The sequence below is a fragment of the Kosakonia sp. CFBP8986 genome, assembly GCF_034044935.1.
In the GTDB taxonomy this organism is placed as follows: Bacteria; Pseudomonadota; Gammaproteobacteria; order Enterobacterales; family Enterobacteriaceae; genus Kosakonia; species Kosakonia cowanii.
Window position 1 is genome coordinate 1 of sequence record NZ_JAXCXB010000001.1, and the last position, 115,343, is coordinate 115,343.

The 115,343-nt window shown below is 56.4% G+C and carries 108 protein-coding genes and 1 riboswitch (1 of these 109 running past the window's edge); of the genes, 40 read left to right on the plus strand and 68 right to left on the minus strand.

The genetic code is table 11. The features are described from left to right. Positions 1-364: 364 nt before the first annotated feature. Positions 365-1,954, plus strand: a complete 1,590-nt coding sequence (gene purH, locus SOM48_RS00005) for a bifunctional phosphoribosylaminoimidazolecarboxamide formyltransferase/IMP cyclohydrolase (RefSeq protein WP_320511189.1) — start codon at positions 365-367, stop codon at positions 1,952-1,954. A gap of 15 nt (positions 1,955-1,969) precedes the next feature. Next, on the plus strand, positions 1,970-3,265 hold the full coding sequence (purD, locus tag SOM48_RS00010; protein ID WP_320511190.1) for a phosphoribosylamine--glycine ligase: 1,296 nt from the start codon (positions 1,970-1,972) through the stop codon (positions 3,263-3,265). 186 nt (positions 3,266-3,451) lie between these two features. Here the strand turns inward: purD and SOM48_RS00015 are convergent, their stop codons facing one another. From SOM48_RS00015 to nudC, 6 genes are all read right to left on the minus strand, one after another. Continuing rightward, positions 3,452-4,144 (minus strand): DUF1481 domain-containing protein, encoded by a 693-nt coding sequence (locus SOM48_RS00015; protein WP_180344366.1) that lies wholly within the window; start codon positions 4,142-4,144, stop codon positions 3,452-3,454. Between the two features lie 12 nt (positions 4,145-4,156). Then, positions 4,157-4,429, minus strand: coding sequence for a nucleoid-associated protein HU-alpha (hupA, locus tag SOM48_RS00020; protein WP_002884342.1), 273 nt, complete (start codon positions 4,427-4,429; stop codon positions 4,157-4,159). Positions 4,430-4,615: 186 nt separating this feature from the next. Continuing rightward, positions 4,616-5,206 (minus strand): YjaG family protein, encoded by a 591-nt coding sequence (locus tag SOM48_RS00025; protein WP_023479398.1) that lies wholly within the window; start codon positions 5,204-5,206, stop codon positions 4,616-4,618. A gap of 33 nt (positions 5,207-5,239) precedes the next feature. After that, positions 5,240-5,920, minus strand: coding sequence for a deoxyribonuclease V (gene nfi / locus SOM48_RS00030; RefSeq protein WP_034812663.1), 681 nt, complete (start codon positions 5,918-5,920; stop codon positions 5,240-5,242). A 9-nt stretch (positions 5,921-5,929) separates the two neighbouring features. Next, the gene (hemE, locus tag SOM48_RS00035) at positions 5,930-6,994 is read right to left on the minus strand and encodes a uroporphyrinogen decarboxylase (protein ID WP_289747272.1); all 1,065 of its coding nucleotides are present in this window, start codon (positions 6,992-6,994) and stop codon (positions 5,930-5,932) included. Positions 6,995-7,033: 39 nt separating this feature from the next. After that, positions 7,034-7,807, minus strand: coding sequence for an NAD(+) diphosphatase (gene nudC / locus SOM48_RS00040; RefSeq protein WP_139967057.1), 774 nt, complete (start codon positions 7,805-7,807; stop codon positions 7,034-7,036). 79 nt (positions 7,808-7,886) lie between these two features. Between nudC and SOM48_RS00045 the strand changes: the two genes are divergently transcribed. The 10 genes from SOM48_RS00045 to SOM48_RS00090 all read left to right on the plus strand — a co-directional run bounded on the left by SOM48_RS00045 (position 7,887) and on the right by SOM48_RS00090 (position 16,186). Beyond that, entirely contained in the window at positions 7,887-8,390 is a 504-nt protein-coding gene (locus SOM48_RS00045) for an Rsd/AlgQ family anti-sigma factor (protein ID WP_023479394.1), read from the plus strand. Positions 8,391-8,444: 54 nt separating this feature from the next. Continuing rightward, a riboswitch (TPP riboswitch) is annotated at positions 8,445-8,581 on the plus strand. 83 nt (positions 8,582-8,664) lie between these two features. Then, complete coding sequence (gene thiC, locus SOM48_RS00050) at positions 8,665-10,557, plus strand: phosphomethylpyrimidine synthase ThiC (protein ID WP_139569460.1); 1,893 nt, start codon at positions 8,665-8,667, stop codon at positions 10,555-10,557. Continuing rightward, positions 10,557-11,192, plus strand: a complete 636-nt coding sequence (thiE, locus tag SOM48_RS00055) for a thiamine phosphate synthase (protein ID WP_076768831.1) — start codon at positions 10,557-10,559, stop codon at positions 11,190-11,192. Before thiC ends, thiE begins: the two co-directional genes overlap by 1 nt. After that, positions 11,185-11,940 carry a HesA/MoeB/ThiF family protein gene (locus tag SOM48_RS00060; protein WP_320511191.1) on the plus strand — a complete coding sequence of 252 codons (756 nt, stop codon included), beginning with the start codon at positions 11,185-11,187 and terminating at the stop codon, positions 11,938-11,940. Before thiE ends, SOM48_RS00060 begins: the two co-directional genes overlap by 8 nt. Then, positions 11,924-12,124: a sulfur carrier protein ThiS gene (gene thiS / locus SOM48_RS00065; RefSeq protein ID WP_320511192.1), complete on the plus strand. Its 201-nt coding sequence runs from the start codon at positions 11,924-11,926 to the stop codon at positions 12,122-12,124. Before SOM48_RS00060 ends, thiS begins: the two co-directional genes overlap by 17 nt. A 1-nt stretch (position 12,125) precedes the next feature. Next, positions 12,126-12,896 (plus strand): thiazole synthase, encoded by a 771-nt coding sequence (gene thiG / locus SOM48_RS00070; RefSeq protein WP_042716087.1) that lies wholly within the window; start codon positions 12,126-12,128, stop codon positions 12,894-12,896. Beyond that, positions 12,893-14,047 carry a 2-iminoacetate synthase ThiH gene (thiH, locus tag SOM48_RS00075; protein ID WP_128483879.1) on the plus strand — a complete coding sequence of 385 codons (1,155 nt, stop codon included), beginning with the start codon at positions 12,893-12,895 and terminating at the stop codon, positions 14,045-14,047. The genes thiG and thiH overlap by 4 nt, the downstream gene beginning before the upstream one ends. Before the next feature lie 337 nt (positions 14,048-14,384). Next, positions 14,385-14,690 (plus strand): PTS sugar transporter subunit IIB, encoded by a 306-nt coding sequence (locus tag SOM48_RS00080; RefSeq protein WP_023479403.1) that lies wholly within the window; start codon positions 14,385-14,387, stop codon positions 14,688-14,690. 4 nt (positions 14,691-14,694) lie between these two features. Beyond that, a complete protein-coding gene (locus SOM48_RS00085; protein ID WP_320511193.1) occupies positions 14,695-15,012 on the plus strand; it encodes a PTS lactose/cellobiose transporter subunit IIA in 318 nt (105 codons plus the stop codon). 136 nt (positions 15,013-15,148) lie between these two features. Beyond that, on the plus strand, positions 15,149-16,186 hold the full coding sequence (locus SOM48_RS00090; protein WP_320511194.1) for a helix-turn-helix domain-containing protein: 1,038 nt from the start codon (positions 15,149-15,151) through the stop codon (positions 16,184-16,186). On the opposite strand, the gene SOM48_RS00095 is transcribed toward SOM48_RS00090, so the two are convergent. The 18 genes from SOM48_RS00095 to fkpA form a co-directional block, all read right to left on the minus strand. After that, on the minus strand, positions 16,131-17,177 hold the full coding sequence (locus tag SOM48_RS00095; RefSeq protein ID WP_320511455.1) for an alpha/beta hydrolase family protein: 1,047 nt from the start codon (positions 17,175-17,177) through the stop codon (positions 16,131-16,133). The two genes, SOM48_RS00090 and SOM48_RS00095, sit on opposite strands and share 56 nt — an antisense overlap. 142 nt (positions 17,178-17,319) lie before the next feature. Then, positions 17,320-21,543, minus strand: a complete 4,224-nt coding sequence (gene rpoC, locus SOM48_RS00100; RefSeq protein WP_023479382.1) for a DNA-directed RNA polymerase subunit beta' — start codon at positions 21,541-21,543, stop codon at positions 17,320-17,322. Positions 21,544-21,619: 76 nt separating this feature from the next. Further along, positions 21,620-25,648, minus strand: a complete 4,029-nt coding sequence (gene rpoB / locus SOM48_RS00105; RefSeq protein ID WP_023479402.1) for a DNA-directed RNA polymerase subunit beta — start codon at positions 25,646-25,648, stop codon at positions 21,620-21,622. 321 nt (positions 25,649-25,969) lie between these two features. Then, complete coding sequence (rplL, locus tag SOM48_RS00110; protein ID WP_023479395.1) at positions 25,970-26,338, minus strand: 50S ribosomal protein L7/L12; 369 nt, start codon at positions 26,336-26,338, stop codon at positions 25,970-25,972. Positions 26,339-26,404: 66 nt separating this feature from the next. Further along, a complete protein-coding gene (gene rplJ / locus SOM48_RS00115) occupies positions 26,405-26,902 on the minus strand; it encodes a 50S ribosomal protein L10 (RefSeq protein ID WP_007704673.1) in 498 nt (165 codons plus the stop codon). Positions 26,903-27,200: 298 nt separating this feature from the next. Next, positions 27,201-27,905: a 50S ribosomal protein L1 gene (rplA, locus tag SOM48_RS00120; RefSeq protein ID WP_023479399.1), complete on the minus strand. Its 705-nt coding sequence runs from the start codon at positions 27,903-27,905 to the stop codon at positions 27,201-27,203. A gap of 3 nt (positions 27,906-27,908) precedes the next feature. Next, positions 27,909-28,337, minus strand: a complete 429-nt coding sequence (gene rplK / locus SOM48_RS00125; protein ID WP_054804427.1) for a 50S ribosomal protein L11 — start codon at positions 28,335-28,337, stop codon at positions 27,909-27,911. A gap of 141 nt (positions 28,338-28,478) precedes the next feature. Then, the gene (nusG, locus tag SOM48_RS00130) at positions 28,479-29,024 is read right to left on the minus strand and encodes a transcription termination/antitermination protein NusG (RefSeq protein ID WP_006816549.1); all 546 of its coding nucleotides are present in this window, start codon (positions 29,022-29,024) and stop codon (positions 28,479-28,481) included. A gap of 1 nt (position 29,025) precedes the next feature. Further along, positions 29,026-29,409, minus strand: coding sequence for a preprotein translocase subunit SecE (secE, locus tag SOM48_RS00135; protein WP_003033128.1), 384 nt, complete (start codon positions 29,407-29,409; stop codon positions 29,026-29,028). A 228-nt stretch (positions 29,410-29,637) separates the two neighbouring features. Further along, on the minus strand, positions 29,638-30,822 hold the full coding sequence (tuf, locus tag SOM48_RS00140; RefSeq protein WP_076768836.1) for an elongation factor Tu: 1,185 nt from the start codon (positions 30,820-30,822) through the stop codon (positions 29,638-29,640). Positions 30,823-30,892: 70 nt separating this feature from the next. Further along, positions 30,893-33,007, minus strand: a complete 2,115-nt coding sequence (fusA, locus tag SOM48_RS00145) for an elongation factor G (RefSeq protein ID WP_023481958.1) — start codon at positions 33,005-33,007, stop codon at positions 30,893-30,895. Between the two features lie 100 nt (positions 33,008-33,107). Beyond that, entirely contained in the window at positions 33,108-33,578 is a 471-nt protein-coding gene (gene rpsG / locus SOM48_RS00150) for a 30S ribosomal protein S7 (protein ID WP_007369802.1), read from the minus strand. A 96-nt stretch (positions 33,579-33,674) separates the two neighbouring features. Beyond that, the gene (rpsL, locus tag SOM48_RS00155) at positions 33,675-34,049 is read right to left on the minus strand and encodes a 30S ribosomal protein S12 (protein ID WP_003023654.1); all 375 of its coding nucleotides are present in this window, start codon (positions 34,047-34,049) and stop codon (positions 33,675-33,677) included. Between the two features lie 125 nt (positions 34,050-34,174). After that, positions 34,175-34,462 carry a sulfurtransferase complex subunit TusB gene (tusB, locus tag SOM48_RS00160; protein ID WP_042717852.1) on the minus strand — a complete coding sequence of 96 codons (288 nt, stop codon included), beginning with the start codon at positions 34,460-34,462 and terminating at the stop codon, positions 34,175-34,177. A 7-nt stretch (positions 34,463-34,469) separates the two neighbouring features. Further along, positions 34,470-34,829, minus strand: a complete 360-nt coding sequence (gene tusC / locus SOM48_RS00165) for a sulfurtransferase complex subunit TusC (RefSeq protein ID WP_289747239.1) — start codon at positions 34,827-34,829, stop codon at positions 34,470-34,472. Then, the gene (tusD, locus tag SOM48_RS00170) at positions 34,829-35,215 is read right to left on the minus strand and encodes a sulfurtransferase complex subunit TusD (protein WP_042717855.1); all 387 of its coding nucleotides are present in this window, start codon (positions 35,213-35,215) and stop codon (positions 34,829-34,831) included. The genes tusC and tusD overlap by 1 nt, the downstream gene beginning before the upstream one ends. Beyond that, complete coding sequence (locus SOM48_RS00175) at positions 35,215-35,937, minus strand: helix-turn-helix transcriptional regulator (protein WP_023482043.1); 723 nt, start codon at positions 35,935-35,937, stop codon at positions 35,215-35,217. The genes tusD and SOM48_RS00175 overlap by 1 nt, the downstream gene beginning before the upstream one ends. Positions 35,938-36,095: 158 nt before the next feature. After that, a complete protein-coding gene (gene fkpA, locus SOM48_RS00180; protein ID WP_076769406.1) occupies positions 36,096-36,944 on the minus strand; it encodes an FKBP-type peptidyl-prolyl cis-trans isomerase in 849 nt (282 codons plus the stop codon). A gap of 229 nt (positions 36,945-37,173) precedes the next feature. Between fkpA and SOM48_RS00185 the strand changes: the two genes are divergently transcribed. Next, positions 37,174-37,392 carry a protein SlyX gene (locus SOM48_RS00185; RefSeq protein ID WP_023482131.1) on the plus strand — a complete coding sequence of 73 codons (219 nt, stop codon included), beginning with the start codon at positions 37,174-37,176 and terminating at the stop codon, positions 37,390-37,392. 110 nt (positions 37,393-37,502) lie between these two features. Here SOM48_RS00185 and slyD read toward each other — a convergent pair whose 3' ends face one another. The 4 genes from slyD to kefG all read right to left on the minus strand — a co-directional run bounded on the left by slyD (position 37,503) and on the right by kefG (position 40,764). Next, complete coding sequence (gene slyD, locus SOM48_RS00190; protein ID WP_094422334.1) at positions 37,503-38,102, minus strand: peptidylprolyl isomerase; 600 nt, start codon at positions 38,100-38,102, stop codon at positions 37,503-37,505. Positions 38,103-38,196: 94 nt separating this feature from the next. Then, positions 38,197-38,397: a YheV family putative zinc ribbon protein gene (locus tag SOM48_RS00195; protein ID WP_023482007.1), complete on the minus strand. Its 201-nt coding sequence runs from the start codon at positions 38,395-38,397 to the stop codon at positions 38,197-38,199. 10 nt (positions 38,398-38,407) lie between these two features. After that, on the minus strand, positions 38,408-40,213 hold the full coding sequence (gene kefB, locus SOM48_RS00200; RefSeq protein ID WP_054804337.1) for a glutathione-regulated potassium-efflux system protein KefB: 1,806 nt from the start codon (positions 40,211-40,213) through the stop codon (positions 38,408-38,410). Continuing rightward, positions 40,213-40,764: a glutathione-regulated potassium-efflux system ancillary protein KefG gene (gene kefG, locus SOM48_RS00205; RefSeq protein ID WP_023482071.1), complete on the minus strand. Its 552-nt coding sequence runs from the start codon at positions 40,762-40,764 to the stop codon at positions 40,213-40,215. Before kefG ends, kefB begins: the two co-directional genes overlap by 1 nt. Positions 40,765-40,943: 179 nt before the next feature. Between kefG and SOM48_RS00210 the strand changes: the two genes are divergently transcribed. Then, positions 40,944-42,848, plus strand: a complete 1,905-nt coding sequence (locus SOM48_RS00210) for an ABC transporter ATP-binding protein (protein ID WP_320511196.1) — start codon at positions 40,944-40,946, stop codon at positions 42,846-42,848. Positions 42,849-42,906: 58 nt separating this feature from the next. Here the strand turns inward: SOM48_RS00210 and SOM48_RS00215 are convergent, their stop codons facing one another. After that, on the minus strand, positions 42,907-44,397 hold the full coding sequence (locus tag SOM48_RS00215; protein WP_139966337.1) for a nicotinate phosphoribosyltransferase: 1,491 nt from the start codon (positions 44,395-44,397) through the stop codon (positions 42,907-42,909). A gap of 12 nt (positions 44,398-44,409) precedes the next feature. Continuing rightward, on the minus strand, positions 44,410-45,270 hold the full coding sequence (gene prs, locus SOM48_RS00220) for a ribose-phosphate diphosphokinase (RefSeq protein ID WP_042716156.1): 861 nt from the start codon (positions 45,268-45,270) through the stop codon (positions 44,410-44,412). A gap of 196 nt (positions 45,271-45,466) precedes the next feature. Here prs and SOM48_RS00225 point away from each other — a divergent pair, with 196 nt between their 5' ends. Next, the gene (locus tag SOM48_RS00225; protein WP_076769404.1) at positions 45,467-46,189 is read left to right on the plus strand and encodes an NUDIX hydrolase; all 723 of its coding nucleotides are present in this window, start codon (positions 45,467-45,469) and stop codon (positions 46,187-46,189) included. A 34-nt stretch (positions 46,190-46,223) separates the two neighbouring features. Here the strand turns inward: SOM48_RS00225 and SOM48_RS00230 are convergent, their stop codons facing one another. Continuing rightward, positions 46,224-47,189, minus strand: a complete 966-nt coding sequence (locus tag SOM48_RS00230) for a 5-bromo-4-chloroindolyl phosphate hydrolysis family protein (RefSeq protein ID WP_320511197.1) — start codon at positions 47,187-47,189, stop codon at positions 46,224-46,226. A 14-nt stretch (positions 47,190-47,203) separates the two neighbouring features. Next, a complete protein-coding gene (locus SOM48_RS00235) occupies positions 47,204-48,316 on the minus strand; it encodes a toxic anion resistance protein (RefSeq protein ID WP_128481999.1) in 1,113 nt (370 codons plus the stop codon). Positions 48,317-48,489: 173 nt separating this feature from the next. Here SOM48_RS00235 and SOM48_RS00240 point away from each other — a divergent pair, with 173 nt between their 5' ends. From SOM48_RS00240 to SOM48_RS00250, 3 genes are read left to right on the plus strand one after another with little or no spacing between them, the layout of a single operon-like run. Then, the gene (locus SOM48_RS00240) at positions 48,490-49,509 is read left to right on the plus strand and encodes a hydrolase (protein WP_128481998.1); all 1,020 of its coding nucleotides are present in this window, start codon (positions 48,490-48,492) and stop codon (positions 49,507-49,509) included. Then, a complete protein-coding gene (locus SOM48_RS00245; RefSeq protein WP_023481955.1) occupies positions 49,506-49,724 on the plus strand; it encodes a YheU family protein in 219 nt (72 codons plus the stop codon). The genes SOM48_RS00240 and SOM48_RS00245 overlap by 4 nt, the downstream gene beginning before the upstream one ends. Positions 49,725-49,778: 54 nt before the next feature. Then, entirely contained in the window at positions 49,779-50,648 is an 870-nt protein-coding gene (locus tag SOM48_RS00250) for a phosphoribulokinase (protein ID WP_023482098.1), read from the plus strand. Positions 50,649-50,678: 30 nt separating this feature from the next. Here SOM48_RS00250 and SOM48_RS00255 read toward each other — a convergent pair whose 3' ends face one another. Beyond that, positions 50,679-51,083, minus strand: a complete 405-nt coding sequence (locus SOM48_RS00255; protein WP_023482049.1) for an OsmC family protein — start codon at positions 51,081-51,083, stop codon at positions 50,679-50,681. A gap of 309 nt (positions 51,084-51,392) precedes the next feature. Here SOM48_RS00255 and crp point away from each other — a divergent pair, with 309 nt between their 5' ends. Beyond that, positions 51,393-52,025 (plus strand): cAMP-activated global transcriptional regulator CRP, encoded by a 633-nt coding sequence (gene crp, locus SOM48_RS00260; RefSeq protein ID WP_000242758.1) that lies wholly within the window; start codon positions 51,393-51,395, stop codon positions 52,023-52,025. A gap of 48 nt (positions 52,026-52,073) precedes the next feature. After that, positions 52,074-54,152 carry a YccS/YhfK family putative transporter gene (locus SOM48_RS00265; protein WP_139966342.1) on the plus strand — a complete coding sequence of 693 codons (2,079 nt, stop codon included), beginning with the start codon at positions 52,074-52,076 and terminating at the stop codon, positions 54,150-54,152. Here SOM48_RS00265 and argD read toward each other — a convergent pair. Together argD and pabA are read right to left on the minus strand one after the other, a co-directional pair. Beyond that, positions 54,142-55,362, minus strand: a complete 1,221-nt coding sequence (argD, locus tag SOM48_RS00270) for a bifunctional acetylornithine/succinyldiaminopimelate transaminase (RefSeq protein WP_128481995.1) — start codon at positions 55,360-55,362, stop codon at positions 54,142-54,144. The genes SOM48_RS00265 and argD overlap by 11 nt on opposite strands. Positions 55,363-55,449: 87 nt before the next feature. Further along, the gene (gene pabA, locus SOM48_RS00275; protein WP_320511198.1) at positions 55,450-56,013 is read right to left on the minus strand and encodes an aminodeoxychorismate synthase component 2; all 564 of its coding nucleotides are present in this window, start codon (positions 56,011-56,013) and stop codon (positions 55,450-55,452) included. A gap of 151 nt (positions 56,014-56,164) precedes the next feature. On the opposite strand from pabA, the gene SOM48_RS00280 reads away from it, so the two are divergent. Together SOM48_RS00280 and SOM48_RS00285 are read left to right on the plus strand one after the other, a co-directional pair. Then, the gene (locus tag SOM48_RS00280) at positions 56,165-56,542 is read left to right on the plus strand and encodes a type II toxin-antitoxin system RelE/ParE family toxin (RefSeq protein WP_320511199.1); all 378 of its coding nucleotides are present in this window, start codon (positions 56,165-56,167) and stop codon (positions 56,540-56,542) included. Then, complete coding sequence (locus SOM48_RS00285) at positions 56,520-56,843, plus strand: helix-turn-helix domain-containing protein (protein WP_054804345.1); 324 nt, start codon at positions 56,520-56,522, stop codon at positions 56,841-56,843. The genes SOM48_RS00280 and SOM48_RS00285 overlap by 23 nt, the downstream gene beginning before the upstream one ends. A gap of 19 nt (positions 56,844-56,862) precedes the next feature. Here SOM48_RS00285 and SOM48_RS00290 read toward each other — a convergent pair whose 3' ends face one another. From SOM48_RS00290 to SOM48_RS00305, 4 genes are all read right to left on the minus strand, one after another. Next, positions 56,863-57,465 (minus strand): putative adenosine monophosphate-protein transferase Fic, encoded by a 603-nt coding sequence (locus SOM48_RS00290; RefSeq protein WP_320511200.1) that lies wholly within the window; start codon positions 57,463-57,465, stop codon positions 56,863-56,865. Beyond that, a complete protein-coding gene (locus tag SOM48_RS00295) occupies positions 57,455-57,625 on the minus strand; it encodes a YhfG family protein (RefSeq protein ID WP_023482040.1) in 171 nt (56 codons plus the stop codon). The genes SOM48_RS00290 and SOM48_RS00295 overlap by 11 nt, the downstream gene beginning before the upstream one ends. Before the next feature lie 126 nt (positions 57,626-57,751). Next, positions 57,752-58,324 carry a peptidylprolyl isomerase A gene (gene ppiA / locus SOM48_RS00300; protein ID WP_023482023.1) on the minus strand — a complete coding sequence of 191 codons (573 nt, stop codon included), beginning with the start codon at positions 58,322-58,324 and terminating at the stop codon, positions 57,752-57,754. A 155-nt stretch (positions 58,325-58,479) separates the two neighbouring features. Further along, on the minus strand, positions 58,480-59,778 hold the full coding sequence (locus SOM48_RS00305) for a cytosine deaminase (RefSeq protein ID WP_128481992.1): 1,299 nt from the start codon (positions 59,776-59,778) through the stop codon (positions 58,480-58,482). 240 nt (positions 59,779-60,018) lie between these two features. On the opposite strand from SOM48_RS00305, the gene nirB reads away from it, so the two are divergent. From nirB to cysG, 3 genes are all read left to right on the plus strand, one after another. After that, positions 60,019-62,562: a nitrite reductase large subunit NirB gene (gene nirB / locus SOM48_RS00310; protein ID WP_320511201.1), complete on the plus strand. Its 2,544-nt coding sequence runs from the start codon at positions 60,019-60,021 to the stop codon at positions 62,560-62,562. After that, positions 62,559-62,885, plus strand: coding sequence for a nitrite reductase small subunit NirD (nirD, locus tag SOM48_RS00315; RefSeq protein WP_054804348.1), 327 nt, complete (start codon positions 62,559-62,561; stop codon positions 62,883-62,885). Before nirB ends, nirD begins: the two co-directional genes overlap by 4 nt. A gap of 123 nt (positions 62,886-63,008) precedes the next feature. Then, positions 63,009-64,373: a siroheme synthase CysG gene (cysG, locus tag SOM48_RS00320; RefSeq protein ID WP_320511202.1), complete on the plus strand. Its 1,365-nt coding sequence runs from the start codon at positions 63,009-63,011 to the stop codon at positions 64,371-64,373. Positions 64,374-64,770: 397 nt separating this feature from the next. Here the strand turns inward: cysG and trpS are convergent, their stop codons facing one another. The 12 genes from trpS to SOM48_RS00380 form a co-directional block, all read right to left on the minus strand. Beyond that, the gene (gene trpS, locus SOM48_RS00325) at positions 64,771-65,775 is read right to left on the minus strand and encodes a tryptophan--tRNA ligase (protein WP_128481989.1); all 1,005 of its coding nucleotides are present in this window, start codon (positions 65,773-65,775) and stop codon (positions 64,771-64,773) included. Then, on the minus strand, positions 65,768-66,529 hold the full coding sequence (gene gph, locus SOM48_RS00330; RefSeq protein ID WP_076769397.1) for a phosphoglycolate phosphatase: 762 nt from the start codon (positions 66,527-66,529) through the stop codon (positions 65,768-65,770). Before gph ends, trpS begins: the two co-directional genes overlap by 8 nt. Then, the gene (gene rpe, locus SOM48_RS00335; protein ID WP_023482084.1) at positions 66,522-67,199 is read right to left on the minus strand and encodes a ribulose-phosphate 3-epimerase; all 678 of its coding nucleotides are present in this window, start codon (positions 67,197-67,199) and stop codon (positions 66,522-66,524) included. Before rpe ends, gph begins: the two co-directional genes overlap by 8 nt. Positions 67,200-67,254: 55 nt before the next feature. Beyond that, positions 67,255-68,082 carry an adenine-specific DNA-methyltransferase gene (dam, locus tag SOM48_RS00340; RefSeq protein ID WP_023482009.1) on the minus strand — a complete coding sequence of 276 codons (828 nt, stop codon included), beginning with the start codon at positions 68,080-68,082 and terminating at the stop codon, positions 67,255-67,257. Between the two features lie 67 nt (positions 68,083-68,149). After that, positions 68,150-69,511 (minus strand): cell division protein DamX, encoded by a 1,362-nt coding sequence (damX, locus tag SOM48_RS00345; RefSeq protein WP_320511203.1) that lies wholly within the window; start codon positions 69,509-69,511, stop codon positions 68,150-68,152. An 87-nt stretch (positions 69,512-69,598) separates the two neighbouring features. Continuing rightward, entirely contained in the window at positions 69,599-70,687 is a 1,089-nt protein-coding gene (gene aroB / locus SOM48_RS00350; protein WP_076769396.1) for a 3-dehydroquinate synthase, read from the minus strand. Positions 70,688-70,741: 54 nt separating this feature from the next. Next, complete coding sequence (gene aroK, locus SOM48_RS00355) at positions 70,742-71,263, minus strand: shikimate kinase AroK (RefSeq protein ID WP_002920267.1); 522 nt, start codon at positions 71,261-71,263, stop codon at positions 70,742-70,744. A 286-nt stretch (positions 71,264-71,549) separates the two neighbouring features. Continuing rightward, the gene (hofQ, locus tag SOM48_RS00360; protein ID WP_312199500.1) at positions 71,550-72,785 is read right to left on the minus strand and encodes a DNA uptake porin HofQ; all 1,236 of its coding nucleotides are present in this window, start codon (positions 72,783-72,785) and stop codon (positions 71,550-71,552) included. Then, on the minus strand, positions 72,751-73,104 hold the full coding sequence (locus SOM48_RS00365) for a HofP DNA utilization family protein (protein ID WP_320511204.1): 354 nt from the start codon (positions 73,102-73,104) through the stop codon (positions 72,751-72,753). Before SOM48_RS00365 ends, hofQ begins: the two co-directional genes overlap by 35 nt. Further along, a complete protein-coding gene (locus SOM48_RS00370; RefSeq protein ID WP_320511205.1) occupies positions 73,088-73,549 on the minus strand; it encodes a HofO family protein in 462 nt (153 codons plus the stop codon). The genes SOM48_RS00365 and SOM48_RS00370 overlap by 17 nt, the downstream gene beginning before the upstream one ends. Continuing rightward, on the minus strand, positions 73,533-74,072 hold the full coding sequence (locus tag SOM48_RS00375; RefSeq protein WP_320511206.1) for a PilN domain-containing protein: 540 nt from the start codon (positions 74,070-74,072) through the stop codon (positions 73,533-73,535). The genes SOM48_RS00370 and SOM48_RS00375 overlap by 17 nt, the downstream gene beginning before the upstream one ends. After that, positions 74,072-74,857, minus strand: a complete 786-nt coding sequence (locus SOM48_RS00380; RefSeq protein WP_320511207.1) for a DNA utilization protein HofM — start codon at positions 74,855-74,857, stop codon at positions 74,072-74,074. The genes SOM48_RS00375 and SOM48_RS00380 overlap by 1 nt, the downstream gene beginning before the upstream one ends. Before the next feature lie 119 nt (positions 74,858-74,976). Here SOM48_RS00380 and mrcA point away from each other — a divergent pair, with 119 nt between their 5' ends. Continuing rightward, on the plus strand, positions 74,977-77,529 hold the full coding sequence (gene mrcA, locus SOM48_RS00385) for a peptidoglycan glycosyltransferase/peptidoglycan DD-transpeptidase MrcA (protein ID WP_042717420.1): 2,553 nt from the start codon (positions 74,977-74,979) through the stop codon (positions 77,527-77,529). A 67-nt stretch (positions 77,530-77,596) separates the two neighbouring features. On the opposite strand, the gene nudE is transcribed toward mrcA, so the two are convergent. Then, complete coding sequence (gene nudE / locus SOM48_RS00390) at positions 77,597-78,157, minus strand: ADP compounds hydrolase NudE (RefSeq protein ID WP_042717419.1); 561 nt, start codon at positions 78,155-78,157, stop codon at positions 77,597-77,599. 317 nt (positions 78,158-78,474) lie between these two features. Between nudE and SOM48_RS00395 the strand changes: the two genes are divergently transcribed. The 5 genes from SOM48_RS00395 to pckA all read left to right on the plus strand — a co-directional run bounded on the left by SOM48_RS00395 (position 78,475) and on the right by pckA (position 84,612). After that, the gene (locus SOM48_RS00395; protein ID WP_042717418.1) at positions 78,475-80,610 is read left to right on the plus strand and encodes an intracellular growth attenuator family protein; all 2,136 of its coding nucleotides are present in this window, start codon (positions 78,475-78,477) and stop codon (positions 80,608-80,610) included. Positions 80,611-80,676: 66 nt separating this feature from the next. After that, on the plus strand, positions 80,677-81,354 hold the full coding sequence (gene yrfG, locus SOM48_RS00400) for a GMP/IMP nucleotidase (protein ID WP_054802626.1): 678 nt from the start codon (positions 80,677-80,679) through the stop codon (positions 81,352-81,354). Then, positions 81,354-81,755 carry a ribosome-associated heat shock protein Hsp15 gene (gene hslR, locus SOM48_RS00405; protein ID WP_023481974.1) on the plus strand — a complete coding sequence of 134 codons (402 nt, stop codon included), beginning with the start codon at positions 81,354-81,356 and terminating at the stop codon, positions 81,753-81,755. Before yrfG ends, hslR begins: the two co-directional genes overlap by 1 nt. Positions 81,756-81,779: 24 nt before the next feature. Beyond that, positions 81,780-82,658 carry an Hsp33 family molecular chaperone HslO gene (gene hslO, locus SOM48_RS00410; protein ID WP_054802627.1) on the plus strand — a complete coding sequence of 293 codons (879 nt, stop codon included), beginning with the start codon at positions 81,780-81,782 and terminating at the stop codon, positions 82,656-82,658. Between the two features lie 334 nt (positions 82,659-82,992). Beyond that, positions 82,993-84,612 (plus strand): phosphoenolpyruvate carboxykinase (ATP), encoded by a 1,620-nt coding sequence (gene pckA, locus SOM48_RS00415; RefSeq protein ID WP_320511208.1) that lies wholly within the window; start codon positions 82,993-82,995, stop codon positions 84,610-84,612. Between the two features lie 62 nt (positions 84,613-84,674). Here pckA and feoC read toward each other — a convergent pair whose 3' ends face one another. The 5 genes from feoC to greB all read right to left on the minus strand — a co-directional run bounded on the left by feoC (position 84,675) and on the right by greB (position 90,863). Next, entirely contained in the window at positions 84,675-84,914 is a 240-nt protein-coding gene (feoC, locus tag SOM48_RS00420; RefSeq protein ID WP_042717405.1) for a [Fe-S]-dependent transcriptional repressor FeoC, read from the minus strand. A gap of 11 nt (positions 84,915-84,925) precedes the next feature. Continuing rightward, positions 84,926-87,244, minus strand: coding sequence for a Fe(2+) transporter permease subunit FeoB (gene feoB / locus SOM48_RS00425; RefSeq protein WP_320511209.1), 2,319 nt, complete (start codon positions 87,242-87,244; stop codon positions 84,926-84,928). 30 nt (positions 87,245-87,274) lie between these two features. Beyond that, positions 87,275-87,502 (minus strand): ferrous iron transporter A, encoded by a 228-nt coding sequence (gene feoA, locus SOM48_RS00430; protein WP_023482091.1) that lies wholly within the window; start codon positions 87,500-87,502, stop codon positions 87,275-87,277. 449 nt (positions 87,503-87,951) lie between these two features. Next, positions 87,952-90,288 carry a Tex family protein gene (locus SOM48_RS00435; RefSeq protein WP_320511210.1) on the minus strand — a complete coding sequence of 779 codons (2,337 nt, stop codon included), beginning with the start codon at positions 90,286-90,288 and terminating at the stop codon, positions 87,952-87,954. Positions 90,289-90,389: 101 nt separating this feature from the next. Continuing rightward, a complete protein-coding gene (greB, locus tag SOM48_RS00440) occupies positions 90,390-90,863 on the minus strand; it encodes a transcription elongation factor GreB (RefSeq protein WP_023482054.1) in 474 nt (157 codons plus the stop codon). A gap of 217 nt (positions 90,864-91,080) precedes the next feature. Here greB and ompR point away from each other — a divergent pair, with 217 nt between their 5' ends. Together ompR and envZ are read left to right on the plus strand one after the other, a co-directional pair. Next, a complete protein-coding gene (gene ompR, locus SOM48_RS00445; RefSeq protein ID WP_006177890.1) occupies positions 91,081-91,800 on the plus strand; it encodes an osmolarity response regulator transcription factor OmpR in 720 nt (239 codons plus the stop codon). Beyond that, positions 91,797-93,149, plus strand: a complete 1,353-nt coding sequence (envZ, locus tag SOM48_RS00450; RefSeq protein WP_054802631.1) for a two-component system sensor histidine kinase EnvZ — start codon at positions 91,797-91,799, stop codon at positions 93,147-93,149. The genes ompR and envZ overlap by 4 nt, the downstream gene beginning before the upstream one ends. A 42-nt stretch (positions 93,150-93,191) precedes the next feature. On the opposite strand, the gene bioH is transcribed toward envZ, so the two are convergent. Next, positions 93,192-93,962: a pimeloyl-ACP methyl ester esterase BioH gene (gene bioH / locus SOM48_RS00455; protein WP_076769390.1), complete on the minus strand. Its 771-nt coding sequence runs from the start codon at positions 93,960-93,962 to the stop codon at positions 93,192-93,194. 38 nt (positions 93,963-94,000) lie between these two features. On the opposite strand from bioH, the gene gntX reads away from it, so the two are divergent. From gntX to gntT, 3 genes are all read left to right on the plus strand, one after another. Further along, positions 94,001-94,684 carry a DNA utilization protein GntX gene (gntX, locus tag SOM48_RS00460; RefSeq protein WP_320511211.1) on the plus strand — a complete coding sequence of 228 codons (684 nt, stop codon included), beginning with the start codon at positions 94,001-94,003 and terminating at the stop codon, positions 94,682-94,684. Between the two features lie 58 nt (positions 94,685-94,742). Further along, positions 94,743-95,318 carry a Fe-S biogenesis protein NfuA gene (gene nfuA / locus SOM48_RS00465; RefSeq protein ID WP_023481993.1) on the plus strand — a complete coding sequence of 192 codons (576 nt, stop codon included), beginning with the start codon at positions 94,743-94,745 and terminating at the stop codon, positions 95,316-95,318. A 466-nt stretch (positions 95,319-95,784) separates the two neighbouring features. Further along, complete coding sequence (gntT, locus tag SOM48_RS00470) at positions 95,785-97,101, plus strand: gluconate transporter (RefSeq protein WP_042712874.1); 1,317 nt, start codon at positions 95,785-95,787, stop codon at positions 97,099-97,101. Between the two features lie 314 nt (positions 97,102-97,415). Here the strand turns inward: gntT and malQ are convergent, their stop codons facing one another. Further along, complete coding sequence (gene malQ / locus SOM48_RS00475; protein WP_313162089.1) at positions 97,416-99,497, minus strand: 4-alpha-glucanotransferase; 2,082 nt, start codon at positions 99,495-99,497, stop codon at positions 97,416-97,418. Positions 99,498-99,506: 9 nt separating this feature from the next. Beyond that, the gene (gene malP / locus SOM48_RS00480) at positions 99,507-101,900 is read right to left on the minus strand and encodes a maltodextrin phosphorylase (RefSeq protein ID WP_313162088.1); all 2,394 of its coding nucleotides are present in this window, start codon (positions 101,898-101,900) and stop codon (positions 99,507-99,509) included. A 514-nt stretch (positions 101,901-102,414) separates the two neighbouring features. Here malP and malT point away from each other — a divergent pair. Then, positions 102,415-105,120 (plus strand): HTH-type transcriptional regulator MalT, encoded by a 2,706-nt coding sequence (gene malT, locus SOM48_RS00485; RefSeq protein WP_320511212.1) that lies wholly within the window; start codon positions 102,415-102,417, stop codon positions 105,118-105,120. Positions 105,121-105,123: 3 nt separating this feature from the next. Here the strand turns inward: malT and SOM48_RS00490 are convergent, their stop codons facing one another. Genes SOM48_RS00490 through glpE form a run of 3 tightly spaced genes read right to left on the minus strand, consistent with a single transcriptional unit; the run spans position 105,124 to position 107,118 of the window. After that, positions 105,124-105,882, minus strand: a complete 759-nt coding sequence (locus SOM48_RS00490) for a DeoR/GlpR family transcriptional regulator (protein WP_023482097.1) — start codon at positions 105,880-105,882, stop codon at positions 105,124-105,126. A gap of 17 nt (positions 105,883-105,899) precedes the next feature. After that, positions 105,900-106,730, minus strand: coding sequence for a rhomboid family intramembrane serine protease GlpG (gene glpG / locus SOM48_RS00495; RefSeq protein WP_320511213.1), 831 nt, complete (start codon positions 106,728-106,730; stop codon positions 105,900-105,902). A gap of 58 nt (positions 106,731-106,788) precedes the next feature. Further along, a complete protein-coding gene (glpE, locus tag SOM48_RS00500; RefSeq protein WP_054802635.1) occupies positions 106,789-107,118 on the minus strand; it encodes a thiosulfate sulfurtransferase GlpE in 330 nt (109 codons plus the stop codon). A gap of 188 nt (positions 107,119-107,306) precedes the next feature. Between glpE and glpD the strand changes: the two genes are divergently transcribed. After that, a complete protein-coding gene (gene glpD, locus SOM48_RS00505) occupies positions 107,307-108,812 on the plus strand; it encodes a glycerol-3-phosphate dehydrogenase (protein ID WP_320511214.1) in 1,506 nt (501 codons plus the stop codon). Between the two features lie 51 nt (positions 108,813-108,863). Here glpD and gntU read toward each other — a convergent pair whose 3' ends face one another. The 5 genes from gntU to SOM48_RS00530 form a co-directional block, all read right to left on the minus strand. Then, a complete protein-coding gene (gntU, locus tag SOM48_RS00510) occupies positions 108,864-110,204 on the minus strand; it encodes a gluconate transporter (RefSeq protein WP_023481953.1) in 1,341 nt (446 codons plus the stop codon). After that, positions 110,201-110,734, minus strand: a complete 534-nt coding sequence (gene gntK, locus SOM48_RS00515; RefSeq protein ID WP_320511215.1) for a gluconokinase — start codon at positions 110,732-110,734, stop codon at positions 110,201-110,203. The genes gntU and gntK overlap by 4 nt, the downstream gene beginning before the upstream one ends. Before the next feature lie 136 nt (positions 110,735-110,870). Next, on the minus strand, positions 110,871-111,866 hold the full coding sequence (gene gntR / locus SOM48_RS00520; protein ID WP_042712859.1) for a gluconate operon transcriptional repressor GntR: 996 nt from the start codon (positions 111,864-111,866) through the stop codon (positions 110,871-110,873). A gap of 104 nt (positions 111,867-111,970) precedes the next feature. Further along, on the minus strand, positions 111,971-112,666 hold the full coding sequence (locus tag SOM48_RS00525; protein WP_023482050.1) for a pirin family protein: 696 nt from the start codon (positions 112,664-112,666) through the stop codon (positions 111,971-111,973). Positions 112,667-112,788: 122 nt separating this feature from the next. Then, positions 112,789-113,826, minus strand: a complete 1,038-nt coding sequence (locus SOM48_RS00530; protein WP_320511216.1) for an oxidoreductase — start codon at positions 113,824-113,826, stop codon at positions 112,789-112,791. Between the two features lie 237 nt (positions 113,827-114,063). Between SOM48_RS00530 and SOM48_RS00535 the strand changes: the two genes are divergently transcribed. Together SOM48_RS00535 and yhhY are read left to right on the plus strand one after the other, a co-directional pair. Beyond that, a complete protein-coding gene (locus SOM48_RS00535; protein WP_076769384.1) occupies positions 114,064-114,672 on the plus strand; it encodes a bactofilin family protein in 609 nt (202 codons plus the stop codon). Positions 114,673-114,889: 217 nt separating this feature from the next. Further along, a protein-coding gene (gene yhhY, locus SOM48_RS00540; RefSeq protein ID WP_128481973.1) for an N-acetyltransferase crosses the window boundary here: on the plus strand, positions 114,890-115,343 show its 5' portion. Its footprint extends 38 nt past the window's final position; the window shows 454 of its 492 coding nt (coding positions 1-454); its start codon is at positions 114,890-114,892; the stop codon falls past the right edge of the window.

A 115,343-nucleotide genomic window follows, 5' to 3' on the forward strand; every position in this document is an offset into this window, starting at 1 on the left:
CAACCCTGAATTTCAGGATTTTTTCTCTTCCGACTTAACGTCGCTGCAAGCTGTTGTTTGCTTAGCGCCGTGTCGATGGAGGCGCATTATAGGGAGTTCTCCGCACCCCGCAATAGAAAAATGACATAAAAATGACTGACTGCTGCATTCCACAGCAAAAGCCGCCCTTATACGCATTTACACACAGAGTTATCCACAAAGCGCCAAAAGTGGAAAAATTCCCGAGCGTTGCGCAAACGTTTTCGTTACAATGCCCGCGCAAAATTAATCCGCCCTGCCTGGGGTGTTAGCTGAATCTTCCCATAATAAAGAAGCGAAAATTCAGCTAACGCTCTCTGTTAAAGTCAAATCCAGGGGATTTACCATGCAACAACGTCGTCCAGTCCGCCGCGCCCTGCTCAGTGTTTCTGATAAGGCCGGTATCGTCGAATTCGCCCAGGCGCTCTCCCAGCGTGGCGTCGAACTGCTCTCTACCGGCGGAACCGCTCGCCTGCTGGCAGATAAAGGCCTGCCGGTGACCGAAGTCTCCGACTACACCGGTTTCCCGGAAATGATGGATGGACGCGTAAAAACCCTGCACCCGAAAGTGCACGGCGGCATTCTCGGCCGTCGCGGCCAAGATGATGACATCATGGCGCAGCACGCCATCGCCCCAATCGACATGGTGGTGGTTAACCTCTACCCCTTCGCCCAGACCGTTGCCCGTGAAGGGTGCTCGCTGGAAGACGCCGTTGAGAATATCGATATCGGCGGCCCGACCATGGTGCGCTCCGCCGCGAAGAACCATAAAGATGTCGCCATCGTGGTTAAGAGCAGCGACTACACCACTATTATTAATGAAATGGATGCCAACGACGGCTCGCTGACGCTGGAAACCCGTTTCGACCTCGCGATCAAAGCCTTTGAGCACACCGCCGCTTACGACAGCATGATCGCCAACTACTTCGGCAGCCTGGTGCCCGCCTACCATGGTGAGAGCAAAGAGCCAGCCGGCCGCTTCCCGCGCACGTTAAACCTCAACTTCATCAAGAAGCAGGATATGCGCTACGGTGAAAACAGCCACCAGCATGCTGCCTTCTATATAGAAGAAGAGATCAAAGAGGCTTCCGTTGCCACCGCGCAGCAGCTGCAGGGCAAAGCGCTCTCCTATAACAACATCGCCGATACCGACGCGGCGCTGGAGTGCGTGAAAGAGTTTGATGAACCCGCCTGCGTGATTGTGAAACACGCCAACCCGTGCGGTGTCGCCGTCGGTGGCTCGATTCTTGATGCTTACGATCGCGCTTATAAAACCGACCCAACCTCAGCGTTCGGCGGCATTATCGCTTTCAACCGCGAACTGGATGCTGAAACGGCGCAGGCCATTATCTCCCGCCAGTTTGTGGAAGTGATTATCGCCCCTTCTGCCACTAAGGAAGCGCTGAGCATTACCGCCGCCAAACAGAACGTCCGCGTACTGGTCTGCGGCCAGTGGGCAGCGCGCGTACCGGGCCTCGATTTCAAACGCGTCAATGGCGGCCTGCTGGTTCAGGATCGCGACCTGGGCATGGTAACCGCCAATGAGCTGCGCGTGGTCAGCAAGCGCCAGCCGACCGAGCAGGAGCTGCGCGATGCGCTGTTCTGCTGGAAGGTAGCGAAGTTCGTTAAATCCAACGCCATCGTCTACGCCAAAGAGAACATGACCATCGGTATTGGCGCAGGCCAGATGAGCCGCGTTTATTCTGCGAAGATCGCTGGTATCAAAGCCGCTGACGAAGGGCTGGAAGTAAAAGGTTCCGCAATGGCCTCTGACGCCTTCTTCCCGTTCCGTGATGGTATTGATGCTGCTGCCGCTGTTGGCGTGAGCTGCGTTATCCAGCCGGGCGGATCTATCCGCGATGACGAAGTGATTGCCGCCGCCGACGAGCACGGCATCGCGATGATCTTCACCGACATGCGTCACTTCCGCCATTAATCCACGGAGCAGAGAATGAAAGTATTAGTGATTGGTAACGGCGGGCGCGAACACGCGCTGGCCTGGAAAGCGGCCCAGTCGAAACGGGTTGAAACTGTCTTTGTCGCACCGGGTAACGCAGGCACAGCGCTGGAGCCGACGCTGCAAAATGTGGCGATTAGCGCGACGGATATTCCGGCGCTGGTTAATTTCGCCCAGAGCGAGAGGATCGATCTGACCATCGTTGGCCCGGAAGCGCCGCTGGTGATTGGCGTGGTTGATGCCTTTCGCGCGCAGGGGCTGAAAATTTTTGGCCCGACGCAGGGCGCGGCACAGTTGGAGGGCTCCAAAGCCTTCACCAAAGATTTCCTCGCCCGTCACAATATTCCGACGGCGGAGTACCAGAACTTTACCGAGGTAGAGCCAGCGCTGGCTTACCTGCGCGAGAAAGGCGCGCCGATCGTCATTAAAGCGGACGGTCTGGCAGCCGGTAAAGGGGTGATTGTCGCCATGACGCTGGAAGAGGCGGAAGCGGCAGTCAACGATATGCTGGCCGGTAACGCCTTTGGCGATGCGGGCCACCGCATTGTGATTGAGGAGTTTCTCGACGGCGAAGAGGCGAGCTTTATTGTGATGGTCGACGGCGAGCATGTGCTGCCAATGGCGACCAGCCAGGATCACAAACGCGTCGGCGACGGCGATACCGGCCCGAATACCGGCGGTATGGGCGCGTACTCCCCGGCGCCGGTGGTGACCGATGAAGTGCATCAGCGGGCAATGGACCAGGTCATCTGGCCCACCGTGCGCGGCATGGCGGCAGAAGGGAATACCTACACCGGTTTCCTCTATGCCGGGCTGATGATCGATAAGCAGGGCAACCCGAAGGTGATCGAGTTCAACTGCCGCTTTGGCGACCCGGAAACGCAACCGATTATGTTGCGCTTGCAATCAGACCTGGTGGAGCTCTGCCTGGCAGCCTGTGACGGCAAGCTGGATGAGAAAGTCTCGAAATGGGATGCGCGCGCATCGCTTGGTGTGGTGATGGCTGCCGGAGGCTATCCGGGTAACTATCGCAATGGAGATCAGATCCACGGCCTGCCGTTAGAAGAGGTTGCGGACGGGAAAGTGTTCCACGCCGGTACCACGCTTGCTGACGACGATCGGGTGCTGACCAACGGCGGACGTGTGCTGTGCGTGACCGCGCTCGGTGACACCGTTGCCGAAGCGCAGCAGCGCGCTTATGCGCTGATGAGCGATATCCACTGGGATGGCAGCTTTAGCCGCAGCGATATTGGTTACCGCGCGATTGCCCGCGAACAGGGCAGCAAGTAATACGCGATCCACGGCCGGGTGGGATTTTGCTTACCCGGCTTACATGACAACGCTCATAAGTCGCGTGATTGCCGGATGGCGCTGCGCTTATCCGGCCTACGGAACACACCTTACTGTCGTGAGAGCGCTTTTCGTAGGCCCGATAAGGCATCGCCGCCATCGGGCAACACACCGATGACGCCAACGCTAAAAGTTCTTCTCCGTCGGCTGCCAGTGACAGAAATCTTCATTCGCCACCAGCAACAGCTGTGCCCCTTCCGGCGCTTCCAGCCACGCCACGCTCACCGCCAGCGACGAACGGCTCTGGCGCTGCGCAATATGGTTTAACGCCCACGTATCAAGCTCTGGCTTCACGGTCTGTCCTTCGCAGGTCTGCACCGTGTTATTTGCCTGCCATCGCCCCTGACGCAATACAACACGTCCCTGACGCAACGCATCGCTGGTCTGGCGGATCTGTTCGGCGCGGTAGCGATAAAGCGCAATCTGGTCGCTGGAGAGCTGCTGCTTCTGGCCGTTCACTTCACGCTGCATAAAGCTCAACTCACCGCGATCGTCAAAACGCACGCGAATATGTTCAGGCGGGTTGGCGTAGATATTGAGTTCAATAAGGGTTAGCGCATCGCCTTGCCAGCGATACTCAGCTAAAGAGGTGTTCCCGCGGTGCCACGGGCTAAATGCGGAGAGCAGGTGGGTCTCACCGCCTGAATCTTTACGCCAGATGCGTATTGCGCCCTGATCGCCGGCGAAACCGCTGGCGGTAAAGGGCGGCAATGACGAATCGTGGCTACAGGCGGCAAGCAGCAGTGCGCCGACCAGCAAAAGCGGGCGACGCCAGTATGACAAAAGGGGCGTTACCGCCCCTTCGACAAAACTGTTCACTGCCATGCTGTCTTACTTAACAGCGTCTTTCAGTGCTTTGCCAGAAACAAATGCCGGCACGTTAGCTGCGGCGATTTTGATTTCTTTACCGGTCTGCGGGTTGCGGCCAGTACGCTCAGCGCGGTGGTTCACTTTGAAAGTGCCGAAACCAACCAGTTGTACCGCATCGCCTTCTTTCAGAGACTCAGTAATGGCAGCCAGGGTGGATTCCAGTGCAGCTTTCGCTTGCGCTTTAGACAGATCAGCCTTGTCTGCAATTACATCAATCAGTTGAGTCTTGTTCATAAGTTATCCTTTCAATGTGTTTATCGCTTGCTAAGCATCGAGTGCGACGGAAATGCCTCAAAAGCACTCTCCTGCATACACGCACCGATAGCCACTTTTTTTCGCCCCCCAAATGTAGACCAGACGGGGGTCAGAAGGGAAGCCTTCAGGCGCGACAAAACAGGCCTTAAATCACGTTTTATTGTCTCATTGCTGCAAATTTATACCGATATTACTCTCGCCAGCCTCGCGCAGGTCTGCGCGCAAGCCTTTGATCAGGTCAATATCGCGCTCTTCGCAGGCGGCTAAAAGGCGGAAAATCTCCCACTGGATATCCCATTCCTGCTCTACAGCGGGGTTAAGACCCAGCTCTTCATCGGTCATTTCGCGGCCCTGCTGCGTCATTTCCAGCATCGCGACAGTGGTGATCGAGGTCTTGCTGACCTCAATGGCGTGTTCCAGCGTTTCACCGCTCAGACGCGAATGAATCAACTCGCTCAGCGCCACACAGGCGTCAATCGCCGGGTAGACACCGTAGAGATCGTAATCCTCTGCGGCGGGGATCCCCTCTTCCAGCTTCTCAAGCTGGCTGTCGAAATTGACCTTCGCATCTTTGACGGTCTCTGTTTCCCACACCAGGTCAAGGATACGGCGATAGAGCTGCGCATCGCCAAAGCCGGTCTGGCGGCAGAACAGCGCATAGTTGGGGTACATGCGCTCGCACAGACAGGCCATGAAAACAACGTGCTGCCAGCTTTCCTGCTTTTCCAGTCGCAGATGAATCGGGTTTTGTAACATGATCGCTTCTCAAAAACGGTAATGCGCCGCAGTTTACCCGATATCGCGCTGAATTGCCTGCCATCGCGCAAAGGCGGGGCGACCCGATGCCACGGCGTCTGCCCAGCGCGTTGGCTCCGGCAAGCGGTAGCCCTTCATGCAACGCTGCACCCACGCCAGCGCAGTATCCTGGCTGACGCGATGACCCGTAGCGACGAAGAGCGGATTACAGCGCGCTTTGCTGCGCCATACCCACGCCAGCTGTTCGCCTTTATCCATCAGCGGCGATAGCGCACCGGGCTCATCGGCCAGCGGTTCGAACTTCCCGCACAGCCGTTTTTTCGCCACGCCGATGGTCGGCACATCCACCAGCAGGCCAAAATGGCTGGCAACGCCAAGACGGCGCGGATGGGAGATCCCATGCCCGTCGACAAAGAGTAAATCGGGTTTTTGCGACAGCATCTCCCACGCCGCCAGCAGCGCGGGATACTCACGAAATGAGAGGAAGCCGGGAATATAGGGCATGGTGGTGGCGATACGCGCCACCTGATACTCAACCAGTTCAAGCGAAGGCCAGGTGAGCAGCACCATTGCCGCCCGCGTCACTTCGCCACCCTGCTCGAAACCGACATCCGCCCCGCCGATCAACGTCGGCGGATCTTTATCAAGACGATCCTCGCGGATCACGGAAGAGGCCAGTTCAAGTTGTTGTGCGCGTAGCGACGCGAGATCCATATTCACTCCTTATTGATGCCAGGGGGCCGACAGACGGTGAACCGCCTCGACAAATACTCCTGCATGTTCCGGCGGAACATCCTGATGGATGCCGTGACCGAGGTTAAATACATGGCCTTCGCCTTTGCCAAAGCTAGAGAGAATTGTAGACACTTCTTCCTCAATGCGTGCAGGCGGCGCATAAAGCATAGAGGGATCCATGTTGCCCTGCAGCGCCACTTTGTCGCCAACGCGACGGCGCGCATCGCCAATATCGGTGGTCCAGTCGAGGCCGAGCGCATCGCAGCCGGTCGCCGCCATCGCTTCCAGCCACTGGCCGCCGCCTTTGGTAAACAGGGTCACCGGCACGCGACGCCCTTCGTTTTCACGCAGCAGGCCATCGACGATTTTATGCATGTAGTAGAGCGAGAACTGCTGGTAGTCGCGCCCGGTCAGCACGCCGCCCCAGGTGTCGAAAATCATCACCGACTGTGCGCCCGCGCGGATCTGTGCGTTGAGATAGGAGGTGACGCTTTGCGCCAGCTTATCCAGCAGCGCATGCAGCACCAGCGGCTCGGCGTACATCATCTTTTTGATTTTAGTAAACGCTTTGCTGCTGCCGCCTTCAATCATATAGGTCGCCAGCGTCCACGGGCTGCCGGAGAAACCAATCAGCGGCACTTCGCCTTTCAGCTCACGGCGAATAGTGCGCACGGCGTTCATCACGTAACCCAGCTCATCTTCCGGGTCCGGTACTGGCAGCTTGTCCACGTCCGCTTTGCAGGTGATGGGATGGCTAAAACGCGGCCCTTCACCGGCTTCGAAATAGAGCCCCAGCCCCATCGCGTCCGGCACCGTCAGGATATCGGAGAAGAGGATCGCCGCATCCAGCTTGTAGCGGCGCAGGGGCTGCATCGTCACTTCACAGGCCAGCTCCGCATTGCGGCACAGCGACATAAAGTCGCCGGCTTGCGCACGGGTCGCCTTATATTCCGGCAAATAGCGGCCTGCCTGGCGCATCATCCATACCGGCGTCATATCTACTGGCTGGCGCTGAAGCGCGCGCAGGTAACGATCGTTTTTCAGTTCGGTCATTGTCAGTTCCTCAAGCGTCAGGCCGCCAGTATATACACCTTATTCGCTCTCTGCCCGACACATCGCCACGGTATCCTCGATCAGGCGGCGCGCGACGGTACCCGGCGGTGGAAGCAGCGGCAGGTCGTCATAGCGATACCAGCCGGCATCGATCAGCTCTTTGGTATCAATGACGATATCGCCGCTCTCATACTCGGCCATAAACGCAGTCATTAATGATTGCGGGAAGGGCCACGGCTGGGAGGTGACATAACGCAGGTTCTTGATTTTAATCCCGCTCTCCTCCATCACCTCGCGCGCTACCGCCTGCTCCAGCGTCTCGCCGACTTCAACAAATCCGGCCAGCACGGTATACACGCCATTACGATGACGCGTATGCTGGGCAAGTAGCAGGCTGTCATCGCGGCGGATGGCGACAATAATGCAGGGGGCAATTTGTGGATAGTAACGTTCCCGGCAGTGGTCGCAGAGCATCGCCCACTCGGTTTTGCTGGGGTGCATGGTGTGCCCACAGTAGCCACAAAACTGATGCGACCGGTAAAACTCGGCCAGCTGCACGCCGCGCCCGGCTAACTGGAACAGCGCGGTATCCTGATCGATCAGTAAACGTACCGATCCCATCTCGTTGGAGCGCTGCTGGCGAACAAGCCAGACGCTCTCTCCCTGCCATTCGCCGATAATTTGCGCGGGTTGACCCACAAGATCGAAATTTCCTGCCTCTCCATGTGGTAATTCTCCAGCGGGCAACCATAATTTTTGTTCATGGCTGACTATCCACCAGCCACGGTGATGAGCTTCAAGAGTTTGTACCATTGCGCGACCTTAGCTTCACTGGCATGTTATTAACATTATTATTACATCATTTTTAATCTTACATTTTGCGGAGTCATTTATGCTGAACCAGTTAGAAAGCCTGACAGAACGACTGGGGGGAAGTAACAAGCTTATCGATTTCTGGCTCAACGAACGTAAGCAGTTGCTTATCTCCTATTACAATCTGGTGGGAATCAAGCCGGGCAAAGGGTCGTACATGCAGCTTAACGAAAAAGCGCTGGATGATTTTTGCCATAACCTGGTTGAATACCTTTCCGCCGGTCATTTCACTATTTATGAACGCATCATCAATGAAATGGAAGGCGCCAGCCCACTTTTAGCGGCGACTCAGCTCTACCCGCAGCTCGAAGCCAATACCGTTGAAATCATGAAACATTATGATTCCAGCCTCGAACAGTCCATCGATGATGACAACTGCATGGAGTTCCAGCAGGCTCTCTCAGACATCGGTGAAGCGCTGGCGGCGCGTTTTACGCTGGAAGATCAGCTGATCACGCTGGCGTTCGATAACCACCTCAGCGAAAGCGCCAATGATGAAACCGGGATGGCGCGCCCGGCTTGAGTTCTTAATCAATAACGCGTAGTTTAAAAAACAGTCCCCCGCTTCGGGCGGGGGTTTTTCTTGTCGGAGTGCCACTCTTTTACACCCACGCTTTCTGAAAGCTGATGTGTAAAAAGGCTGAGACCGTTAATTCGGGATCCGCGGAACCTGATCAGGCTAATACCTGCGAAGGGAACAAGAGTAATCCATCCACCACACCACCCTCACGGGCGGTTTGCTGCCATTACTCCATCCGTCGTCTGACAAGCCATCTCCTTTGACACTGGAATGAGCTATGTCTACTACTACTTCACGCCGTGAACAACGCGCCCAGGCGCAACACTTTATCGATACGCTGGAAGGCACCGCTTTCCCCAACTCCCGCCGCATCTACCTCACTGGCTCACAGCCCGATATTCGCGTGCCAATGCGTGAAATCCAGCTCAGCCCGACGCTCGTCGGCGGTGCCAAAACCGCCCCGCAGTATGAAGAGAACGAGGCGGTGCCGGTGTATGACACCTCCGGTCCGTACGGCGATCCGGCGATTGCCATTGATGTGCAGCAGGGGCTGGCTAAGCTGCGCGCAGCGTGGATTGCCGCCCGCGATGACAGCGAAGAGCTGGACCATCGTAGTTCAGCCTATACCAACCAGCGCCTGGCGGATGACGGCCTTGATGCGCTGCGTTTTAGCGGCCTGCTGACGCCGCGTCGCGCCAAAGCAGGTAAATGCGTGACGCAGCTGCACTATGCCCGGTTGGGCATCATCACCCCCGAAATGGAGTTTATCGCCCTGCGCGAAAACATGGGGCGTGAGCGCATTCGCAGTGAAGTATTGCGTCGCCAGCATCCGGGGGAAGGGTTTGGCGCGCGACTGCCGGAGAACATTACGCCGGAGTTTGTCCGCGCTGAAGTGGCGGCGGGCCGGGCCATCATTCCCGCCAACATCAACCATCCAGAATCAGAGCCGATGATCATTGGCCGCAACTTCCTGGTGAAAGTGAACGCCAATATCGGCAACTCCGCTGTCACCTCATCAATTGAAGAAGAAGTAGAGAAGCTGGTGTGGTCAACCCGCTGGGGCGCGGATACGGTGATGGATCTCTCTACCGGTCGCTATATTCATGAAACCCGCGAGTGGATCCTGCGTAACAGCCCGGTGCCGATCGGCACGGTTCCGATCTACCAGGCGCTCGAAAAGGTTAATGGGATCGCTGAAGATCTCAGTTGGTCGGTATTCCGCGACACCCTGCTGGAGCAGGCGGAACAGGGAGTCGACTACTTCACCATCCATGCCGGTGTGCTGCTGCGCTATGTGCCGATGACCGCGCAGCGCCTGACGGGCATTGTCTCGCGCGGCGGCTCAATCATGGCGAAGTGGTGCCTTTCGCACCATCAGGAGAACTTCCTCTATACCCACTTCCGCGAGATCTGCGAGATATGTGCCGCCTACGACGTCTCTCTCTCGTTGGGAGACGGCCTGCGCCCGGGATCGATTCAGGACGCCAATGACGAAGCGCAATTCGCCGAGCTGCATACGCTGGGTGAACTGACCAAAATCGCCTGGGAGTATGACGTGCAGGTGATGATTGAAGGCCCTGGCCATGTGCCGATGCAGATGATCCGCCGCAATATGACCGAAGAGCTGGAGAGCTGCCACGAAGCGCCCTTCTACACTCTTGGGCCGCTCACCACCGATATCGCGCCGGGCTATGACCACTTCACCTCCGGCATCGGCGCGGCAATGATTGGCTGGTTTGGCTGCGCGATGCTCTGCTATGTCACGCCGAAAGAGCACCTCGGCTTGCCGAACAAAGAGGATGTCAAACAGGGGCTGATTACCTACAAAATCGCCGCCCACGCTGCGGATCTGGCCAAAGGCCACCCTGGCGCCCAGATCCGCGATAACGCCATGTCGAAAGCGCGATTTGAGTTCCGCTGGGAAGATCAGTTTAACCTTGCCCTCGACCCCTTCACCGCCCGCGCCTATCACGATGAAACCCTGCCGCAGGAGTCGGGCAAAGTGGCGCACTTCTGCTCGATGTGCGGGCCGAAATTCTGCTCGATGAAGATTTCGCAGGAGGTACGTGACTACGCCGCCGCGCAGAGCATCGACGCGGGCATGGCGGATAAAGCCAGCGACTTCCGCGCCCGCGGCGGGGAGATCTACCTGAAACAGGAGGAGGCGTAATGTACCAGCCTGATTTCCCGCCGGTGCCCTTTCGCCTCGGGCTCTATCCGGTGGTCGATAGCGTGGAGTGGATCGCCCGCCTGCTGGATGCAGGTGTGCGCACCCTGCAACTGCGTATCAAAGATAAGCGCGACGAAGAGGTGGAAGCGGACGTGATGGCCGCCATTGCCCTTGCGCGCCGTTACAACGCGCGGCTGTTTATCAACGATTACTGGCGGCTGGCGATTAAACACCAGGCCTACGGCGTGCATCTCGGTCAGGAGGATCTGGCCACTACCGACTTAACCGCCATTCGCCAGGCCGGGCTGCGGCTCGGCCTCTCCACCCATGATGATATGGAAATTGATGTCGCGCTGGCGGCACGCCCCTCCTATATCGCCCTGGGCCACGTTTTCCCGACGCAAACCAAGCAGATGCCTTCCGCTCCGCAGGGGCTGGCAACGCTTACGCGCCACGTTGCGCGGCTGGGTGATTACCCGACGGTGGCGATTGGCGGTATCAGCCTTGCGCGCGCGCCAGAGGTGCTGGCAACGGGCGTCGGCAGCATTGCCGTGGTCAGCGCCATTACCCAGGCGGATGAGTGGCAGCAGGCCACGCGGCAGCTGCTGGATCTCGCGGGGGTGGGCGATGAATGATCACGACTTTATGCGCTACAGCCGCCAGATCTTGCTGGAGGAGATCGCCATCGCCGGGCAGCAGAAGCTGCTCGACAGCCGGGTATTGATTGTCGGCCTTGGCGGTCTTGGCGCGCCGGCCGCCGCCTACCTGGCGGGCGCGGGTGTCGGCATGCTGGTGCTGGCGGATGATGACGCCGTGCATCTGAGCAACCTGCAACGGCAGATCCTCTTTACCTCGCGCGATATCAACCAGCCAAAAGCCTCGGTGACAGCAGAGCGGCTGCATCAGCTCAACCCGGAGATTGAACTGGTCTCTCTCTCACAGCGGCTCAGCGGCGACGCGCTGCTCGAAGAGGTCTCACGCGCCGATGTGGTGCTCGATTGCAGCGATAACATGCAAACCCGCCAGGCGATTAACGCCGCCTGCGTGGCGCGTAATACACCGCTGGTTTCCGCCAGCGCCGTCGGCTTTGGCGGCCAGTTGCTGGTGCTCACCCCGCCTTGGGAGCAGGGCTGCTACCGCTGCTTGTGGCCCGACGAGCGCGAGCCAGAACGCAACTGCCGTACGGCGGGCATTGTCGGCCCGGTGGTCGGCATTATGGGGGCGATGCAGGCACTGGAAGCGATCAAGCTGTTAACCGGTATGCAGGCGGCGCAGGGGGAGCTGCGGCTGTTTGACGCCCGCACCAACCTATGGCGCACCCTCGCCCTGCAGCGCGCCAGCGCCTGCCCGGTCTGCGGAGGGCATCATGCAGATTCGCATTAATGATGAACCGATGACCTGCGCACAAGCGCTCAGCGTTGCCGACCTGCTTAAGGAGCTTGAACAGTTAAAGCCGGGCGTCGCGCTGGCGCTAAACGAGGCGATTCTGCCGCGCGAGCGCTGGGAAGAACAACAGTTGCAGGATGGCGATCGCATCCTGCTGTTTCAGGTTATCGCAGGGGGTTGAGATGTTACGTATTGCAGATAAAACCTTTTCTTCACGCCTCTTTACCGGCACGGGAAAATTCGCCACGCCGCAGCTGATGGTGGAGTCGATTCAGGCTGCGGGCAGCGAGCTGGTGACGCTGGCAATGAAGCGCGTCGATTTACGCCAGCGCAATGACGCTATTTTGCAACCGCTGATAGACGCGGGCGTCACCCTGCTGCCAAACACCTCCGGCGCGAAAAATGCCGAAGAGGCGATCTTTGCCGCGCAACTGGCGCGTGAAGCGCTGGGCACACACTGGCTGAAGCTGGAGATCCACCCCGATGCGCGCTGGCTGCTGCCGGACCCTATCGAAACCCTGCGCGCGGCAGAAAAGTTGGTGCAGAGCGGGTTTGTGGTGCTGCCCTACTGCGGCGCAGATCCGGTGTTATGCAAACGGCTGGAAGAGGTGGGGTGCGCAGCCGTAATGCCGCTCGGCGCGCCGATTGGCTCGAATCAGGGCCTGGAGACCCGCGCCATGCTGGAGATCATCATTGAGCAGGCCAGCGTGCCGGTAGTGATCGATGCCGGCATCGGCGCACCAAGCCATGCCGCGCTGGCGCTGGAGATGGGCGCGGATGCAGTGCTGGTCAACACCGCCATCGCCGTTGCGGATGATCCGGTCGCCATGGCGCGCGCGTTTCGTCTGGCGGTGGAAGCCGGGGCACTGGCGCGTCGTGCCGTTCCGGGCGCCCGCCAACACTACGCCGCGGCCACCAGCCCGCTGACCGGCTTTCTGGAGACGCTGCAATGAATACGTTTACCGACCGCTGGCGGCAGCTGAACTGGGATGATATCCGCCTGCGTATTCACAGCAAGACCACCGCTGACGTCGAGCGCGCGCTTAACGCCCGGCAAGTGACCCGCGACGATATGATGGCCCTGCTCTCCCCGGCGGCCAGCGAGCTGCTGGAGCCGCTAGCGCAAAAAGCGCAGCGCCTGACCCGCCAGCGCTTTGGCAACACCGTCAGTTTTTATGTCCCGCTCTATCTGTCGAATCTCTGCGCTAATGACTGCACCTATTGCGGTTTCTCCATGAGCAACCATTTGAAGCGCAAAACGCTGGATGAGGAGGAGATCGCTCGCGAGTGCGCTGCCCTGCGTGAACTGGGGTTTGAGCATCTGCTGCTGGTCACCGGCGAGCATCAGGGAAAAGTAGGAATGGACTATTTTCGCCGCCATTTCCCCGCTATTCGCCGCCAGTTCGCCTCATTGCAGATGGAAGTGCAGCCGCTTTCTGAAGAGGAGTATCGCGAGCTAAAAGGGCTCGGGCTGGATGGCGTGATGGTCTACCAGGAGACCTACCACGAGGCGCAGTATGCCCGGCATCATCTGCGGGGCAAAAAGCAGGACTTTTTCTGGCGGCTGGAGACGCCGGATCGCCTTGGCCGTGCCGGGATCGACAAGATCGGCCTTGGCGCGTTGATGGGGTTATCCGATAGCTGGCGCGTCGACTGCTATATGGTGGCGGAGCATCTGCTCTGGTTACAGCAGCACTACTGGCAGAGCCGCTACTCGGTGTCGTTTCCTCGCCTGCGCCCCTGCGCGGGCGGGATCGAACCGGCGTCAATCATGGACGAGAAACAACTGGTGCAGACCATTTGCGCCTTTCGCCTGCTAGCACCGGATACCGAGCTGTCGCTGTCGACGCGCGAGTCGCCGCACTTTCGCGATCATGTTATTCCCCTCGCCATCAACAATGTCAGTGCGTTTTCTAAAACGCAGCCCGGCGGCTATGCCGACGATCACCCGGAGCTGGAGCAGTTCTCGCCCCACGATGGACGTCGCCCCGAGGTGGTCGCCGATGCGCTGATCGCCCGTGGGCTGCAACCGGTGTGGAAAGACTGGGATAGCTGGCTGGGACGTGTGCCGCAAAAAAAGAGTAATACGCTGATAAACAGTTAATTTTCTTGCGGCCTGTTACGTAAAGTGAAATTCGGGCGCTGGCACCACAGCGCCCGCTGCGGCAACCTTGCTTCGTCAGCGTACACTGACCGGAGCGGGCGCCGTTCCCCTCTCCCACTCCGCCCCCCCTTTGGCAGGTACGCTGCTTATCACGCTGAAAAACAGCGCGGCCAACGACGGTCATGTAAGGAGTGAAACGAAGTGATGTCAGGTTGTAACCGGTTTCACATTCGCTGCCCTTTCTTTGTGATGCCAGACACACAATCACCGTAAAGCGGTTGTTGAAGTCAACGCCGACGGATAATTATCAATTATCCCATCAACACCGAGGCTGACTATGAAAAACATCGTTTTATGCTGTGCAGCAGGTATGTCCACCAGCATGTTGGTGCAACGAATGAAAGACGCGGCGCAAAAGAAAGGCGTCGAGGTCACCATCAAAGCGGTTCCTGTTGCGGACTTTAAAGATGAGATTGCAACGGCAGATATCGTGTTGCTGGGGCCGCAGGTGAAGTATGAGCAGGCAAAACTGCAGGCGCAGGCCGAGCCGCTGGGCAAGAAGGTGGCGGTGATCGATATGATGGATTACGGCATGATGAAAGGCGATGTCGTACTGGAAAAAGCCCTTAAGCTGCTGGAGTGAGCGCGTGGAAGAGTTAGAAACCATCATTATGGAACTGCTGGTCAACGCCGGTGCGGCGCGCAGCCAGGCATTGACCGCGCTGCAGATGGCGCGGAAAGGCGATTTCGACGACGCGGAAAAAGCGATGGAGGAGTCACGCGAATTTGTTAAAGCCGCCCACAAAATCCAGACCCAGCTAATCGGTCTGGACGAAGGCACCGGTAAACTGCCGGTCAATCTGATCACCGTTCACTCGCAGGACCACCTGATGAACGCGATGGTCATCCAGGATCTGGCCGACGACCTGATTGAGATCTACCGCAGGCTTCCCCCGCACGCTTGATTGTCGCTTCAGTCCCATAAGAGACGCCCGCTTTATCGGGCGTTTTTTATTGCTGCCAAAACGGTGAGGTGTATTCCGCGCCGTTTTATGGCACAACATGGCATTCGCCGATCGTAATCACCACCGCAGGTGCCTGATGCCCGCCATTCCCGTTCCGTTTTTTACCCTCTCCCTGCTACTGATGCTGCTGGCGAAGGTCTGGCTACAACGCCCTTGCGGCTATCGCACCCTCGCCACCTTTATCACCGGCTGTACGCTGCTGGTGCTGATGACGGCGCTGCGCTGGCAATTTGATGCGCTAATTTTGCGACAACTACAGTCGATGCTGGCGATTGCGCTACCTCCACTGGCATGGCGCTGTTTTGCCCGCGTCACCGATCAAAGCCGCACCTCTGAACGCCTTGCCTCGCTGCTACCACCTGCCATCGCGCTGGCGCTGAACCTGATTGCGCCTATGACTACCGACTTTGTTCTGATGCTGCTCTACATCGGTTACGGCGGCGCGTTGATTTGGACCGCTTACCGGGGCGCGGATGCCTTTGTGCTGACGCGGTTAACAGATGCGCGTAGCACCTCGGTGATGGCCTTTCTTGCCGGGGTGTTTCTCTGCTTTAGCGGCCTGACCGATCTGGCGATTATGCTCGACTTCGCCTGGTATGACGGCTTGCAGGCACCGCGCCTCGTCGCCCTCTCGCAGGCGATACTGCTGCCGTTTATCTGCCTCGCTATTCTCTACAGCGGCAAGAAAATGCCCGCCGCTGCTGAAACACCGCTAATACCGCCAGCCGACGTACAAAGCGTGGAGGTGGACAGCGATCTGGCGACGCTCTGCGAAAAGCTGGAGAGGCGCCTTACCGAACAGCAGCTGTTTCTCAATAGCGACCTGACGCTCGATCTGCTGGCGCGAAAATGGGTGATCCCTGCGCGCCAAATTTCGCGGGCGGTCAATGCGGTGCGCGGCTGCAATGTCTCACAGTGGATTAATGGCTTTCGCATTCACTATGCCCAACATCTGCTGCTCACCACCGCCGCGCCCGTCACCAGCATCATGCTGGAGGCTGGCTTTGCCACCAAATCCAACTTTAACCGCGAGTTTGTGCGTATCAGCGGCGTGAGCCCTACGGAGTTTCGCCGCGCGGTGGGTAATCCAGTGCCTGTTGCAGAAAAGCCGTGATCGTGTCGCTAAGCCGCTGATGAATGTCAGCCCGGCTTAGCGAACCGCCATCCTCACACACAATCCCTTCGCCCGGATCCTGCGCCTCAATCAATGCTTTCGCGCCGGGCTTGCAGAGTTGCATAAAACTAAAGTGGGTTGCGCCCGTAACGCTTTGTGCCTGCTGCTTCGTCGCCGGAATGTAGTGTTGCAGATAGCCGGACTCCAGCCGGGCAGGTAACTCGTCACTGTCGGCCTGCGCGGAGAGGATCAGCACCGGCACATTCAGTTGCGCAAGGCTTTCAGGCGTGAAACCGCGCGCCATCCCCAAATCCAGCGAAACAACGGCTTTGATCAGCGGCTCGCGCTGGCTCTCCCTCAACGGAGCAGATGCCTCAGGACGATTGATGCCGAGGGCTGGGATCAGCTTACAGCCCGCCAGCGCGGGATGGCTTTTACAATCCGTTTGAAAACGTCCGGCATCGAAGCGCGCGCCTGCCAGCTCCATCACCGTCCAGCCACCCAGCGAGTGGCCGAGCGCAGCAATGCGCCGGGTATCCACCTGACCCGCAATCGCAGGATCGCCAATCAGGTCATTCATCACGCGGCGCAAATCGCGCGGCCGCTGCCAGAGCTGCCAGGCATCCTGCTGCGCTTTATTGCGGGTGGTGGTGCCCGGATGATCGGGCGCAGCGACGATATACCCCTGCGCCGCCATGCGCTGCGCCAGCCAGTTCAGGTTGCGCCAGTTGCCGCCGTAACCGTGTGAAAGCAGCAATAAGGGATGTTTACCGGTTGCAGGCTGTGCGTTACGCAGAGCCGGTGTGCCGACAAAAACCGGGTTGTCGCCCACCGTTTCCGGGGTGCCGGTTTGTGCAGTCGGATACCAGATGGCGACATCAAGCGGGCGGGCTTTATCCTCTTGTAGATGCAGCTGGCGGAAGGCGGTGTCGGCATGGGTTATGCCGCTCAGAAGAAGCGTAAAAGAGAGAATGAGTGTGCGTAGGGACATCATGCGTTCCTGATGGGTTAACAGAACGCTGAGTGTGCCCGTCCCTTGTGCGGCGGGCGTCCTGAAACACGATCGAGGACCGGTTTAGCGGATTTCAGGCATAAAAAAACCCGCCGAAGCGGGTTTTTATAACGAGAAACGATTACTCGTTGTCGGAACCACCCAGACCTGCGTTCAGCAGTTCTGCAAGGCTCGCGGACGCGTCTTCCGCAGTGACCTGCGGTGCTGCCGGCAGTTCGCCAGCGGCGCGACGGCGCATACGATCCTGGTGGTACGCATAACCGGTACCGGCCGGGATCAGACGACCCACGATAACGTTCTCTTTCAGACCGCGCAGTTCGTCGCGTTTGCCCGCAACGGCTGCTTCGGTAAGCACACGAGTCGTCTCCTGGAACGATGCCGCGGAGATGAAGGACTCGGTCGCCAGAGACGCTTTGGTGATACCCAGCAGATCGCGTGCATAGGTTGCACTGATTTTGCCGTTCGATTCGAGATCGCGGTTAGCAATCTTGACGCGAGAGTATTCAACCTGCTCGCCTTCCAGGAACTCGGAGCTGCCCGCGTTCACGATGGTGGCTTTACGCAGCATCTGACGAACGATAACTTCGATGTGCTTATCGTTGATCTTAACGCCCTGCAGACGGTAAACGTCCTGCACTTCGTTGGTGATATAACGCGTTACCGCGTGTACGCCACGAAGACGCAGAATGTCGTGCGGTGCTTCCGGACCGTCGGAAACCACGTCACCACGTTCTACACGTTCACCTTCAAACACGTTGAGCTGACGCCATTTCGGGATCATCTCTTCGTACGGATCGCTACCGTCAACCGGCGTGATCACCAGACGGCGTTTCCCTTTGGTCTCTTTACCGAAGGAAATAATACCGCTGATTTCAGCCAGGATTGCCGGCTCTTTCGGACGACGTGCTTCGAACAGATCCGCAACGCGCGGCAGACCACCGGTAATATCCTTGGTACCGCCGGATTCCTGCGGAATACGTGCCAGGGTGTCACCGGAGCTGATCTGTACGCCATCTTCCAGCTGAACAATCGCTTTACCCGGCAGGAAGTACTGGGCAGGCATATCGGTGCCTGGGATCAGTACGTCGTTACCATTGGCATCAACGATTTTCAGTGCCGGACGCAGGTCTTTACCGCCAGCGGTACGCTCTGCAGAGTCCAGAACCACCAGCGAAGAGAGACCGGTCAGTTCGTCGGTCTGACGGGTAATCGTCTGACCATCGATCATGTCGGTGAAGCGGATGAAACCAGCCACTTCGGTGATTACCGGCATGGTGTGCGGATCCCAGTTTGCAACGGTTTCACCGCCGGCAACCTGCTCGCCATCACCTTTCGCCATCACCGCACCGTAAGGCACTTTATAGCTCTCTTTGGTACGACCGAATTCGTCGATCAGTTTCAGCTCAGTGTTACGGGAGGTGACCACCAGCTTACCGCTGGAGTTAACAACCGACTTCGCATTGCTCAGACGGATGCTACCTTTGTTTTTCACCTGGATGCTGGATTCAGCAGCCGCACGCGATGCCGCACCACCGATGTGGAACGTACGCATCGTCAGCTGTGTACCCGGCTCACCGATGGACTGTGCTGCGATAACGCCGATTGCTTCACCTTTGTTGATGATGTGGCCACGCGCCAGGTCACGACCATAGCAGTGGGCGCACACACCAAAGTCGGTGTCGCAGGATACAACGGAACGCACTTTCACGGAGTCGACAGAGTTCGCTTCCAGCAGGTCACACCACTGTTCGTGCAGCAGCGTGTTGCGCGGAACCAGAATGTCTGCGGTGCCCGGCTTCAGAATGTCTTCAGCGGTCACACGACCCAGAACGCGATCGCGCAGCGGCTCTTTAACGTCGCCACCTTCGATAACCGGCGTCATGGTGATCCCTTCGAGGGTGCCACAATCGTCTTCGGTTACAACCAGATCCTGTGCCACGTCAACCAGACGACGGGTCAGGTAACCGGAGTTCGCGGTTTTCAGTGCGGTATCCGCCAGACCTTTACGCGCACCGTGCGTGGAGATGAAGTACTGGAGTACGTTCAGACCTTCACGGAAGTTCGCGGTGATCGGCGTTTCGATGATGGAGCCATCCGGCTTCGCCATCAGACCACGCATACCAGCAAGCTGACGAATCTGGGCTGCAGAACCACGCGCACCGGAGTCGGCCATCATGTAGATGCTGTTAAAGGAAACCTGCTGCTCTTCAACGCCGTCACGGTTAATAACGGTTTCAGTCTGCAGGTTATCCATCATCGCTTTGGATACGCGATCGTTCGCCGCGGCCCAAATATCGATAACTTTGTTATAGCGTTCGCCCGCGGTTACCAGACCAGACTGGAACTGCTCCTGGATCTCAGCAACTTCAGCTTCCGCTTCGGAGATGATCTCGTGTTTCTTCTCCGGGATGACCATGTCATCGATACCAACGGATGCACCTGAACGCGCTGCATAAGCAAAGCCGGTGTACATCGTCTGGTCAGCGAAGATAACGGTCGGCTTCAGACCCAGAATGCGATAACAGGTGTTCAGCATTTTGGAGATCGCTTTCTTGCCCAGCGCCTGGTTGACGATGGAGAAAGGCAGACCTTTCGGTACGATCATCCACAGAATGGCACGGCCAACGGTCGTGTCTTTCAGGCTGGTGGTCGCAACGAACTCGCCGTTAGCATCTTTTTCATATTCGGTGATACGCACTTTAACGCGCGCATGCAGAGAGGCCAGGCCAGCGCGATAAATACGCTCAGCTTCTTTCGGGCCAGTCAGCACCATGCCTTCGCCTTTGGCGTTAACACAGTCACGGGTCATGTAGTAGAGACCCAGTACAACGTCCTGAGACGGAACGATGATTGGTTCGCCGTTCGCCGGGGAGAGGATGTTGTTGGTAGACATCATCAGCGCACGCGCTTCCAGCTGGGCTTCCAGCGTCAGCGGTACGTGAACAGCCATCTGGTCACCATCGAAGTCGGCGTTGTATGCCGCACAAACCAGCGGGTGCAGCTGGATCGCTTTACCTTCGATCAGTACCGGTTCAAACGCCTGGATACCCAGACGGTGCAGTGTTGGTGCACGGTTCAGCAGTACCGGGTGTTCGCGGATAACTTCGTCCAGGATATCCCAAACGACAGCTTCTTCGCGCTCAACCATTTTCTTCGCGGCTTTGATGGTGGTGGCGAGGCCACGCAGTTCCAGCTTGCCGTAAATGAACGGTTTGAACAGCTCCAGCGCCATTTTCTTCGGCAGACCGCACTGATGCAGACGCAGGTATGGACCTACGGTGATTACAGAACGACCGGAGTAGTCAACACGCTTACCGAGCAGGTTCTGACGGAAACGACCCTGCTTACCTTTGATCATATCGGCCAAAGATTTCAGCGGACGCTTGTTGGAACCGGTGATCGCACGACCGCGACGGCCGTTATCCAGCAGGGCGTCGACCGCTTCCTGCAGCATACGTTTTTCGTTGCGTACGATGATATCCGGCGCCGCCAGATCCAGCAGACGTTTCAGACGGTTGTTACGGTTGATCACGCGACGGTACAGATCGTTCAGATCCGACGTTGCGAAACGACCACCGTCCAACGGAACCAGCGGACGCAGGTCCGGCGGCAGCACTGGCAGAACGGTCAGGATCATCCACTCCGGCTTGTTACCAGACTGTACGAAGGCTTCCAGCAGCTTGATACGCTTGGTCAGCTTCTTACGTTTGGTTTCGGAGTTGGTTTCGTTCAGCTCTTCACGCAGCTGTTCGCACTCTTGCTCCAGATCCATGCTTTTCAGCAGGGCCTGGATCGCTTCGGCGCCCATCTTCGCGTCAAATTCGTCACCGAACTCTTCCAGCGCGTCCAGATACTGCTCTTCAGTCAGGATCTGGTTACGTTCCAGGTTGGTCATCCCACCTTCGATAACCACATAGGATTCGAAGTAGAGAACGCGTTCGATATCACGCAGCGGCATATCCAGCAGCAGACCGATACGGGACGGCAGTGATTTCAGGAACCAAATGTGCGCGGTCGGGGAAGCCAGTTCGATGTGGCCCATGCGCTCACGACGCACTTTAGTCTGGGTCACTTCAACGCCGCACTTCTCACAGATCACACCGCGGTGTTTCAGGCGCTTGTACTTACCGCACAGGCACTCGTAATCTTTTACTGGCCCGAAAATACGCGCACAGAAAAGGCCGTCACGCTCAGGTTTGAACGTACGGTAGTTGATGGTTTCTGGCTTCTTAACTTCACCAAAAGACCATGAACGGATCATGTCTGGCGAAGCCAGAGCAATTTTGATCGCATCAAACTCTTCGGTTTTAGTTTGCGCTTTCAGAAACTTTAATAAGTCTTTCACGGATTTGCTCCCGTCGGAGTTAGCACAATCTGGTGCCGGGTGTTACCCCGGCACCAGTGACCTGTTTGAGCGAGAGTTACTCGTCTTCCAGCTCGATGTTGATACCCAGCGAACGAATCTCTTTCAACAGTACGTTGAAGGACTCTGGCATCCCCGGTTCCATCTGATGGTTGCCGTCCACGATGTTCTTATACATCTTGGTACGACCATTCACGTCATCAGACTTAACGGTGAGCATTTCCTGCAGGGTGTATGCCGCGCCATATGCTTCCAGCGCCCACACTTCCATCTCCCCGAAGCGCTGACCACCGAACTGCGCCTTACCACCCAGCGGCTGCTGAGTAACCAGGCTGTAGGAACCGGTGGAACGCGCATGCATTTTGTCATCAACCAGGTGGTTCAGTTTCAGCATGTACATGTAGCCAACGGTAACCTGGCGCTCGAACTGCTCACCGGTACGACCGTCGAACAGTGTGATCTGACCGGAAGTCGGCAGGCCACCCAGCTGTAACAGTTCCTTGATTTCAGACTCTTTCGCACCGTCGAAGACCGGCGTTGCGATCGGCATGCCTTTACGCAGGTTTTCAGCCAGACGCAGCACTTCGTCATCGCTGAAGGTGCTCAGGTCGACTTTCTGACGAACGTCAGCGCCCAGATCGTATGCACGCTGGATGAACTCGCGCAGTTTCGCGACTTCCTGCTGCTGTTTCAGCATGGCGTTAATCTTGTCGCCAATACCTTTCGCAGCCATACCCAGGTGGGTTTCAAGAATCTGACCGATGTTCATACGAGACGGTACGCCCAGCGGGTTCAGTACGATGTCTACCGGCGTGCCGTTTTCATCGTATGGCATATCTTCGATCGGGTTGATCTTGGAGATAACACCCTTGTTACCGTGACGACCTGCCATCTTATCACCAGGCTGGATCTGACGTTTAACGGCCAGATAAACCTTAACAATCTTCAGCACGCCCGGTGCCAGATCGTCGCCCTGAGTAATCTTACGGCGTTTCGCTTCGAGTTTTTTCTCGAACTCGTGTTTCAGTTCGTCGTACTGCTCAGCCAGCTGTTCCAGCTGATTCTGTTTCGCTTCGTCGGTCAGGCCGAGTTCCAGCCAGCGGTCGCGCGGCAGTTTGTCGAGCTTCTCAGCTTCAACGCCACCGGATACCAGCACGGAGTGGATACGGCTGAACAGGCCAGCTTCGAGGATCTGCAGTTCTTCAGACAGGTCTTTCTTCGCCTGTTTGAGCTGCATCTCTTCGATTTCCAGCGCACGTTTGTCTTTTTCCACGCCATCGCGGGTGAAGACCTGAACGTCGATAACCGTACCGGAAACACCGTTTGGTACGCGCAGAGAAGAGTCTTTAACGTCAGACGCTTTCTCACCGAAGATCGCGCGCAGCAGTTTCTCTTCTGGCGTCAGCTGGGTTTCACCTTTCGGCGTTACCTTACCAACCAGAATGTCGCCGCCGGTCACTTCTGCACCGATGTAAACGATACCGGATTCATCCAGTTTGGAGAGCGCAGCTTCACCCACGTTCGGGATATCAGCGGTGATCTCTTCCGGCCCCAGTTTGGTGTCACGGGACACACAAGCCAGTTCCTGGATGTGAATAGTGGTGAAACGATCTTCCTGAACCACACGCTCGGAGACAAGGATGGAGTCTTCGAAGTTGTAACCGTTCCACGGCATGAACGCTACGCGCATGTTCTGACCGAGCGCCAGTTCACCGAGGTCGGTGGACGGACCGTCTGCCAGCACGTCGCCGCGCTCAATCGGCTCACCCAGGTAAACACACGGCATCTGGTTGATGCAGGTGTTCTGGTTAGAACGGGTGTATTTGGTCAGGTTATAGATGTCGATACCTGCTTCGCCCGGGTACATCTCGTCTTCGTTAACTTTGATAACGATACGGGAAGCATCCACGTACTGAACGGTACCGCCACGTTTCGCAACGGCAGTTACGCCGGAGTCAACGGCAACAGCACGTTCCATACCGGTACCAACCAGCGGCTTATCAGCGCGCAGAGTCGGAACCGCCTGACGTTGCATGTTCGCACCCATCAATGCACGGTTGGCGTCATCGTGTTCCAGGAACGGAATCAGGGATGCACCGACGGAAACCACCTGCTGGGTGGATACGTCCATGTAGTCAACCTGGTCTGCGCTGAAGAGGCTTGATTCGCCTTTGCTGCGGCACGTTACCAGATCTTCTGCAAAACGCCCTTCTTCCGTCAGGTTGGTGTTCGCCTGAGCGATAACGTAGTTACCCTCTTCAATTGCAGAGAGGTAATGGATCTCGTCAGTCACCACGCCGTCAGTCACTTTACGGTACGGCGTTTCGAGGAAGCCGTATTCGTTAGTCTGTGCATAGACGGACAGGGAGTTAATCAGACCGATGTTCGGACCTTCAGGCGTTTCGATTGGACATACGCGACCGTAGTGAGTCGGGTGTACGTCTCGAACTTCAAAGCCTGCGCGCTCACGGGTCAGACCGCCCGGGCCAAGTGCAGAGATACGACGTTTGTGCGTAATCTCAGACAGCGGGTTGTTCTGATCCATAAACTGGGAGAGTTGGCTGGAGCCGAAGAACTCTTTCACCGCCGCCGAAATCGGCTTGGCGTTGATCATGTCCTGCGGCATCAGAGTATCCAGATCGCCCAGAGAGAGACGCTCTTTCACCGCACGTTCTACACGCACCAGGCCAACGCGGAATTGGTTTTCCGCCATTTCGCCTACGGAACGGATACGACGGTTGCCGAGGTGGTCGATATCATCTACTTCACCGATGCCGTTACGGATACCGATGAGCTTCTTCATCACTTCGATGATGTCGTCGTTGCTCAGGATACCGGAACCTTCAATGCTGTCGCGCAGCAGAGAACGGTTGAACTTCATGCGGCCTACCGCAGAAAGATCGTAGCGGTCTTCGGAGAAGAACAGGTTTTCGAAGAGGCTTTCAGCCGCTTCGCGAGTCGGCGGCTCACCCGGGCGCATCATGCGGTAGATTTCTACCAGCGCGCTCAGACGATCGTTAGTTGGGTCGACGCGTACGGTTTCAGAGATGTACGGGCCGTGATCCAGATCGTTGGTGAACAGCGTTTCGATACGTTTGTGACCGGCCTGGCTCAGTTTAGCCAGCAGATCGAGCGACAGCTCCATGTTAGCCGGGCAGATCAGCTCGCCAGTGGATTCGTCAACGTAGTCTTTCGCCGCAACTTTACCTGCGATGTACTCAACCGGCACTTCGATATGTTGGATTTCGTCTTTTTCCAGCTGACGAATGTGGCGCGCGGTGATGCGGCGGCCTTTCTCAACATACATTTTGCCGTTAGCTTCGATATCGAAGGAGGCGGTTTCGCCACGCAGGCGTTCCGGTACCAGTTCCATCTGCAGCTTGTTGTCGCGGATCTCAAAGACCACTTTTTCAAAGAACAGGTCAAGGATCTGTTCAGTGGTGTAGTTCAGCGCGCGCAGAATGATGGTTGCCGGCAGCTTACGACGACGGTCGATACGAACGAACAGGTTGTCTTTCGGATCGAACTCAAAGTCCAGCCATGACCCACGGTAAGGAATGATACGTGCGTTATAGAGCACCTTACCGGAAGAGTGGGTTTTACCCTTGTCGCTGTCAAAGAAGACGCCCGGGCTACGGTGCAGCTGAGAAACGATAACACGCTCAGTACCGTTGATAACAAAGGTACCGTTGTCGGTCATGAGCGGAATTTCGCCCATGTAGACTTCTTGTTCTTTAATGTCTTTTACGGTGCCTTCCGGCGCTTCGCGCTCGTAGATCACCAGACGCAGTTTTACGCGCAGCGGGGCGGAGTACGTCACACCACGGATTTGACACTCTTTGACGTCAAATACGGGTTCGCCAAGACGGTAGCTGACGTATTGCAGTTCCGAATTGCCGCTGTAGCTCTTGATCGGGAACACGGAGCGGAATGCCGCTTCGAGCCCGTACTGGCCTTCAGGATCTTGCTCGATGAACTTCTGGAACGAGTCAAGCTGGATAGAAAGGAGATAGGGAACATCCAGTACTTGTGGACGTTTACCAAAATCCTTACGAATACGTTTTTTCTCGGTATAGGAGTAAACCATAGGGTTCCTCAGCTCGCTGACAAGTCGACCCATCTGCCCAGGGAAAGGACAGTTTGTGCAACACTATTTTTTTGACCGGAAAGTGGAGCACTTTCCGCAATGCTTGTTGCTATCACGCTTAAATCATTTCATTGCGATTTACACAGCGCCGAGCGACTGTCGCAGTATATTAAGTCGTCGATAGAAACAAGCATTGAAAAGGCAACAGGTAGTCAAACAGTGTGAAACACTACCAGCGCCTTCTACAGCGCAAAAAGGCTGGTGACCAAAAAGTCACCAGCCATCAGCCTGATTTCTCAGGCTGCAACCGGAAGGGTTGGCTTATTTAACTTCAACTTCAGCGCCAGCTTCTTCCAGAGATTTTTTCAGAGCTTCAGCGTCATCTTTGCTCACGCCTTCTTTCAGAGCGGCCGGAGCAGATTCTACCAGGTCTTTAGCTTCTTTCAGACCCAGGCCAGTTGCGCCACGTACTGCTTTGATAACAGCAACTTTGTTAGCGCCAACAGCTTTCAGAATAACGTCGAATTCAGTTTTCTCTTCAGCAGCTTCAGCAGCCGGGCCAGCAGCAACAGCTACAGCGGCAGCAGCAGAAACACCGAATTTTTCTTCCATTGCAGAGATCAGTTCAACAACGTCCATTACGGACATAGCGGAAACTGCTTCAATGATTTGATCTTTAGTGATAGACATTTAAATTGTTCCTGAATATCAGAATAAGTTTATACGTAAGCGAATGCGTTATAGAGAAAACTGCGATTAAGCAGCTTCTTTCGCATCGCGTACAGCAGCCAGAGTACGAACCAGTTTGCCAGCAGAGGCTTCTTTCATGGTTGCCATCAGGCGTGCAATTGCTTCTTCGTAGGTCGGCAGGGTTGCCAGGCGATCGATCTGGGACGCCGGGATCAACTCACCTTCAAAGGCAGCGGCTTTGACCTCAAATTTTGCATTCGCTTTCGCGAAATCTTTGAACAGACGAGCAGCAGCGCCCGGGTGTTCCATAGAATATGCAATCAGGGTCGGACCAACGAACGCGTCTTTCAGGCACTCGAACTGAGTACCTTCAACAACACGGCGCAGCAGGGTGTTGCGAACAACACGCATGTAAACGCCGGCTTCGCGACCTGCTTTACGCAGTTCGGTCATTTTATCTACGGTAACGCCACGGGAATCCGCAACAACCGCAGACAGCGCGCCTTTGGCTACTTCGCTGACTTCAGCAACAATCGCTTGTTTGTCTTGAAGATTTAAAGCCATTAGCTTTGCTCCTGGATGTTTGCCAGGGCTCATGCCCTGGAACTCACTTCACTCTTTTCAACGAAAAGAGCGTCTTAATACGGTGAGCAGAAACAAGCCAAAGAGTACTTAAAAAATATTCTTCAGGTTCTGTCACCGTCTACGCAGGGAATTAAGTCTCTTGCGAAACACCTGCGGTCTTCGACGGAGGCCTGGATAGGCCAGGCTCCAACGAACAAATCTGTTTGTTTGCTAGCTTACGCGAGCAAAACGTGGGGGAAGATTGTAGACAAATCCGCCACCCACGTAAAGGCGAATATTAGTTCGCCGCTGCGTTCAGACCAGCCTGGTCTACCGCAACACCAGCACCCATGGTGGTGGAGATGCTAACTTTCTTGATGTACACGCCTTTCGCCTGAGACGGTTTTGCTTTTTTCAGCGCAACCAGCAGAGACTCCAGGTTTTCTTTCAGTTTGTCAGCGTCAAAGTCCACTTTACCGATGGTGGTGTGGATGATGCCGTTTTTGTCGTTACGGTAACGAACCTGACCCGCTTTAGCGTTCTTAACCGCTTCAGCAACGTTCGGCGTTACAGTACCAACTTTCGGGTTCGGCATCAGGCCGCGCGGACCCAGAACCTGGCCCAGCTGGCCAACAACGCGCATTGCATCCGGAGAAGCAATAACAACGTCAAAGTTCATTTCGCCTTTCTTGATCTGGTCAGCCAGATCTTCCATACCTACCAGCTCAGCGCCAGCTGCTTTAGCAGCTTCAGCGTTCGGGCCCTGGGCAAATACGGCTACGCGAACAGAACGGCCAGTACCGTGCGGCAGTACAGTTGCACCACGTACGTTCTGGTCAGATTTACGTGCGTCGATGCCGAGGTTAACGGCAACGTCTACGCTTTCTACGAATTTAGCAGTGGCCAGCTCTTTCAGCAGAGCAATGGCTTCGTTGATGTCGTACTGTTTGGTCGCATCAACTTTGTCACGGATCACGCGCATACGCTTGGTCAGTTTAGCCATTTCTTAATCCTCCACTACCAGGCCCATGGAACGCGCAGTACCTTCGATTGAGCGAGTCATCGCTTCAATGTCAGAACCGGTCATGTCCGCGGCTTTAGTCTGAGCGATTTCCTGCAGCTGAGCGCGGGAGATGGTGCCCACTTTGTCTTTGTTCGGCTTGCCGGAACCAGACTTGATACCAGCCGCTTTCTTCAGCAGAACTGCTGCCGGAGGCGTTTTGGTAATGAAAGTGAAAGAACGGTCAGCGTAAACGGTAATAACAACCGGAATCGGCAGACCTTTTTCCATGGATTCTGTTTTTGCGTTGAACGCTTTGCAGAATTCCATGATGTTAACACCCTGCTGACCCAGAGCCGGACCAACCGGTGGGCTCGGGTTTGCCATGCCAGCTGCAACCTGCAGCTTGACGTAGGCCTGGACTTTCTTAGCCATTGAAATTTCCTCGTTTGGGTATAGCGCCCCGAAAGGCTCCCCGTGGTTAAAACTGTTTTACCGGTTCAGAACCCGTAAAAACAAAAGGCGCGAAATTGTATGTCAATTTCGCGCCCTGTGCAACGTTTGATCGCCGAATATTTAGGCTTTTTCGACCTGGCTAAAGTCCAGCTCTACCGGGGTCGCACGACCGAAGATAGAAACGGAAACTTTCAGGCGGGACTTCTCGTAGTCCACCTCTTCAACCACACCGTTAAAGTCGGCAAACGGACCATCGCTAACGCGGACCATTTCACCCGGCTCGAACAGCGTTTTCGGACGCGGCTTATCACCAACCTGCTGCAGGCGGTTCATGATCGCATCCACTTCTTTGTCGCTAATCGGCGCCGGACGATCGGAGGTGCCACCGATGAAGCCCATTACGCGCGGAACGCTGCGCACCAGGTGCCAGCTGGCGTCGTTCATTACCATCTGGACAAGTACGTAGCCCGGGAAGAATTTGCGTTCGCTTTTGCGACGCTGGCCGCCACGGATTTCGACCACTTCTTCGGTCGGCACCATAACTTCGCCAAACAACTCTTCCATGTTGTGTAATTTGATATGCTCGCGCAGCGACGTTGCTACGCGGCCTTCAAAACCGGAAAACGCCTGAACGACGTACCAGCGCTTTTTAGGAGCTTCAGACATCTCAGAACCTCAGGCCAGTGATAAAGGAAACCAGGCGGACCAGAATACCATCCAGCCCCCACAGGATCAGTGACATAACTGCGGTGACCGCAGCCACAATCAACGTGGTGTGCAATGTTTCCTGACGAGTGGGCCAAATCACTTTACGTACTTCGGTTCTCGCTTCACGGGCAAAAGCAACGGTCGCTTTTCCCTTCGTCGTCAACAGCGCGACACCACCTGCTGCAGCAATCAGAATTACAACTGCCAGCGCGCGGAGCGGCAGCATCATGTCACGATAAAGATAGTTGCCAACGATAGCCACGAGCAGCAGTACTGCAACAACAACCCACTTCATCGCTTCCAGGCCGCGCCCGCTCCCTTGAGCTTCGGTATTCGCACTCATAAACCAACCTGTCACAAGAATTCAGACAAACATTTTTGCCCCGCATAAGCGAGGCAACCAAACCGAAATGCTCTGGCGAGTTTCGGACTCACGCCCTCTTCAGAGCCTGTCTCAGCAATGATTATGGACAAAAAAATCACTGATGAGCCAGGTTCTGGGTCGAAAGCGTACAAAAAGGGCATCAAATGATGCCCTTTTCTTGCGCATTGCGTCAAATGTTATCAGCGATTAGCTGAGAACTTTTGCTACAACGCCCGCGCCAACGGTACGGCCGCCTTCACGGATTGCGAAACGCAGACCATCGTCCATCGCAATCGGGTGAATCAGGGTAACAACCATTTTGATGTTGTCGCCCGGCATTACCATCTCAACACCTTCCGGCAGTTCGATGGTGCCAGTCACGTCAGTTGTACGGAAGTAGAACTGCGGACGGTAGCCTTTGAAGAACGGAGTGTGACGACCGCCTTCATCTTTGGACAGGATGTACACTTCAGATTCGAATTTGGTGTGCGGCTTGATGGAACCCGGCTTAGCCAGTACCTGACCACGTTCGATTTCTTCACGTTTGATACCACGCAGCAGAACACCAACGTTCTCACCAGCACGGCCTTCGTCCAGCAGTTTGCGGAACATTTCAACGCCGGTACAGGTAGATTTCGCGGTGTCTTTGATACCAACGATTTCAACTTCTTCACCAACCTTGATGATACCGCGCTCTACACGACCGGTAACAACGGTACCACGACCGGAGATGGAGAATACGTCTTCGATCGGCAGCAGGAACGGCTTGTCAATCGCGCGCTCTGGTTCCGGGATGTAGGAATCCAGGTAGCCAGCCAGCTCGATGATTTTCTCTTCCCACTCAGCTTCGCCTTCCAGCGCTTTCAGCGCGGAACCGCGAACGATCGGGGTGTCGTCGCCCGGGAAGTCGTACTGAGACAGCAGCTCACGCACTTCCATCTCAACCAGTTCCAGCAGCTCTTCGTCATCAACCATGTCACATTTGTTCAGGAACACGATGATGAACGGAACGCCTACCTGACGACCCAGCAGGATGTGCTCACGGGTCTGCGGCATCGGGCCGTCAGTCGCAGCAACAACCAGGATCGCGCCGTCCATCTGCGCAGCACCGGTGATCATGTTTTTAACATAGTCGGCGTGGCCCGGGCAGTCTACGTGCGCGTAGTGGCGAGTCGGGGTGTCATATTCAACGTGAGAGGTGTTGATGGTGATACCACGAGCTTTTTCTTCCGGCGCGTTATCGATCTGGTCGAATGCGCGAGCAGCACCGCCGTAGGTCTTAGCCAGTACGGTAGTGATTGCAGCGGTCAGAGTAGTTTTACCATGGTCAACGTGGCCGATTGTGCCGACGTTGACGTGCGGTTTTGTACGTTCAAATTTTTCTTTAGACACGGCTTTATTCCTTACTATAGTGCTCTCCCTCAATGGAGAGAGCACGGGACTTTGGTTTTAACCCTGCGGCTTATTTACCACGGGCTTCAATTACGGCCTGAGCAACGTTGTTCGGCGCATCATCATACTTCAGGAATTCCATGGTATACGATGCACGACCTTTGGTCAGAGAACGCAGCTGAGTTGCATATCCGAACATTTCAGACAGCGGAACTTCAGCGTGGATCTTAACGCCAGTAACTTCAGATTCCTGACCGCGCAGCATGCCGCGACGACGGCTCAAGTCACCGATAACGTCACCGGTGTTCTCTTCCGGAGTCTCTACTTCAACCTTCATGATCGGCTCAAGCAGAACTGGTTTCGCTTTCTTAAAGCCATCTTTAAAGGCAATAGACGCAGCCAGTTTAAACGCCAGTTCAGAGGAGTCAACGTCGTGGTAAGAACCGAAGTGCAGACGCACACCCAGGTCAACTACCGGGTAACCAGCCAACGGACCAGACTTCAGCTGCTCCTGGATGCCTTTATCAACGGCAGGGATGTATTCGCCAGGAATTACACCACCTTTGATGTCGTTGATGAACTCGTAACCTTTCGGGTTAGAGCCCGGCTCCAGCGGGTACATGTCGATAACAACATGACCGTACTGACCGCGACCACCAGACTGCTTAGCGTGTTTACCTTCGATATCGGTAACTTTCGCGCGAATCGCTTCGCGGTAAGCAACCTGAGGTTTACCCACGTTAGCTTCAACGTTGAACTCACGCTTCATACGGTCAACGATGATGTCGAGGTGCAGTTCGCCCATACCAGCGATGATGGTCTGGTTAGATTCTTCGTCAGTCCATACGCGGAAAGACGGGTCTTCTTTAGCCAGACGGCCCAGAGCCAGACCCATTTTTTCCTGGTCAGCTTTGGTTTTCGGTTCTACAGCGATGGAGATTACCGGCTCCGGGAATTCCATACGCTCCAGAATGATCGGGTTGTCCGGATCACACAGGGTGTCACCGGTGATCACGTCTTTCAGACCGATCGCTGCAGCGATATCGCCCGCGCGAACTTCTTTGATCTCTTCACGTTTGTTAGCGTGCATCTGAACGATACGACCGAAACGCTCACGTGCAGATTTCACGGAGTTCAGTACGGTATCACCAGAGTTAACCACACCGGAGTAAACGCGGAAGAAGGTCAGGTTACCAACGAACGGGTCAGTTGCGATTTTGAACGCCAGTGCAGAGAACGGCTCTTCGTCGCTTGCGTGACGCTCAGCCGGGGTATCTTTACCATCGTCCAGCATACCGTTGATCGCAGGAACGTCAGTCGGGGACGGCAGGTAATCAATTACCGCATCCAGCATCGCCTGAACGCCTTTGTTCTTAAACGCAGAACCACAGGTTACCAGGATGATTTCGTTGTTCAGAACACGCTGACGAAGAGCAGTTTTGATCTCTTCTTCAGTCAGGTCTTCACCACCCAGGTATTTCTCCATCAGCTCTTCTGAAGCTTCCGCCGCAGATTCGATCAGGTTCTGGTGCCATTCGTCAGCCAGGTCCTGCATCTCAGCCGGGATATCTTCGTAAACGAAGGTAACGCCCTGGTCAGCATCGTTCCAGTTGATCGCTTTCATTTTCACCAGGTCAACAACACCGGTGAAACCTTCTTCAGCGCCAATTGCCAGCTGCAGCGGAACCGGGTTCGCGCCCAGACGGGTTTTGATCTGATCAACAACTTTCAGGAAGTTAGCGCCCATGCGGTCCATTTTGTTAACGAACGCGATGCGCGGAACTTTATATTTGTTAGCCTGACGCCATACGGTTTCAGACTGTGGCTGAACACCACCAACGGCACAGTAAACCATTACCGCACCATCCAGTACACGCATGGAACGTTCTACTTCGATGGTGAAGTCAACGTGCCCCGGGGTGTCGATGATGTTTACGCGATGCGGTTCATACTGCTTCGCCATACCAGACCAGAATGCAGTAGTCGCTGCAGAGGTGATGGTGATACCACGCTCCTGCTCCTGCTCCATCCAGTCCATGGTTGCGGCGCCGTCGTGAACTTCACCGATTTTGTGGTTTACACCGGTGTAGAACAGAATACGTTCGGTAGTGGTGGTTTTACCGGCGTCGATGTGCGCACTGATACCAATGTTGCGGTAGCGTGCGATGGGTGTTGTACGAGCCATTTGATTCCTCGTTTGTGTCTTTTAGGCGTTCAGAATTAAGTTGCCAAACGGCGGGCGACTTACTTGAAGCGCCCGCCAGTTGACTAGAACTCCGAAGGGATTACCAACGGTAGTGTGCGAACGCCTTGTTGGCTTCGGCCATACGGTGAACGTCTTCACGTTTCTTAACTGCAGTACCTTTGTTGTCTGCAGCATCGGAAAGTTCGTTCGCCAGGCGCAGAGCCATGGATTTATCACCGCGTTTACGAGCAGCTTCAACGATCCAACGCATTGCCAGAGCATTACGACGAACCGGACGAACTTCAACCGGAACCTGATAAGTAGAACCACCAACGCGGCGAGACTTAACTTCGACAGTCGGGCGCACGTTTTCGAGAGCTACTTCGAAAGCTTCCAGTTCATTTTTACCAGAGCGCTGAGCCAGGGTCTCCAGCGCGCTGTATACGATTGCTTCTGCAGTAGATTTTTTACCGTCTACCATCAGGATATTTACAAATTTAGCCAGCAGTTCTGATCCGAACTTAGGATCCGGCAGAATTTTACGCTGACCAATAACACGACGACGTGGCATGGAAATACTCCGTTGTTAATTCAGGATTGTCCAAAACTCTAAGAGTTTAGTGTGACATTAAGTTAAAACAGTTTGGCCTTACTTAACGGAGAACCATTAAGCCTTAGGACGTTTCACGCCGTACTTGGAGCGAGATTGCTTACGGTCTTTAACACCAGAGCAGTCAAGCGCGCCACGAACGGTATGGTAACGAACACCCGGGAGGTCTTTAACACGACCGCCACGGATCAGGATCACGGAGTGCTCCTGCAGGTTGTGACCTTCACCACCAATGTAGGAAGTCACTTCGAAACCGTTGGTTAAACGAACACGGCAAACTTTACGCAGTGCGGAGTTCGGTTTTTTAGGGGTGGTGGTATATACACGAGTACATACGCCACGTTTTTGCGGGCATGCTTCCAGCGCCGGCACGTTGCTTTTCGCAACTTTGCGGGCGCGTGGTTTGCGTACCAGCTGGTTAACTGTTGCCATTAAATAGCTCCTGGTTTTAGCTTTTGCTTCGTAAACACGTAATAAAACGGCCTCATATAATATGAGGACGCAGAATTTTATGGCTGTGCTTAAAAGGTGTCAAGAAATATACAGCGATCCCTGCATTACCAATTCAGCTGAACGGCGTTTTTCACCGCCAGGCTAACGAAATCAGTATAGCTAACGCTGACGGCACTGCTCGAAATTTGAGCAGAGAGACCACGCGCGTCAACATCGTCTTTCAGCACATGAAGAGTTATGGGGGCATTAAGCAGTAATTCAACGAACGGCGAACCGTTAAGGGCGGCCAGCACACCGTCAGAGAGCAGTAACAGATCGTCACCGGGGCGCAGGACGCGCAGCAGCGCCGTCATATCGCAGTGCCAGGGTGAGCGGGATAGAGTCAGCAGCATAAAGGCCTCAAAAATTGAGCACGACGGTGTACTGCTCAAGCTGCTCACGCAGCGCGTCCGGCTCCAGACGCTGAGCAGGTAAGACAAACGCCGCATGCTCGTCCAGACCCCTTTCACGCAGAGAAGCGGCGCAGAGCCAGACCTCTTCAACATCGTACAGCGGCAATACTTTAAAAGTCGCGATATAGTCGCGCGCCAGGATCTTGCCAGGCTGCTGGTTTGCCAACAGTTGCAGCACGCCATCGCCGATAAAAAAGAGGCCAATCTCTTCTGTTAACGCGGAGGTGGCCAGTACCGCGTCCAGCCCTTCACGTCCGGCGGAGGAGCCGTGCGGTGCAGAGGAGAAAACAAAGGCGATTCGCTTCATCAGAACTGTACCACTCTGTCACAGGTCAGCGCCGCTTCCGCCAGCGCGCCCAGACCGGTAAGTGAAAACCCCGCCTGCAGATTAGCGCCCGTTAACTCCAGCCGTGCGGCCTCGCTCTCATCAACCACGCCACGGCGCAGCGCCGCGGCCACGCAGATGTGCAACTCAACCTGCTGCTCAGCATGCAAACGCTGCCAGGCGCGCACAAGATCAAACTCGTCGCTGGCGGGCGCAGTCAACGCGTTCGCGTTACTTACACCTTCCCGGTAGAAAAAAACGCTCGCGAGCGTATGTCCCGCTTCCAGTAGGGCAAGCGCGAATTGATACGCGCTGCTTGCCTGCTGCGTGCCATAGGCCGGGCCGGTCACCATCAACGCAAAACGCATTAATGCCCTTGCCCCGAGAAATCGCCGCTTTTGAACTGGCGAATGTAGAGGTAGACCGTGTGCTTGGAGATATTCAGGCGGTCGGCCACCTGGTTAATGGCGTCTTTGATATCAAAGATGCCCTTCTCGTAGAGGTTCAGGACGATCTGGCGATTTTTGGCGTTGTTAGAGACGTTGCGGTCGGCGTTCACCTCTTCAATGGTGAACTCGAGAGTTTGCATCACCAGGTCTTCAACAGACGAGGCGAAGTTAACCGAGGAGCCAACATCCGGCGTTTCCGGCGGAACAAAGGTACTCATGATCTGCGAGAAGGGCACATCCAGATTCATGTTGATGCAGAGCAGACCAATTACCCGGTGATCGCGGTTGCGGATAGCAATCGTCACCGACTTCATCAGTACGCCGCTTTTCGCACGAGTGAAGTAGCACTTCGACACGCTGCTGTCGGCACCGGTCATATCGTGCAGCATACGCAGCGCGAGATCGGTAATCGGCGAGCCGATTTTACGCCCGGTGTGCTCGCCGTTAGCGATGCGGATGGCCGAGCATTTGAGATCCTGTAAGGAGTGCAACACGATTTCGCAGTGCGAACCAATGAGCATCGCTAACCCGTCCACTACCGCTTCGTAGGATTTGAGGATATCGAAGTCGGTCTGATCGAAAGGACGTTGATCCAGGAGATCAAGCTCACTGGTTTCGTTGGTTAATAGCGACCTGGACATGAAAAAAAACACTCCTTTTCAGGAGCCTGTCGTTAAGTTTTCAGGGCAGGCTCAGTATTTGCAGGGGGATATAAATTAATACATCGTAGGTTATGCTTTCCAGAATTATATCCGCGATGCAAAAAAAACGCCGCTCTGAGGCGGCGCGTTTCACACTTTTACTTCTTCGCAGCGGGTGCGTCTTTTGCATCATCCGCTTTATCGCCTGCGGCTGGAGCCGCTTCCGGCGCTGCAGCGTCCGCTTTCGGTGCCGGTTTGATATCCAGCAGCTCAACGTCGAACACCAGCGTGGAGTTTGCCGGAATACCCGGTACGCCGGTTTTACCGTAAGCCAGCGCCGGCGGGATCACCAGCTTGATTTTGCCGCCTTTCTTGATGTTTTTCAGGCCTTCGGTCCAGCCCGGGATTACGCCGTCAAGACGGAAGGAGAGCGGTTCGCCACGGGTGTAAGAGTTGTCGAACTCTTTACCGTCAATCAGCGTACCTTTGTAGTTTACAACCACAGTGTCGCTATCTTTCGGCGCATCGCCGGTACCCGCTTTGTCTACTTTGTAGAGCAGGCCGGTGCTGGAGGTTTTCACGCCCTTCTCTTTTGCGAAGGCGTCACGGAAGGCTTTGCCTTTGGTTTCGTTTTCAGTCGCGTCTTTTTCCATGCGATCCTGAGCGGCAGTTTTCACGCGAGTTTCAAACGCCTGCAGAGTCTGCTCGATCTCCTGGTCACTCAGCTTGCTCTTATCAGCAAAAGCGTCCTGAACGCCGGCAATCAGCTGGTCTTTATCCAGTTTGATGCCCAGCTTTTCCTGCTCTTTCAGGGAGTTTTCCATGTAACGGCCCAGTGAGGCGCCCAGCGCGTAAGCTGATTTCTGGTCGTCGTTTTTGAATGCCGATTTGCTGTCAGTTGCAGCAGTTTTGTCTTTGGTTGCGGCATCAGCAGCTAAGGTGAGCGGTGCATGAAGGGCTACAGCCATGGTGGTCGCCAGCAGCGTGACTTTAAACAGTGATTTCATCCATTTCTCCAGGGACCGGGGCATCTCGCCCCAGGGTTAAACATAAAGTAAGAAGCGTACTATAAAGTGTTGCGGCGGAAATCAACATAAGGACTCTGCCCGAATTCACCCGATCTGTGACTATTTTTGTTTAAATAAGTTTCTGCATGAAGGCTGTACCTTCGCGCAAAGTTAAGTAAAATCCGCCCGATTACCCCAATCGACCCGGATATTACCCGGAGGTGAAAAGATGCAAGAGTTATCGATAGAAGCGCGACTGGCTGAACTGGAGAGTCGACTGGCTTTTCAGGAGATGACCATTGAAGAGCTAAACCAGACGGTGGTGGCTCATGAGCTGGAAATGGCGAAGCTGCGCGAACATCTGCGTTTGCTGGTGGAGAAAGTGAAAGCCAGCCAGCCTTCACATCTGGCGTCCCCGTCGGAAGAGACACCCCCGCCCCATTATTAAGACGTAAAAAAAGCGGGTTTCCCCGCTTTTTGTGCCCGGTCGGCTGACGCTTACCGGGCTTCTCGATACCTTAGCCAACGCACCTGCGGCGCGAAAGACGACGGGTATGATTAATGGCAGCCGCAACCGCCGTTACCGCAACCACCTTTACCACCGTGATCGTGACCATGGTCGTGGTCGTGATCGTGGCCGTGACCGCCGCAGCAGCCGTCGTGACCGTGGTCGTGGTCATGATCGTGACCATGCGGGCCATGAACGTGGCCGTGCGCCAACTCTTCTTCAGTTGCTTCACGAATCGCGACAACTTCGACGTTGAACTTCAGGTTCTGACCCGCCAGCATGTGGTTACCATCAACCACTACGTGGTCATCTTCCACTTCGGTGATCTCAACCGGCACCGGGCCCTGGTCAGTTTCAGCCAGGAAGCGCATGCCAACCTGCAGTTCGTCAACGCCCATGAAGACGTCTTTCGGAACGCGCTGCACCAGGTTCTCGTCGTACTGACCGTAAGCGTCGTTCGCGCCAACAGCCACATCGAATTTGTCGCCGACTTCATGACCGTCCAGCGCGTTTTCCAGACCGGAGATCAGGGAGCCGTGACCGTGCAGGTAGTCCAGCGGTGCACTCACCGGAGACTCATCAACCAATACACCGTCTTCTGTACGTACCTGATAGGCCAGGCTGACCACCAGGTCTTTTGCTACTTTCATGATATCTCCTGAGCGTGGGAAAATTACTGGCGCAGATTGTAACGGAATTCTGCACCCGTGTACCCTTAAGCTTAAAAAATCCTGCCTGATATCGCTAGTCCGGATGAAAAATCCCGATAACTTGCTCATCTTTGCGAACATGATCGCGCGCTTCTTTATCCGCTTCGCGCATCTGATGCCCGCACTTAACACACTCAACAATATCGACGTTATTTTCGCGCCACATCGCCATTGAGTCTTTCGCCTGGCACGACGGACAGGTCGCGCCAGCAATAAAACGTTTACGAACAGCCATTCGACTCCCCTTATTCAAACTCATCCCAGCCGTCGAGTTGACGCCGCTCTTGCTGCATCTCACGCTGGAAAATTTCTTCCAGCTCGCGGCGCGCTTCACGTACGCGGGAAATTTGTACCGTATCGGTATGCACCGGCATCAGCTCACGCAGCATGCGCATATCGAGCCGTCTGAAGTGCAACTGCGCTCGCTGCGCCTGATGCGGATGCATACCCAGAGAAATCAGCGCTTTACGACCCAGTTCCAGCGCACTGGAGAAGGTTTCGCGCGAGAACTGCGTCACGCCCGCCTGCAACAGTTCATGCGCTTCGACACGTCCCCGCGCCCGCGCCAGAATCGCCAGGTGGGGAAAGTGCTGCTGGCAAAGCTCCACCAGCTTCATGGTATCGACCGGATCGTTACAGGTAATGACGATCGATTGTGCGGCCTCCGCACCTGCCGAACGCAGCAACTCAAGCTGCGTCGCATCACCGTAATAGACTTTGTAGCCATATTTACGCATCAGGTTCACGGCGCTGATATCGCGCTCCAGCACAGTGATGCGCATTTCGTTCGCCATCAGCAAACGGCCAATCACCTGCCCGAAGCGACCAAAGCCGACGACAATCACCTGCGGCTTATCATCATCAACCCACGGCGCTTCATCTTCATCCTCCGGCTTGTTGAAGCGCCGGGAGAGCAGCTTATCAATGGCGCGCATCAGCAGCGGCGTGGTCATCATCGACAGCGTGACGGTCACCAGCAGCAATGCCATCTGATCGTCTTTAAACAGCCGCTGCGATGAGGCGGTGGAGAAGAGCACAAAAGCAAACTCGCCGCCCTGGCTCAACACCCCGGCAAACTGCATCCGCTCCGAGCTACGCAGACCGTAAATGCGCGCCAGCCCGTACAGCACCAGCGATTTTACGGCCACCAGCACCGCAACGCTCATCACGACCCACAATAGATGGGTATAGAGCACGCCGAGGTTCAGCGCCATGCCGACCGAAATAAAGAACAGCCCCAGCAGCAGCCCTTTAAACGGCTCAATGGCAATCTCAAGCTCGTGGCGGTATTCGCTCTCCGCCAGCAGAATGCCGGCGATAAAGGTGCCCAGCGCCATCGACAGGCCGAGGGCATCCATAAACAGCGCCGACCCGAGCACCAGCAGCAGCGTCGCGGCGGTAAAGACCTCGCGTACGCCGGAAGCGGCGATAAAACGAAACACCGGGCGCAGCAGGTAACGCCCGCCAATCAGCATCCCGGCAAAGGCCAGCACCTTCATGCCCACCTTCATCCAGTCAAGATGATCGTCGCCATTGCCCGCCAACAGCGGCACCAGCGCCAGCGCCGGGATCACGGCCAGATCCTGGAACAGCAGCACCGAAAAACCGAGCTGGCCGGACTCGCTGCGATTCATCCCTTTATCGCGCATCAGTTGCAACGCCATCGCGGTAGAGGACATCGCAAGACCAATACCGCCAATTAACGCCGCCTGCCAGGAGAATTGCGTCAGCATCAGCAGGCCTGCGAGGATCGCCGCACTTAACAGCACCTGGGCTGCACCGACACCAAAAATAGAGCGACGCAGCTCCCACAATTTCGAGGGGTTAAGTTCGAGCCCAATGATGAACATCAGGAACACCACGCCCAGCTCTGAGAAGTGGAGGATCTCATCAACATCGCTGATAAACCCGAGTCCCCATGGGCCAATGGCGATACCCGCCAATAGGTAGCCGAGCACGGCGCCAATCCCTAAACGTGCGGCCAGCGGCACAGCGACTACCGCCGCGAAGAGGAATAGCACGCCGGCCAGTAAGAGTGCGGAACCTTCCATTAACGGCCTCCCGGCGGCAGCGGCGAAGCCAGCCAGTCACCGTAGGCTTTGGCGTGGTGCGCCAGCTCCTGCGGCGTCTGCCGACGTGCCCAGTAGATGATAATTGGGCTGAGCCAGTGCATGCGACACATCGCGGCGGTCAACTCAAAGGGGCGTAAAACATCGTTGAGGGAGTAGCGGTTGAGACCATCATGGCGATAAGCCGCCTCCGGCTCACCGGTGGTGATCACGCTACGCCAGTACTTTCCCGCCAGTTCATTCCCGCCTGCTCCGCTGGCAAAGCCGCGGCTCAACACACGATCAAGCCACTCTTTCAGCAGTGCCGGACAACTGTAGGTATAAAGGGGATGTTGAAAAACGATAACGTCATGCTCGCGCAATAACGCCTGTTCATAGGGAATATCAATAAAAAAATCGGGGTAACGGGCGTAAAGATCGTGCACCGTTACATTCTCCAGTTGCGTGGCCGGCTTAAGCAAAACCCGGTTCGCCACCGAGTCCTGTGATTCCGGATGGGCATAGATCAGCAACACTTTTGCTGCCTGCGACATCACTCCCCTCCCGGGTATAAATTCTCTCTTCTCTGCAAACCAGCGCCCTGCGGCGTGGCCAGAATGCTTTTGTCTATCGTCTTCATTTTGGGCTAACATTGCGGCCCCGGTGCGGCATTTCGCCGTGGCCTTACATTACCATAAAGACAAATTAACATAGTCTGAACATACGGCGTCTTATGATTGTTTTCTCCTCGTTACAAATTCGTCGCGGCGTGCGTGTCCTGTTGGACAACGCCACAGCCACCATCAATCCGGGCCAGAAAGTGGGCCTGGTGGGTAAAAACGGCTGCGGCAAATCGACCCTGCTCGCGCTGTTGAAAAACGAGATAAGCGCTGATGGCGGCAGTGCCACTTTCCCTGGCACCTGGCAGTTGGCGTGGGTCAACCAGGAAACACCGGCGCTGGACGAAGCGGCGATAGATTATGTGATAGACGGCGATCGTGAATATCGCCAGTTGGAAGCGGCGCTTAATGCTGCCAACGAGCGCAACGACGGCAATGCTATCGCCACGGTACACGGCAAGCTCGACGCTATCGACGCCTGGACAGTGCGCTCCCGCGCCGCCAGCCTGTTGCACGGTTTAGGCTTCTCTAACGAGCAGCTCGACCGCCCGGTCAGCGCCTTCTCCGGCGGCTGGCGTATGCGTTTAAACCTCGCGCAGGCGCTGATTTGCCGCTCCGATTTACTGCTGCTTGATGAACCGACTAACCACCTCGATCTCGATGCAGTCATCTGGCTGGAGAAGTGGCTGAAGAACTATCCGGGCACGCTGATCCTTATCTCGCACGACCGCGATTTTCTCGATCCGGTAGTCGATAAGATCCTGCACATTGAGCAGCAATCAATGTTTGAATACACCGGCAACTACAGCTCGTTTGAGCGCCAGCGTGCTACGCGGCTTGCGCAGCAGCAGGCTACCTATGAAGGCCAGCAGCAGCGCGTTGCCCATCTGCAAAGCTTTATCGATCGCTTCAAAGCGAAAGCGAGTAAAGCGAAGCAGGCGCAAAGCCGCATCAAGATGCTGGAGCGCATGGAGCTGATTGCCCCCGCGCATGTTGATAACCCGTTCCACTTCAGCTTCCGCGCGCCGGAAAGCCTGCCCAACCCGATCCTGAAGATGGAGAAAGTGAGCGCCGGTTATGGCGATCGCACCATTCTGAACGCCATCAAACTCAACCTGGTGCCTGGCTCGCGTATCGGTCTGCTGGGGCGTAACGGTGCCGGTAAATCGACGCTGATTAAACTGCTGGCGGGCGAGCTGGCGGCGCAGAGCGGCGAAATCGGCCTGGCGAAGGGGATCAAACTTGGTTACTTCGCCCAGCATCAGCTGGAATTTTTACGCGCCGATGAATCGCCATTGCAGCATCTGGCCCGCCTGGCCCCGCAGGAGCTGGAGCAGAAGCTGCGTGATTACCTGGGCGGCTTCGGCTTCCAGGGCGATAAGGTCACCGAAGCAACAGAGCGCTTCTCCGGCGGCGAAAAAGCACGGCTGGTGCTGGCGTTGATCGTCTGGCAGCGCCCGAACCTGCTGCTGCTCGATGAACCGACCAACCACCTCGATCTCGATATGCGCCAGGCACTCACCGACGCGCTGATTGAGTTTGAAGGCGCACTGGTGGTGGTATCTCACGACCGTCACCTTTTACGCTCCACCACCGACGATCTCTACCTGGTGCACGATGGCAAAGTGGAGCCGTTCGATGGCGATCTGGATGATTACCAGCAGTGGCTGAGCGACGTGCAGAAGCAGGAGAGCCAGCCGACGGACGCGGCAAAAGAGAATGGTAACAGCGCTCAAGCGCGTAAAGATCAGAAGCGTCGTGAAGCGGAGCTGCGCACGCAAACACAGCCGCTGCGTAAAGAGATAGCCCGTCTGGAAAAGGAGATGGAGAAGTTCAATGCGCAACTGGCCAACGCGGAAGAGAAGCTTAGCGACAGCGGCCTGTACGATCAGAGCCGTAAAGCGGAGCTGACCACCTGCCTGCAACAGCAGGCGACGGCGAAAGCGGGTCTTGAAGAGTGTGAAATGGCGTGGCTCGACGCGCAGGAACAGCTGGAGGCGATGCTTACAGCGGAGTAATGGTTTTCGCCGTAAGCGGTAAAGTTGATGGCGGTACAGCCGTACCGCCATTCAGGGTTTAACGCTGGTTAGCCAGGCGCTGGCGAATGGTCTCAAAGTGCTCGGTGTCGTACAGCTTGCCATCGAGGAAACGGGTTTTCAGCTCCCCGCCCTGCTCCTGCTCCCAGCTTTGCTCATCGTGCAGTTGCAGTTCGCCCTGCGCATCGCGCTCAACCCGTAACAGACCGCGCGCTGAGCGTTTCAGGCCGTTATCCGTTTTCGGCTCTTTAAAGATCATCCGCCCTTCGCCATTCACCGCGCCCCAGGTCGCCTTCATCGCAAAGCCGAAGGTGTCGCGGGTGTTGTACTGGTAGGTAAAAGAGCCGACGCCGAAGACCACGTTGGAGCTGGCGAAACCTTTGGCTTCCAGCCGCGAGAGAATTTGATTCGCGCGCGCCAGCGTAATTGAGTCGCCATAAATCAGGCCGACATGCGGATCCAGCACCTTGTAACCCTTCTCGTTAACGGTGCCGCCGAAAATCTCCCACAGCACTTCAACGGAGCCTTTCTCCTCCGGGCTGCGATCGGCGCGCGTGTCGTCATCTGCACCGGTGCCGCAGAGAATTTCTACCGGGTCGCCGCTATCCGGGCGGAAAACGACGCGTCCTTCACGCCCCAAAATGAGCGATTTCAGCTCGCGGGTATACTCAGTGATCACACGCCAGTAATCCCAGGTATCGGAGACGATGGAGACAAAGCCCTGCGGATAGATATCGGCAATCAGGCGGCGGAAGGTCTCAATTTCATGCTCATGCTCGCCCATACACATCACGCTGTGCTCGGTCGCCGGAATGCTTGCGCCGATAAAGTACTCCTCGCCCCCAGTGTAGAAATCGCGGGCATAAAGCAGCGAAGGGATGCTGTCGGTGCCTTTAAAGCTCAGCAGGTGACCCGCGCCCGCCTGTGCGGTATCGTGCAGACCCGCCATGCCGCGGAACGAAAAGTCGTGGCACTGGAAATCCAGGTGCGAGAGGTCGCTACAGGTTTTCGCTGCCCACTGCTCACAAATTTTGCGGTAGTGGTGCGCGATGGTGGCGTTAGTCGAGGCTTTCCACAACTCCGCGGAGAGCACCGTTTCCAGATAGTTCACCAGCCAGAAGAACTCCTCACGGGTGTTGGTGATGGTCAGCACCGGCACCTTCATCGGTACTTTGCTCCCCTCATCCAGCGATTTGATGTGCAGCGGCAGGTAGCCTAAACGGTGCAGGTCACGGATATGATCGACCGCCACGCTATCCTTGCCGAGGTAGCTGTCCATCACCTCTTTGTACTCATTCACCACCTCCTCTTCCGGGCGGGCAAAGAAGGCGTCGTTGAAAAGATCGACCATAAACCACTTCAGAAAACCCTGCAGTCCAAAGAAGACCAGCTTACCGTCAGCAACGGGAGACTGGAAAAAGCGGTCGCTGCGCGGCGTGAAGTTGGAGTAAACCTTTGTTGTGCCCTGCGGATACTGTACGCGGTGCGACACTTTGTAGCCGTCGATAGCGAGAATCGGATTCAGTTTCATGGTGTGGTCCCCTTAAGCGCGAAATAACGTGGCGATGTCGATAAGTTCAACGCCCGGTGAAGCCAGCGTCGGCGAAGTAAACGAAGTGGTGGTGTAGATAGCGTCAATCCCGTTATTGAGCAGGTTTTCAACGCCTTTCGAGAAGATACCGTGCGTAACATACAAGCTGACGCTGCGCGCACCTGCTTCACGCAGAACCTGCGCCGAGCCGATAAAGGTGCCGCCCGCATCGCAGAGATCGTCGACAATCAGCAGATCTTTCCCCGCCACCTCACCGGCCACCAGCGCAAAGCCGGTCAGATTACCGCTGGCAACATCGCGCTCTTTGGTGAGAATGGCGTAATTCTTCGCGCCGGTGGCTTTCGCCACATTGTGAATTTTTTTCAGCGCGCCCGCGTCCGGAGCCACCAGCATCAGTTCGCCCTGCGCAATGGCGCGGCGCAGCGTCTCGCTCTGCAGCAGGCAGGTTTCCTGAGGAATGGCGACGCAGTTGTTAATCGCGGCTGCGGCGGCATCGCTGTGGGGATCGAGAATAAAGACTTTATCGAAGTTCAGGGTGTTGAGCTGGTTGGCGAAGACTTTCAGCGCGAAGCTGTCGCCCGCCACCATATGGCGATCCTGGCGTGCCCACGGCAGCCAGGCGAGCTGCAGATGGCTAACCGCAACATCAGTAACGTGGCGTACCGCGTCTACCAGCTGTGCCAGCAGCATAAAATCATTCATATCGCGCATGGCGGCGACACGGATGCGCATCAGCTGGGCGAAAGCAGGCAGTTCGCCCGTCACTTTCAGCCACACTGCACCATCAGGAAATACGCCGTTTTCGATTTCAACGTTTTGATTATCGATAAAGAGTTCGATTCTGCTCGCCATCATTCACCTCACCTGCATTAGTTAATGTCCCTTGGACACATTTAATATTGTCCATAAGACACTATTAAGCAAGCCCCCATCTGGATTATTTTTATACTGAATATATAAGACATTGAAAATACATAAAATAAAAGTTCGCTTGCCGCACCAGGGTAGGCTGATAAACTTGCTGCGTGTGAAATGAGGTGAGTCAGTGATGATCAGCGAAGCAGAGTATCTGGATTCTTACGATCCGAGTCGTTTTCCCTCGCCGCTGGTGACGGTCGATAGCGTGCTGTTTAGCCTGCATCAGCAGACGCTCTGCGTGTTGTTGGTCGAGCGCGCCAGCCAGCCGCAACAAGGGCGCTGGGGATTGCCCGGTGGCTTTATTGATATGGCGCAGGATAGCTCTACCCGCGCCACGGCGCTGCGCAAGCTGACGGAAAAAACCGGCGTCTCGCCCTCGTGGCTTGAACAGCTGGATACCTTCTCCGGCCCGGATCGCGATCCGCGCGGCTGGAGTTTGACCGTTGCCTGGTATGCGCTTATTTCGTGGGTCGCCTGCGCGCCGCATATCGTAAGCGTCAGCGATGCTAAATGGGTGCCGGTGGCCGAACTTAATGAGCGCGAACTGGCCTTCGATCACGGCGAGATAATCCACGCCGCGCTGCGCCGCTTGCGGCAGAAAACGATGTATTCATTACTGCCCGTTTACTGTTTGCCTGAGACCTTTACCCAGAGCCAGCTGCAGGAAGCGACGGAGATAATTCTCGGCCAGCCGATTCAGCGCAAAAGCCTGATCCGCCGTTTTGAAGCCTCTGGCATGTTTGAAGAGACCGGGGAGAGCGTCGCGACCGGCGCGCGGAAAGCCCGTTTGTGGCGACGTAAAGCGGATGTTGATATCCACCTCTTTTCGCGTAACCTGCTGGCAGACAGCTAAAGCTGCACCCGTTGAACAACGGGTGCAGCGTGTGTTATTTACCGAAGCCATCCGCTTTCAGCATATTGTCTAAGGTCAGTAACTCCGCGTCTAAATCAAGCGAGTCATTCTCCAGCAGAGCCTGATGCTGCTGCTTAAACGCGCGCTCAACGCGTTCAAGCACTACCGCCAGCTCTGTTATCGCCTTTTGCCGTTGCGCCTCGTCACTGAGTTGTTCGGAAAGTATCTGCCCCCTGGCGGCAATCTTTTCCAGGAGCGGCAAATAGCGCTCAAGAAAACGCCTCCCCGGCCCAACATCTCTGGGATCAGACTTCATGCACTGCAGGATCTTTTCTGCCAGTGTGACAATGCCTTTCAGATGAACAACCAGCGTATCGGGTAAGGTGTACTTATTTACCAGCCGATAGATTTGCTGCTCGAGCGATGACGGTTCCTCAGCGGGGTTTTGGCTGGCTTGCTTAAGCTTTTCCATATGCGCAATGTGCAGCTCAAGTTCGTGTGCTTCGCGCGCCTGGCGCTTGAGGTGTATTTTGCGGAACACTATGCCGCCGATCAGGATAAACCAGAACAACAAGCCCAATACCGTTGAAAAGGCACCATTAACGTTGGCGTACGCCGTTGCCGCAAATAGCCACACAAACAGATACCAGACATGAATGCGTCCCAGCGAGTAGCGGCTTCGGTAAGCGTGCACCACCATCGCGGCCGTGCCCGCAGCAAATGGCATCGTCGCTGCATCGTAAAACATCAGCCAGACAAAGCCTGCGAAGGCACCTATTCCCAGCGCAATGCGATCATAAAAGAGTGTGCGAGCCAGCAAGACAAAACTGCACCATGCCAGGATCTGCATTAGCACAGGAACATCAGATGGATCGAGCACCTCTTTCGCTTTCTGGCTGCCATAAATGAATCCCAGGAAGCAGAGGACGATCTGAATAATGACCCGGTTTACGCGGTTGCTGTAGATTTTATCCAGTGCGTCAGTAATTTTATTGCTCATTCTCTTTTCCTGACTCAGGCCTGTGCCTGATTACCGCTGGCGATGGCAGCAAGGCGCGTGCGCAGATCGGTTTCCATCGTGCCCAGCTCTTTTTCCACTTCCTGACGGCGCTGGCGCGCATCGGCCGCGATCTTCACGGACTCTTCAATGGTGTTAAGCAGGCGTGACTGCACATCGCGCAGCGTCTCGATATCCACCACTGAGCGCTCGACTTCGCGGGCGGTCTCAATTGTACCGGTCTGCAGCATCTCGGCGTTGCGGCGCAGCAGGTCATTGGTGGTATCAGCAACCTCTTTTTGCAGCTTCGCTGCCTGACGCTGGGTCTGCAAAGAGAGCGAGAGGGCAATCTGGTTTTTCCACACCGGAATGGTGGAGAGAATGCTGCTCTGGATCTTTTCCGCCAGCGACTGGCTATTGCTCTGCATCAAGCGAATTTGCGGCGCGCTCTGCATAGCAATGGTGCGCGACAGCATCAAATCATGCAGACGACGCTCAAAACGCGAAATACCGTCGAGCAGGTCACGCACGCGCTGGGCAATCATCGGATCGGACGCGGCCTGCGCTTGCAGAGCGGGCAGCTCTTCCTGTTTTATCTGCTCCAGTCGTTGCTTACCGGCAATAACGTGCAGGGTAATTTGCTGGAAAACATCGCGGTTGCGCTCAAACAGGATCTGCAGCGTCGAGATATTACGCAGCAGGTCGACCATCGCGTTATTCAGCTTATCCGTAATATCTTCCACCTGAGCTGAAAGCGTTTTGTACTCCAGCATGGTGCGCTCAATGCGGTTAAAGATCGATCCCACGAAGGGTAGCGAGGCCAGAAAACCCGGCTTTTGCTCAAAGGCGCTAATATCAACCTGCTTAATTTTTTGCAGGAGATCGGTAAGTTGCGCACCGATGACGCCCGCATCTTTTGCCCGCACTTGCTGCATGAGGGAATCAGAGAATTGCGACATCGTTTGCATGGTTTTCGCACCGAAACCGAGCGAATAGGCCGGATCGTAAATATCGATCTCTTTAGCAATCGCCTGGATTTGCGTCTGCTGCTCGGGGGTTAAATTATCCGTCTGCGGCAAATCATTTAATGGCTGCGCTGCCGTCAGGCCAGACGAAGTAATGTCCGTCATAATAAGTGTCCTTGAAGGTGAAATTGCAGGCAGGCGCAGTGTCAGCGTGGGTTGTAATACGTCTTTTTGCCGCTGCCTTAGTGGGTCAATACGGTACAACAGCAGCAAAGTATTAAACAGGCCAATTATTAGCAAGTATAATAACCGCCTATTTACCTACCTATTTTGATGAAATGGCAGAAATTACACCTGCACTTCTCGATGCAGATCAACGCGTTGCCTCCACCTTCCAACCGATGCGTGGCGCAAGCAACCCACATCTTCAGACCATGCTGCCGCGTCTTATACGCCGTCGCGTCGCGTTTGAACCCTGGTGGCAGCGCCTTGAACTGCCGGACGGGGATTTTGTCGATCTCGCGTGGAGCGAAGAGCCGAATCAGGCGCGGCATAAACCGCGGCTGGTGGTGTTTCATGGCCTGGAGGGCAGCCTGCACAGCCCCTATGCGCACGGTCTGATCAATGCGGCGAAACAGCGCGGCTGGCTGGGCGTAGTGATGCATTTTCGCGGCTGTAGTGGGATCCCGAATCGCCTGAACCGCATCTATCACTCCGGCGAAACAGAGGACGGCACCTGGTTTCTCACCTGGCTGCGTCAGGAACTTGGCGAGGCGCCGACCGCGGCGGTGGGATATTCGCTGGGCGGGAATATGCTCGGCTGCCTGCTGGCGAAAGCGGATGACGATCTGCCTCTCGATGCGGCGGTGATTGTCTCGGCCCCGCTGGTGCTGGAAGCGTGCAGTTATCATATGGATAAGGGCTTCACGCGCGTTTATCAGCGTTATTTGCTCAACCTGCTGAAGGCCAATGCCGCGCGGAAACTGCGCGCCTATCCCGGCTCGCTGCCAACAACCATGGAAGTGCTGCGCAAAATGCGGCGCATCCGCGATTTCGATGATGTGATCACCTCGAAAATCCACGGCTTCGACGATGCACTTGATTACTATCGCCGCTGTAGCGCTATGCCGCTGCTGCCGCAGATTCGTAAACCGACGCTTATCATTCACGCCAAGGATGATCCGTTTATGGATCATCACGTCATCCCCGATCTTGCGCAATTACCCGCTAATATTGAGTATCAACTGACGGAACATGGCGGGCACGTCGGCTTTGTCGGCGGCACGCTGCGTCGCCCGGAGATGTGGCTTGAAACACGCATTCCGGACTGGTTATCCGCTTATCTGGGAGCATCATGATTATTCCGTGGCAAGAACTCGACGCCGACACGCTCGACAATCTGATTGAGAGCTTTGTCTTGCGCGAAGGCACCGATTATGGTGAACATGAGCGTTCGCTTGAACAAAAGGTCGCCGACGTAAAACGGCAATTGCAGCGCGGCGAGGCCGTGCTGGTGTGGTCAGAACTGCACGAAACGGTGAATATTATGCCGCGCGGGCAGTTCCACGAATAACCGGACGCCGGGCGGCTTTGATACTGAACAACAGCTTTTCTTCAGGGAGTTGCTATGTCCGCCAAACATCCGGTCATCGCCGTCACTGGCTCCAGCGGCGCGGGAACCACCACCACCAGCCTCGCCTTCCGTAAGATTTTCGCCCAGCTCAACATGCATGCGGCGGAAGTGGAAGGCGACAGCTTCCATCGTTATACCCGTCCGGAAATGGATATGGCGATCCGCAAAGCCCGCGATCTCGGGCGGCATATCAGCTATTTTGGCCCGGAAGCGAATGACTTCGGCCTGCTGGAGCAGACCTTCAGCGAGTATGGCCAGAGCGGCCAGGGACAGGCGCGAAAATATCTCCACACCTATGATGAAGCCGTGCCGTGGAATCAGGTGCCGGGAACCTTTACCCCCTGGCAGCCGCTGCCGGAGCCAACGGATGTGTTGTTCTACGAAGGGCTGCACGGCGGAGTGGTGACGCCGCAGCATGATGTGGCGCGCCACGTTGATCTGCTGGTCGGCGTGGTGCCTATCGTTAACCTGGAGTGGATCCAGAAGATGATCCGCGACACCAGCGAGCGCGGTCACTCCCGGGAAGCGGTGATGGATTCGGTGGTGCGCTCAATGGAAGATTACATTAACTACATCACGCCGCAGTTTTCCCGCACCCATCTCAATTTCCAGCGCGTTCCCACCGTCGACACTTCCAATCCCTTCGCCGCTAAAGGCATTCCTTCTCTGGATGAGAGCTTTGTCGTCATCCATTTCCGCAATCTGGAGGGGATCGATTATCCGTGGCTGCTGGCAATGTTGCAGGGATCGTTTATCTCGCATATGGATACGCTAGTGGTGCCGGGCGGCAAAATGGGGCTGGCGATGGAGCTGATTATGACGCCGCTGGTGCAGCGGCTGATGGAAGGCAAAAAGATTAAATAACCCGGCGGGAAGCACCGCCGGGCGGGCTTATCAGGCTTCGATCACCTCAAAGGAGTGGGTAATCTTGACCGCTTTTTCCAGCATCAGCGCCACGGAGCAGTACTTCTCAGCTGAGAGATCGACCGCGCGGGAGACAGCAGCCTCTTTCAGTGCTTTGCCAGTAACGATGAAGTGCAGGTTGATATGGGTAAAGTAGCGCGGCGCTTCTTCCCGGCGCTCGGAGGTCAGCTTCACTTCGCAGTCGGTCACGTCGTGACGCCCTTTTTGCAGGATCGACACCACGTCGATAGCGCTGCAACCGCCGGCGGCCATTAAGACCATCTCCATCGGGCTGGGAGCTTTGTCCCCGGAGTTGCCATCCATCAGGATTTGGTGGCCGGAAGCGGACTCACCAAGGAACGTTAACCCTTCAACCCATTTCACTCGTGCCTGCATGTTCATCACTCCGGTATGGCAAATTTTTTCACAGATTACGCGTACATAACAAAACGCGCAACGGAAGGCGACCTGCGTCATGCTGAAGCGAGACACCAGGAGACAGGCGCCAAAAGCTATGCTAAAACAGTCTACATGCTACAGAGAAACATTGACGTTACGAATGTACGCAAGGGATATCATACATTAGAGACCGCAGATGTCGCTGACGGTCCACTTCCCGGGATTTGGGAAGCTTTGATTGCAACCCCAGAAGCTGAATGATTCACGCCGTTTCTGGAGCCAGCTTATAACAGAGGATAATCGCGCATGGTGCTTGGCAAACCGCAAACAGACCCGACTCTCGAATGGTTCTTGTCTCATTGCCATATTCATAAGTACCCGTCGAAGAGCACGCTGATTCACCAGGGTGAAAAAGCGGAAACGCTGTATTACATCGTTAAAGGCTCAGTGGCAGTGCTCATCAAGGATGAAGAGGGTAAAGAGATGATCCTCTCTTACCTCAACCAGGGCGATTTTATTGGTGAACTGGGCCTGTTTGAAGAAGGTCAGGAGCGTAGCGCCTGGGTTCGCGCCAAGACCGCCTGTGAAGTTGCGGAGATCTCCTACAAAAAATTCCGTCAGCTTATCCAGGTGAATCCGGATATTCTGATGCGCCTCTCCTCGCAGATGGCGCGCCGCCTGCAGGTGACCTCGGAGAAAGTCGGCAACCTGGCGTTCCTCGACGTGACCGGCCGTATTGCTCAGACTCTGCTGAACCTGGCGAAGCAGCCGGACGCGATGACCCACCCGGACGGTATGCAAATTAAAATTACCCGTCAGGAGATCGGTCAGATCGTCGGTTGCTCCCGCGAAACGGTTGGCCGCATTCTGAAAATGCTCGAAGATCAAAACCTGATCTCTGCCCACGGTAAAACTATCGTCGTCTACGGTACGCGTTAATCTGCAAAATGGCGCATCGCTTATGCGGTGCGCCGTTTTTGTTTTCCCATGTGGCGCAGGCTGATTTATCACCCCGAAATCAACTACGCACTGCGACAAACGCTGGTGTTATGCCTGCCTGTGGCGGTTGGGCTGCTACTCGGCCATCTGCAACAGGGTCTGCTCTTCTCGCTGGTTCCCGCCTGCTGCAATATTGCGGGCCTCGATACCCCGCATAAACGCTTCTTCAAACGCCTGATTATCGGCGGCTCGCTGTTTGCCGGCTGTAGCCTGGCGGTGCAGCTTCTGCTGGCGGAAAATCTTCCCCTGCCGGTGATCATGACAGTGTTAACCCTGCTGCTCGGCGTGACGGGCGAAATCAGCGCGCTGCATGGCCGCCTGCTGCCAGCCTCGCTGATCGCCGCCATCTTTACCCTCAGCCTCGCCGGGAACATGCCGGTGTGGGAGCCGCTGCTGATCTACACCCTCGGCACCTTGTGGTACGGGCTGTTTAACTGGTTCTGGTTCTGGCTGTGGCGCGAACAGCCGCTGCGTGAATCTCTCAGCTTGCTCTACCGACAACTGGCGGACTATTGCGAAGCGAAATATAGCCTGTTAACCCAGCACATCGATCCGGAAACCGCGCTGCCGCCGCTGCTCGACCGCCAGCAGAAAGCGGTGGATCTGATTAGCCAGTGTTACCAGCAGTTGCATATGCTGGCGGCCAATCAGAACAACGATTACAAGCGCCTGCTGCGCGTCTTTCAGGTCGCGCTGGATCTGCAGGAGCATATCTCTGTCAGCCTGCATCAGCCGGAAAAGGTGCAGAAGCTGGTCGAGCGAACCCATGCCGAGCAGGTGATTCGCTGGAATGCGCAAACCGTCGCGGCTCGCCTGCGCGTGCTGGCGGATGACATTCTCTATCACCGCTACCCGACCCGCTTCACCATGGAGAAGCAGGTCGGCGCGCTGGAAAAAATTGCCCGCCAGCATCCTGATAATCCGGTTGGGCAGTTTTGCGCCTGGCACTTTAGCCGCATCGCCCGCGTGCTGCGCACCCAGCGCCCGCTCTATATTCGCGATTTGATGGAGGATAAGCAGGAGCGCCTGCCGCTGATCCCGGCGCTAAAAAGCTATCTGTCACTGAAATCGACCGCTCTGCGCAATGCGGCGCGCATCAGCGTGATGCTCAGTATCGCCAGCCTGATGGGCAGCGCATTAAATTTGCCGAAACCTTACTGGATCATGATGACGGTGATGGTGGTGACGCAGAACGGTTATGGCGCGACCCGCGTACGCATTGTTAACCGTGCCGCCGGTACGCTGGCGGGGCTGGTGGTGGCGGGTATGACGCTGCACTTTCATGTGCCGCTCGGGTTTACGCTGGCAGCGATGCTGATGATCACCCTAAGTAGCTATTTGATTATTCGCAAAAGCTACGGCTGGGCGACGGTCGGTTTCACGATTACAGCGGTCTATACCTTGCAAATCCTGACGCTCAACGGCGACCAGTTTATTCTCGCCCGGCTGGTCGATACGCTGATTGGCTGCCTGATTGCCTTCGGCGGGATGGTGTGGCTGTGGCCGCAGTGGCAGAGCGGCCTGCTGCGCCAGAATGCGCACGATGCGCTGGAGGCTTATCAGGATGCGATTCGCCTGATCCTCAGCAACAACCCGGAAGCGACGCCGCTAGCCTGGCAGCGTATGCAGGTTAACCAGGCGCATAACGCCTTGTTCAACTCCCTCAACCAGGCGATGCAGGAGCCCGGCTTTAATAGCCGCTATCTGAGCGATATGAAGCTGTGGGTGACGCATAGCCAGTTTATTGTCGAACATATCAACGCCATGACGACGCTGGCACGCGAGCACACCATGCTGACACCGGATCTGGCGCAGCGCTATCTTGAGTCGTGCGAAATTGCGCTGCAACGTTGTCAGCAGCGGCTGGAGTATGACGGGCCGGGGGAATCAGGCGAGGTAAATGTTATGGAGGCGCCGGAGACGCTGACCCACGGTCCAATGAGCACGCTGGAACAGCATCTGCAGCGCATTATCGGGCATCTGAGCACCATGCACACGATCTCGTCGGTGGCATGGCGTCAGCGCCCGCATCATGGCATCTGGCTACGCCGACGCCTTACGCGTTAACCACGCTTGCGACGGCCTGCGCAAAGCGCTGCATCCCTTCATCAATATCCTGCTCTTCGATAATCAGCGACGGAGCAAAACGCATCACATCCGGACCGGCATTCAGCACCATTACGCCCGCTGCGGCAGCCGCATGCAGGAAGTCGCGCGCGCGGCCTTTGTATTGCGGCTTCAGTTCGGCACCAATTAACAGGCCCATGCCTCGAATATCGCTGAACAGGTCGTACTGCTCATTAATCTGCTGCAGACACTGAACAAAGTGCTGACGTTTGGCACTGACGCCATTCAGCACCTCAGGGGTGTTGATGATATCGAAAGCAGTGCCAGCCACGGCGCAAGCCAGCGGGTTTCCGCCGTAAGTGGAGCCGTGGGAACCGGCGTGGAAAACGCTGGCGATCTCATGGGTCGTCAACATGGCGCTGACCGGGAAACCGCCGCCGAGGGCTTTGGCGCTGGTCAGAATGTCCGGCGTCACGCCGTAGTGCATATAGGCGAACAGCTCACCGCTGCGCCCCATGCCGCACTGCACTTCATCAAACACCAGCAACGCATTGTGCGCATCGCACAATTCACGCAGGCCTTTGAGAAACTCAGGGGTTGCCGCGGTAACGCCACCCTCGCCCTGAATCGGCTCTACCACCACGGCGCAGGTGTGATCGTCCATCACCGCTTTAACCGCGTGAAGATCGTTAAACGGAACATGCACAATGTCGGCCGGTTTCGGGCCAAAGCCGTCGGAGTATTTCGGCTGACCGCCGACGGTTACGGTAAAGAGCGAGCGTCCGTGAAAAGCGTGGTGGAAAGCGATGATTTTGGTTTTATGCGGGCTGTGGCGCGTGGTTGCATAAAAACGCGCCAGCTTGAAGGCAGTTTCGTTGGCTTCGGTGCCGGAGTTCATAAACACGACGCGCTCGGCAAAGGTGGCGTCCACCAGCTTACGCGCCAGACGCAGCGCGGGCTCGTTGGTAAAGACGTTGCTCAGGTGCCAGAGCGTCTCGCCCTGCGCTTTCAGCGTCTCCACCAGCGCCGGATGGCAGTGACCTAAGGCAGTGACCGCAATGCCGCCGGCAAAATCAATGTACTCTTTACCCTGCTGATCCCAGACGCGGCTGCCCTTTCCCTTTACCGGGATAAACTCGGCCGGTGCGTAAATTGGCAGAATAACGTCATCGAAGTTTGCACGTGTCACCGCGTCTTGTTGAGTTGCCATAGGTTGCCCATCCCGTGTTATGTTTCATTCATAGTGAAAATATAATCACGAAATATGCATAAAAAATCACTAGATGGCAACCACAAATCACCGCGAAAGGAAGTTTTCCAGCAATTGAGGGCCCTGCTCGCTCAGAATACTTTCCGGGTGGAACTGCACGCCTTCCAGATCCCACGCCTTATGGCGAATGCCCATGATCTCGCCGCTTTCACTCCAGGCAGTGACTTCGAAGCAGTCAGGTAAGGTAGGCGGATCGATGATCAAAGAGTGATAGCGGGTAACGGTTAACGGATTATTTAAGCCGCTAAACACACCGCTGCCAAAATGTGTAATGGGGGAGGTTTTGCCGTGCATCACTTTCGCCGCGCGCACAATGGTGGCACCAAACGCCTGGGCAATCGCCTGATGACCGAGGCAAACGCCGAGGATCGGCAGCTTACCCGCATAGTGCGCAATAACGTCGAGCGAAATGCCGGACTCATCCGGCGTGCAAGGGCCTGGCGAAATAACCATTTTCTGCGGCGCTAACATCTCAATATCCGCCAGCGTCAGCTCATCGTTACGCCTCACCTCCACGTGTGCACCCAGCTCACAAAAATATTGGTAGAGGTTCCAGGTAAAGGAGTCGTAATTGTCGATAAGCAGGATCATGTCAATTCAACCAATGGATGTGCCGCGTTTCATGCAGTTTGCGCGAAACTATACGGCACTTCGCAAAGATAAAAAATGGATTTACGGAAATCTTTCTTTCCACACATGAAGGATTACTATTGCACCAAGTGCTACATTGTGGATGGAAGTAATGGTATCTTTTAAACGGATTTTTAAAACCAAATGGTTTGCCAAAGCGGCCAAAAAATTTGGCATCCGCGACAGCGAATTACGTCAGGCAATCGATGAATTGATGCAGGGCAAGGCGGATAATTTAGGCGGAGGGGTCTACAAGAAACGGCTAAATCAAAACCGCGATCGTGCCATTATCCTGACGAAAGGCGGCGCACATGCGTTTTACACCTTTATCTATGCAAAGCAGGATATGGCAAATATTAATGACGGTGAGTTAGCCGCGTTTCGTGAACTGGCAAAACATTACGCTGGCCTTTCCGAAAGCGTCCTTTTGGTGCTAATCAGTAACAGAGAGTTGGTTGAGATTACTCATGACAACGACACGAAAAAGTAAAAGCCTCGCTTATGAGGCAATCCATAGCGCGGCAAAGGGGTTATTTGATGCCGGGGCCATGACTCAGGAAACAATGCGTAATTTTGATGAGCGCTGCCTGAGTCCCGTTGATGCTCTTAAACCTGAGGAGATCAAAGGGCTACGCGAGCGATTCAACGTTAGTCAGTCGGTCTTTGCCCGCTATCTCAACACCAGCGTTTCAACGATACAAAAGTGGGAAAACGGTATGAAGCGGCCAAGTGGCGTCTCCCTCAAGTTACTTTCTGTAGTGCAGAAACATGGGCTTAAGGTCTTGCTCTGACTGGAGCAAGACCTTCGTTTTACTCGCCCTCGTGCGCCTCGCTCACCACCTTACTAAAAATCGCGGTTAGCGGTTCAAGCTCGCCCATTGCACCGGCCTGGTTAGCGTTGCGCCAGTCGTCGGGATCGATATCGCGCCAGTCGAGCGAGAAGCCCGCGTGCAGCGCCAGCTGTTCGAAGAAGATGCGCTGCGCAATACCATTACCCAGGCGGAACGGGTGCAGGACGTTGATTTCGCAGTAATAATGCGCCAGGCGTGCGATGAAAGCCTCTTTTTCAAGCCCGACGAGCCACTCCTCATCCTCAAGCTGCTGCATCAGGGCATTGCCCTCTTTCTCGATATACTCAAAGTGGCAAAAGCGGGTATCGCCCTCGTAGATATCGACTTCGCGGATCTGCCCGGCCCAGTCGAACACATCCTGGTAGAGGTGCCGATGAATGGCGCAAAGATGCGGCAGCCCGCGGGCAATCGGCCCCAGTTCCAGGGTTGCAGCACGCAGGGCGGTAAACTGATACGCCTCCTTCTCCAGCCCCTTAGCATTGCGAATGCCGAGGCGATTGCGCATCACTTTCAGGCCCGGGAAAAGATACGGGTCGCGCCCGTCGCCGAATTTATCGCTCATTTTGCCTCCGCAGCTCTTCAAGACGTAAAGTAGCCTCTTCCGCATTCAGCGTAACAAGCTCGCTATCAACGCCCTCCAGCCGGCGGCTGGCCTGAAAATTGATGTTGCGCTGCTGCTCCCAGAGTCGGGATTTTTGCCTGTCGGTGAGTTTTTTCGGCATAGCGCCTCCCAGTTAAGCGATATACATACCCAAATGATGTACATGCCCAAAAAATTATAAGCAGTAATTCCGGGTTACGCAGGGAAGCGGTAAAACACGGGCCGCAAAGCCCGTGTGGAGGGAAACTTATGGCAGCACTTTCGCGGAGAGGATAACAACCGGTTTTGACGGGACATTCTGATACGGGCCAACATCGTGCGTCGGCACCTGGGAGATCTTATCGGCAACGTCCATACCTTTTACCACTTTGCCAAATACCGCGTAGCCAAAGTCACGCTGGCCATGGTCGAGGAAAGCGTTATCCGCAACGTTGATAAAGAACTGGCTGGTGGCGCTGTCTTTATCCGCCGTCCGCGCCATAGCAATGGTACCGCGCGTGTTTCGCAGGCCGTTATCCGCTTCGTTCTTGATAGGCGGGTTAGGCTGCTTCTGCTGCATCTGCTCGTTAAAGCCGCCGCCCTGAACCATAAAGCCAGGAATAACGCGATGGAAAGTGGTGTTGTTATAAAAACCGTTATTCACGTAATCAAGGAAGTTTTTCACCGACACAGGGGCTTTCTGGTTGTTCAGCTCCAGTTCGATATTACCGGCGGAAGTCGTGAGCAGAACATGCGGGTCGCCTTTTGCGGCCAGCGCAGCAGGAGAGAGAGCAGAAAGGGCGAGCAGAGCCGCCATAGCCGCCAGAGTCGATTTAACCATAAGGTTTCCTTAACGAAGTGCAGTAACGAAAGCGAGTGGCTTGATTCTAAAGAGCAGTCAGCCAGCAGGCCAGCCTTTTACTTAATTTTACGTATTTGGTAACAGATGTAACGCCAGACCGCCAAATTCGTGCGTCTTAACGGCCTGGCACGCCGCTACGCTTGCGGCATCCGGTTAAAATGCACCTCTTCACACCCCTGCTCCATTCGCACCCAACTCTGCGCAGGTTGCGTGCTGGCAATTATGCGTCCGTGACGAATTGACCAGCGTACCGGGGACTGGCAGCGCACCGCCTCAAAGCCGTTTTCAACAGGCAGAATAACCATATTGGCAGGCAAGCCTGGCGCAATGCCGTACTCTTTCAATCCCAGCGTTTTCGCGCTGTTGTGAGTAATGAGTTGCAAACCCTGTTCAATCTGCGAATAGCCCATCAGTTGACATACGTGCAGACCCATATGCAGCACCTGCAACATATTGCCAGTGCCGAGCGGATACCAGGGATCGAACACATCATCATGACCAAAGCAGACATTCATCCCTGCCGCCATCAACTCTTTGACCCGCGTAACGCCCCGCCGTTTCGGGTAGTCATCGAACCGCCCCTGCAGGTGAATATTGACCAGCGGATTGGCCACGAAATTGATGCCGGAACGTTGCAGCAGGCGGAAAAGACGGGATGTATACGCACCATTGTAGGAGTGCATGGCGGTGGTGTGACTGGCGGTGACGCGCGAACCCATCTCCATTTCGAGCGCCAGAGCAGCAACGGTTTCGACAAAGCGCGACTGCTCATCGTCAATCTCATCGCAGTGGATATCCAGCGGGCGCTCATACTCACGCGCCAGATCGAAGGCGATATTCAGAGATTCAATGCCATATTCACGCGTGTACTCAAAATGCGGAATCGCACCGACCACATCGGCGCCCAGCTGAAGCGCTTTTTCTAACAGCGCAGCGCCGTTCGGGTAGGAGAGGATCCCCTCCTGCGGAAAAGCGACAATTTGTAGATCGATCCACGGCGCAACCTCCTCTTTTACCTCCAGCATCGCTTTCAGCGCCGTTAACAGCGGATCGGAAACATCAACGTGGGTGCGCACATGCTGTACGCCGTTGGCCATTTGCCATTTCAGCGTCTGCCAGGCGCGCTTTTTCACGTCCTGATGGCAGAGCTGCGCTTTACGTTCGGCCCAACACTCAATCCCTTCAAACAGCGTACCGGACTCGTTCCAGCGGGGATCGCCCGCCGTTTGCGTGGTGTCCAGGTGAATATGCGGTTCGACGAATGGCGGCAGCGCTAAACCGCCACCGGCATCAAGCACATCAAGTGTCTCGCTCTGGGCGTCGCCCATCGGCGTAATCTCGCCAAATCGCCCGTTCTCTATGGCGATTTGCCAAACTCCTTCGCGATCGGGCAAGTGCACATTCTGCACTAACCATAGTGGTGTTGCTGACATCGCATTATCTCCTCTTTCTCCCTCAGATATGTCGTAGCTAACCTCGTGCTAAAAAACATCACTTTCAGTATAGAAATTCCTCAACATATAAATATGAATGATATCCAATACTTATAAAAACCATGAAAAATCAGCAATATACTCATTAGGGGGTAGGCTAAGGTGTAATTGATATACATCAATAACCGTGCAAGCTGAATCGTTAAGGTAGGAGGTAGTAAAAAAGAAATCGAGGCAAAAATGAGCAAAGTCAAACTCGCTATCATCGGTAACGGCATGGTCGGCCACCGCTTTATCGAGGACCTTCTCGACAAAGCCGACGCCAGCCAGTTCGACATTACCGTATTCTGTGAAGAGCCGCGTAAAGCCTACGACCGCGTCCACCTGTCATCCTACTTTTCCCACCATACAGCCGAAGAGCTGTCGCTGGTACGCGAAGGCTTCTACGAAAAACATGGCGTCAAAGTGCTGGTCGGCGAACGCGCCATCACCATCAACCGCCAGGAAAAAGTGATCCACTCCAGCGCGGGCCGCACGGTCTATTACGATAAGCTGATCATGGCCACCGGCTCCTACCCGTGGATCCCGCCGATCAAAGGGTCTGAAACCCAAGACTGTTTTGTATACCGCACTATTGAAGATTTGAATGCCATTGAGTCATGCGCGCGTCGTAGCCGCCGTGGCGCGGTGGTTGGCGGCGGCCTGCTGGGTCTGGAAGCCGCAGGCGCGCTGAAAAACTTAGGCGTCGAAACTCACGTTATTGAATTCGCCCCGATGCTGATGGCAGAACAGCTCGATCAGATGGGCGGCGAGCAGCTAAGACGTAAAATCGAAAGCATGGGCGTACGCGTACACACCAGCAAAAACACCAAAGAGATCGTGCAAGAGGGCGTTGAGGCGCGTAAAACCATGCGCTTCGCCGACGGCAGCGAGCTGGAAGTGGACTTTATCGTCTTCTCCACCGGCATCCGTCCACGCGACAAGCTGGCGACCCAGTGCGGGCTTGAAGTTGCCCCGCGCGGCGGCATCATGATCAACGACTGCTGCCAGACCTCCGATCCCAATATTTATGCCATCGGCGAGTGTGCCAGCTGGAACAACCGCGTTTATGGTCTGGTCGCGCCAGGCTACAAAATGGCGCAGGTGACGGTTGACCATATTCTCGGCACACAAAACGCGTTTCAAGGCGCGGATCTTAGCGCCAAACTGAAACTGCTCGGCGTGGATGTCGGCGGCATCGGCGATGCACACGGCCGCACACCGGGCGCGCGCAGCTATGTCTACCTCGACGAGAGCAAAGAAGTTTATAAGCGCCTGATTGTCAGCCCGGATAATAAGACCCTGCTCGGGGCAGTATTGGTGGGTGACACCAGCGATTACGGCAACCTGCTGCAACTGGTGCTCAATGCCATCGAACTGCCGGAAAACCCCGACGCGTTGATCCTGCCGGCGCATGCCAGCGGCGGTAAACCCTCAATCGGCGTCGATAAGCTGCCGGACAGTGCGCAAATCTGCTCCTGCTTCGACGTCACCAAAGGCGACCTGATTACTGCCATCAACAAAGGCTGCCACACCGTAGCCGCACTGAAAGCGGAAACCAAAGCCGGAACCGGCTGCGGCGGCTGTATTCCGCTGGTTACACAGGTGCTGAACGCCGAGCTGGCGAAACAGGGTATCGAAATCACCAATAACCTGTGTGAACACTTCGCCTACTCCCGCCAGGAGCTGTTCCACCTCATCCAGGTGGAGGGGATTAAAACCTTTGACGACCTGCTGGCGAAATACGGTACCGGCTACGGCTGCGAAGTGTGTAAACCGACCGTTGGCTCGCTGCTCGCCTCCTGCTGGAACGAGTACATCCTGAAACCACAGCACACGCCGCTGCAGGATACCAACGACAACTTCCTCGCCAATATCCAGAAAGATGGCACCTACTCCGTTATCCCACGCTCGGCGGGCGGTGAAATCACGCCGGAAGGGCTGATGGAAGTGGGCCGCATCGCGCGGGAGTTCAATCTCTATACCAAAATCACCGGCTCGCAGCGTATCGGCCTGTTCGGTGCGCAAAAAGACGATCTGCCGGAGATCTGGCGTCAGTTAATCAATGCCGGGTTCGAAACTGGCCACGCGTACGCCAAAGCACTGCGTATGGCGAAAACCTGCGTCGGCTCGACCTGGTGCCGCTATGGCGTCGGCGACAGCGTCGGTTTCGGCGTCGAGCTGGAAAACCGTTACAAAGGTATCCGTACCCCGCACAAAATGAAGTTCGGCGTCTCCGGCTGTACCCGTGAGTGTGCGGAAGCGCAGGGGAAAGATGTCGGAATTATCGCCACGGAAAAAGGCTGGAACCTCTATGTGTGCGGTAACGGCGGCATGAAACCGCGCCATGCGGATCTGCTGGCGGCGGACCTCGATCGCGACACTCTGCTGCGTTACCTCGACCGCTTTATGATGTTCTACATTCGCACTGCCGACAAACTGACCCGTACCGCCTCCTGGCTTGAGGGGATGGAAGGCGGCATCAACTATCTGCGCAGCGTCATCATCGACGACAAGCTGGGCTTTGATGCACAGCTGGAAGCAGAGATGACCCGCCTGCGCGAAGCGGTGATTTGCGAGTGGACAGAAACCGTCAACAACCCGGCGGCGCAAACGCGCTTCAAACACTTTATCAACAGCGATCGCCGTGACCCGAACGTGCAGGTGGTTCCGGAGCGTGCGCAGCATCGCCCGGCGACACCCTATGAACGTATTCCGGTGATGTTAGTGGAGGGGAACGCATGAGCCAGTGGAACAGCGTTTGCAATATTGATGAGATTGTCCCGGCAACCGGCGTCTGCGCGCTGGTCAATGGCGAGCAGGTGGCGATTTTCCGCCCGCGCCACGATGACCAGGTTTACGCCATCAGCAATATCGACCCCTTTTTCCAGTCGAGCGTACTCTCTCGCGGCATTATCGCCGAACATCAGGGCGAACTGTGGGTTGCCAGCCCGTTAAAAAAACAGCGCTTCCGTCTGCGTGATGGCCTCTGCATGGAAGATGAAAGCCGTTCAGTTGCCCATTTTGAAGCACGAGTGAAGGATGGTGAGGTGCAGATCAAAGCATAATCCCCTGCCCTTTCAACGGCCGTAGCGACAGCTTGCTGTTATGCTACGGCTCATGCTCAGCGCCCGCGGTTCTCGCCGCGCGGCGCCCGCTTCAGCCTATAACTACAATTCTGGGGTAATGTCGTGGATCACCTGCCAATTTTCTGTCAATTACGGGGACGCGCCTGTCTGCTGGTCGGCGGCGGCGACGTCGCGGAGCGCAAAGCGCGTCTGTTGCTGGATGCGGGCGCGCAGCTCACCGTCAATGCCCTCACCTTTATTCCTCAATTTACCGCCTGGGCCGCCGAAGGCATGCTGACGCTGGTCGAAGGTGAGTTTAGCGAAACGCTACTCGATGAGTGCTGGCTGGCAATTGCCGCCACCGATAACGACGCGGTAAACCAGCGGGTCAGCGATGCGGCAGAAGCGCGTCGCATCTTCTGCAATGTGGTCGATGCGCCGAAAGAAGCGAGCTTTATCATGCCGTCGATTATCGACCGATCGCCGCTGATGGTAGCGATCTCCTCCGGCGGCACGTCGCCGGTGCTGGCGCGTTTGCTGCGCGAGAAGCTGGAGTCGCTGCTGCCGCAACATCTTGGTCACGTGGCGAAGTTTGCCGGGCAGCTGCGCAGCCGTGTGAAGCGCCATTTCGCCACCATGAGCGAGCGCCGTCGTTTCTGGGAGAAGCTGTTCGTTAACGATCGGCTGGCGCAGTCGCTGGCGAACCAGAATATGGTCGCGGTGGAGAGCATCACCGAGCAGATGCTGAACGAGCCGCTGGATAACCGTGGTGAAGTGGTGCTGGTGGGCGCGGGGCCTGGCGATGCCGGGCTGCTGACGCTGAAAGGCTTACAGCAAATCCAGCAGGCGGATGTGGTGGTGTATGACCGGCTGGTCTCCGATGAGATCATGAATCTTGTGCGCCGTGACGCCGACCGTGTGTTTGTCGGTAAACGAGCGGGCTATCACTGCGTGCCGCAGGAGGAGATTAACCAGATCCTGCTGCGCGAGGCGCAAAGCGGGAAGCGCGTGGTGCGGTTAAAAGGCGGCGATCCCTTTATTTTTGGGCGCGGCGGCGAAGAGCTGGAAACGCTCTGCCATGCGGGCATTCCCTTCTCGGTTGTGCCAGGGATTACCGCGGCTTCCGGCTGTTCGGCTTACTCGGGTATTCCGTTGACTCACCGGGATTACGCCCAGAGCGTGCGGCTGGTCACGGGCCACCTGAAAACCGGCGGTGAGCTGGACTGGGCTAACCTGGCGGCAGAGAAGCAGACGCTGGTGTTCTATATGGGGTTAAATCAGGCAGCGGCGATTCAGGAGCAGTTGATCGCCCACGGCATGCAGGCGGATATGCCGGTAGCGCTGGTGGAAAATGGCACATCGGTGCAGCAGCGGGTGGTGAGCGGCACGCTGTCGCAGCTTGGCGAGCTGGCGCAGCAGGTGAAAAGCCCGTCGTTGATTATCGTCGGCAGGGTTGTCGCGTTACGCGATAAGTTGAAGTGGTTTTAAAGACAATGCCTGATGGCGCTGCGCTTATCAGGCCTACAAAATCGTGCTAACCCGTAGGCCGGATAAGGCATTTATGCCGCCATCCGGCAATCAGCGCCGGGCACAATGCCTGATGGCGCTGCGCTTATCAGGCCTACGAAACCATGCTAACCCGTAGGCCGGATAAGGCATTTATGCCGCCATCCGGCAATCAGCGCCGGGCACAATGCCTGATGGCGCTGCGCTTATCAGGCCTACGAAATCATGCTAACCCGTAGGCCGGATAAGGCATTTATGCCGCCATCCGGCAGTCAGCGTCGGGCACAATGCCTGATGGCGCTGCGCTTATCAGGCCTACGAAATCGTGCTAACCCGTAGGCCGGATAAGGCATTTATGCCGCCATCCGGCAATCAGCGCTTACGGCTTCGCAACAAACCCAATCGCTTCGTACACCTTCTTCAGGGTTTCTGAAGCGTGCGCGCTCGCTTTTTCCGCACCTTCGCGCATGATCTGCTGCAGGAAAGCTTCGTCATTGCGATAGCGATGGTAGCGCTCCTGCAACTCGGTCAGCATGCCGGAAACCGCGTCCGCCACTTCGCCTTTCAAATGGCCATACATCTTGCCTGCGAAATGCTGCTCCAGCTCGGCGATGCTCTGGCCGGTCACGGCAGAGAGGATATCGAGCAGGTTAGAGACGCCCGCTTTGTTCGCCACATCGTAACGCACAACCGGCGGCTCGTCGGAGTCGGTCACGGCGCGTTTGATCTTCTTCACTACCGATTTCGGATCTTCCAGCAGGCCAATCACGTTGTTGCGGTTATCGTCCGACTTGGACATCTTCTTCGTCGGCTCCAGCAGCGACATTACGCGCGCACCGGATTTCGGAATAAATGGCTCAGGCACTTTAAACACATCGCCATAAATGGCGTTAAAGCGCTGGGCAATATCGCGGCTCAGCTCCAGATGCTGCTTCTGGTCTTCGCCGACCGGCACCTGATTGGTCTGGTAAAGCAGGATGTCTGCCGCCATCAGCACCGGGTAGTCAAACAGGCCGGCGTTGATGTTTTCTGAATAGCGTGCGGATTTATCTTTGAACTGCGTCATACGGCTCAGCTCGCCGAAGTAGGTGTAGCAGTTCAGCGCCCAACCCAGCTGGGCATGCTCAGGAACGTGGGACTGCACAAAGATCGTGCTTTTCTGCGGGTCAATGCCGCACGCCAGGTAGAGCGCCAGCGTATCCAGCGTCGCCTTACGCAGCTTCTCCGGATCCTGACGCGCGGTAATGGCATGCAGGTCAACGATGCAGTAGATACAGTGATAGTCGTCCTGCATGTTCACCCACTGACGCAGCGCACCCATGTAGTTGCCAATGGTCAATTCACCTGAGGGCTGTGCGCCACTAAAAACGATGGGCTTAGTCATTTTTCATTTCCTGATGTTCACTGAGCGGGAGCCCGAGCGCGGGCAGTAAATCGTTAAAGCGGTCGAAGACGTAGTCCGGCTCGCTTAAGGTAATCGCTTCACCATAGTTATAGCCGTAGGTCAGGCCAACGGAGACGCTGCCGGCCGCCTGCGCGGCGCGGATATCGTTGCGTGAATCGCCAACGAAGAGTAACTCATGGGGTTGAATCGCCAGCTTGTCGCACACCAGCAGCAGCGGCTCCGGGTGCGGCTTCTTATTCACCACATCATCGCCACCGACAACAAAAGTGAAGTAGTGGGCAATCTCCAGCGCGTCCAGCAGCGGCGCGACAAACGGCGTCGGCTTGTTGGTCACCAGCGCCAGCGGCAGCCCTTTTTCGTGCAGCGCCGCGAGAGTTTGCGCCACGTCCGGGAACAGGAAGCTGCCCTCCTCCACGGTCTCTTCGTAGTAGCGGTTGAAGAGCTTGCGCAGCATGGCGATCTGCTCGGCCTGCGGCACGTCACCGGTATCAATATCGGGCTTGCCCTGCGAAGCACGCTGAATGGCACGCTCCTGGCGGGCCCAGTTGAAGGCGCGCTCCATCAATACATCGGCGCCATTCCCAATCCAGGTAATCACGCGCGCTTCGCCAGCCTGCGGCAGCTCAAGGGCATACAGCGCGCTGTCTACGGCGGCGGTGAGCCCCGGCGCGCTGTCTACTAATGTGCCGTCAAGATCGAACGCGACACCCCGAATCGACTGCAATTTATCCATGACTTACCTTCGCCAGTTCGCTACGCATTTCATCAATAACCTGTTTGTAATCCGGCTGATTGAAAATCGCCGAGCCCGCCACGAACATATCCGCGCCGGCTGCCGCGATCTCGCCGATATTGCTCGCTTTCACGCCGCCGTCCACTTCGAGACGGATATCAAGGCCGGAGGCATCTATGCGACGACGCACCTCGCGCAGCTTGTCGAGCGTATGGGGAATGAAGGATTGACCGCCAAAACCGGGGTTAACGGACATCAGCAGGATCACATCCAGCTTGTCCATAACGTGATCCAGATAGCTCAGCGGTGTCGCCGGGTTAAATACCAGCCCCGCTTTGCAGCCGTGCTCTTTGATCAGCTGCAGCGTGCGGTCGATATGTTCAGAAGCTTCAGGATGAAAGGTGATAATGCTTGCCCCGGCTTCGGCAAAGTCCGGCACCAGGCGGTCGACCGGCTTCACCATCAGGTGCACATCGATAGGCGCGGTAATGCCGTAGTTGCGCAGCGCTTTCAGCACCATCGGGCCGATGGTCAGGTTCGGTACGTAGTGGTTGTCCATCACGTCAAAGTGAACAACGTCGCCGCCCGCGGCCAGTACGCTGGCGGTGTCTTCGCCCAGGCGAGCAAAATCAGCCGACAGAATCGAAGGGGCAATTAAATACTGTTTCATCCGCATCTCCTTGAGAAAGTAGGTTTCGGCAGGCGGCGGCGCGGTGAACGCAGGGTTAGCGAGGCGCGGGAGCCGGGCGATAGAGCGCCAGCAGCTCATCCACTTTTTTACGCGTCCCGCCATTACTGCTGATACTGCGTCGCACTTTCACCACGTGCAATTTCGCCTGACTGTACCATTCACGCGTCAACAGCGTGTCATGGTTGGAAATCAATACCGGGATTCGGTTTTGCACCAGACTCTCCGCAATCGCGGCAAGATGAGCCTGCTGCTCAAGGGTAAAGCTATTGGTATGGTAAGCCGTAAAGTTGGCTGTCGCAGAGAGCGGCGCATAGGGCGGATCGCAATAGACCACCGAGTTCGCATCCGCGCGCGCCATACTCTCGGCGTAAGATTCGCAGTAAAAGAAGGCATTCTGCGCTTTTTCTGCAAAGTGGTACAACTCCGCTTCCGGGAAGTAGGGCTTTTTATAGCGCCCAAACGGCACGTTAAACTCCCCGCGCAGGTTGTAACGACACAGACCATTGTAGCCATGCCGGTTGAGGTATAAAAACAGCAGCGCGCGCCGGAACGGCTCCTGGCACTGGTTAAACTCCTGACGCAGCTGGTAATAGACTTCGGACTGGTTCACCGCGGGCACAAACAGCGCGCGCGCGTGATGAACATACTCATCAGGGCGCTCTTTAACGATGTTATAGAGGCTGATTAAGTCGCTGTTGATATCTGCAAGGATATAGCGGGAGTAGGAGGTGTTGAGAAACACCGAGCCCGCGCCAACGAAAGGCTCGATGAGGCACTCTCCCTTGGGCAAGTGCCTACCGATATCGTCGAGCAGGGGGTATTTCCCCCCTGCCCATTTTAGAAAAGCGCGATTCTTTTTCATGCTGACTGATTACTTACACTCTCTCCGGCTGTGGAGAAAGCTCCGACAGCATCCTGCGCTTTACACATTACTTAAGATCGGCCTGAACCTGATGCAGCGGCTTCGCCCACGGGTTTTTCGCCTGCACATCCGCTGGCAGCGCGGAAACGGCGCGTTTAGCATCATCTTTCGAGGCATAGACGCCGCTCACCAGCACGTACCACGGCTGACCGTTACGCGTTGTCTGGTAGACCACGAAGTTTTTCAGGTTCTCTTTCTTCGCCCACGCATTGAGGTTGTTATAGTTCGATGAACTGCTCAGCTGCAGGGTGTAGTGGTTGCCCGGAGCCGATTTCAGCGCACCAACATTGCCGGTAGAAGCCGTGCCGCTGGCAGCAGGTGCGCTGCTTGCGCTCGCCGCCGGTGCTGTGGTTTTAGGCTGAGCCGGTGTGGATGCGGCCGTTGACGTTGACGGTGCTGCTGTCGACGTTGTCGCAGGCGCTTTCACTGGCGCAGAAGCGGTGCTTTCCGTGCGCTTCGGCGGTTGAGCAACCGGGCGGGATTCCGCTTTCGGCTCGCTTTTCGCTACCGGCGTTTTGGCGGCTGGCTTCGGCTCAATCACCATCTGCTTGCGTTCGTTACGCGGCGCCGTAGTGCGGCTTTCACCGGACGCTGGCTGCTGCTGATTACGCGCGGCGTTGGCATTGTTACTGCCATTACCGTTATGAATCGGTGCAACCGTTGCCGGTTCGGTCGGCAGCGTCGAGCTGGCCGCGCTATCAAGCTGCGTCTGGCTCTGCGGCTGCGACAGTGCGTTGTTAAGCTCGCCCTGCACTTCAACGCGGTTTTGCCCTTCCGGTGTAGCGGACGGCTGGCCTTGCGACGGCGTTGAGGAGATCGGCGGCAGCGTCACATCCTGCTGAGCCGGCGCGTTGCCTGCGTTCTGTGCCTGAGACGGGGACGCGCCCGGTGCGGGCTGTGCGCCATTTGCCTGATCGGCAGCGTTGCCGCTGTTACCGGCAGTGTTATCCGTCGCGCCGAGATCGATATTTTTCTCGCCCGACGTGTTTTGTTCGTTGTTAGCAGGCGCGGGGGATTTCAGCGCAGAGCCAATGCCGATAATCAGCAGCAGTAACACAAGGATACCGACGCCCATCATCAGATACTGGCGGGAGGCTGGCTTCGCAGCGGCAGCGGCTTTCTTACGCTTACGCGGGCGACGCTCCTGCGGCTCCTCGTCCAGAGCGGCTTCATCTTCTTGATAGCTCTCTTCTTCGCGATCATCACGCACCCGGCGCGAACGCGCAGGACGGCGATCGTCGGCATCAACATCAACCTCATCAAAGTTGATCTGCGGCTCATCGACACGCTCGGAAGATTGACGAGAACGACCAGTACGACGATCGCTGGGATCGGGTTTCAGCTCGTCTTCTGGTTTGAATTCATCCATTTAACACCCCACACAAAGGCGTATGCCACTGATGCATATCGCCCGAAGTTAAACGCCACGCAGCGCGTGAACAGACCTTTCTTATCGTTACGCCTGCTGGCAATCAGCAATAGCGCTAAGTACTACGTCGTGCGACACTCCGCCGCGAACTTCACTCTTCCCTATGGCCAGCGGAAGCACTAAACGCATCTCTCCCGCTAACACTTTTTTATCGCGCATCATGTGCGGCAGGTAAGCCTGCGCCGCCATTTCACGCGGCCCCTCAACGGGTAAACCGGCGCGTTTTAACAACGCTTTGATGCGCTGCGTATCTGCTGCGCTAAACTGCCCGAGGCGTTCTGACGCGTGTGCCGCCATCACCATCCCGGCAGCAACGGCTTCGCCGTGTAGCCAGTTACCGTAGCCCATCTCCGCCTCAATCGCATGGCCGAAGGTATGACCAAGATTGAGTAAAGCACGTAAGCCGTGTTCGCGCTCATCGGCGGCGACGACCTCCGCTTTCAGTTCGCAGCAGCGGCGAATACAGTAAGCCAGCGCCGCGCCATCAAGGCGCAGCAGAGCGTCCATATTCTCTTCCAGCCAGCTAAAGAACGCGCCGTCGAGAATAATGCCGTATTTGATCACTTCCGCAAGACCGGAGGAGAGTTCACGGGCAGGAAGGGTTGCCAGGCAGTCGAGATCGACCACAACCGACGCGGGCTGATAGAACGCGCCAATCATGTTTTTGCCAAGGGGGTGGTTTACCGCCGTTTTACCGCCAACGGAGGAGTCAACCTGAGAAAGGAGCGTGGTCGGCACCTGGATAAAGCGCACGCCGCGCTGATAGCTGGCCGCAGCAAAACCGGTCAAATCGCCGATTACGCCGCCGCCGAGCGCGACCAGTGTGGTATCGCGCCCATGTGGTTTTTGCAACAGTGCGGTGAACACCGTGTCCATCACCGCCAGGCTTTTGTACTGCTCGCCGTCAGGCAGGATGACGCTATCGACATTAACGCCGGCCTGTTCCAGCACGCTACGTACCCTATCAAGGTAGAGCGGTGCCAGGGTTTCGTTGGTGACCAGCATAACCTGATCACCAGACTTCAGAGGCGCGAAGGAAGCTGGGTCGTTAAACAAACCAGCCGCGATGGTGATAGGGTAACTACGTTCCCCGAGAGTAACGGTGATCCTCTCCATGACGCGACATCCACCTTAGTTGCTTAAACCTACAGGCCGTCTATTAAGCCTGATTTAGTTGCTTTCCAGCATATGAATAATCTGGTTCGCCACCACTTTCGCGCTCTGATCGTCAGTACGGATGGTCACGTCGGCAATCTCTTCGTAGAGAGGATTACGTTCGTCGGCCAGCGCTTCCAACACTTCACGCGGCGGCGCGTCCACCTGCAGCAGGGGACGTTTTTTATCACGTTGAGTACGTGCCAGTTGCTTCTCGATAGTGGTTTCCAGATACACCACTACACCGCGGGCGGAGAGACGATTACGGGTTTCGCGGGATTTCACAGAGCCGCCGCCGGTCGCCAGAACGATGCCCTGCTTCTCCGTCAGCTCATTGATGATCTTTTCCTCGCGATCGCGGAAACCTTCTTCACCTTCAACATCGAAGACCCAGCCCACATCAGCTCCGGTTCGTTTCTCAATCTCTTGATCAGAATCGTAAAATTCCATATTGAGTTGTTGAGCTAACTGACGCCCAATAGTGCTTTTGCCGGCACCCATAGGCCCAACCAGAAAGATATTGCGTTTCTCTGCCATTTTTTCGGTACTACTAAGACTATTCGTTGATGATAAACCCGCTTCGCAAACGTACGGCGTAGCAGGACATGAACTGAAACCTCATATGCGATAGTGCGAGAGTCAGATCGAAAATTATCTCAGTACTCCGGCTTGTTTGGCAACTGAATAAACACGTTATCCCTCTTACCGCCCTTTATTATTCGGAGACCGCTGACACTCAAATCGGTACTCCTTGTAAGCTAAATCATCTCCCACGTCAAACACCTGGGCCAAGTTACGGCGAAAAAGGGGCGTTACGGCAGATTTAATGTACCGCTGCCAGCCTGGGGGTAATAAAGACCACCAGTTCGCGGCGATCCCCCTCTTTTGCTTCCTGGCGAAACAGACGGCCGAAGCCGGGAATAGCACCAAGGCCCGGAACCTGGGTTCTGCCATTACGCCTCTTTTGCGAGAAGATGCCACCCAATGCCAGCGTTTCACCGCTTTTCACCTCCACCACGGTTTCAATCTCCTGCTTATCAATCGCCAGCGCTTCGCCTCCGGCCTGCTGCAGTACCTGGCCGGGCATATTCTGGCTGATGCGCAGCTTCAGGCGCACCCGCCCGTCCGCCAACACCGTGGGGGTCACCTCCATGCCCAGCACCGCCTCTTTAAACTCAACAGCCGTGTTGCCGCTCTCTCCATTCGCCACCTGGTAAGGGATTTCACTCCCCTGTTTAATGCTTGCGGGCTGAAGATGGGAAGCCAGCAGGCGCGGGCTGGCGATAATCTCCAGTTGCTGCTTCTGTTCAAGCGCGGAAAGCTCCAGCTCAAGAAGACGCGCATTAATACTGCCGATATTAAAGCCGATGCGCGTTGTGGCGCTGGCAACGCTGTGATCTGCCGCCAGAGTGCTCACCTGCCCGCGCGTGGCGGCAGGCTCTTGCCCGAGCCCCCACTTCACGCCAAGCTCACGCAGGCTTTTTTCATTAATAGTGACGATCCAGGCCGCCAGTTCGACCTGCTCAACGGGCAGATCCATCTGCGCGATCCACTTTTCTAGCGCGGCGAGGCTCTCTTTATTATCCCGCACCAGTAAGCGGTTAAGGCGCGTATCAACGGTGATGGTCCCCTGAGCACTGATTAGCTTCTCTGCGGCTTTTGCCAGCTCAGCGGCATTCGCATGGCGCAGCACAATCCCGCGCGTCAGCGTTGGCGCGTTCTTTTTACGCCGCGCCTGCGCCGCCTCCCGCTCAGCCAGCTTCTGCTGCTGCCACGAGGCGGTATGCACCTGCCAGATAGCGCCCTGCTGACTCAGAATTAACCCTGCGCTGGCCGCGACGGTCTGCATCGCCTGTAACCAGGGCACTTCCGTCAGGTTAAGGGAGACGACACCGCTCACCTCCGGCGGGATAACGATATTCTGTTTTTCCAGCGTCGCCAGCGCCTGCAGCGCCTGTGCGACAGGCACCTCGTCAACGCTCATCGTCACCAGAGGCGCGGCACTGACAGCCGCCACTGGCAGACTAAAGAGCACGACGCTTGCTATCCATTTCCTCATCCAGAGTTCCTTTTCGTTTCCAGCGCCATGTTGAGGGGGCGCACGCCTTCCCTGTTGCTATCTCTGTTTCATCTACGTTGATGGCGGTAACGCGCCAGCCGGGTGAAAGCGTGTCGCCCACGCTTACCCGGTGCCAGCGTCCTGCCGCATCGCGGATGATGGCCAGCCGCTGCCCGCTTTCAATAACGCCGTGCAGTTGCCAGGCGCGGAGCTGCGCAAGCTGGCAGCGATCCGGTGGAGGCTGAAAAGGATCGCGCATACCGCACAGCACAGTGACGATCCCGAAGGTGAAAAGCAGGCGTTTAACCATCAGCGTCATGCTCCAGTTGCAGCGTAAAACGCAGCCCGCTTTCGCTGGCGGAGAGAGAAAATGCCGGAATCTGCATACCACGCTCTGCCAGCAGTGAAAAGGTCTCAACAGCCTGCGGCCAACGGCTCTCCAGCACCAGTTCACCGCCGCCCTGCATCGGCTGCCAGCGCAAGAGCTGCCGCGCCTGGCCGTGAAAGTCGAGCGGGCTAAAGCGGCGCACCTCCGTAACAGTGCTTTGCGCTTCCGGCAGCGCCAGCGCGCGAAGCTTTCGCCACTCTGCCTGTAACTCTGGCTGGAGGGCGCTCTGCTGACGCTGCGTAAGGCGTTGCGTCTGATTCAGCGGGCGGATGGCGAACCAGCCAATAAGCAATAGGCCGATAAGCATTGCGGCCAGCCAGCAGACCGCCCGCATGCGGGGAGACAGGGCGAGCCAGACTTCAGGGTTTAGCGCCATCGATCTGCCCCCGGCTCAGCTGGTAGGTAAATTGCCAGAGCCCCTGACCATCACGCGAGGCGCTCCCCATCGGCTGAAGGTGAAACCCCGCCAGCTTTTGCAGCCGCGGCTCGAACTCGCCCAGGGCGTTGACGGCGCGTGCCAGGCCGTGGATTTCAAGCTGGTTCTGCCGCCAGCGCAGCTGCGTCAGCCAGGCGTTTTCCGGCAGCGCGGCCGCAAGCGTAAGCAGCGTTTGCCGCCAGGCGGCTGTTATCTGCCGCCGACGCGCTTTCTCCTGCGCCAGCTGCCACTGCTGTCGCCGCAGGCGAAGCGGTTGTTCTTGTGCATGCAACGCGGCCAGCAGCGACCGATCCGCCGCCAGCCAGAGTGTGCCGCTACGCCCGGCCTGAGCGCGCTGCGCATGCCATAGCGTACCGCCCAACGACAGGCTCACTACGCTTGCCGCCGCGATTGCCACCCAGAAGCGCAAACAGCGCCGCCGCTGCAGCTGTCGCCACGGCATAAAATTGACCGCAGGGCGCATCAGTACCCCCTGGCGATCGCCAGCCCCAACGCAACGGCATAGCGCTGGCTTGCATCCGGTAGCGGCGGCTGGCGCGACGGCACCGCGCTCCAGCAGTCGAACTCCCCCACACCTTCGCCGCACTGGATAATCTCATCCGGGGGAAGTGCGAGCAGCGCGCCAAGCTGCGCGACATTTTCCGCCTCTTCGCGTGCTCGCCGCCCCCAGCTCTCTTTTGTCGCCCACAACCACTGGCGCTCATCGCACCAGGCGAGACAGCGCACCGGTGCCGCTAACGAGGGCAGCAGCGGCTGAAGAGCACAGGCATCGGGCGTGATAGAGGAGAGGTGGAGTGAAAGCTGCTGCGCGATCTCCAGTAGCGCGGCGATATCCCGGTTCTGCGCGGCGGTCACGCCGTAGCTTCTGGCGGGCTCATCCTCGGTGAAGTCGAAGCAGAGATCGCTTTGCGCCATCTCCAGCTCGCGCGCCATCGCCTGTGAAACCCAGCCGGTCAGTGCAGGTTCACGCAGCGTCACCGCCGGGCGCGGCAACCTTCGCTGCAGCGTCTGCCCGGCGGGAAAGGCGATGCGCGCGCAGTGGCGCTGCGGCAAAGCATGGCGCCATGGGCGCAGCGCAGCGAGCAGCTGCTCCGGTGCCTTAATCCGCCCCTGAACCACCGCGCCACTGGGGAGAGGAAGGTGCCACCAGCGGCGCAGCGTCCGCCCGGAACGCCCAGCGGAAAGCGCCACGATAAAGACGCCATCCTGTTGAATATGCACACCAATTTGCCAGTGCCTGAATGTCATAAATTACGATCTCCTTATCGTCTCGCTGGCGGACGCTATATCAATGCTCAAGGCTTGCCTTTATACTACCGCGCGGTTGTTTATAAACTGCCCAAGTGACTCTAAATGGGAAATCTCCAGTGAAGTTCGTAAAGTATTTATTCATCCTTGCAGTCTTTTGCATTCTGTTGGGAGCAGGCTCGATTTACGGTCTGTACAAATATATTGAGCCGCAGCTACCTGACGTCGCCACGCTGAAGGATGTCCGGCTGCAGATTCCAATGCAGGTCTATAGCGCCGACGGCGAGCTGATCGCGCAGTATGGTGAAAAGCGCCGTATCCCGTTGACGCTGGATCATATTCCGCCGGTAATGGTGAAAGCCTTTATCGCCACGGAAGACAGCCGCTTTTATGAGCATCACGGCGTCGACCCGGTAGGGATCTTCCGTGCGGCCAGCGTGGCGCTCTTCTCCGGCCACGCCTCGCAGGGTGCAAGTACCATTACGCAGCAGCTGGCGCGTAACTTCTTCTTAAGCCCGGAACGCACAATGATGCGTAAAATCAAAGAGGTGTTCCTGGCGATCCGCATTGAGCAGTTGCTGAGCAAAGACGAAATTCTCGAGCTCTACCTCAATAAAATTTATCTCGGTTACCGCGCTTACGGCGTGGGTGCAGCGGCACAGGTCTACTTTGGTAAAAGCGTCGACCAGCTCACCTTAAGCGAAATCGCGGTGATTGCCGGGCTGCCAAAAGCACCCTCTACTTTTAACCCGCTCTACTCTCTCGAACGTGCTACCGCGCGACGTAACGTAGTGCTGGCGCGTATGCAGAGCGAAGGGTATATCAGCGAGCAGCAGGCTGATGAAGCCCGTAGCGAAGCTATCGACGCTAATTACCATGCCCCGGAAATCGCCTTCTCTGCCCCTTATCTCTCCGAGATGGTGCGCCAGGAGATGGTGAGCCGCTACGGTGATAAAGCCTACGAAGATGGTTACCGCGTTTACACTACTGTGACGCGCAAAGTGCAGCAGGCCGCGCAGGATGCGGTGCGCAATAACGTGATGGATTACGACATGCGTCACGGCTATCGCGGGCCGTCTAACGTGCTGTGGAAAGTGGGCGAAGCGGCGTGGGAGAGTAAAAAAATCACTGACTCTCTGAAAGCGCTGCCGACTTATGGGCCGCTGTCGCCTGCCGTTGTCACCAGCGCCGATCCACAGGAAGCGACCGCGATGCTGGCGGACGGTTCGACGGTCTCGCTGAAGATGGAAGGTGTGCGCTGGGCGCGCCCTTACCGCTCGGATACGCAGCAGGGCCCGACGCCGCGCAAAGTGACCGATGCCGTTCAGGTGGGTCAGCAGATTTGGGTTCGCCAGGTTGGCGACAGCTGGTGGCTGGGACAGGTGCCGGACGTCAACTCAGCACTGGTGTCGATTAACCCGCATAACGGCGCGGTAATGGCGCTGGTAGGTGGTTTCGATTTCAACCAGAGCAAGTTCAACCGCGCCACGCAAGCGCTGCGCCAGGTTGGCTCGAATATCAAACCGTTCCTGTATACCGCCGCGATGGATAAAGGCCTGACGCTGGCGAGCATCCTTAACGATGCGCCGATTTCGCGCTGGGATGCGGGCGCGGGCTCCGACTGGCGACCGAAGAACTCGCCGGATGAGTATGCCGGGCCGATCCGTCTGCGCCAGGGTCTGGGGCAGTCGAAGAACGTAGTAATGGTGCGCGCGATGCGTGCGATGGGCGTTGATTACGCGGCAGAATATCTGCAGCGTTTCGGTTTCCCGGCGCAAAACATTGTGCATACCGAATCCTTAGCGCTCGGCTCTGCCTCCTTTACCCCGTTACAGGTGGCTCGTGGTTATGCGGTGATGGCCAACGGCGGCTTCCTGGTTGACCCTTACTTCATCAGCAAAATCGAGAATGTTCAGGGCGATAAGCTGTTTGAAGCGCGTCCGAAAGTCGCCTGCGCCAATTGCGATATTCCGGTGATTTACGGCGAAACGCCGAAGTCGAACGTGCTGGAAAACAAGGACATGGAAAACGTCGCGACCTCGCAGGAGCAGCAAAACCCTGCCGTCCCGATGCCGCAGCTGGAGCAGGCAAACCAGGCTCTGGTTGAACGCACCGGCGCGGAGGAGTATGCGCCGCACGTCATCAGTACGCCGCTCTCCTTCCTGATTAAGAGCGCGCTGAACAGTAACGTCTTCGGCGAGCCGGGCTGGCAAGGTACCGGCTGGCGCGCGGGTCGCGATCTCAAGCGCAATGATATCGGCGGCAAAACCGGTACCACCAACAGCTCGAAAGATGCCTGGTTCTCAGGCTACGGTCCGGGCGTGGTGACATCGGTGTGGATTGGCTTCGACGATCACCGCCGCAACCTTGGCCGCACCAGTGCTTCCGGCGCGATTAAGGATCAGATCTCAGGTTATGAAGGCGGCGCGAAGAGTGCGCAGCCGGCGTGGGATGCTTATATGAAAGCGGTGCTGGAAGGCGTTCCGGAAGATCCGCTTACGCCGCCGCCGGGCGTGGTAACGGTCAATATTGACCGCAGCACCGGGCAGTTAGCCAACGGTGGTAGCAGCCGTCAGGAGTACTTTATCGAAGGAACGCAGCCGACTCAGCAGGCGGTTCATGAAGCGGGCACTACGCTTATCGATAATGGCGAGACGCACGAGCTGTTTTAGCGCAGCCACTGCACAGAGATATAAAAAAGGGCGCTTTCGCGCCCTTTTCTTTTATTGCTTGCTGCGGTTAAAGCCGCCCCTGCCCTTTGAGCCACTCACGCACTAAGAAGAGCGCGCTGACATTGCGGGCTTCGTGGAAATCGGGGTCTTCAAGCAGATCCATCAGATGCTTTAACGGCCAGCGCACCTGCGGCAGCGGCTCAGGCTCATCGCCCGGCAGGGATTCCGGATAGAGATTTTCCGCCACCAGGATATTCATTTTGCTGGAGAAGTAGGAGGGTGCCATGCTCAGTTTTTTCAGAAAAGTGAGCTCGTTCGCACCAAATCCAACCTCTTCCTTTAGCTCCCGGTTGGCCGCTTCATATATACTTTCACCCTCGTCGATCAGGCCTTTGGAGAAGCCCAGCTCGTAGGATTCGGTCCCAACCGCATATTCACGGATCAGAATCAGGTGATCGTCGATGATCGGCACAATCATTACCGCTTCACGATTAGAGGGGCGCATGCGTTCATAGACCCGACGCACACCGTTGCTAAATTCCAGATCCACGCTTTCGACGTTAAAAAGTCGTGATGAAGCCACGGTTTTGACGTTGAGAATGGTGGGTTTTTGCAATGATTTGCTCATTATTATCGGTCTTTGCAGAGAAACTTTCGTTATTGTGCGACACTACGCACGCCCTGGGCAATCTCCTTTGCCGCTTATTTACATTCTTGCAACCTATCTGAAATCAATTCGCATTTTCACTAAAAAGTCAATAGCTTGAAATAAAACTAAGAATTTGCTGATATTCCCGCCAGGGGGCTTTTGCTATTCTTCCCAACGATGGTATGCGCTTAAAAATACTCAAGTTAATTTCTTGCTTATCGCGGCCAACCACATTAGATATTTACGGGAAGGGTGCAACTGACTACACCTGTTTGAAAAAGTAAGATGGGGAAAGCATGAGCACCATTTTGATTTTTTTAGCTGCTATGCTGGCCTGCGCATTCCTCGCCGGATGGATTTACAGGTACAGGTCGCAACGTCGATACCGACTGCCTTACTTACCGGCATTCTCCGGCGCGACGGCTCGCAAATTGACTCCAGAAGAGCGCGACGCCGTCGAACGCTACCTGGAATCGCTTTCCCGTACCCAAAATACCCCAGGCCCGACCGGCGCGACTGCCGCTCCTGTCCCGATTAAACTTACCGCACACAGTAATACGGTGCTGTTTGTCGCCCATCCCATCACGCGCTACGGCATCACTACCGATGCGCCGAATAAATGGCGCTACTACCTGGACTCCGTTGAGGTCCATCTCCCGCCATCATGGGAGCAATATATTAATGATGAGAATAATGTTGAGCTGATTCGCACCGACTCCATGCCGCTGGTGATTGCGCTTAATGGGCACACGCTTAGCGAATATATGTATGAAGAGCGCGGCAGCGAACTACAGCATATTGGCTCAACCCATTCGGCTATCCGCGGTGAAGAGAGTGAACAGATTGAACTGCTCAATATTCGCCGCGAAAGCCCCTATGAACATACTCTGAACCGTCCGGACGGCATGCGCGAAGCGCTGCTGATCTGCGCCTCATTCCTGATGTTCTTCTTCTGCCTCGCGTCGCCGGAAGTTTTTGTTCCGTGGATGGCGGGCGGCGGCGTGTTGCTGCTGGCGGCCGGGCTGTGGGGGCTTTATGCCCCGCCGGCGAAAAACACGCTGCGCGAAATTCATTGCCTGCGCGGGACGCCAAAGCGCTGGGGGCTGTTCGGTGAAAATAATCAGGAGCAGATGAACAACATCTCGCTCGGTATTATCGATCTGATTTATCCAAAACACTGGCAGCCCTTTATTACCCGTGATTTAGGCCAGCAAACCGATATTGATATCTATCTCGATCGTCACGTCGTGCGCCAGGGGCGCTTTTTGTCACTGCATGACGAGGTAAAGAATTTCCCGCTCCAGCACTGGGTGCGCAGCGCGGTGATCGCTCTCGGCTCGCTGGTGGTGCTGGCGATGCTGCTGATCTGGGTGCCGCTGGATATGCCGATCAAATTCACCGTGTCGTGGATTAAAGGCGCGCAAACAGTTGAAGCCAGCAGCGTAAATCAGCTTGAATCCGCCGGTCTGCGTATCGGTGATACGCTGCGCATCAGCGGCACCGGGATGTGTAATATTCACACGCAGAGCAACTGGGCCTCGCGCCAGACCTCGCCGTTCACCCCGTTCGACTGCTCGCAGATTATCTGGAACAACGCCCCTCCTCTGCCGCTGCCGGAATCGGATATTGTGACCAAAGCCACCGCGCTGGCGCAGGCAGTCAGCCAACAGCTGCATCCGACCACGGAAGAGGATTCCCGCGTCAGCCCGGTGTTGCGCTCCGCTATTCAAAAATCCGGCATGGTTCTGCTGGATGATTTCGCTGATATCGTGCTGAAAACTCAGGAACTTTGCTCTGCTGAAGATGAGTGCCTGCGCCTGAAAAATGCGTTGGTAAACCTGGGCAACAGCAAGGATTGGGAGACGCTGACTAAGCGCGCCAGTGAAGGCAAGCTTACCGGGGTGAATGTGCTGCTGCGCCCGGTGAGCGCAGAGTCCCTCGACAACCTCGTCACCACCTCGACCGCGCCGTTTATTATGCGTGAAACCACGCGCGCGGCGCAGGCGCTGAACAGCCCGGCTCCGGGCGGCTTCTTAATTGTCAGCGAAGAGGGTAATGAGCTGGTCGATCAGCCGTGGCCGCCGATGGCGCTCTACGATTATCCGGCACAGGAGCAGTGGGCCGAGTTCCAGCGCCTGGCGCAGATGCTGATGCAGACGCCGTTCCACGCTGAGGGGATAATCACAAGCCTTGTGACCGATGCCAACGGCACCAAACATATCAGCCTGCACCGCATGCCGGATGCCGCCGGTTTATGGCGCTATGCCGCCACCACCCTGCTGCTGGCAGCAATGCTTTTATCCAGCATCTACAATGGCGTGCTGGCGCTGCGCCGCTATCAGCGTAACCGCACCCGTATCGAAGAGATTCAGCAGTACTACGAGAGCTGCCTGAACCCCCGCCTTATCCCCAGCGAAGATAGCCTCGGCTGATAACGATCTGCTGCGCGAGCTGTGTTAACCTTTCGCGCAGATTTTTCTCTGGCTGGAGCCCTTCTCATGCACATTGATATTGCCTGGCAGGACGTCGATACCGTTCTGCTGGACATGGACGGCACGCTGCTCGATCTCGCCTTCGATAACTATTTCTGGCAACAGCTGGTGCCGCAAACCTACGGTGAGAAAGCGGGTTTAACGCCGCAAGAGGCCCAAAGCGCCATTAGCCAGGCCTATCACGACGTGCAGCATACGCTAAACTGGTACTGTCTGGACTACTGGAGCGAACGGCTTGGGCTGGATATTTGCGCCATGACTACCCAGCAAGGGGCGCGCGCCGTACTGCGTGAAGATACGGTTCCGTTTCTTGATGCGTTGAAAAATAGCGGCAAGCGCCGCATTTTGCTGACCAACGCGCACCCGCATAACCTGGCGGTTAAGCTTGAACACACGGGTCTGGCGGCGCACCTTGATTTATTACTTTCCACCCATACATTTGGTTATCCGAAAGAGGATCAGCGCTTGTGGCAGGCTGTCGCCAGTCATACCGGCCTTGATCCCGCGCGGACGCTGTTCATTGATGACAGCGAGCCGATTCTCGATGCCGCCGCGACATTTGGTATTCGCTACTGTCTCGGCGTCGCCAATCCAGACTCCGGGTTGGCGGATAAGCGCTATTTGCGCCATCCGGCCATGAACGACTACCGCCGCTTACTCCCCTCGCTTCTAAAGGAGATGTAATGAAACAGCAGCCTGCGCAAGAGGTCCGCCTGGATAAATGGCTCTGGGCAGCGCGTTTTTATAAAACCCGCGCCTTTGCCCGCGAGATGATCGACGGCGGAAAGGTGCACTACAACGGGCAACGCAGCAAGCCGAGTAAAATCGTCGAGCTGAACGCTACCCTGACCCTGCGTCAGGGCAATGATGAGCGAACCGTGATCGTAAAAAGGATTACCGATCAGCGCCGTCCGGCAAGCGAAGCCGTTGAACTGTATGAAGAGACGGCAGAGAGCATTGAGAAACGCGAAAAAATGGCGCAGGCCCGCAAGCTCAATGCGCTGACCATGCCGCACCCCGATCGCCGCCCGGATAAGAAGGAGCGCCGCGATCTGATGAAATTTAAATCCGGTGGCAGCGAGTAACGCGCACCCGCAAGAGAGAAAAACATGGCCAATCAAGACCAATTACACCGCTACCTTTTTGAAAACTATGCCGTGCGCGGCGAGCTGGTAACCGTCTCCAATACCTGGAAAGAGGTGCTGGAAAACCACAACTACCCGCTGCCGGTGAAAAACCTGCTCGGCGAGTTACTGGTTGCCACCAGCCTGCTGACCGCAACGCTGAAGTTTGCCGGGGACATTACCGTGCAGGTGCAGGGCGATGGCCCGATGAGCCTTGCGGTGATCAACGGCAACAACCGTCAGCAGATGCGCGGCGTCGCACGCGTACAGGGCGAGATTGCGGACGATGCAAGCCTGAAAACGCTGGTGGGTAACGGTTATCTGGTGATTACCATTACGCCGGAAGAGGGCGAGCGCTATCAGGGCGTGGTTGGCCTCGAAGGCGAAACGCTGGCCGAATGTCTGGAAGATTACTTCCAGCGCTCCGAACAGCTGCCGACGCGCTTGTTTATCCGCACCGGTGATGTCGAAGGCCAGCCGGCGGCAGGCGGTATGCTGCTGCAGGTGCTGCCGGCGCAGGATACGCAGGCGGAAGACTTTGAACACCTGGCCGTGCTGACGGAAACCGTCAAAGCGGAAGAGCTCTTTACCCTGCCGGCGAATGAAGTGCTGTGGCGTCTCTATCATGAAGAAGAGGTCACCCTTTACGATCCGCAGGACGTTGAGTTCAAGTGCACCTGCTCGCGCGAGCGCTGCGCAGGTGCGCTGAAAACCCTGCCGGATGAAGAAGTGGACAGCATCCTCGCCGAAGAGGGCGAAATCGATATGCACTGCGATTATTGCGGTAACCACTACCTCTTCAATGCGATGGATATTGCGGAGATCCGCAATAACGCCTCCCCTGCTGACCCCCAGGTTCATTGATAGCAGTTATTAATCGCCGCCTCCGGGCGGCGTTTTTGTCTCGCCGATCACGTTTCCGTTAAAATCCTGCCTGTAAGTGTTACGTAATTCTCTTTCATGAAAGCGATTACAGTCACAAAGCAAAGGTTAAAAATGCCGTCCCGCGCCGTTTTAAGAACATTTCCCCGATGAATGTAATAAATTTTGGCATAATCCGTGCCGTTAAGTGACCTCAATCACAGCGTTTTCGTCAGACTGGGCTTTGAGCCAGGTAAATCTATGAACCTCGTCCCGGTTGCGGCAAAGAATCACCCCTACACTTTCAGGCAGTACATTTTGGCTAAGGAGCAGTGACATGCGTGTTAAGAGTTTAACCCCGCAAGATCTCAAGGCTTATGGAATCAACGATGTTCAGGATGTCGTTTACAACCCCGATTACGAAACGCTGTATCAAGAGGAACTTTGTCCGGACCTGGAAGGGTATGAGCGCGGCGTATTGACCACCTCAGGCGCGGTTGCCGTCGATACCGGCATCTTTACCGGCCGCTCACCGAAGGATAAGTACATTGTTCGCGATGACACCACGCGCGACACCGTCTGGTGGTCTGATAAAGGCAAAGGCAAGAACGACAACAAACCGCTCTCGCCACAAGTGTGGCAGCATCTGAAAGGCCTCGTCACCGAACAGCTCTCCGGCAAGCGTCTCTTTATTGTCGATGCCTTCTGCGGCGCCAACCCGGACACCCGCCTCGCGGTGCGCTTTATTACAGAAGTGGCCTGGCAGGCGCATTTCGTCAAAAACATGTTTATTCGCCCGAGCGATGAAGAGCTGGCAGAGTTCACGCCGGACTTTATCGTGATGAACGGCGCGAAGTGCACCAACCCGCAGTGGAAAGAGCAGGGCCTCAACTCAGAGAACTTTGTTGCTTTCAACCTGACCGAACGCATCCAGCTAATTGGCGGGACGTGGTACGGCGGTGAGATGAAGAAAGGGATGTTCTCAATCATGAACTACCTGCTGCCGTTGCAGGGCATTGCCTCGATGCACTGCTCGGCGAACGTCGGCGAAAAAGGCGATGTTGCCGTCTTCTTTGGCCTCTCCGGCACCGGCAAAACGACCCTCTCCACCGATCCGAAGCGCCGTCTGATTGGCGATGATGAGCATGGCTGGGACGACGACGGCGTCTTCAACTTTGAAGGCGGCTGCTACGCGAAAACCATTCGTCTCTCTGAAGAGGCGGAGCCCGATATTTTCCATGCTATTCGCCGCGATGCGCTGCTGGAAAACGTCAGCGTACGCGCCGATGGCAGCATCGACTTTGACGATGCGTCGAAAACAGAGAACACCCGCGTCTCCTACCCGATTTACCATATCCAGAATATTGTTAAACCGGTCTCGAAAGCGGGTCACGCTACCAAAGTGATCTTCCTGACGGCGGATGCCTTCGGTGTGCTGCCGCCGGTATCGCGCCTGACCGCCAGCCAGACGCAGTATCACTTCCTCTCCGGCTTTACCGCTAAACTCGCCGGCACCGAGCGCGGTGTCACCGAGCCGACGCCAACCTTCTCCGCCTGCTTTGGCGCAGCCTTCCTGTCGCTGCACCCGACGCAGTATGCCGAAGTGCTGGTAAAACGCATGCAGGCCTCCGGCGCGCAGGCTTACCTGGTGAATACCGGCTGGAACGGCACCGGCAAACGCATCTCCATTAAGGATACGCGCGCGATCATCGATGCCATCCTCAATGGTTCGCTGGACGATGCCGAAACCTTTACCCTGCCGATGTTTGACCTGGCGATCCCGACCTCGCTGCCGGGCGTTGAGAGCCGTATTCTCGATCCGCGCGGAACCTACGCGTCGCCGGAGCAGTGGCAAGAGAAAGCCACGCAGCTGGCGAAACTCTTTATTGAGAACTTCGAGAAGTATACCGATACCCCTGCGGGTGCCGCGCTGGTCAGCGCCGGGCCGAAACTGTAATCCGGTTACGCAAGAGAGACAAAACCCGCCGAAAGGCGGGTTTTTTTATGGCAATTAATCGGTTAGCGCAGCATCCACCACTCGCGCGAACAGGCGGCTTTGCCCTCCGGACACGCTTTGCAGCTGCCGGTCAAACAACCACTCGCCTCCTCTTCAACACGCACCGCGCGCCCCATGGCTTCCAGCCGCGCCAGCATGGCGTCAATTAACGCTTTGGGCGTGTGCAGGGCGAGGCTGAGCTGGCTTGCCTCCATCCGCCCCTGCAACGCCAGCAGATCGCGTACCTCAATAAGCGATGCCATCACGCGACTCCTTAATGACAGTCGCTTGCCGGGCTGTCACAGCAGCTGGCCACCGTTCTGCGCGTAGCCAGCAGATTCACATTCACGCGGCTGCGCGCCCGGCGCAACACGCTAATCACTAACACGTTAAACACCACCACCGCCAGGATGCAGGTCAGGCTGTAGAGCGGGTGCTGATGGAAAGTGACGGTTTGATAGAAGAGCGTGGAGAGCGAGTAGGCGATATTCAGCCCCCACAGCACCGAGAAACCCATCCAGCCGCGGCTGGCTTCGCGGGCAATCGCACCCATCGCCGTAATGCATGGCACGTAGAGCAGGACAAAAATCAGGTAGCTGTAGGCCGCGTCCGCACTGCCGAATTTCTGGCTCATCACCCCCATGGTGCCGGTCGCCATTTCGCCGTCGCCCTTGCTGGCTTCAATCGGGTTAGCAAGCACGCTCAGGCTGAAGGTCTCTTTGATGGAGCTGCCGGTCTCTTCCAGCGCGGCGATCAGTTCATCGCTCAGGCTGAATGTCGCCGGGTTAAAAGCCTCCTGCTCAATATTTTCCGCGGTGTAGAGCGTGTTGAGCGTGCCGACCACCACCTCTTTTGCCATCGCGCCGGTGACCAGCCCGACAGTCGCCTGCCAGTGGTCGCCCTGCACGCCAATCGGCTCTAACAGCGGGGTAAAGACACGGCTGATGGAGGCCAGCGCCGAGTCGTTGATGTTGTGCACCGTACGGCCATTCAGCGAGAAGCTGTTCATTGCACTGAGGAAAATGCTGACGATGATGATCACTTTCCCGGCGCGGATAACAAAGCCTTTCAGCCGCTGCCAGGTTTGCAGCAGCAGGCTTTTCAGATGCGGAACATGGTAGACCGGTAGCTCCATCACAAACGGCGACGCTTCACCGCGCAGCAGGGTGTATTTCAGCATCAGCCCGGTAAGGATCGCCATTACCACGCCCAGCAGATAGAGCGAGAAGACCGCCACCGCACCCTGCTGGCCGAAAAAGGCGGCGGCAAAGACGGCAAAAATCGCCAGCCGCGCACCGCAGGACATAAACGGCGCCATCATGATGGTAATCAGCCGCTCACGCGGTGCATCAAGCGTACGCGCGCCCATCACCGAGGGCACGTTACAACCGAAGCCGACAATCAGCGGTACAAAGGATTTGCCCGGCAGACCCAGCGACTGCATCAGGCGGTCCATCACAAACGCGGCGCGCGCCATATAGCCGGAGTCCTCAAGAAAGGACATAAACAGGTACATCATCCCCAGTTGCGGCACCAGCGGCAGCACAGTATTCACACCGCCGCCCAGCCCCTGCGCGAGAAAGACCGTCAGCCACTCCGGGAAGTGCAGCGTATAGCCGAGCCACTGAATGCCGTGGATAAAGATCGCCACCGAACCGGCATCAAAAATGGGTGAGAACGCCCCGCCAATATTGATGGCGAAGAGGAACATCAGGTACATGACAAACAGGAAGATCGGTAAGCCGAGAAAGCGGTTGAGAATGATGCGGTCAACGGCGGCGGTGAAACGGCTTGGCTCGGCGGTCAGCGTATTGCTGACGGTATCGCAAATCGCGGCGATGGCCTGGTAACGCGCATCGGCGATATGCAGCGCCGGATCGTCCATCTCCGCCTGCAAACGCGAAAGCGCGGCGTTAAGCTGGCTGTCGGAAATATCGGCATTGGCGCGGCTATAGATATCCCCTTCCAACATCTGCAAGCCCATCCAGCGGCGCTGCTGCCAGGGAAGCGCGTCGTGCATCTGCCCGGCCAGCGTATCCGCCTCGCGCGCCAGCGGCAGCGCATAATGCACCAGCTCGACATTGTCATTGGCACGGTGGCGATCGATGGCGAGTTTCAGCGCCTCGATCCCGCGCCCGCGCGTGGAGACCAGCGGGATCACCGGGCAGCCAAGGCGGCTGGCCAGCGCATCGATATCAATGCGCAACTTCTGCTTTTCGGCGATATCGAGCATGTTGAGGGCGATAATGCACGGCACGCCAAGCTCCAGCAGCTGTAACGTCAGGTAGAGGTTGCGCTCAAGGTTAGAGGCATCCACGACGTTTATCAGCAGATCGGCATCGCCGTTCAGAATGTAGTGGCAGGCAATCTGCTCATCGAGAGAGGTTTGCGCGGAGATGGTGGTTAGCGAGTAAGTGCCGGGCAGATCAACCAGCGTGACCTGGTGGTCGGTGGTGGTAAAGAGCCCCTCTTTGCGTTCAACGGTGACCCCGGCCCAGTTGCCGACGCGCTGGCGCGCACCGGTTAACTGATTGAATAACGTTGTCTTGCCTGAATTGGGGTTGCCAATTAAGCCAATGGTCATTTTTTTCATTTTATTTCGCACCCCGCGAAAACGTTGCGATTAACGTGAAACCACTTCTAATTTGAGAAAGGCGAGATCTTTTTTTCTTAACACTAAATTAACGCGGCGCGTTTCGATATGCACCGGATCGCCCAAAGGGGCAACGCGAACAACATTAAAAGAGGAGCCGGGCAACATGCCGAGGGATAAAAGTTTCTGCCGCCATGCCGGGCTTATTTCTGGCGAGAAACCGAGAATTTTCCACGCGCTATCAGGAGAGAATTGCATAGAGCCTACTTATCTTTTCTGCGAGTCAATATCACTCATGCGTCGTTGAGACGTACCGTTGGTCATCAAAGAGAGAAGGAGTGAACCTGTGGCTGCGATGATAATGAGAATGGTTTCTATCAGCAATCCAAAGCGTGCGCTTCCGGCGGGGATAATTAAAAAGTTACGCTCTTTTTGATGTAGAACAATATTTGCCACATCGGAATTTTCGGGAACAAATAGTGACGAGAGAGTCAGAATAATAAGAATAAATTTATATTTGGCAGCCTGGTTTAATAACACAGCGAAATATAATAAATGACGTCAATATTAGCTCAATCGCTAAGGGCACACGGAATAGCTTAAATTTCCTCACGATTTTCTTCAGCGAAAAATAAAACCCTAAGCGCAACGGAGAAAATAAGCAGCGGGCGAGAAAAAGCCCTCTTCAGGTGAAGAGGGCTTTTCTATTAGCGTTTCTTACCCATCGCCGCCGCCAGCGCATCCATCATTGCGCTGTTGCCGGCAGGCTGCGTATCACGACCGCGCGGTGCTTTCGCCGGACGGGCAGCGCTGCGGTTGCTGTTATCACGGTCATTACCGTTGCCACCGCGGCGCGGTGCGCTTTCACCCGGCTGCTCATTGAGACGCATAGTCAGCGCGATACGTTTGCGTGGCAGATCGACCTCCAGCACTTTCACCTTCACGATATCGCCCGCTTTCACCACCGTATGCGGATCTTCAACGAACTTATCCGCCAGCGAAGAGATATGCACCAGCCCATCCTGGTGGACGCCGATATCGACGAACGCGCCGAAGTTGGTGACGTTTGTCACCGCCCCTTCCAGCACCATGCCCGGCTGGAGATCGTTGAGGGTTTCAACGCCTTCCGCAAAGGTCGCGGTTTTGAACTCCGGACGCGGATCGCGGCCCGGCTTCTCCAGCTCTTTGATGATGTCGGTCACCGTCGGCACGCCGAACTGCTCATCGGTAAACTCTGACGCTTTCAGCTTGCGCAGCTCGGTGCTGTTGCCCATCAGATCGCGCAGAGATTGCTCAGTCGCCGCCAGAATGCGCTCCACCACCGGGTAGGTTTCCGGGTGAACGGTAGAGGCATCAAGCGGGTTATCGCCGTGGTTGATACGCAAAAAGCCCGCGCACTGCTCAAAGGCTTTCGGCCCAAGGCGGCTCACTTTTAACAGCTGCTGGCGGTTCTGGAACTGACCGTTTTCATCGCGCCAGGCGACAATATTCTGCGCCATCATGCGGGTTAACCCTGCCACGCGTGTCAGCAGCGGCACAGAGGCGGTATTGAGATCGACACCGACGGCGTTCACGCAATCTTCCACCACCGCATCGAGTTTGCGCGCCAGTTGGCTCTGGCTAACGTCATGCTGATACTGGCCGACACCGATAGATTTCGGGTCAATCTTCACCAGCTCGGCCAGCGGATCCTGTAAACGACGGGCAATCGATACTGCGCCACGCAGGGAGACGTCCAGCTCCGGGAACTCCAGCGCCGCCAGTTCAGAGGCGGAGTAGACCGATGCCCCCGCTTCGCTGACAATCACCTTCTGCGCCGTCACTTTCGGGAACTGTTTCTGCACATCAAGGAAGAAGCGCTCGGTTTCACGTGAGGCGGTGCCGTTACCAATCGCCACCAGCTCAACGTTATGCTTTTCGCACAGCGCCGCCACGGCCACTGCCGCTTTAGCCGCCTGCCCGGTGTGGGGGTAGATGGTGTCAGTAGCGACCAGTTTGCCGGTGCCATCGACCACTGCCACTTTCACGCCGGTACGTAAACCGGGATCGAGACCCATCGTAGCGCGCAGGCCAGCTGGTGCGGCCATCAGCAGATCGTGCAGGTTGCGGGCGAAGACGTTGATCGCCTCATCTTCTGCACGCTCACGCACGGTGCCCATCAGCTCTGTCTCCAGATGCATCAGCACTTTAATGCGCCAGGTCCAGCTCACCACGCCTTTACGCCAGCTATCCGCCGGGGCGTTATTCAGGCGCAGGCCAAGGTGATCGATAATAATCTGCTCGCCGTGGCTCTCTTTTGGCGGCTCATCGAACTGCGGATCGGCGTTCAGCGAAAGTTGCAGAATGCCTTCGTTACGCCCGCGGAACATCGCCAGCGCACGGTGAGAAGGGACGGAGGAGAGCGGTTCATGATGATCGAAATAGTCGCGGAACTTGGCACCCTCCTCCTCTTTCCCGGCGACAACCGTCGAGACGAGATGGGCGTTCTTCCACAAGTAGTTACGCACTTTCGCCAGCAGCGCGGCGTCTTCCGCGAAGCGCTCCATCAGGATATAACGCGCGCCGTCGAGGGCCGCTTTGCTGTCGGCAACGCCTTTGTCGGCATCCACGAAGGTCGCTGCAAGGGCTTCAGGATCCTGCGATGGATCGTTCCACAGCGAATCGGCCAGCGGTTCGAGACCCGCTTCAATAGCGATCTGCCCGCGCGTGCGGCGTTTCGGTTTGTAGGGAAGATAGAGATCTTCGAGTTCAGTTTTGCTCAGGGTGCCGTTAATCGCCTGCGCCAGTTCATCGCTCAGTTTGCCCTGCTCGCCGATCGATTTCAGGATCGCCTGGCGGCGCTCTTCCAGCTCGCGCAGGTAGCCGAGACGGGTTTCAAGTTGACGCAGCTGCGTGTCGTCCAGACCGCCGGTCACCTCTTTACGGTAACGCGCGATAAACGGGACCGTGTTGCCTTCATCAAGCAGGCGAACGGCGGATACCACCTGTTCGGTTCGTGCCTTAAGTTCACCCGCAATAATGCGGCAGAGCGAATCATTCATCATGTCTTTCATCATCTTCTGAACAAAAAATCAGGGGACAGTTATACGGACTGACACCGCAAAATGCCAGCCGTCGGCGGGCGCTCTCAGACTCATCCGGGCACTTATTTCACGTAGACAATCTCGTTGACGTACCAGGTCGCTTCACCACCCGGTGTCTGCACCACCGCCACATCGCCGACCTCTTTTTTCAGCAGCGCGCGGGCCATCGGCGAATCGATGGAGATGTAATCTTTGCGGCCGAAAATTTCGTCGTAGCCGACGATGCGAAAACGCAGGGTGTCGCCATCGTCGTTTTCAATCTCCACCCAGGCACCAAAAAAGACCTTTCCTTCCTGTTGCGGCGAATAATCGACGATTTTTAAATTTTCGAGGCATTTTGTCAGGTAGCGCACGCGACGATCGATTTCGCGCAGGCGTTTTTTGTTGTATTGATAATCAGCGTTTTCACTGCGGTCGCCGAGGCTTGCCGCCCAGGTGACCTTTTTTGTCACTTCCGGGCGCTCCTGACGCCAGAGAAAATCGAGTTCCTGCTTCAGTTTGTCGTAACCTTCACGGGTAATCAGGGGCGTTTTCATTGATCGGCCTTATTAATGTCTTCGCTGCACTTTACAAACGGAACGCGGTAAGGTGCGGATTAATCATGCTTTATGTGATGCAATATGCATATAAGCTGCTGTTAAATATGCTTTGTAACAATTTCGACTAGAATGTATACCAGATTTCGCTGGTCGTTAACGCGCACTTTTTTAGAATACGGAAACATTATTGTCGGAACCTTTGGGAGTAAAAACAATGCAAGAGAATTATAAGATTCTGGTCGTGGATGACGATATGCGTCTGCGCGCATTGCTCGAGCGTTACCTTACTGAGCAGGGCTTCCAGGTTCGTAGCGTGGCTAACGCGGAACAAATGGATCGTTTGTTAACCCGCGAATCCTTCCATCTGATGGTGCTGGATCTGATGCTGCCGGGCGAAGATGGTCTCTCTATCTGCCGCCGTCTGCGCAGCCAGAGCAACCCGATGCCGATCATTATGGTGACGGCAAAAGGCGAAGAGGTTGACCGCATTGTCGGGCTGGAGATCGGTGCCGACGACTATATTCCCAAACCCTTCAACCCGCGTGAGCTGCTGGCGCGTATCCGCGCGGTGCTGCGTCGCCAGGCCAATGAACTGCCGGGCGCCCCCTCTCAGGAAGAAGCAGTTATCGCCTTTGGTAAGTTCAAACTGAACCTCGGCACCCGTGAAATGTTCCGCGAAGATGAGCCGATGCCGCTAACCAGCGGTGAGTTTGCGGTGCTGAAAGCGCTGGTCAGCCATCCGCGCGAGCCGCTGTCGCGCGATAAGCTGATGAACCTGGCGCGCGGTCGCGAATACTCGGCGATGGAGCGCTCCATCGACGTGCAGATCTCCCGCCTGCGCCGCATGGTGGAAGAGGATCCGGCGCATCCGCGTTATATTCAGACCGTCTGGGGCCTGGGCTACGTATTTGTACCGGACGGCGCTAAAGCATGATGCGAGTGCGTTTCTCGCCGCGAAGTTCCTTTGCCCGCACGCTGCTGCTCATCGTCACTTTGCTGTTCGTCAGCCTGGTGACGACGTACCTGGTGGTACTGAATTTCGCCATTTTGCCAAGCCTTCAGCAGTTCAATAAGGTTCTCGCCTACGAAGTTCGTATGCTGATGACCGATAAACTGCAGCTGGAGGATGGCACGCAGCTGGTGGTGCCCCCGGCATTTCGCCGCGAGATCTATCGCGAATTAGGCATTTCTCTGTACTCCAACGAGGCGGCGGAAGATGCTGGCCTGCGTTGGGCGCAGCACTATGAGTTTCTGAGCCAGCAGATGGCGCAGCAGCTCGGCGGCCCGACTGAAGTACGCGTTGAGGTGAACAAAAGCTCGCCGGTGGTGTGGCTGAAAACCTGGCTGTCGCCCAATATTTGGGTGCGGGTACCGCTCACGGAAATTCATCAGGGCGATTTCTCCCCACTCTTTCGCTATACGCTGGCGATTATGCTGCTGGCTATCGGCGGCGCGTGGCTCTTTATCCGTATTCAGAACCGACCCCTTGTTGACCTTGAACATGCCGCCCTGAAAGTGGGGAAAGGGCAGATCCCGCCGCCGCTGCGGGAGTATGGCGCATCGGAGGTGCGCTCGGTGACCCGCGCCTTCAACCAGATGGCGGCGGGCGTCAAACAGCTGGCGGATGACCGCACGCTGCTGATGGCGGGCGTCAGCCACGATTTGCGCACACCGTTAACGCGTATTCGTCTGGCGACCGAAATGATGGGTGAAGAGGATGGTTATCTGGCTGAATCCATCAACAAAGATATCGAAGAGTGCAACGCGATTATCGAGCAGTTTATCGACTACCTGCGCACCGGCCAGGAGATGCCGATGGAAGCGGCGGATCTTAACGCCGTGCTCGGGGAAGTGATTGCGGCGGAAAGTGGCTACGAACGTGAAATCGACACCGGTCTGCAAGAAGGCGAAATCATCGTGCGCATGCATCCGCTCTCGATTAAACGCGCGGTCGCCAATATGGTGGTCAACGCGGCGCGCTACGGTAATGGCTGGATCAAAGTCAGCAGCGGCACGGAGCTGAACCGCGCCTGGTTCCAGGTGGAAGATGATGGTCCTGGCATCCAGCCGGAGCAGCGCGAGCATCTTTTCCAGCCGTTTGTGCGCGGCGACAGCGCTCGCAGCACCAGCGGCACCGGCTTAGGCCTGGCAATTGTGCAGCGCATTGTTGATAACCATAACGGGCTGCTGGAGCTGGGTACCAGCGAGCGCGGCGGGCTTTGCATTCGTGCCTGGCTGCCGATCCCGGTCGTTCGCCAGAACGGGCAGCTCAAAGAGGTGTAAAGCTGTAGCGCTTTGCCCGGCTGGCAAAGCGCTTTTCCCCTTCTATAACTTCGCTTTCAACGCCAGTAACGCGTCGCAAAAAGCTTCAGGGTGCGACACAAACGGTGCATGCGCCGCTTTCGGGAAGATAATCGACTCGCTTGCGGGCCACATCTCATCAAGCAGCGGCACAATCTTACGCGGCACCAGTCCATCAAGATGACCATACAGACGCAAAAACGGCAGCGACAGGTTTTGTAATTCCTCGCGCAGATCGACCGTCTTCAAAATCTCCAGCCCGCCGTTCAGCACCTCTGTCGACGGCATATCCAGCGATAAGACAGCGCTTTTCAGCAGGCGCGCATCCTGACGGGCTGTGTCGCTGCCCATGGTTTGCAGCGCCAGAAAGCGCTCAACTGTGCGTTGAAAATCTTCACTCAGCTGGTGCTGAAAGCCGGCCAGCACTTCGGGTTTAATTCCCGGCCATGCTTCACGCGCGCTGAAACAGGGCGAGGAGGCGACGGTGACCAGCGCGCTTACCCGTTCCGGCGCTTGCAGCGCAACCTGGCTTGCCACCAGCCCGCCGAGGCTCCAGCCGAGCCATATCGCCTTTTCCGGCGCCTGCGCTAAAACGCACTGCGCCATCTGCGCCAGGGTTTGCGCGCCAAAACTGCGGCTGCGGCCATACCCCGGAAGATCGACCAGGTGCAGCGTAAAATGCGAGCTGAGTTCCGCCGTAATGCAATCCCATACTTGTGCATTCAGCCCCCAGCCGTGCAGCAGCACAAGATGCGCATCTCCTTCGCCTTTGGTTTGCCACCAGATGTCACTCATCAGTTATCGTTCTCTTCTTTCACACAAGGAGGTGCCACATGCTAACAGTGCCGGGATTGTGCTGGCTATGCCTGATGCCATTAATGCTCAGCCACTGGGGCATCTGCTCGCGCTGTACGCGAAGCCTGCAACGACGCGAAAAAGTTTGCCCTTTGTGCGGTTTACCCGCCGCCTGCGAACGGCTTCCCTGCGGGCGCTGTTTACGCCGCGCGCCGCCCTGGCAGCGGCTGATTGCCGTTAGCCGCTATGCGCCGCCGCTCAGCCTGCTGGCGCATCAGTTTAAATTCCATCCGCGCCCGGAGATGGCCCCCGCGCTGGCGCGCCTGCTGCTGCTGACGGTATACAGTGCGCGGCGTATCAATGCGCTGCCGCCGCCGGATATGCTGGTGAGCGTCCCGCTGCACGGCCGTCGCCAGTGGCGAAGAGGGTTTAACCAGAGCGATCTGCTGTGCAGAAGCCTTTCGCGCTGGCTGCGCTGCCCTTACCCGCGCGCGGCGCTCAGGCGACAGCGGGCGACGCCGGTTCAGCATCAATTAGCGGCACGGCTACGTAAAAGGAACGTGAAAAACGCCTTCCGTCTTGAATTGCCGGTGGCGGGTCTCCATATCGTTGTTGTGGATGATGTCGTCACCACCGGCAGCACGGTCGCAGAGATCAGCCAGCTGCTTTTACGCAGCGGCGCAGCCACTGTTCAGGTATGGTGCCTGTGTCGAACCTTGTAGACCCTCGATGATGGGCGTATTATAACCGAGTAAAATAGTCAACTATTAGGCCATTGCTATGATCCGTATTTCCGACGCTGCCCAAGCGCACTTTGTCAAACTGCTGGCGAATCAGGAAGAAGGGACACAAATCCGCGTATTTGTGATCAACCCAGGCACGCCAAACGCAGAGTGTGGTGTCTCTTACTGTCCGCCGGATGCGGTCGAAGCCACCGATACCGCGCTGAAATTTGAACAACTGGTTGCCTATGTCGATGAGCTGAGCGCGCCGTATCTGGAAGATGCGGAAATCGATTTTGTCACCGACCAGTTAGGTTCTCAGCTGACGCTGAAAGCCCCGAACGCCAAAATGCGTAAAGTCTCCGACGACGCCCCGCTGATGGAGCGTGTGGAGTATTTACTGCAATCGCAGATCAACCCGCAGCTCGCAGGCCACGGCGGTCGCGTTACGCTGATGGAGATTACCGATGAAGGCTACGCCATTCTGCAATTCGGCGGCGGCTGTAACGGGTGCTCCATGGTTGACGTAACCCTGAAAGAAGGCATCGAGAAGCAGCTGCTGAACGAGTTCCCGGAACTCGCCGGCGTGCGTGACCTCACCGAGCACCAGCGCGGCGAGCACTCCTACTACTAAGCCTCTCTGCGCGTTGAGTATATTGCCCGGTGGCGCTTCGCTTACCGGGCCTACTCCTTTATGTAAGCCCTCACGATTCAATCTCTATCCGGCAATCCAACCGCTCCATCCCAGTAGCCTTTTCCTCTGCCCCCATAGGCCGGATAAGGCGCAGCCGCCATCCGGCAATCAAACCGCCCAGCCCATAAGCCTGCTCCAGCCGCCATCCGGCAAATACCCCCTGCTTTTGCTCCGCTGTTAGTATGACGAAGCTCTCACTTCTTACATTTTGATCCGCCGGGTGATTCTCTTTATCGGGATGTTACCCGTATCATCCCGACCGGCACCGACAAGATAAAAAACATCCGACTACAATTTTCAGCAATGGATGTAAGCCGAAACGGTGCCGCAGCGCGATTTCACCTTTTGGAAACGGCTGCCCGAAAACACTGACGTTACCCATAACAAAATAAAGGCCAGGTAAATCATGCCATTAGTCATCGTTGCTATCGGTGTTGCTCTCCTACTATTACTCATGATCCGTTTCAAAATGAACGGATTTATCGCTCTGATCCTCGTCGCGCTTGCCGTGGGGATGATGCAGGGCATGCCGCTGGATGCGGTGATTAAATCGATCAAAGCCGGCGTTGGCGGAACGCTGGGCAGTCTTGCGCTGATCATGGGCTTCGGTGCCATGCTGGGTAAGCTGCTGGCGGACTGCGGCGGTGCGCAGCGCATTGCCACCACGCTGATTGAAAAGTTTGGTCGCAAGCACATCCAGTGGGCGATCGTGTTAACCGGTTTTACCGTCGGTTTCGCCCTCTTCTACGAAGTAGGTTTTGTACTGCTGCTGCCGCTGGTCTTTACCGTTGCGGCTTCCGCGCGCATTCCCCTGCTCTATGTCGGCGTGCCGATGGCAGCGGCGCTCTCCGTGACGCACGGCTTCCTGCCGCCGCACCCGGGTCCAACCGCTATCGCCACTATCTTCCATGCTGATATGGGTAAAACCCTGCTATACGGTACGCTGCTCGGCATTCCGACAGTGATCCTCGCCGGCCCGGTTTACGCTCGTTTCCTGAAAAATATCGACAAACCGATCCCGGAAGGGCTCTACAACTCAAAAACATTTAGCGAAGAAGAGATGCCGGGCTTTGGCGTCAGCGTCTGGACATCGCTGGTGCCGGTGATCCTGATGGCGCTGCGCGCCGTGGCTGAGATGGTGCTGCCGAAAGGCCACGCGCTGCTGCCCTACGCTGAGTTCTTCGGCGACCCGGTGATGGCGACAATGATTGCGGTGCTGATTGCGGTCTTCACCTTTGGCCTCAATCGTGGTCGTTCGATGGACGATATCAACGACACGCTGACCAGCTCGATCAAAATCATCGCCATGATGCTGCTGATCATCGGCGGCGGCGGCGCGTTTAAGCAGGTGCTGGTCGACAGCGGCGTGGATAAGTACATCGCCTCAATGATGCATGCCACTAACCTCTCTCCGCTGTTTATGGCCTGGTCGATTGCCGCCGTGCTGCGTATTGCGCTCGGTTCCGCAACGGTTGCAGCGATTACCGCAGGCGGTATCGCGGCACCGCTGATCGCTACAACCGGCGTCAGCCCTGAATTAATGGTGATTGCCGTTGGCTCAGGGAGCGTGATCTTCTCGCACGTTAACGATCCGGGTTTCTGGCTGTTTAAGGAGTATTTCAACCTGACCATCGGCGAAACCATGCGTTCGTGGTCCGCGCTGGAAACCATTATTTCAGTATGTGGCCTGGTGGGCTGCCTGCTGTTAGGGATGGTGGTATAAGGCAGGAATTGCCGGATGGCGCTTGCGCTTATCCGGCCTATAAATGCGAATCGGTGTGAATGAAACCACATGCCGGATGGCGCTTGCGCTTATCCGGCCTACGAATATGTTTCGGTGTGGCTGAAACCGCATGCCGGATGGCGCTTCGCTTATCCGGCCTACGAATATGATTCGGTGTGGCTCAAACCGCGTGCCGGATGGCGCTTGCGCTTATCCGGCTTACAGGTTCGGTGTTACTGAAACGGCGTAGGCCGGATAAGGCGCAGCCGCCATCCGGCAATATGCCCGGCGCATCACGCGGCCGGGCATTTTTATTACCGTTTTCCGGCGGCCTTACGGCGGCGGTCGAGATCCTTAATCAGCCTGTTCACCGTCTCATCGGCAAACATCTCCTCCAGCGAAACCGCAAGCTTACGCCGCCAGTTTTGATACTGATCGCTGGTGCCGGGCACGTTAACCGGCGATGCCATATCCAGCCAATCCTCCGGTTGCAGCCCCAGCAGAGCGCTGTTGCTGTCCGCAATATAGCGCTGCAAACCGCGGTTAAGGATCGACGACATCGGCATACGTAACGCCTTTTTGCCCGCGCGCTGCGGCAAGCAGCCATGCTGATGCAGCGCCGCCAGCAGCCCCTGTTTAGCCTGCTCACGATCGTCATATAATCCGCTCAGCAGCTCTTCATCCGGATAGAGGCCCAACGTTTTGCCGAGAGTTAAATCGCCGCTCTCCCAGTAGCCGCGCAGGGTCGGCAGATCGTGGGTGGTGGCAACCGCCATCGACTGCGCTGGCCACGCTTCGGGAGCATGGAACACCTTATCGTCGTTTTCGAAATAGAGCACTTTGTAGGAGTAAACGCCGCTGCGCCGCAGCTTGCCGACGATCTCCTGCGGAACAGTACCGAGATCTTCGCCAATCACCATGCACTGGTGACGGTGACTCTCAAGGGCGAGGATCGCCAGCAGATCGTCAACCGGATAGTGAACATAGGCCCCCTGATCCGCCGTTTCGCCATAGGGGATCCACCACAGGCGCAGCATCGACATCACATGATCGATACGCAGCGCGCCGCAATTTTTCATATTCGCACGCAGCAGATCGACAAACGGCGCATAGCCACGCGCCTGCATGACGTGCGGATCCATCGGCGGTAAGCCCCAGTTTTGCCCCAGCGGCCCAAGAATATCCGGCGGTGCGCCAACGGAAGCTTTCAGACAGTAAAGCTCACGATCACACCAGGTCTCTGCGCCGCCTTCCGCCACGCCAACCGCCAGGTCACGATAGAGGCCAATCGGCATCTGGTAACCCTGGCTGGTTTGCCAGCACTCGGCGAACTGCGTAAACGCCAGCCACTGCAGCCAGAGGTAGAAGTTGACCTCATCGGCATGCTGCTGGCAAAAGGCTTTAACTTCCGGGCTGTCGATGGATTGATAGCCCTGCGGCCAGGCTGGCCAGCCCCAGCGCAGCGGATCTTCCTGCACCTGGAACGCGTGCAGCGCATCGAACGCCGCCTGCCAGTAGAGGCTGTCCCCCTCCTGCTCTACGAACGCGCGAAAGGCGGCGAACTGCTCATCCCCCTCGCCGCGCTGGCTGAAGCCTTGCCACGCCATGCGCAGTGCCGTCAGCTTGAGCGCAGTGACCGACGAATAGTCGACCCACTCGCTCTCGCGGGCAGCGCGCAGCGCCTTCTGGGTGGCGGCTTTTTTCCACCACGCCTGCGCCGCTTTGCTCTGGGCAAAATCCTCTACTGCGTTAACGTCGATATAGATTATGTTCAGCCAGCGGCGAGAGGACGGGCTATAGGGGCTGGCGCTCTCAGGGTAAGCGGGATAGAGCGCATGAATCGGGTTCAGCCCGATAAACGCGCCGCCGCGCTCGCCGACGCCTGACAGCATCTGTTTCAGATCGCCGAAATCGCCGATCCCCCAGTTGTTTTCGGAGCGCAGCGTGTAGAGCTGCACGCAGGCACCCCACAATTTTTTACCGTCACGCAGCGCCTGCGGCTCATAACAGCGGGCAGGCGCGATAATTACCCGGCACGTCCACTGCTGCTTTTTCTGCGTCAGCGTCAGAGCGTGGTAACCCAGCGCCAGGCCACCCGGCAGCGGCAGATCGTCACCGCCGCTTACTTCGCCCTGGTAGATTTTTCCCGCTTCGGTCGTCAGCTGCCACTGGTATTGCCCCTTCCCGGAGACCACCAGCCGCTTCTTTTTACCGTGAATAAACACCTGTACCGCCGGCACAGGTGCACTATTTACCGTCGCCGGGACAGGGTGCATTGCATCCAGTAACCGCTGTTTGGTCTGCGCACTGATGGACTGCGGTTTGCCGTGCGCATTGATGTAATTTGGGCTGATTCCTGCCGTCAGCGCGGCCTGTTCCAGACGTTTACTCTGCATTGCGCTTCCTTAACGTTTTGCCTGCCAGATGCGGGTCTGGTAATCGCGGATCGAGCGGTCAGAGCTAAACATGCCGCAGCGCGCAGTGTTGAGGATCGCCGCACGCGTCCAGGCCTCCTGGTCACGATAGAGCACATCCACCTGCTTTTGCGCCTCGACATAGGCAGCGAAATCCGCCATCACCAGGTAGGGATCGCCGCCCTGTTTGCCGATGCTGTGCAGCATCTGGTCGAAGGCGTGCTTATCGCCGCCGCTGTATTTCCCGCTCTCCAGCTCTTTCAGCACCGCATCAAGCAGCTTATCTTTTTTACGCCACTTGACCGGGTCGTAACCTTTCGCTTTTAACGCCTTCACCTGCTCAACGGTGTGACCGAAGATAAAGATATTCTCTTCGCCCACCTGCTCAGCGATTTCAACGTTAGCGCCATCCAGTGTGCCGACCGTTAATGCGCCGTTGAGCGCCAGCTTCATGTTGCCGGTACCGGAAGCCTCTTTGCCTGCGGTTGAGATCTGCTCGGAGACATCCGCCGCCGGGATCAGTTTTTCCGCCGCCGAGACGCAATAATCCGGCAGGAACACCACTTTCAGCTGGTCGCCAATCGACGCATCGTTGTTAATTACGTCTGCCACTTTGTTGATAGCGTAGATGATATTCTTCGCCAGGTAGTAACCCGGCGCCGCTTTTGCACCAAACAGGAAGACGCGCGGCACGCGGTTCGCCTGCGGGTTTTCGCGGATCTCCTTATAGAGCGCAATGATATGTAGCAGGCCAAGGTGTTGGCGTTTGTACTCATGCAAGCGTTTGATCTGAATATCGAAAATCGCTTCAGGGTTGATCACAATACCGGTGCGCGCTTTGACAAATTCCGCCAGCCGCACTTTGTTTTGCCGCTTGATATCGCGATAGTGCTGGCGAAACGCCGCATCGTCGGCGTACTTCTCAAGATTGATCAACTGATCGAGATCGTTGGCCCACTCTTTTTTCAGCGTCTTATCAAGCAGCGCGGCCAGCAGCGGGTTGCACTGCTTGATCCAGCGGCGCGGCGTAATGCCGTTGGTGACGTTATGGAATTTGCCCGGCCACAGCTGGTGGTACTCCGGGAAGAGATCTTTCACCACCAGATCCGAGTGCAGCGCGGCCACGCCGTTAACGGCAAAGCCACCAACCACGCAGAGGTTGGCCATGCGCACCTGCTTGTCATGCACCACCGCCAGTTTTGCCCACACAGCTTTATTACCCGGCCAGGTCTGCTCAACCTGCGCTTTAAAGCGCTCATTGATGCGTTTGATGATCTGCATATGGCGTGGCAGCAGCGCTTTCACCAGCGACTCATCCCAACGCTCCAGCGCTTCCGGCATCAGCGTATGGTTGGTGTAAGCAAAGGTACGGCTGGTAATTGCCCAGGCGTCATCCCAGCTCAGTTGATGCTCATCAAGCAGCACGCGCAGCAGTTCAGGGATGGCGATGGTTGGGTGGGTGTCATTCAGCTGGATCACTTCGTAATCCGGAAGTTGCGCCAGCTTGCGTCCGGCCAGGTGATGACGACGCAGAATGTCGGCCACCGAGCAGGCGCACTGGAAATATTGCTGCATCAGACGCAGCTTCTTACCGGCCTGATGGTTGTCGTTCGGGTAGAGCACTTTGGTGAGCTTTTCAGCATCAATGCCCGTCTGCTCCGCGCGCAGGAAGTCGCCGTCGTTAAATTTGGTGAGGTTAAACGGATGCGCATGAGTCGCCTGCCACAAACGTAGCGGCTGGGTAATACCGTTGCGGTAGCCAATCACCGGCAGATCCCAGGCTTCGCCCACGAGGGTAAAGGCCGGTTGCCACTGCCCCTCTTTACTCACTTTGCCGCCGATGTTGACCTGCACATCCAGCTGTTCGTTATGGCGAAACCATGGGTAGCTGCGGCGGTGCCAGTCGTCCGGCGCTTCATGTTGCTGGCCGTCGACAAAGGACTGGCGAAACAGCCCGTACTGGTAGTTGAGGCCATACCCGGTGGCAGGCTGGCCGACGGTCGCCATCGAGTCGAGGAAACAGGCCGCCAGACGCCCCAGGCCGCCGTTACCGAGCGCCGGATCGATCTCCTCTTCCAGCAGATCGGTCAGCTGGATATCGTGCGCCTGTAATACGTCGCCGACCGCCTCATACCAGCCGAGGTTCAGCAGGTTGTTGCCCGTCAGGCGACCGATCAAAAACTCCATTGAGATGTAGTTAACGTGGCGCTGCTCCTTCGCCGCTTTTGGCGCAGGCTGCGCCGCCAACAGTTCCGCCAGCGCGCCGCTCACGGCATGCCACCACTGGCGAGTTGTCATTTCCGTTGCAGAGTGAACCCCAAAACGCTGCCACTGGCGCGTCAGGGCCGCTTCAAATTGCGCTTTATCAAACGTTGGCTTTGTCATAAAAATCCGGGTCCTGTGTGAAGATAATCGACATTAGCGCTAGTGTGCAGATCTACGGGAATCACTTCCTCATCCTGGCGGGGATTAGACAGGGAGGAGTAGCGGGGATGAGCGAAAAAGTGTGATCGCCGCCACCTAAAATTTTTATCGCACGGTGAGCCGATAATGAAATGCCGTTTCGGTAATAAATTGTTTTACGCGCGCAGAGAACGCGGCGAAATAATATTTTATGCGCGGCGAGGTTACCGTTTCGCTAATTGCGCGTTGCTTTTACGCGACCCATTAATATGGCCTATTTTTCTGCGGAAAATTTGCCCGTTTTTACGCCGCCGCCCGCCCTGCATGGGCTGAATTTATTCGGCACATAAATAGAACTGTGACATAGTGCAAATTCACAATCGTCAGATCCGGACATAACTTGCAATATTTCCTCATCTGTCCGAACGTATTGAGATTAATTACGAAGCACAAAAAAAATCGCATCTCAGTTCTCCCTCACAGTGAAGTGATAACTATGTTGATTCCGTCCAAATTAAGTCGCCCGGTTCGACTCGACCATACGGTGGTGCGCGAACGTCTGCTGGCGAAACTTTCCGGCGCCAACAATTATCGGCTTGCGCTGGTAACCAGCCCTGCGGGCTACGGCAAGACTACCCTCGTTTCGCAATGGGCGGCGGGGAAAAGCGACGTCGGCTGGTTCTCGCTCGATGAGGGAGATAATCAGCAGGAGCGCTTCGCCAGCTACTTTATCGCCGCAGTGCAGCAGGCCACCGGCGGGCATTGCGTCAGCAGCGAAGTGATGGCGCAAAAACGCCAGTACGCCAGCCTGCCTTCACTCTTCTCGCAGCTGTTTGTCGAACTGACCGAATGGCAGCGCCCGCTCTACATGGTGATTGATGATTACCATCTGATTACCAACACGGTAATCCACGATGCAATGCGTTTCTTCCTGCGCCATCAGCCGGAAAACCTGACCCTGATTGTGCTCTCGCGTAACCTGCCGCAGCTGGGGATTGCCAACCTGCGCGTGCGCGAACAGCTACTCGAAGTGGGCAGCCAACAGCTGGCCTTTACCCACCAGGAGGCGAAGCAGTTTTTTGACTGCCGCCTCAATGCGCCGATCGAAGCGGCTGAGAGCAGCCGGCTGTGTGATGATGTCGCTGGCTGGGCCACGGCGCTGCAACTGATCGCCCTCTCCGCCCGGCAAAACCACAGCGCGCCGCACCACTCCGCGCGCCGCCTCGCGGGCATTAACGCCAGCCATCTCTCCGATTATCTGGTCGATGAGGTGCTCGATAATGTCGATCCCGCCACCCGCCAGTTCCTGCTCAAAAGTGCTCTGCTGCGCTCGATGAACGATGCACTGATTGTGCGCGTCACCGGCGAAGAGAACGGGCAGATGCGGCTCGAGGAGATTGAGCGTCAGGGACTCTTTTTACAGCGCATGGATGACTCCGGCGAGTGGTTTAGCTACCACCCGCTGTTCGGCAGTTTCCTGCGCCAGCGCTGCCAGTGGGAGCTGGCGACGGAGCTACCCAATATTCACCGCGCGGCGGCCGAGAGCTGGATGGCGCAAGGCTTCCCGAGCGAAGCGATCCACCACGCGCTGGCAGCGGGCGACGGCGTGATGCTGCGCGATATCCTGCTCAATCACGCATGGGGGTTGTTTAACCACAGCGAGCTGAGCCTGCTGGAGGAGTCGCTAAAAGCGCTGCCGTGGGAGAGCCTGCTGGAGAACCCGCGGCTGGTGCTGCTGCAGGCGTGGCTGATGCAAAGCCAGCACCGCTATAGCGAAGTGAACACCCTGCTGGCGCGCGCCGAGCAGGAGATGACGACCCAGATGGATGCCTCGCTGCATGGCGATTTCAACGCCCTGCGCGCCCAGGTGGCGATTAACGATGGCGATCCGGTGGAAGCAGAACGGCTGGCGATGGTGGCGCTCGACGAACTGCCGCTGGCTAACTACTACAGCCGGATTGTCGCCACGTCGGTGCATGGCGAAGTGCTGCACTGCAAAGGCGAGCTGGCCAATTCGCTGGCGGTGATGCAGCAAACCGAGCAGATGGCGCGCCGTCACGATGTCTGGCACTACGCGCTGTGGAGCCTGATCCAGCAGAGCGAAATCCTCTTCGCGCAGGGCTTTTTGCAGGCCGCGTGGGAGATGCAGGAGAAAGCCTTCGCGCTTATCCGCGAGCAGCATCTTGAACAGCTGCCGATGCATGAATTTTTACTCCGCATCCGCGCCCAGCTTCTGTGGGCGTGGGCGCGGCTCGACGAGTCGGAAGCCGCCGCACGTCAGGGAATGGAAGTGCTGGCCGCACTGCAACCGCAGCAGCAGTTGCAGTGCCTGGCGCTGATTGTGCAGGTCTCGCTGGCGCGTGGCGATCTGGATAACGCCCGCAGCCACTTGCACCGGCTGGAGAACCTGCTCGGCAACGGCCAGTATCACAGCGACTGGGTATCGAACGCCGATAAAGTGCGGATGATCTACTGGCAAATGACCGGGGACAAAAACGCCGCCGCGCAGTGGCTGCGCCAGACGCCAAAACCAGCCTTCGCCAATAACCACTTCCTGCAAAGCCAGTGGCGCAACATTGCCCGCGCGCAGATCCTGCTGGGCGATTTTGATCCGGCGGAGATGGTGCTTGAGGAGTTAAACGAAAACGCGCGCAGCCTGCGCCTGATGAGCGATATCAACCGCAACCTGCTGCTGCTCAACCAGCTTTACTGGCATGCCGGGCGCAAAAACGATGCCCAGCGCGTGCTGCTTGAAGCGCTACAGCTCGCCAACCGTACCGGGTTTATCAGCCACTTTGTGATTGAGGGTGAGCCAATGGCGCAGCAGTTGCGCCAGCTCATTCAGCTCAACACGCTGCCGGAGCTGGATCAGCACCGCGCCCAGCGCATTCTGCGCGAAATCAACCAGCATCACCGGCATAAGTTCGCCCACTTTGATGAGAGCTTTGTTGAGCGCTTACTGACGCACCCGGAAGTACCGGAGCTGATCCGCACCAGCCCGCTGACTCAGCGTGAATGGCAGGTGCTGGGGCTTATCTATTCGGGGTACAGCAACGAGCAGATCGCCGGTGAACTGGCTGTCGCCGCGACGACCATCAAAACCCATATCCGCAACCTCTATCAGAAGCTGGGCGTTGCCCACCGTCAGGATGCGGTGCAGCACGCCCAGCGGCTGCTGAAAATCATGGGTTATGGGGTATAACGGCTAGCAGAGTTCCAGCTGCACATTGTTGTGGCTAATCACCTGCATTACGCCTGCGGGCGGCATCACATCGGTGTAGACCGCATCGACAAGGCTGATGCTGCCCATATTGACCATCGCATTGCGGCCAAACTTCGAGTGATCCACCACCAGCATCACATGGCGCGAGTTCTCAATGATCGCGCGCTTGGTGCGCACTTCATGGTAGTCAAACTCCAGCAGCGAGCCGTCTGCATCGATGCCGCTGATGCCCAGGATGCCGAAATCGAGGCGGAACTGGGAGATAAAATCGAGGGTCGCTTCGCCGACAATACCGCCGTCGCGGCTACGCAGTTCGCCGCCCGCAAGAATGACGCGGAAATCCGACTTCTTCATCAAAGTATTAGCGACGTTAAGGTTGTTGGTGACAACCCGCAGTTCGCTGTGGTCGAGCAGCGCATGGGCGACCGCTTCCGGCGTGGTGCCGATATCGATAAACAGCGTCGCGCCATTGGGGATCTGCTCGGCAACGCGGCGGGCAATACGCTCTTTTTCCGCCGCCAGCGTCGTTTTCCGGTCGTGCCACGAGGTGTTTTCCGAACTGGAAGGCAGCGCCGCACCGCCGTGGTGACGCAAAATTTTGTTCTGATCGGCCAGATCGTTCAGATCGCGACGAATCGTCTGCGGGCTGACGGAGAACTGTTCAACCAGCTCTTCGGTGCTGACATATCCCTGTTGTTTAACCAGCTCGATAATCGCGTCGTGACGCTGTGTCTGTTTCATCATGTGTCCCTGGATAATTATGTTCGTTTTCGCACATTCTGCGAGTCCACCAGCGCCATCGCCAGGCCAATAACAATCCCTGCCGTATGCGCGCCGCTGGCAATGGCGAAGCCGGTTAAGCCGAACCATTCCGCCACCATCAGTAACACCGTAAAGATAAATAGGCCGTTCGGCAGCGCCACCTTCGGTTCCGGGTCGCGTATGCCGCGCAGCCAGACATAACCGATCAGCGCGTAGACCACGCCGGAGAGGCCGCCGAACCAGGGGCCGGTAAGCTGGTGCTGCACAAACCCGCTTAACAGCGCGCTAATCAGCGTAATCACTACCAGTTTGCCGCTGCCGAGCCGCTTCTCCACCGCGCCGCCAAGATACCACCACCAGAAGAGGTTAAAGAGAATGTGCAGCAGCGAAAAGTGCATGATCGCGTGGGTGAAGTAGCGCCAGGCTTCAAAGCGCAGGCTCTCATCCCACGGCCAGGCGAGCCACGCCATCACGACTTCATCGCCCATCACGTTCATCAGCAGGAAGACGATAATGCAGAGCACGGAGATGGCGATGGTTAGCGGCCCGCCGCGCTCACGCAGGGCGGCTGAAAGAGGGAAACGGCGGTAGTGCAAACCGCTGTCGGTCTGGCCGGATTGCCAGCTCGCCGCCAGATAGCGCGGATCGGCGGGGTTTTCCAGAAAGCGCGCCAGCTCGCTGCGCACGCGTTCGGCCTGGCTTTCGTCCGCCAGCCAGATGTCGGTCTGCTCGTGGTGCTGGATCGTCAGGATAACGCCCTGAGTCTGCATATAGTCGACAAACGCCTGGGCGATGCGGGGGTTAGCAAAAGAGGTAATCATCAACATGACGGGCGTCGCTTAGTCCATACAAAGAGAGACAGTATAGCGGAGAGTCGCGCTTCGCCTAAAGCGTGCCGTGCTCGACTTCTGCCGGGAAGTGGCGATGCCACGCATCGAAACCACCATCGACGCTGTAGACCTCTTCATAGCCCTGCTGCAACAGATATTGCGCGGCACCTTTACTGCTGTTGCCGTGATAGCACATCACCATCACCGGCGTGTCGAAATCGTTGTCGCGCATAAACGCGCCCAGCGTGTCGTTGGTGAGGTGAAACGCGCCCGGCGTATGGCCCATCGCGAAACTCTGCGGATCGCGGATATCGACCAGCACGGCCTGCTGCTGCTGCAATTTCTGGTGGGTCTCTTCGACATTAATACATTCAAACTGATCCATGGCGTTCTCTTTATTGACACGAATTATGGCTAGGCTGCGACAAGTGTACGTCGTGACCCCGGTGATGCGCCATTATGTTATGCATATCACTCTAAATTGTTTTTTTGATGTTACCAAAAGCGCGTTCCTTTGCTATTATGAGCGATATCGAACATTTTTGAGCTTTTACGAAAGTGCGTGAGGATAGCATGGAAACCAAAGATCTGATTGTGATAGGCGGGGGCATTAACGGTGCCGGTATCGCGGTTGACGCCGCAGGGCGTGGTTTATCCGTGCTCATGCTTGAGGCTCAGGATCTCGCCTGCGCGACATCCAGCAACAGCTCTAAATTGATTCACGGTGGCTTGCGCTACCTTGAACACTATGAATTCCGCCTGGTGAGCGAAGCGCTCGCCGAACGTGAAGTGCTGCTGAAAATGGCACCGCATATCGCTTTCCCGATGCGCTTCCGCCTGCCGCACCGCCCTCACCTGCGCCCGGCTTGGATGATTCGCATTGGTCTGTTTATGTACGATCACCTGGGTAAACGCACCAGCCTGCCGGCGTCGAAAGGGTTGCGATTTGGCTCAGAATCGGTGCTGAAACCGGAAATCGTGCGCGGATTCGAATATTCCGACTGCTGGGTTGATGATGCGCGCATGGTGCTGGCGAATGCGCAGATGGTTGAGCGTAAAGGCGGGAAAGTAATGACCCGTACCCGTTCCACCAGCGCGCGTCGTGAAAACGGCCTGTGGGTGGTGGAAGCGGAAGATATCGATACCGGCGAGAAATTTAGCTGGAAAGCGCGCGGTCTGGTCAACGCCACTGGCCCATGGGTGAAAGAGTTCTTTGATGACGGCATGAAACTGCCTTCGCCATACGGCATTCGCCTGATCAAAGGCAGCCACATCGTGGTGCCGCGCGCCCATGCGCAGAAGCAGGCCTATATTCTGCAAAACGAAGATAAACGTATTGTCTTTGTGATCCCGTGGATGGATGAGTTCTCCATTATTGGTACCACCGACGTTGAGTACCACGGCGACCCGAAAAACGTGAAGATCGACGAAGACGAGATCAATTACCTGCTCAATGTCTACAACGATCACTTTAAGAAACAGCTCACGCGTGAGGATATCGCCTGGACCTACTCCGGCGTGCGCCCGCTCTGCGATGACGAATCCGATTCACCGCAGGCGATCACCCGTGATTACACGCTCGATATCCATGACGAGAACGGCAAAGCGCCGCTGCTCTCTGTCTTCGGCGGGAAACTCACCACCTATCGTAAGCTGGCGGAGCATGCGCTGGAAAAACTGACGCCGTACTACAAAGGCATCGGCCCGGCATGGACCAAAGAGTGCGTTCTGCCCGGCGGCGATATCAACGGCGATCGCGAGGATTACGCAGCGAAACTGCGCCGTAAATACCCGTTCATTAGCGAATCGCTGGCGCGCCACTATGCCCGTACCTACGGTAGCAACAGTGAGCTGATTCTGTCGGGTATCACCAGCCTGGATGGCATGGGCGAGCACTTCGGTCATGAACTGTATGAAGCCGAACTGCGTTACCTGGTGGAGCATGAGTGGGTGCGTCGCCTCGACGATGCCATCTGGCGTCGTACCAAACTTGGCATGTGGCTGAGTGAAGAGGAGCAGGCGCATGTGGCTCAGTGGCTGACGCGCAATAACAAAGCGGAACTGTCGCTCGCTTCTTAAGCGTTAAGATAAAAACCCGGTGGCCTGAAACCACCGGGTTTTCTTTTGCCTTTAGCTCAGCAGCGTAAAGGCGATCATCCCGATAATCGCACCGGTGGTGCCGAGGATGGTTTCCATCATCGTCCAGGTCTTCAAGGTTTGCGCTTCTGTCGCGCCAGTAAAGCGGCCATAGAGCCAGAAACCGGCATCATTCACATGGCTCACCACAATCGAACCGCCCGCGATACAGATGGAGAGTGCCGCCATCTGCGCGCCGTTGAAGTGCAGCTGTTCAATAACCGGCATTACCAGACCGACTGCGGTCAGACAGGCGACCGTTGCGGACCCCTGGATAATGCGCACCGCCGCTGCCAGCACGAAACAGGTCAGGGCAATCGGTAGACCCATGCCGGTTAACGCTTCACCGAGCGCTGGGCCAACGCCGGAATCGACCAGCACCTGTTTGAAGACGCCGCCCGCACCAATCACCAGCAGAATAATCCCCGCCGGTTGTAGCGCCTGGCCGCAAATCTCCATTACGCGATCTTTTGCCATTCCCTGACGCACTGCCAGACCATAAATCGCTACCAGACAGGCAACCAGAATGGCGGTGAAGGGGTGACCGATAAACTCCAACCATTGATAGAGCGTGCTGTCTTGCGCTACGAAACGCGCGGCGATGGTTTTCATCCCCACCAGCACCAGCGGCAACAGGATCAGCGCGAGGCTGAAGCCAAACGACGGCATTTTGCCTTCGCCGAGATGCGGCTCGCTAACATCGTCCGGAATATGCAACTCAACGTGGCGGCTAATAAAGTTGCCCCACAGCGGCCCGGCGACCAGCATGCCCGGGATCGCAGCGCAGAGGCCAATCAGGATCATCCAGCCGAAATCTGCATGCATCTGCGAGGCGAGCAGCATCGGCGCAGGCCCCGGCAGCAGAAATGCCGCCGCTGCCGCAACGCCTGCGAACAGCGGGATAACCAGTTTGACCAGGTTAGTGCCGGTGTGGCGCGCCATGGAGAAGGCAACGCTTATCAGCAGGACAATCGCCACTTCGAAGAAGAGCGGCAGGGCACAAATCAGCCCGGCGAGGCCAATCGCATAGTGCGCGCGGCTGTGCCCGAAGGAGTTAAGCATTTTGACGGCGATTTGGTCCACCGCACCGGTCTCATGCAGGATTTTGCCGAACATCGCGCCGAGTGCGACCACAATGGCGAGGAACCCGAGCGTACCGCCCATCCCCTTTTCCATGGTCTGCGCAATTTTCGTTAGCGGCATACCGGAGAAAAGCCCGGCACCAATCGAGACCACCATCAGCGCAACGAAAGCGTGCATTCTCGCTTTCATCACTAAAAACAGCAGCAGTAAAACAGAACCGACTGCGGTTAATACCAGCGTTAATGTACTCACTGCTCACGGCCTTTGGTTATCACTTCAATGGTGCTGGCGACCACGCCATCAAGCGGTTGGTCAATGTTCACCACAAGCACATCGCTTTCATCTTCGCCCGGCTCCTGCAGCGTTTCGAACTGGGTGACCAGCATCTGCGTTTTGAAGAAGTGGCCTTTACGCGCTTTCAGGCGGCTTTCGATAACATCGAATTCGCCCTTCAGGTAGATAAAGGAGAGGTTAGGATTACCGGCGCGCAGCTGGTCGCGGTAGTGCTTTTTCAGCGCCGAGCAGACGATTAGCGACACTTTGTTGGTGCGCTGCATAGCGAAGGCAGCATCGTTCAGCGCCTGCAACCACGGCTTGCGGTCGTCGTCATTCAGCGGCTCGCCGGAGGCCATCTTGTTGATGTTGCTCCGCGGATGGAGAAAGTCGCCGTCGAGAAACGCGGCTTTAAGCTGATACGCGACTTCGCTGGCAACCGCTGATTTGCCGCTGCCTGAAACGCCCATCAGAACGAAAACATGGTGATCAAGGTTTGTTGTGCTCAAAGGGAAGCCCCCACGGGTGCAAGAGTGATTGTTACGGGTAACTGTTATCGGTAACATTGTCCTGCCGCGATCCCAGAGAAGCAATATCCACAGCGGTCAGAGATAAATAAGTGTGAGCTACTTCAAATTTGTCAGACTAAATAGATCCACCCGGTGACAAAGTGAAACCTAAATCTAACATTTTTGGCGTAACTGCTTCACCACGGATACGCGCCAGTAGCCGTTCCGCACCGATGCGCCCCATGCGCTCACGCGGCGTCAGCACGCTTGCCAGTCGCGGCTCCATCACCTGACCGATGTCATGCCCGTGGAACCCGGCAATCGCCATATCTTGTGGGATCTTCAGCCCCAGGCGCTGGCACTCAAACGCGGCGCCAACAGCAAGGTCATCGTTAGTACAGAAGATCCCATCAAGCTGCGGATACTCGCGGCGCGCCTGACGCATCAACTCAATGCCGGCGGTATAAGAGGAGGATTGTTCCACCATCACACTGTACGGCGTCAGCCCCGCATCCAGCATCGCCTGCTCGTACCCCTTCTGTTTGATGATAGTACGTTCATCCAGACGTGCACCGAGATAGGCAACGCGACGATGGCCGCGCGCAAGAATGGCGGCGGTAATTTGCCTGGCGGCCTCAAAGTTATCAAAGCCAACGGCGATATCGAGGCAGGGAGATTTGCTGTCCATCAATTCCACAACCGGAATGCCCGCCACTTCGATCATTTTCAACGTGCGCGGCGTGTGGGTGCGTTCGGTGAGGATCAGTCCATCGATGTTCCAGGAGAGCATCGACTCCAGCCGCTCCTCCTCCATTTCCGCTTTGTAGCCATAGTGCGCCAGCATGGTTTGATAACCGTGCGCGTCGGTGACGCTTTCAATGCCGCGAAGCACTTCAGCGAAGACCTGGTTCGTCAAAGAGGGGAGAAGCACGCCAATGGCGCGGCTGGTGGCGTTGGAGAGAATATCGGGTGCGCGGTTGGGGATATAGCCCAGTTCATCAAGGACAGCGGCGATTTTGCCCCGTAAAGCGACGGAAACCTGTTCCGGGTTACGCAAAAAACGGCTGACCGTCATTTTGGTCACGCCTACGCGATCGGCCACATCCTGTAGTACGGGTCTTTTCTTTTTCATCGCCCTGATAATTTACGCAAAAGAGAGGGGTGCGCAGTTTATCACGGACAATGCGCAATCCTGCGGTCAAAAACCCCAGGATTGCGCGATTTATTTACGCCATATCACACCGGCGGCAGATCGAAGAGCAGGATTTCGCTATCGCTGTCGGCATGCACCGAGATCGCCTGCTCATCCCAGATTGCAAGACCATCGCTGGTGGTCGCTTTGGTGCCATTAATGGTGACTTCACCTTTTACGACCTGGATCCAGACGCGGCGTTCGGCGGCGATCTGATGCACAGACTGCTCATCTTTCAGCAGCGCCCAGCGGTAAAGCTCCATATCCTGATGCACTTTCAGCGAACCGTCGCGGGCGTCCGGCGAAAGCACCAGCTGTTTGCCCTGCGTAGCGTCAAAGCGGCGCTGCTCGTAGCGCGGCTCGATACCGTTAGTTTCCGGAATGATCCAGATTTGATACAGGCGCAGACGATCGGTTTTGCTCGGGTTGTACTCAGAGTGGCGTACTCCGGTACCGGCGCTCATGATCTGGAATTCACCCGCCGGAACCTGCTCTTTGTTACCCATACTGTCCTGATGCTCTACCGCACCTTCCAGGACATAAGTCAGGATTTCCATGTCTTTATGCGGATGGGTCCCGAAGCCCTGCCCCGCATCGATAACATCATCGTTAATCACGCGCAGCGCTGAAAAACCCATGAAGTTCGGATCGTAATAGTTAGCAAACGAGAAGGTGTGCCAGGAGTCCAGCCAGCCATGGTTAGCGTGACCGCGGTCATTTGCTTTGCGTAAGAAAATCATCTTGTTTACCCCGTCTGTTTTCGATGGGGTAAGTGTGGACGCAATCATTGCCCAATCATAGAGGGTGAAAATTGACTCCTCTGTTCAAAAAAAGTGAACAAGCGCAGAGGAGCCATTCAGCCTTAGTTGGCGAGGGTTATCGTGGCAGGTGACGCCTGCTCAAACGCGCGTTCCAGCAGCTCAAGGTTGGTAAGAATGTCAGTTTCCTTGACGTAATTTTCCGCGCCGTTCGTCAGCGTTTCATAGAGCGCATCATAGACGCGTCCGTAGTCGCCCGGCTCGGGCGTAATCTCTTCACGCACCGTTTCGCCCGCCTCGTTGACATACTCGAGAATGCCCACGCTGTCGTCTGCGGCAAAGCCCGCGTCGCCCGGCATGATATTCGCCTTCAGGCTGGTCTCCTGCTGATCGACGCCATATTTAACGAACGAGCCTTTACGACCATGAACGATAAATTTCGGGTAATCGATTTTGACCAGATGGCTGGTTTTCACAATCGCTTTCAGATCGCCATAGAAGAGTTGTGCTTCAAACGTATCGTCAGGGTTGGCTTTGTTGCGCAGGCTGCGAATGTCGTACGCGGCGTGATCCGGGCGGCCAAACAGCGAGATAATTTGATCCATGGTGTGCACGCCGAGGCCATAAAACGAGCCATCCTGCGGCAGACCCGGCTTGCTTTCCGCTTCCGGGCGGTAGTAGTCAAAATGACTTTCGATCTCGACGATCTCACCCAGTTTGCCGCTCTCAATCACCTTTTTGGTGGTGAGGAAGCAGGAGTCAAAACGGCGGTTCTGATACGGCGTCACCGTCAGGCCTTTGCTTTTCGCCAGCTCAAATAGCGTGATCGCTTCAGCCATGGTCGGCGTGAAAGGCTTCTCGACCAGCACGTTTTTACCCGCTTCCAGCGCGCGTTTTGCATAGTCGAAATGGCTATCGGCATGGGTACAGACGATCACCAGCTTGACCTGCGGATCGTTAAGCACTTCGTCCAGATCGCTGGTGAAGTGGATGTGCTGATAGTCGGGGTGTTGCTCCTCTGGCTTCGGATGGCGGCGGAAGATGTGCGCCACGTGCCAGCTGGCTTTACGGTTGAGAACATAAGGCAGGTGATAACGGGTGGTGCTTTTACCAAATCCAATAAATGCGCAATGTAGAGTCATCGTGTCGTCCTTTGCAGAATATCTCTCTTTACCTTAGACCAGGCGCGGCGAGAGCTAAAACCAGAAGCTTCTATTTATCGATTATTGTTATGTTTTTAAGCCATTTATAAATTCCGATTTTTCTTCCGCGCTCTTGATCGCCACCCCTAATTCCCGCATAAAACACGCGGCAATATCCTTTTGCCCCTTTCATAAGTCAGAAGCACCCACCACGCAGGGAGTTGCGCGCAATACAGCATGGATAAGCACTACTGGTATTTAAATCTCGCTCTTGCTTTTTGGGCCTTCGCGCTGGGGAGCTGGTGCATTGACGCACGGCTCTGGGCACTGGTTGCGGCATCGCTAACGCTTCTCGGCTTCTTCTTACACTTTGTACAACATCAGGTTAACGCTATGTTTGGTAAAGAGAAAACCCCAAAAACGCCCCCACTACAACCGATTGCAGCCTCACTGATTAACGAAAAGGAGACGCTGCGCGATGAGAAGCAGAACACGGTTGTCGCCAGCGGCACCAACTTTGTCGGCAACATTACCTCGAACGGGCAAGTGCATATTTACGGCACGCTTACCGGCAATATCGAAGCGAAAGACAACATTATTCGCATCATGCGTAATGGCGTGGTTGAAGGTAACCTCTCCTGTCGCGAACTGTTTATTGATGGCACGGTGAACGGCGAGTGCAGCAGCGAAACGCTGAATATCGAAGAGAATGGCAACATCAATGGCACGCTGACCTACAGCGCGCTGACCATCAAGAAAGGCGGCACCTTCTCAGGCCAGGCAAAACTCACCGCGCCAGTAGCAAAATTAAGCGTTGAGAAAGAGAAGAAGCGAGCCGCTGAATAGCAGGTAAAAAAAAGCCAGCACCCGGCTGGCTAAGAAATACTGGAAGCAATGTGAGCAATGTCGTGCTTTCAGGATTACCGTACGGTTTCCCTGAACGCATGGCAATAATAATCATTATCATTCGCACTTGTCTACCCCCTGTGACAAAAAATGGCAGTTGACGCTTCGCCTGAAAGACCGGAATGTGAAAGCTAACCCAACCAACAGGAGAAGCAGGATGAGCGAGATAGTGATACGCCACGCTGAAATGCACGATGTCGAACCGTTACGACAGATTTACGCGCAGCCCGAGGTGTATCAAAACCTACTCCAGCTACCTCATCCCTCTTCCGACCACTGGCATAAACGCCTGACGCCGCAGCCGGGCCGCCGGGATCTGATTGCCACGCTTGATGAGCGGGTAGCGGGCCATCTCGGTTTAATGGTCGAGCAGAACCCGCGTCGCAGCCACGTCGCCAGCTTTGGCATTATGGTTGCGCCGCAGTTTCAAAACCGCGGCGTCGCCAGCACGTTAATCAACGAGATGGTGCAATTGTGCGATAACTGGCTGCGCATCGACCGCATTGAGTTGTCGGTTTTCGCCGATAACGCGCCGGCGCTGGCAGTCTATCGCAAGTTTGGTTTTGAAGTGGAAGGCACGGCGAAGCGTCATGCGCTGCGTAACGGCGAGT

Coding starts and splice junctions, on each gene's coding strand:
- kefB (WP_054804337.1), bottom strand. CDS start 40,213: ATGGAAGGTTCCGCACTCTTACTGGCCGGCGTGCTATTCCTCTTCGCG.
- SOM48_RS00025 (WP_023479398.1), bottom strand. CDS start 5,206: ATGTTACAAAACCCGATTCATCTGCGACTGGAAAAGCAGGAAAGCTGG.
- feoC (WP_042717405.1), bottom strand. CDS start 84,914: ATGGCATCGCTTATTGAGGTACGCGATCTGCTGGCGTTGCAGGGGCGG.
- SOM48_RS00225 (WP_076769404.1), top strand. CDS start 45,467: ATGATCAGCGAAGCAGAGTATCTGGATTCTTACGATCCGAGTCGTTTT.
- rpe (WP_023482084.1), bottom strand. CDS start 67,199: ATGAAACAGTATTTAATTGCCCCTTCGATTCTGTCGGCTGATTTTGCT.
- pckA (WP_320511208.1), top strand. CDS start 82,993: ATGCGTGTTAAGAGTTTAACCCCGCAAGATCTCAAGGCTTATGGAATC.
- tusC (WP_289747239.1), bottom strand. CDS start 34,829: ATGAAGCGAATCGCCTTTGTTTTCTCCTCTGCACCGCACGGCTCCTCC.
- SOM48_RS00265 (WP_139966342.1), top strand. CDS start 52,074: ATGTGGCGCAGGCTGATTTATCACCCCGAAATCAACTACGCACTGCGA.
- SOM48_RS00285 (WP_054804345.1), top strand. CDS start 56,520: ATGACAACGACACGAAAAAGTAAAAGCCTCGCTTATGAGGCAATCCAT.
- gntX (WP_320511211.1), top strand. CDS start 94,001: ATGCTAACAGTGCCGGGATTGTGCTGGCTATGCCTGATGCCATTAATG.
- bioH (WP_076769390.1), bottom strand. CDS start 93,962: ATGAGTGACATCTGGTGGCAAACCAAAGGCGAAGGAGATGCGCATCTT.
- SOM48_RS00095 (WP_320511455.1), bottom strand. CDS start 17,177: ATGTCCCTACGCACACTCATTCTCTCTTTTACGCTTCTTCTGAGCGGC.
- rpsL (WP_003023654.1), bottom strand. CDS start 34,049: ATGGCAACAGTTAACCAGCTGGTACGCAAACCACGCGCCCGCAAAGTT.
- nirD (WP_054804348.1), top strand. CDS start 62,559: ATGAGCCAGTGGAACAGCGTTTGCAATATTGATGAGATTGTCCCGGCA.
- thiC (WP_139569460.1), top strand. CDS start 8,665: ATGTCTACTACTACTTCACGCCGTGAACAACGCGCCCAGGCGCAACAC.
- prs (WP_042716156.1), bottom strand. CDS start 45,270: ATGGCGAGCAGAATCGAACTCTTTATCGATAATCAAAACGTTGAAATC.
- ppiA (WP_023482023.1), bottom strand. CDS start 58,324: ATGGTTAAATCGACTCTGGCGGCTATGGCGGCTCTGCTCGCCCTTTCT.
- SOM48_RS00490 (WP_023482097.1), bottom strand. CDS start 105,882: ATGAAACAGACACAGCGTCACGACGCGATTATCGAGCTGGTTAAACAA.
- nudE (WP_042717419.1), bottom strand. CDS start 78,157: ATGAGCAAATCATTGCAAAAACCCACCATTCTCAACGTCAAAACCGTG.
- nusG (WP_006816549.1), bottom strand. CDS start 29,024: ATGTCTGAAGCTCCTAAAAAGCGCTGGTACGTCGTTCAGGCGTTTTCC.
- malP (WP_313162088.1), bottom strand. CDS start 101,900: ATGACAAAGCCAACGTTTGATAAAGCGCAATTTGAAGCGGCCCTGACG.
- rplK (WP_054804427.1), bottom strand. CDS start 28,337: ATGGCTAAGAAAGTCCAGGCCTACGTCAAGCTGCAGGTTGCAGCTGGC.
- thiH (WP_128483879.1), top strand. CDS start 12,893: ATGAATACGTTTACCGACCGCTGGCGGCAGCTGAACTGGGATGATATC.
- SOM48_RS00535 (WP_076769384.1), top strand. CDS start 114,064: ATGGATAAGCACTACTGGTATTTAAATCTCGCTCTTGCTTTTTGGGCC.
- dam (WP_023482009.1), bottom strand. CDS start 68,082: ATGAAAAAGAATCGCGCTTTTCTAAAATGGGCAGGGGGGAAATACCCC.
- SOM48_RS00295 (WP_023482040.1), bottom strand. CDS start 57,625: ATGCCGAAAAAACTCACCGACAGGCAAAAATCCCGACTCTGGGAGCAG.
- fkpA (WP_076769406.1), bottom strand. CDS start 36,944: ATGAAATCACTGTTTAAAGTCACGCTGCTGGCGACCACCATGGCTGTA.
- trpS (WP_128481989.1), bottom strand. CDS start 65,775: ATGACTAAGCCCATCGTTTTTAGTGGCGCACAGCCCTCAGGTGAATTG.
- tusB (WP_042717852.1), bottom strand. CDS start 34,462: ATGCTGCTGACTCTATCCCGCTCACCCTGGCACTGCGATATGACGGCG.
- tusD (WP_042717855.1), bottom strand. CDS start 35,215: ATGCGTTTTGCGTTGATGGTGACCGGCCCGGCCTATGGCACGCAGCAG.
- SOM48_RS00525 (WP_023482050.1), bottom strand. CDS start 112,666: ATGATTTTCTTACGCAAAGCAAATGACCGCGGTCACGCTAACCATGGC.
- gph (WP_076769397.1), bottom strand. CDS start 66,529: ATGGATAAATTGCAGTCGATTCGGGGTGTCGCGTTCGATCTTGACGGC.
- nfuA (WP_023481993.1), top strand. CDS start 94,743: ATGATCCGTATTTCCGACGCTGCCCAAGCGCACTTTGTCAAACTGCTG.
- greB (WP_023482054.1), bottom strand. CDS start 90,863: ATGAAAACGCCCCTGATTACCCGTGAAGGTTACGACAAACTGAAGCAG.
- SOM48_RS00090 (WP_320511194.1), top strand. CDS start 15,149: ATGCCCGCCATTCCCGTTCCGTTTTTTACCCTCTCCCTGCTACTGATG.
- SOM48_RS00290 (WP_320511200.1), bottom strand. CDS start 57,465: ATGAGCGATAAATTCGGCGACGGGCGCGACCCGTATCTTTTCCCGGGC.
- hupA (WP_002884342.1), bottom strand. CDS start 4,429: ATGAACAAGACTCAACTGATTGATGTAATTGCAGACAAGGCTGATCTG.
- thiS (WP_320511192.1), top strand. CDS start 11,924: ATGCAGATTCGCATTAATGATGAACCGATGACCTGCGCACAAGCGCTC.
- SOM48_RS00240 (WP_128481998.1), top strand. CDS start 48,490: ATGGCAGAAATTACACCTGCACTTCTCGATGCAGATCAACGCGTTGCC.
- nudC (WP_139967057.1), bottom strand. CDS start 7,807: ATGGTACAAACTCTTGAAGCTCATCACCGTGGCTGGTGGATAGTCAGC.
- SOM48_RS00185 (WP_023482131.1), top strand. CDS start 37,174: ATGCAAGAGTTATCGATAGAAGCGCGACTGGCTGAACTGGAGAGTCGA.
- thiG (WP_042716087.1), top strand. CDS start 12,126: ATGTTACGTATTGCAGATAAAACCTTTTCTTCACGCCTCTTTACCGGC.
- SOM48_RS00235 (WP_128481999.1), bottom strand. CDS start 48,316: ATGACGGACATTACTTCGTCTGGCCTGACGGCAGCGCAGCCATTAAAT.
- SOM48_RS00365 (WP_320511204.1), bottom strand. CDS start 73,104: ATGACGCTGATGGTTAAACGCCTGCTTTTCACCTTCGGGATCGTCACT.
- hemE (WP_289747272.1), bottom strand. CDS start 6,994: ATGACCGAACTGAAAAACGATCGTTACCTGCGCGCGCTTCAGCGCCAG.
- argD (WP_128481995.1), bottom strand. CDS start 55,362: ATGGCAACTCAACAAGACGCGGTGACACGTGCAAACTTCGATGACGTT.
- purD (WP_320511190.1), top strand. CDS start 1,970: ATGAAAGTATTAGTGATTGGTAACGGCGGGCGCGAACACGCGCTGGCC.
- SOM48_RS00210 (WP_320511196.1), top strand. CDS start 40,944: ATGATTGTTTTCTCCTCGTTACAAATTCGTCGCGGCGTGCGTGTCCTG.
- SOM48_RS00080 (WP_023479403.1), top strand. CDS start 14,385: ATGAAAAACATCGTTTTATGCTGTGCAGCAGGTATGTCCACCAGCATG.
- fusA (WP_023481958.1), bottom strand. CDS start 33,007: ATGGCTCGTACAACACCCATCGCACGCTACCGCAACATTGGTATCAGT.
- rpoB (WP_023479402.1), bottom strand. CDS start 25,648: ATGGTTTACTCCTATACCGAGAAAAAACGTATTCGTAAGGATTTTGGT.
- feoA (WP_023482091.1), bottom strand. CDS start 87,502: ATGCAATTCTCTCCTGATAGCGCGTGGAAAATTCTCGGTTTCTCGCCA.
- yrfG (WP_054802626.1), top strand. CDS start 80,677: ATGCACATTGATATTGCCTGGCAGGACGTCGATACCGTTCTGCTGGAC.
- aroB (WP_076769396.1), bottom strand. CDS start 70,687: ATGGAGAGGATCACCGTTACTCTCGGGGAACGTAGTTACCCTATCACC.
- rplL (WP_023479395.1), bottom strand. CDS start 26,338: ATGTCTATCACTAAAGATCAAATCATTGAAGCAGTTTCCGCTATGTCC.
- SOM48_RS00255 (WP_023482049.1), bottom strand. CDS start 51,083: ATGCAGGCACGAGTGAAATGGGTTGAAGGGTTAACGTTCCTTGGTGAG.
- rplA (WP_023479399.1), bottom strand. CDS start 27,905: ATGGCTAAACTGACCAAGCGTATGCGCGTGATCCGTGACAAAGTTGAT.
- thiE (WP_076768831.1), top strand. CDS start 10,557: ATGTACCAGCCTGATTTCCCGCCGGTGCCCTTTCGCCTCGGGCTCTAT.
- SOM48_RS00060 (WP_320511191.1), top strand. CDS start 11,185: ATGAATGATCACGACTTTATGCGCTACAGCCGCCAGATCTTGCTGGAG.
- glpG (WP_320511213.1), bottom strand. CDS start 106,730: ATGTTGATGATTACCTCTTTTGCTAACCCCCGCATCGCCCAGGCGTTT.
- SOM48_RS00380 (WP_320511207.1), bottom strand. CDS start 74,857: ATGACATTCAGGCACTGGCAAATTGGTGTGCATATTCAACAGGATGGC.
- SOM48_RS00250 (WP_023482098.1), top strand. CDS start 49,779: ATGTCCGCCAAACATCCGGTCATCGCCGTCACTGGCTCCAGCGGCGCG.
- SOM48_RS00395 (WP_042717418.1), top strand. CDS start 78,475: ATGAGCACCATTTTGATTTTTTTAGCTGCTATGCTGGCCTGCGCATTC.
- SOM48_RS00175 (WP_023482043.1), bottom strand. CDS start 35,937: ATGTCCAGGTCGCTATTAACCAACGAAACCAGTGAGCTTGATCTCCTG.
- hofQ (WP_312199500.1), bottom strand. CDS start 72,785: ATGAGGAAATGGATAGCAAGCGTCGTGCTCTTTAGTCTGCCAGTGGCG.
- SOM48_RS00195 (WP_023482007.1), bottom strand. CDS start 38,397: ATGGCTGTTCGTAAACGTTTTATTGCTGGCGCGACCTGTCCGTCGTGC.
- rpsG (WP_007369802.1), bottom strand. CDS start 33,578: ATGCCACGTCGTCGTGTTATTGGTCAGCGTAAAATTCTGCCGGATCCT.
- hslR (WP_023481974.1), top strand. CDS start 81,354: ATGAAACAGCAGCCTGCGCAAGAGGTCCGCCTGGATAAATGGCTCTGG.
- gntR (WP_042712859.1), bottom strand. CDS start 111,866: ATGAAAAAGAAAAGACCCGTACTACAGGATGTGGCCGATCGCGTAGGC.
- ompR (WP_006177890.1), top strand. CDS start 91,081: ATGCAAGAGAATTATAAGATTCTGGTCGTGGATGACGATATGCGTCTG.
- nirB (WP_320511201.1), top strand. CDS start 60,019: ATGAGCAAAGTCAAACTCGCTATCATCGGTAACGGCATGGTCGGCCAC.
- feoB (WP_320511209.1), bottom strand. CDS start 87,244: ATGAAAAAAATGACCATTGGCTTAATTGGCAACCCCAATTCAGGCAAG.
- SOM48_RS00375 (WP_320511206.1), bottom strand. CDS start 74,072: ATGCGCCCTGCGGTCAATTTTATGCCGTGGCGACAGCTGCAGCGGCGG.
- nfi (WP_034812663.1), bottom strand. CDS start 5,920: ATGGATCTCGCGTCGCTACGCGCACAACAACTTGAACTGGCCTCTTCC.
- glpE (WP_054802635.1), bottom strand. CDS start 107,118: ATGGATCAGTTTGAATGTATTAATGTCGAAGAGACCCACCAGAAATTG.
- aroK (WP_002920267.1), bottom strand. CDS start 71,263: ATGGCAGAGAAACGCAATATCTTTCTGGTTGGGCCTATGGGTGCCGGC.
- kefG (WP_023482071.1), bottom strand. CDS start 40,764: ATGTCGCAGGCAGCAAAAGTGTTGCTGATCTATGCCCATCCGGAATCA.
- gntT (WP_042712874.1), top strand. CDS start 95,785: ATGCCATTAGTCATCGTTGCTATCGGTGTTGCTCTCCTACTATTACTC.
- SOM48_RS00280 (WP_320511199.1), top strand. CDS start 56,165: ATGGTATCTTTTAAACGGATTTTTAAAACCAAATGGTTTGCCAAAGCG.
- purH (WP_320511189.1), top strand. CDS start 365: ATGCAACAACGTCGTCCAGTCCGCCGCGCCCTGCTCAGTGTTTCTGAT.
- SOM48_RS00045 (WP_023479394.1), top strand. CDS start 7,887: ATGCTGAACCAGTTAGAAAGCCTGACAGAACGACTGGGGGGAAGTAAC.
- pabA (WP_320511198.1), bottom strand. CDS start 56,013: ATGATCCTGCTTATCGACAATTACGACTCCTTTACCTGGAACCTCTAC.
- malQ (WP_313162089.1), bottom strand. CDS start 99,497: ATGCAGAGTAAACGTCTGGAACAGGCCGCGCTGACGGCAGGAATCAGC.
- envZ (WP_054802631.1), top strand. CDS start 91,797: ATGATGCGAGTGCGTTTCTCGCCGCGAAGTTCCTTTGCCCGCACGCTG.
- secE (WP_003033128.1), bottom strand. CDS start 29,409: ATGAGTGCGAATACCGAAGCTCAAGGGAGCGGGCGCGGCCTGGAAGCG.
- SOM48_RS00370 (WP_320511205.1), bottom strand. CDS start 73,549: ATGGCGCTAAACCCTGAAGTCTGGCTCGCCCTGTCTCCCCGCATGCGG.
- SOM48_RS00230 (WP_320511197.1), bottom strand. CDS start 47,189: ATGAGCAATAAAATTACTGACGCACTGGATAAAATCTACAGCAACCGC.
- malT (WP_320511212.1), top strand. CDS start 102,415: ATGTTGATTCCGTCCAAATTAAGTCGCCCGGTTCGACTCGACCATACG.
- SOM48_RS00245 (WP_023481955.1), top strand. CDS start 49,506: ATGATTATTCCGTGGCAAGAACTCGACGCCGACACGCTCGACAATCTG.
- SOM48_RS00530 (WP_320511216.1), bottom strand. CDS start 113,826: ATGACTCTACATTGCGCATTTATTGGATTTGGTAAAAGCACCACCCGT.
- hslO (WP_054802627.1), top strand. CDS start 81,780: ATGGCCAATCAAGACCAATTACACCGCTACCTTTTTGAAAACTATGCC.
- damX (WP_320511203.1), bottom strand. CDS start 69,511: ATGGATGAATTCAAACCAGAAGACGAGCTGAAACCCGATCCCAGCGAT.
- rplJ (WP_007704673.1), bottom strand. CDS start 26,902: ATGGCTTTAAATCTTCAAGACAAACAAGCGATTGTTGCTGAAGTCAGC.
- SOM48_RS00435 (WP_320511210.1), bottom strand. CDS start 90,288: ATGATGAATGATTCGCTCTGCCGCATTATTGCGGGTGAACTTAAGGCA.
- glpD (WP_320511214.1), top strand. CDS start 107,307: ATGGAAACCAAAGATCTGATTGTGATAGGCGGGGGCATTAACGGTGCC.
- slyD (WP_094422334.1), bottom strand. CDS start 38,102: ATGAAAGTAGCAAAAGACCTGGTGGTCAGCCTGGCCTATCAGGTACGT.
- SOM48_RS00215 (WP_139966337.1), bottom strand. CDS start 44,397: ATGAAACTGAATCCGATTCTCGCTATCGACGGCTACAAAGTGTCGCAC.
- crp (WP_000242758.1), top strand. CDS start 51,393: ATGGTGCTTGGCAAACCGCAAACAGACCCGACTCTCGAATGGTTCTTG.
- SOM48_RS00305 (WP_128481992.1), bottom strand. CDS start 59,778: ATGTCAGCAACACCACTATGGTTAGTGCAGAATGTGCACTTGCCCGAT.